Source organism: Kribbella endophytica, assembly GCF_054781295.1.
Genome location: NZ_BAAGUR010000008.1, coordinates 54,382 through 168,238, shown reverse-complemented (window position 1 = coordinate 168,238; position 113,857 = coordinate 54,382). Strand labels below are relative to the sequence as shown.

The 113,857-nt window shown below is 66.6% G+C and carries 107 protein-coding genes, 1 tRNA gene and 2 pseudogenes (1 of these 110 cut by a window edge); 79 read left to right on the top strand and 31 right to left on the bottom strand.

Annotated features, from left to right (window positions below; all coding sequences use genetic code 11):
- On the bottom strand, positions 1-322 hold the 5' portion of the coding sequence (gene bla / locus ACYVIO_RS42090) for a class A beta-lactamase (RefSeq protein ID WP_460656655.1). Its footprint begins 599 nt before the window's first position; 322 of the gene's 921 nt are visible here — the first part of the coding sequence; the start codon lies at positions 320-322; its stop codon lies beyond the left edge, outside the window.
- A gap of 82 nt (positions 323-404) precedes the next feature.
- On the opposite strand from bla, the gene ACYVIO_RS42085 reads away from it, so the two are divergent.
- The 3 genes from ACYVIO_RS42085 (at position 405) to ACYVIO_RS42075 (ending at position 2,566) form a co-directional block, all read left to right on the top strand.
- Positions 405-1,412 carry a LysR family transcriptional regulator gene (locus ACYVIO_RS42085; protein WP_460656630.1) on the top strand — a complete coding sequence of 336 codons (1,008 nt, stop codon included), beginning with the start codon at positions 405-407 and terminating at the stop codon, positions 1,410-1,412.
- Positions 1,409-2,290, top strand: coding sequence for a serine hydrolase (locus tag ACYVIO_RS42080; protein ID WP_460656629.1), 882 nt, complete (start codon positions 1,409-1,411; stop codon positions 2,288-2,290). Before ACYVIO_RS42085 ends, ACYVIO_RS42080 begins: the two co-directional genes overlap by 4 nt.
- Positions 2,291-2,480: 190 nt before the next feature.
- Positions 2,481-2,566: transfer RNA gene (locus ACYVIO_RS42075), tRNA-Leu, on the top strand.
- On the opposite strand, the gene ACYVIO_RS42070 is transcribed toward ACYVIO_RS42075, so the two are convergent.
- A complete protein-coding gene (locus tag ACYVIO_RS42070; RefSeq protein ID WP_460656654.1) occupies positions 2,548-4,311 on the bottom strand; it encodes a recombinase family protein in 1,764 nt (587 codons plus the stop codon). The genes ACYVIO_RS42075 and ACYVIO_RS42070 overlap by 19 nt on opposite strands.
- Before the next feature lie 750 nt (positions 4,312-5,061).
- Between ACYVIO_RS42070 and ACYVIO_RS42065 the strand changes: the two genes are divergently transcribed.
- The 9 genes from ACYVIO_RS42065 (at position 5,062) to ACYVIO_RS42025 (ending at position 20,721) form a co-directional block, all read left to right on the top strand.
- On the top strand, positions 5,062-6,411 hold the full coding sequence (locus ACYVIO_RS42065; RefSeq protein ID WP_460656628.1) for a hypothetical protein: 1,350 nt from the start codon (positions 5,062-5,064) through the stop codon (positions 6,409-6,411).
- 360 nt (positions 6,412-6,771) lie between these two features.
- Positions 6,772-7,071 carry a hypothetical protein gene (locus ACYVIO_RS42060; protein ID WP_460656627.1) on the top strand — a complete coding sequence of 100 codons (300 nt, stop codon included), beginning with the start codon at positions 6,772-6,774 and terminating at the stop codon, positions 7,069-7,071.
- A 614-nt stretch (positions 7,072-7,685) separates the two neighbouring features.
- Positions 7,686-9,212: a PD-(D/E)XK nuclease family protein gene (locus tag ACYVIO_RS42055; RefSeq protein WP_460656626.1), complete on the top strand. Its 1,527-nt coding sequence runs from the start codon at positions 7,686-7,688 to the stop codon at positions 9,210-9,212.
- Complete coding sequence (locus tag ACYVIO_RS42050; RefSeq protein ID WP_460656625.1) at positions 9,184-10,332, top strand: pPIWI_RE_Y domain-containing protein; 1,149 nt, start codon at positions 9,184-9,186, stop codon at positions 10,330-10,332. Before ACYVIO_RS42055 ends, ACYVIO_RS42050 begins: the two co-directional genes overlap by 29 nt.
- Positions 10,325-13,708 carry a pPIWI_RE_Z domain-containing protein gene (locus ACYVIO_RS42045; RefSeq protein ID WP_460656624.1) on the top strand — a complete coding sequence of 1,128 codons (3,384 nt, stop codon included), beginning with the start codon at positions 10,325-10,327 and terminating at the stop codon, positions 13,706-13,708. The genes ACYVIO_RS42050 and ACYVIO_RS42045 overlap by 8 nt, the downstream gene beginning before the upstream one ends.
- Before the next feature lie 6 nt (positions 13,709-13,714).
- On the top strand, positions 13,715-16,471 hold the full coding sequence (locus ACYVIO_RS42040; protein WP_460656623.1) for a pPIWI_RE module domain-containing protein: 2,757 nt from the start codon (positions 13,715-13,717) through the stop codon (positions 16,469-16,471).
- A 415-nt stretch (positions 16,472-16,886) separates the two neighbouring features.
- Complete coding sequence (locus ACYVIO_RS42035) at positions 16,887-18,227, top strand: hypothetical protein (RefSeq protein WP_460656622.1); 1,341 nt, start codon at positions 16,887-16,889, stop codon at positions 18,225-18,227.
- Entirely contained in the window at positions 18,224-18,796 is a 573-nt protein-coding gene (locus ACYVIO_RS42030) for a hypothetical protein (protein ID WP_460656621.1), read from the top strand. The genes ACYVIO_RS42035 and ACYVIO_RS42030 overlap by 4 nt, the downstream gene beginning before the upstream one ends.
- Positions 18,793-20,721: an AAA family ATPase gene (locus tag ACYVIO_RS42025; protein ID WP_460656620.1), complete on the top strand. Its 1,929-nt coding sequence runs from the start codon at positions 18,793-18,795 to the stop codon at positions 20,719-20,721. Before ACYVIO_RS42030 ends, ACYVIO_RS42025 begins: the two co-directional genes overlap by 4 nt.
- 265 nt (positions 20,722-20,986) lie before the next feature.
- Here the strand turns inward: ACYVIO_RS42025 and ACYVIO_RS42020 are convergent, their stop codons facing one another.
- Positions 20,987-22,015 carry a hypothetical protein gene (locus ACYVIO_RS42020; RefSeq protein WP_460656619.1) on the bottom strand — a complete coding sequence of 343 codons (1,029 nt, stop codon included), beginning with the start codon at positions 22,013-22,015 and terminating at the stop codon, positions 20,987-20,989.
- 634 nt (positions 22,016-22,649) lie between these two features.
- Between ACYVIO_RS42020 and ACYVIO_RS42015 the strand changes: the two genes are divergently transcribed.
- From ACYVIO_RS42015 to ACYVIO_RS41955, 13 genes are all read left to right on the top strand, one after another.
- Positions 22,650-23,687 (top strand): toprim domain-containing protein, encoded by a 1,038-nt coding sequence (locus tag ACYVIO_RS42015; protein ID WP_460656653.1) that lies wholly within the window; start codon positions 22,650-22,652, stop codon positions 23,685-23,687.
- Positions 23,688-23,794: 107 nt separating this feature from the next.
- Positions 23,795-24,541, top strand: a complete 747-nt coding sequence (locus ACYVIO_RS42010) for a hypothetical protein (RefSeq protein ID WP_460656618.1) — start codon at positions 23,795-23,797, stop codon at positions 24,539-24,541.
- Positions 24,542-24,740: 199 nt separating this feature from the next.
- The gene (locus tag ACYVIO_RS42005; protein WP_460656617.1) at positions 24,741-25,337 is read left to right on the top strand and encodes a hypothetical protein; all 597 of its coding nucleotides are present in this window, start codon (positions 24,741-24,743) and stop codon (positions 25,335-25,337) included.
- A complete protein-coding gene (locus ACYVIO_RS42000; RefSeq protein ID WP_460656616.1) occupies positions 25,334-26,275 on the top strand; it encodes a CHAP domain-containing protein in 942 nt (313 codons plus the stop codon). The genes ACYVIO_RS42005 and ACYVIO_RS42000 overlap by 4 nt, the downstream gene beginning before the upstream one ends.
- Positions 26,276-26,313: 38 nt before the next feature.
- Positions 26,314-26,640, top strand: coding sequence for a DUF6112 family protein (locus tag ACYVIO_RS41995; protein WP_460656615.1), 327 nt, complete (start codon positions 26,314-26,316; stop codon positions 26,638-26,640).
- Positions 26,641-26,645: 5 nt separating this feature from the next.
- The gene (locus tag ACYVIO_RS41990) at positions 26,646-27,929 is read left to right on the top strand and encodes a hypothetical protein (RefSeq protein WP_460656614.1); all 1,284 of its coding nucleotides are present in this window, start codon (positions 26,646-26,648) and stop codon (positions 27,927-27,929) included.
- The gene (locus ACYVIO_RS41985) at positions 27,926-29,359 is read left to right on the top strand and encodes an SCO6880 family protein (RefSeq protein ID WP_460656613.1); all 1,434 of its coding nucleotides are present in this window, start codon (positions 27,926-27,928) and stop codon (positions 29,357-29,359) included. Before ACYVIO_RS41990 ends, ACYVIO_RS41985 begins: the two co-directional genes overlap by 4 nt.
- 98 nt (positions 29,360-29,457) lie before the next feature.
- Positions 29,458-30,801 (top strand): ATP-binding protein, encoded by a 1,344-nt coding sequence (locus ACYVIO_RS41980; protein WP_460656612.1) that lies wholly within the window; start codon positions 29,458-29,460, stop codon positions 30,799-30,801.
- A 4-nt stretch (positions 30,802-30,805) separates the two neighbouring features.
- On the top strand, positions 30,806-32,551 hold the full coding sequence (locus tag ACYVIO_RS41975; RefSeq protein ID WP_460656611.1) for a type IV secretory system conjugative DNA transfer family protein: 1,746 nt from the start codon (positions 30,806-30,808) through the stop codon (positions 32,549-32,551).
- Positions 32,548-32,916 (top strand): hypothetical protein, encoded by a 369-nt coding sequence (locus tag ACYVIO_RS41970; RefSeq protein ID WP_460656610.1) that lies wholly within the window; start codon positions 32,548-32,550, stop codon positions 32,914-32,916. The genes ACYVIO_RS41975 and ACYVIO_RS41970 overlap by 4 nt, the downstream gene beginning before the upstream one ends.
- Positions 32,917-33,077: 161 nt before the next feature.
- The gene (locus tag ACYVIO_RS41965; protein WP_460656609.1) at positions 33,078-33,650 is read left to right on the top strand and encodes a hypothetical protein; all 573 of its coding nucleotides are present in this window, start codon (positions 33,078-33,080) and stop codon (positions 33,648-33,650) included.
- 3 nt (positions 33,651-33,653) lie between these two features.
- Positions 33,654-34,184, top strand: coding sequence for a hypothetical protein (locus tag ACYVIO_RS41960; protein ID WP_460656608.1), 531 nt, complete (start codon positions 33,654-33,656; stop codon positions 34,182-34,184).
- A 259-nt stretch (positions 34,185-34,443) separates the two neighbouring features.
- Positions 34,444-34,965, top strand: coding sequence for an AAA family ATPase (locus ACYVIO_RS41955; RefSeq protein WP_460656607.1), 522 nt, complete (start codon positions 34,444-34,446; stop codon positions 34,963-34,965).
- 356 nt (positions 34,966-35,321) lie between these two features.
- On the opposite strand, the gene ACYVIO_RS41950 is transcribed toward ACYVIO_RS41955, so the two are convergent.
- Entirely contained in the window at positions 35,322-35,678 is a 357-nt protein-coding gene (locus ACYVIO_RS41950) for a hypothetical protein (protein WP_460656606.1), read from the bottom strand.
- Between the two features lie 475 nt (positions 35,679-36,153).
- On the opposite strand from ACYVIO_RS41950, the gene ACYVIO_RS41945 reads away from it, so the two are divergent.
- Positions 36,154-36,546: a hypothetical protein gene (locus ACYVIO_RS41945; RefSeq protein ID WP_460656605.1), complete on the top strand. Its 393-nt coding sequence runs from the start codon at positions 36,154-36,156 to the stop codon at positions 36,544-36,546.
- 114 nt (positions 36,547-36,660) lie between these two features.
- Positions 36,661-37,191 (top strand): hypothetical protein, encoded by a 531-nt coding sequence (locus tag ACYVIO_RS41940; RefSeq protein ID WP_460656604.1) that lies wholly within the window; start codon positions 36,661-36,663, stop codon positions 37,189-37,191.
- Between the two features lie 676 nt (positions 37,192-37,867).
- Here ACYVIO_RS41940 and ACYVIO_RS41935 read toward each other — a convergent pair.
- Positions 37,868-38,641, bottom strand: a complete 774-nt coding sequence (locus tag ACYVIO_RS41935) for an LLM class F420-dependent oxidoreductase (RefSeq protein WP_460656603.1) — start codon at positions 38,639-38,641, stop codon at positions 37,868-37,870.
- Positions 38,642-38,716: 75 nt separating this feature from the next.
- Between ACYVIO_RS41935 and ACYVIO_RS41930 the strand changes: the two genes are divergently transcribed.
- The 5 genes and pseudogenes from ACYVIO_RS41930 to ACYVIO_RS41910 all read left to right on the top strand — a co-directional run bounded on the left by ACYVIO_RS41930 (position 38,717) and on the right by ACYVIO_RS41910 (position 41,611).
- Positions 38,717-39,400 carry a TetR/AcrR family transcriptional regulator gene (locus ACYVIO_RS41930; protein ID WP_460656602.1) on the top strand — a complete coding sequence of 228 codons (684 nt, stop codon included), beginning with the start codon at positions 38,717-38,719 and terminating at the stop codon, positions 39,398-39,400.
- A gap of 134 nt (positions 39,401-39,534) precedes the next feature.
- The gene (locus tag ACYVIO_RS41925) at positions 39,535-40,179 is read left to right on the top strand and encodes a DUF3159 domain-containing protein (protein ID WP_460656601.1); all 645 of its coding nucleotides are present in this window, start codon (positions 39,535-39,537) and stop codon (positions 40,177-40,179) included.
- 2 nt (positions 40,180-40,181) lie between these two features.
- Positions 40,182-40,760 (top strand): YciI family protein, encoded by a 579-nt coding sequence (locus ACYVIO_RS41920; protein ID WP_460656600.1) that lies wholly within the window; start codon positions 40,182-40,184, stop codon positions 40,758-40,760.
- Between the two features lie 41 nt (positions 40,761-40,801).
- Positions 40,802-41,472, top strand: a pseudogene (locus tag ACYVIO_RS41915) (SDR family NAD(P)-dependent oxidoreductase).
- Positions 41,399-41,611 (top strand): SDR family oxidoreductase, encoded by a 213-nt coding sequence (locus ACYVIO_RS41910; RefSeq protein WP_460656599.1) that lies wholly within the window; start codon positions 41,399-41,401, stop codon positions 41,609-41,611. The pseudogene ACYVIO_RS41915 and the gene ACYVIO_RS41910 overlap by 74 nt, the downstream one beginning before the upstream one ends.
- Positions 41,612-41,717: 106 nt before the next feature.
- Here ACYVIO_RS41910 and mobF read toward each other — a convergent pair whose 3' ends face one another.
- Positions 41,718-45,323 (bottom strand): MobF family relaxase, encoded by a 3,606-nt coding sequence (gene mobF, locus ACYVIO_RS41905; protein ID WP_460656598.1) that lies wholly within the window; start codon positions 45,321-45,323, stop codon positions 41,718-41,720.
- Between the two features lie 853 nt (positions 45,324-46,176).
- Here mobF and ACYVIO_RS41900 point away from each other — a divergent pair.
- From ACYVIO_RS41900 to ACYVIO_RS41890, 3 genes are all read left to right on the top strand, one after another.
- Complete coding sequence (locus ACYVIO_RS41900; protein WP_460656597.1) at positions 46,177-46,407, top strand: PH domain-containing protein; 231 nt, start codon at positions 46,177-46,179, stop codon at positions 46,405-46,407.
- 151 nt (positions 46,408-46,558) lie between these two features.
- A complete protein-coding gene (locus tag ACYVIO_RS41895; protein WP_460656596.1) occupies positions 46,559-47,758 on the top strand; it encodes a hypothetical protein in 1,200 nt (399 codons plus the stop codon).
- Positions 47,759-47,817: 59 nt separating this feature from the next.
- A complete protein-coding gene (locus ACYVIO_RS41890) occupies positions 47,818-48,768 on the top strand; it encodes an ArdC-like ssDNA-binding domain-containing protein (RefSeq protein ID WP_460656595.1) in 951 nt (316 codons plus the stop codon).
- A 708-nt stretch (positions 48,769-49,476) separates the two neighbouring features.
- On the opposite strand, the gene ACYVIO_RS41885 is transcribed toward ACYVIO_RS41890, so the two are convergent.
- Positions 49,477-49,923 (bottom strand): hypothetical protein, encoded by a 447-nt coding sequence (locus tag ACYVIO_RS41885; protein WP_460656594.1) that lies wholly within the window; start codon positions 49,921-49,923, stop codon positions 49,477-49,479.
- 545 nt (positions 49,924-50,468) lie between these two features.
- Here ACYVIO_RS41885 and ACYVIO_RS41880 point away from each other — a divergent pair.
- Both ACYVIO_RS41880 and ACYVIO_RS41875 read left to right on the top strand, forming a co-directional pair.
- Positions 50,469-51,053: a phospholipase D-like domain-containing protein gene (locus ACYVIO_RS41880; protein ID WP_460656593.1), complete on the top strand. Its 585-nt coding sequence runs from the start codon at positions 50,469-50,471 to the stop codon at positions 51,051-51,053.
- A gap of 80 nt (positions 51,054-51,133) precedes the next feature.
- Complete coding sequence (locus tag ACYVIO_RS41875; RefSeq protein ID WP_460656592.1) at positions 51,134-51,715, top strand: HD domain-containing protein; 582 nt, start codon at positions 51,134-51,136, stop codon at positions 51,713-51,715.
- On the opposite strand, the gene ACYVIO_RS41870 is transcribed toward ACYVIO_RS41875, so the two are convergent.
- The gene (locus tag ACYVIO_RS41870; RefSeq protein ID WP_460656591.1) at positions 51,692-52,168 is read right to left on the bottom strand and encodes an NUDIX domain-containing protein; all 477 of its coding nucleotides are present in this window, start codon (positions 52,166-52,168) and stop codon (positions 51,692-51,694) included. The two genes, ACYVIO_RS41875 and ACYVIO_RS41870, sit on opposite strands and share 24 nt — an antisense overlap.
- The gene (locus ACYVIO_RS41865) at positions 52,168-52,908 is read right to left on the bottom strand and encodes a helix-turn-helix domain-containing protein (RefSeq protein ID WP_460656590.1); all 741 of its coding nucleotides are present in this window, start codon (positions 52,906-52,908) and stop codon (positions 52,168-52,170) included. Before ACYVIO_RS41865 ends, ACYVIO_RS41870 begins: the two co-directional genes overlap by 1 nt.
- A 19-nt stretch (positions 52,909-52,927) precedes the next feature.
- Here ACYVIO_RS41865 and ACYVIO_RS41860 point away from each other — a divergent pair, with 19 nt between their 5' ends.
- Together ACYVIO_RS41860 and ACYVIO_RS41855 are read left to right on the top strand one after the other, a co-directional pair.
- Positions 52,928-54,526, top strand: a complete 1,599-nt coding sequence (locus ACYVIO_RS41860; RefSeq protein WP_460656589.1) for a hypothetical protein — start codon at positions 52,928-52,930, stop codon at positions 54,524-54,526.
- Position 54,527: 1 nt separating this feature from the next.
- Positions 54,528-54,983, top strand: coding sequence for a PPC domain-containing DNA-binding protein (locus ACYVIO_RS41855; RefSeq protein ID WP_460656588.1), 456 nt, complete (start codon positions 54,528-54,530; stop codon positions 54,981-54,983).
- 739 nt (positions 54,984-55,722) lie between these two features.
- On the opposite strand, the gene ACYVIO_RS41850 is transcribed toward ACYVIO_RS41855, so the two are convergent.
- Together ACYVIO_RS41850 and ACYVIO_RS41845 are read right to left on the bottom strand one after the other, a co-directional pair.
- On the bottom strand, positions 55,723-58,530 hold the full coding sequence (locus ACYVIO_RS41850) for a trypsin-like peptidase domain-containing protein (RefSeq protein ID WP_460656587.1): 2,808 nt from the start codon (positions 58,528-58,530) through the stop codon (positions 55,723-55,725).
- Between the two features lie 40 nt (positions 58,531-58,570).
- A complete protein-coding gene (locus ACYVIO_RS41845) occupies positions 58,571-58,897 on the bottom strand; it encodes a trypco2 family protein (RefSeq protein ID WP_460656586.1) in 327 nt (108 codons plus the stop codon).
- A gap of 433 nt (positions 58,898-59,330) precedes the next feature.
- Between ACYVIO_RS41845 and ACYVIO_RS41840 the strand changes: the two genes are divergently transcribed.
- Positions 59,331-60,230, top strand: a complete 900-nt coding sequence (locus ACYVIO_RS41840; RefSeq protein ID WP_460656585.1) for an alpha/beta fold hydrolase — start codon at positions 59,331-59,333, stop codon at positions 60,228-60,230.
- A 336-nt stretch (positions 60,231-60,566) separates the two neighbouring features.
- Positions 60,567-61,637 carry a phosphotransferase gene (locus tag ACYVIO_RS41835; protein WP_460656584.1) on the top strand — a complete coding sequence of 357 codons (1,071 nt, stop codon included), beginning with the start codon at positions 60,567-60,569 and terminating at the stop codon, positions 61,635-61,637.
- 9 nt (positions 61,638-61,646) lie between these two features.
- Here ACYVIO_RS41835 and ACYVIO_RS41830 read toward each other — a convergent pair whose 3' ends face one another.
- From ACYVIO_RS41830 to ACYVIO_RS41815, 4 genes are all read right to left on the bottom strand, one after another.
- A complete protein-coding gene (locus tag ACYVIO_RS41830; RefSeq protein WP_460656583.1) occupies positions 61,647-62,348 on the bottom strand; it encodes a GAF and ANTAR domain-containing protein in 702 nt (233 codons plus the stop codon).
- On the bottom strand, positions 62,345-63,097 hold the full coding sequence (locus ACYVIO_RS41825) for a GAF and ANTAR domain-containing protein (protein WP_460656582.1): 753 nt from the start codon (positions 63,095-63,097) through the stop codon (positions 62,345-62,347). Before ACYVIO_RS41825 ends, ACYVIO_RS41830 begins: the two co-directional genes overlap by 4 nt.
- 77 nt (positions 63,098-63,174) lie before the next feature.
- Positions 63,175-63,864 carry a GAF and ANTAR domain-containing protein gene (locus ACYVIO_RS41820; RefSeq protein WP_460656581.1) on the bottom strand — a complete coding sequence of 230 codons (690 nt, stop codon included), beginning with the start codon at positions 63,862-63,864 and terminating at the stop codon, positions 63,175-63,177.
- Positions 63,865-64,049: 185 nt separating this feature from the next.
- The gene (locus ACYVIO_RS41815) at positions 64,050-64,412 is read right to left on the bottom strand and encodes a hypothetical protein (protein ID WP_460656580.1); all 363 of its coding nucleotides are present in this window, start codon (positions 64,410-64,412) and stop codon (positions 64,050-64,052) included.
- Between the two features lie 119 nt (positions 64,413-64,531).
- Between ACYVIO_RS41815 and ACYVIO_RS41810 the strand changes: the two genes are divergently transcribed.
- The 4 genes from ACYVIO_RS41810 to ACYVIO_RS41795 all read left to right on the top strand — a co-directional run bounded on the left by ACYVIO_RS41810 (position 64,532) and on the right by ACYVIO_RS41795 (position 67,583).
- The gene (locus tag ACYVIO_RS41810) at positions 64,532-64,945 is read left to right on the top strand and encodes a CBS domain-containing protein (protein WP_460656579.1); all 414 of its coding nucleotides are present in this window, start codon (positions 64,532-64,534) and stop codon (positions 64,943-64,945) included.
- A gap of 186 nt (positions 64,946-65,131) precedes the next feature.
- Positions 65,132-66,109 carry an L-dopachrome tautomerase-related protein gene (locus ACYVIO_RS41805; protein ID WP_460656578.1) on the top strand — a complete coding sequence of 326 codons (978 nt, stop codon included), beginning with the start codon at positions 65,132-65,134 and terminating at the stop codon, positions 66,107-66,109.
- A gap of 35 nt (positions 66,110-66,144) precedes the next feature.
- Positions 66,145-66,753 (top strand): flavodoxin family protein, encoded by a 609-nt coding sequence (locus tag ACYVIO_RS41800; protein WP_460656577.1) that lies wholly within the window; start codon positions 66,145-66,147, stop codon positions 66,751-66,753.
- A gap of 44 nt (positions 66,754-66,797) precedes the next feature.
- Complete coding sequence (locus tag ACYVIO_RS41795) at positions 66,798-67,583, top strand: SDR family oxidoreductase (RefSeq protein WP_460656576.1); 786 nt, start codon at positions 66,798-66,800, stop codon at positions 67,581-67,583.
- A gap of 358 nt (positions 67,584-67,941) precedes the next feature.
- Here the strand turns inward: ACYVIO_RS41795 and ACYVIO_RS41790 are convergent, their stop codons facing one another.
- Positions 67,942-68,769: a SigB/SigF/SigG family RNA polymerase sigma factor gene (locus ACYVIO_RS41790; RefSeq protein ID WP_460656575.1), complete on the bottom strand. Its 828-nt coding sequence runs from the start codon at positions 68,767-68,769 to the stop codon at positions 67,942-67,944.
- 494 nt (positions 68,770-69,263) lie between these two features.
- On the opposite strand from ACYVIO_RS41790, the gene ACYVIO_RS41785 reads away from it, so the two are divergent.
- Positions 69,264-69,398, top strand: coding sequence for a hypothetical protein (locus tag ACYVIO_RS41785; protein ID WP_460656574.1), 135 nt, complete (start codon positions 69,264-69,266; stop codon positions 69,396-69,398).
- A gap of 5 nt (positions 69,399-69,403) precedes the next feature.
- Here ACYVIO_RS41785 and ACYVIO_RS41780 read toward each other — a convergent pair whose 3' ends face one another.
- Entirely contained in the window at positions 69,404-69,670 is a 267-nt protein-coding gene (locus ACYVIO_RS41780; protein ID WP_460656573.1) for a tyrosine-type recombinase/integrase, read from the bottom strand.
- Here ACYVIO_RS41780 and ACYVIO_RS41775 point away from each other — a divergent pair.
- The gene (locus ACYVIO_RS41775; RefSeq protein ID WP_460656572.1) at positions 69,584-69,766 is read left to right on the top strand and encodes a hypothetical protein; all 183 of its coding nucleotides are present in this window, start codon (positions 69,584-69,586) and stop codon (positions 69,764-69,766) included. The two genes, ACYVIO_RS41780 and ACYVIO_RS41775, sit on opposite strands and share 87 nt — an antisense overlap.
- Here ACYVIO_RS41775 and ACYVIO_RS41770 read toward each other — a convergent pair.
- Positions 69,752-70,663 carry a LysR family transcriptional regulator gene (locus tag ACYVIO_RS41770; protein WP_460656571.1) on the bottom strand — a complete coding sequence of 304 codons (912 nt, stop codon included), beginning with the start codon at positions 70,661-70,663 and terminating at the stop codon, positions 69,752-69,754. The genes ACYVIO_RS41775 and ACYVIO_RS41770 overlap by 15 nt on opposite strands.
- Positions 70,664-70,883: 220 nt before the next feature.
- Here ACYVIO_RS41770 and ACYVIO_RS41765 point away from each other — a divergent pair, with 220 nt between their 5' ends.
- The 11 genes from ACYVIO_RS41765 (at position 70,884) to ACYVIO_RS41715 (ending at position 81,149) form a co-directional block, all read left to right on the top strand.
- Positions 70,884-71,618: an SDR family NAD(P)-dependent oxidoreductase gene (locus ACYVIO_RS41765; protein WP_460656570.1), complete on the top strand. Its 735-nt coding sequence runs from the start codon at positions 70,884-70,886 to the stop codon at positions 71,616-71,618.
- 83 nt (positions 71,619-71,701) lie between these two features.
- A complete protein-coding gene (locus tag ACYVIO_RS41760) occupies positions 71,702-72,325 on the top strand; it encodes an NADPH-dependent F420 reductase (protein ID WP_460656569.1) in 624 nt (207 codons plus the stop codon).
- Positions 72,326-72,427: 102 nt separating this feature from the next.
- Positions 72,428-73,330, top strand: a complete 903-nt coding sequence (locus ACYVIO_RS41755) for a TIGR03619 family F420-dependent LLM class oxidoreductase (RefSeq protein ID WP_460656568.1) — start codon at positions 72,428-72,430, stop codon at positions 73,328-73,330.
- Positions 73,331-73,385: 55 nt separating this feature from the next.
- On the top strand, positions 73,386-74,009 hold the full coding sequence (locus ACYVIO_RS41750) for an NADPH-dependent F420 reductase (RefSeq protein ID WP_460656567.1): 624 nt from the start codon (positions 73,386-73,388) through the stop codon (positions 74,007-74,009).
- Positions 74,010-74,062: 53 nt separating this feature from the next.
- A complete protein-coding gene (locus ACYVIO_RS41745) occupies positions 74,063-75,022 on the top strand; it encodes an SDR family oxidoreductase (RefSeq protein ID WP_460656566.1) in 960 nt (319 codons plus the stop codon).
- Between the two features lie 292 nt (positions 75,023-75,314).
- Positions 75,315-76,061, top strand: coding sequence for a lysostaphin resistance A-like protein (locus ACYVIO_RS41740; RefSeq protein WP_460656565.1), 747 nt, complete (start codon positions 75,315-75,317; stop codon positions 76,059-76,061).
- Positions 76,062-76,182: 121 nt separating this feature from the next.
- Entirely contained in the window at positions 76,183-76,851 is a 669-nt protein-coding gene (locus ACYVIO_RS41735) for an NADPH-dependent F420 reductase (RefSeq protein ID WP_460656564.1), read from the top strand.
- 44 nt (positions 76,852-76,895) lie between these two features.
- On the top strand, positions 76,896-78,029 hold the full coding sequence (locus ACYVIO_RS41730; protein WP_460656563.1) for an epoxide hydrolase family protein: 1,134 nt from the start codon (positions 76,896-76,898) through the stop codon (positions 78,027-78,029).
- A 47-nt stretch (positions 78,030-78,076) separates the two neighbouring features.
- The gene (locus tag ACYVIO_RS41725) at positions 78,077-79,261 is read left to right on the top strand and encodes an epoxide hydrolase family protein (protein ID WP_460656562.1); all 1,185 of its coding nucleotides are present in this window, start codon (positions 78,077-78,079) and stop codon (positions 79,259-79,261) included.
- Positions 79,258-79,752: an aminoacyl-tRNA deacylase gene (locus tag ACYVIO_RS41720; RefSeq protein WP_460656561.1), complete on the top strand. Its 495-nt coding sequence runs from the start codon at positions 79,258-79,260 to the stop codon at positions 79,750-79,752. The genes ACYVIO_RS41725 and ACYVIO_RS41720 overlap by 4 nt, the downstream gene beginning before the upstream one ends.
- A gap of 518 nt (positions 79,753-80,270) precedes the next feature.
- A complete protein-coding gene (locus ACYVIO_RS41715; protein ID WP_460656560.1) occupies positions 80,271-81,149 on the top strand; it encodes an ATP-dependent DNA ligase in 879 nt (292 codons plus the stop codon).
- A 45-nt stretch (positions 81,150-81,194) separates the two neighbouring features.
- On the opposite strand, the pseudogene ACYVIO_RS41710 reads toward ACYVIO_RS41715, so the two are convergent.
- The 5 genes and pseudogenes from ACYVIO_RS41710 to ACYVIO_RS41690 all read right to left on the bottom strand — a co-directional run.
- Positions 81,195-81,323, bottom strand: a pseudogene (locus ACYVIO_RS41710) (ANTAR domain-containing protein); the annotation flags it as partial.
- A 15-nt stretch (positions 81,324-81,338) separates the two neighbouring features.
- The gene (locus tag ACYVIO_RS41705) at positions 81,339-82,022 is read right to left on the bottom strand and encodes a DUF6766 family protein (RefSeq protein WP_460656559.1); all 684 of its coding nucleotides are present in this window, start codon (positions 82,020-82,022) and stop codon (positions 81,339-81,341) included.
- 87 nt (positions 82,023-82,109) lie between these two features.
- Positions 82,110-82,499, bottom strand: a complete 390-nt coding sequence (locus tag ACYVIO_RS41700; protein WP_460656558.1) for a hypothetical protein — start codon at positions 82,497-82,499, stop codon at positions 82,110-82,112.
- A gap of 4 nt (positions 82,500-82,503) precedes the next feature.
- Positions 82,504-83,061: a hemerythrin domain-containing protein gene (locus ACYVIO_RS41695; protein ID WP_460656557.1), complete on the bottom strand. Its 558-nt coding sequence runs from the start codon at positions 83,059-83,061 to the stop codon at positions 82,504-82,506.
- A 122-nt stretch (positions 83,062-83,183) separates the two neighbouring features.
- Positions 83,184-84,497 carry an APC family permease gene (locus ACYVIO_RS41690; RefSeq protein WP_460656556.1) on the bottom strand — a complete coding sequence of 438 codons (1,314 nt, stop codon included), beginning with the start codon at positions 84,495-84,497 and terminating at the stop codon, positions 83,184-83,186.
- Positions 84,498-84,591: 94 nt separating this feature from the next.
- On the opposite strand from ACYVIO_RS41690, the gene ACYVIO_RS41685 reads away from it, so the two are divergent.
- From ACYVIO_RS41685 to ACYVIO_RS41665, 5 genes are all read left to right on the top strand, one after another.
- Positions 84,592-85,038, top strand: coding sequence for a hypothetical protein (locus ACYVIO_RS41685; RefSeq protein ID WP_460656555.1), 447 nt, complete (start codon positions 84,592-84,594; stop codon positions 85,036-85,038).
- Complete coding sequence (locus ACYVIO_RS41680; protein ID WP_460656554.1) at positions 85,035-86,210, top strand: zinc-dependent alcohol dehydrogenase; 1,176 nt, start codon at positions 85,035-85,037, stop codon at positions 86,208-86,210. Before ACYVIO_RS41685 ends, ACYVIO_RS41680 begins: the two co-directional genes overlap by 4 nt.
- 127 nt (positions 86,211-86,337) lie before the next feature.
- Positions 86,338-87,486, top strand: a complete 1,149-nt coding sequence (locus ACYVIO_RS41675; RefSeq protein ID WP_460656553.1) for a carboxylate-amine ligase — start codon at positions 86,338-86,340, stop codon at positions 87,484-87,486.
- The gene (locus ACYVIO_RS41670) at positions 87,483-88,133 is read left to right on the top strand and encodes a HemK2/MTQ2 family protein methyltransferase (RefSeq protein ID WP_460656552.1); all 651 of its coding nucleotides are present in this window, start codon (positions 87,483-87,485) and stop codon (positions 88,131-88,133) included. The genes ACYVIO_RS41675 and ACYVIO_RS41670 overlap by 4 nt, the downstream gene beginning before the upstream one ends.
- A 43-nt stretch (positions 88,134-88,176) precedes the next feature.
- Positions 88,177-88,470, top strand: coding sequence for a hypothetical protein (locus tag ACYVIO_RS41665; RefSeq protein ID WP_460656551.1), 294 nt, complete (start codon positions 88,177-88,179; stop codon positions 88,468-88,470).
- On the opposite strand, the gene ACYVIO_RS41660 is transcribed toward ACYVIO_RS41665, so the two are convergent.
- Complete coding sequence (locus ACYVIO_RS41660; RefSeq protein ID WP_460656550.1) at positions 88,462-89,025, bottom strand: hypothetical protein; 564 nt, start codon at positions 89,023-89,025, stop codon at positions 88,462-88,464. The two genes, ACYVIO_RS41665 and ACYVIO_RS41660, sit on opposite strands and share 9 nt — an antisense overlap.
- Before the next feature lie 175 nt (positions 89,026-89,200).
- On the opposite strand from ACYVIO_RS41660, the gene ACYVIO_RS41655 reads away from it, so the two are divergent.
- Both ACYVIO_RS41655 and ACYVIO_RS41650 read left to right on the top strand, forming a co-directional pair.
- A complete protein-coding gene (locus tag ACYVIO_RS41655) occupies positions 89,201-90,211 on the top strand; it encodes an SGNH/GDSL hydrolase family protein (protein WP_460656549.1) in 1,011 nt (336 codons plus the stop codon).
- A gap of 135 nt (positions 90,212-90,346) precedes the next feature.
- Positions 90,347-91,180 (top strand): SigB/SigF/SigG family RNA polymerase sigma factor, encoded by an 834-nt coding sequence (locus ACYVIO_RS41650; RefSeq protein ID WP_460656548.1) that lies wholly within the window; start codon positions 90,347-90,349, stop codon positions 91,178-91,180.
- A 49-nt stretch (positions 91,181-91,229) separates the two neighbouring features.
- Here ACYVIO_RS41650 and ACYVIO_RS41645 read toward each other — a convergent pair whose 3' ends face one another.
- Entirely contained in the window at positions 91,230-91,670 is a 441-nt protein-coding gene (locus ACYVIO_RS41645; protein WP_460656547.1) for a DUF4383 domain-containing protein, read from the bottom strand.
- A 205-nt stretch (positions 91,671-91,875) separates the two neighbouring features.
- On the opposite strand from ACYVIO_RS41645, the gene ACYVIO_RS41640 reads away from it, so the two are divergent.
- The 5 genes from ACYVIO_RS41640 to ACYVIO_RS41620 all read left to right on the top strand — a co-directional run bounded on the left by ACYVIO_RS41640 (position 91,876) and on the right by ACYVIO_RS41620 (position 95,855).
- Positions 91,876-92,745 carry a manganese catalase gene (locus tag ACYVIO_RS41640; protein ID WP_460656546.1) on the top strand — a complete coding sequence of 290 codons (870 nt, stop codon included), beginning with the start codon at positions 91,876-91,878 and terminating at the stop codon, positions 92,743-92,745.
- 67 nt (positions 92,746-92,812) lie between these two features.
- Entirely contained in the window at positions 92,813-93,877 is a 1,065-nt protein-coding gene (locus tag ACYVIO_RS41635) for an NAD-dependent epimerase/dehydratase family protein (RefSeq protein ID WP_460656545.1), read from the top strand.
- Positions 93,874-94,530, top strand: a complete 657-nt coding sequence (locus tag ACYVIO_RS41630; RefSeq protein ID WP_460656544.1) for a hypothetical protein — start codon at positions 93,874-93,876, stop codon at positions 94,528-94,530. The genes ACYVIO_RS41635 and ACYVIO_RS41630 overlap by 4 nt, the downstream gene beginning before the upstream one ends.
- 76 nt (positions 94,531-94,606) lie before the next feature.
- A complete protein-coding gene (locus tag ACYVIO_RS41625) occupies positions 94,607-95,500 on the top strand; it encodes an SDR family oxidoreductase (RefSeq protein WP_460656543.1) in 894 nt (297 codons plus the stop codon).
- A 25-nt stretch (positions 95,501-95,525) separates the two neighbouring features.
- Positions 95,526-95,855, top strand: a complete 330-nt coding sequence (locus ACYVIO_RS41620) for a DUF427 domain-containing protein (RefSeq protein ID WP_460656542.1) — start codon at positions 95,526-95,528, stop codon at positions 95,853-95,855.
- Positions 95,856-95,911: 56 nt separating this feature from the next.
- Here the strand turns inward: ACYVIO_RS41620 and ACYVIO_RS41615 are convergent, their stop codons facing one another.
- The 4 genes from ACYVIO_RS41615 to ACYVIO_RS41600 form a co-directional block, all read right to left on the bottom strand.
- On the bottom strand, positions 95,912-96,247 hold the full coding sequence (locus tag ACYVIO_RS41615) for a DUF3140 domain-containing protein (protein ID WP_460656541.1): 336 nt from the start codon (positions 96,245-96,247) through the stop codon (positions 95,912-95,914).
- Between the two features lie 261 nt (positions 96,248-96,508).
- Complete coding sequence (locus tag ACYVIO_RS41610) at positions 96,509-97,711, bottom strand: MFS transporter (RefSeq protein ID WP_460656540.1); 1,203 nt, start codon at positions 97,709-97,711, stop codon at positions 96,509-96,511.
- A complete protein-coding gene (locus ACYVIO_RS41605) occupies positions 97,708-98,193 on the bottom strand; it encodes a MarR family winged helix-turn-helix transcriptional regulator (protein WP_460656539.1) in 486 nt (161 codons plus the stop codon). The genes ACYVIO_RS41610 and ACYVIO_RS41605 overlap by 4 nt, the downstream gene beginning before the upstream one ends.
- Before the next feature lie 198 nt (positions 98,194-98,391).
- Complete coding sequence (locus ACYVIO_RS41600) at positions 98,392-99,033, bottom strand: HhH-GDP family DNA glycosylase (protein WP_460656538.1); 642 nt, start codon at positions 99,031-99,033, stop codon at positions 98,392-98,394.
- Between the two features lie 119 nt (positions 99,034-99,152).
- On the opposite strand from ACYVIO_RS41600, the gene ACYVIO_RS41595 reads away from it, so the two are divergent.
- From ACYVIO_RS41595 to ACYVIO_RS41555, 9 genes are all read left to right on the top strand, one after another.
- Entirely contained in the window at positions 99,153-100,904 is a 1,752-nt protein-coding gene (locus tag ACYVIO_RS41595; RefSeq protein ID WP_460656537.1) for an MBL fold metallo-hydrolase, read from the top strand.
- Between the two features lie 11 nt (positions 100,905-100,915).
- Positions 100,916-102,604, top strand: a complete 1,689-nt coding sequence (locus ACYVIO_RS41590) for an alpha-amylase family protein (RefSeq protein WP_460656536.1) — start codon at positions 100,916-100,918, stop codon at positions 102,602-102,604.
- Between the two features lie 39 nt (positions 102,605-102,643).
- Positions 102,644-103,699, top strand: a complete 1,056-nt coding sequence (locus tag ACYVIO_RS41585) for a LacI family DNA-binding transcriptional regulator (RefSeq protein ID WP_460656535.1) — start codon at positions 102,644-102,646, stop codon at positions 103,697-103,699.
- A 207-nt stretch (positions 103,700-103,906) separates the two neighbouring features.
- Positions 103,907-105,274: an ABC transporter substrate-binding protein gene (locus ACYVIO_RS41580; RefSeq protein WP_460656534.1), complete on the top strand. Its 1,368-nt coding sequence runs from the start codon at positions 103,907-103,909 to the stop codon at positions 105,272-105,274.
- A gap of 4 nt (positions 105,275-105,278) precedes the next feature.
- Entirely contained in the window at positions 105,279-106,250 is a 972-nt protein-coding gene (locus tag ACYVIO_RS41575; RefSeq protein ID WP_460656533.1) for a carbohydrate ABC transporter permease, read from the top strand.
- Complete coding sequence (locus ACYVIO_RS41570) at positions 106,250-107,080, top strand: carbohydrate ABC transporter permease (protein WP_460656532.1); 831 nt, start codon at positions 106,250-106,252, stop codon at positions 107,078-107,080. The genes ACYVIO_RS41575 and ACYVIO_RS41570 overlap by 1 nt, the downstream gene beginning before the upstream one ends.
- 10 nt (positions 107,081-107,090) lie before the next feature.
- Positions 107,091-108,059, top strand: a complete 969-nt coding sequence (locus ACYVIO_RS41565) for an ROK family protein (protein ID WP_460656531.1) — start codon at positions 107,091-107,093, stop codon at positions 108,057-108,059.
- Positions 108,056-108,667 carry a D-sedoheptulose-7-phosphate isomerase gene (locus ACYVIO_RS41560; RefSeq protein ID WP_460656530.1) on the top strand — a complete coding sequence of 204 codons (612 nt, stop codon included), beginning with the start codon at positions 108,056-108,058 and terminating at the stop codon, positions 108,665-108,667. The genes ACYVIO_RS41565 and ACYVIO_RS41560 overlap by 4 nt, the downstream gene beginning before the upstream one ends.
- Positions 108,664-111,141, top strand: coding sequence for an alpha-mannosidase (locus ACYVIO_RS41555; RefSeq protein ID WP_460656529.1), 2,478 nt, complete (start codon positions 108,664-108,666; stop codon positions 111,139-111,141). Before ACYVIO_RS41560 ends, ACYVIO_RS41555 begins: the two co-directional genes overlap by 4 nt.
- Positions 111,142-111,154: 13 nt before the next feature.
- Here the strand turns inward: ACYVIO_RS41555 and ACYVIO_RS41550 are convergent, their stop codons facing one another.
- A complete protein-coding gene (locus ACYVIO_RS41550; RefSeq protein WP_460656528.1) occupies positions 111,155-112,015 on the bottom strand; it encodes a hypothetical protein in 861 nt (286 codons plus the stop codon).
- 124 nt (positions 112,016-112,139) lie between these two features.
- A complete protein-coding gene (locus ACYVIO_RS41545) occupies positions 112,140-113,603 on the bottom strand; it encodes an aminotransferase class I/II-fold pyridoxal phosphate-dependent enzyme (RefSeq protein ID WP_460656527.1) in 1,464 nt (487 codons plus the stop codon).
- Positions 113,604-113,857: the final 254 nt, after the last annotated feature.

Here is a 113,857-nt window from a genome sequence, read left to right as displayed (position 1 = left end):
CCAGCTTCTTCTGCCGGAGAAGGGCGCCGCAGGCAAGGGCTTTGAAGGTCGAGGCGTAGGCGAACCGGGCGTCGGCGTTGAACGCGAGCTCCCGACCGTTGCCGGTGTCAACGGCGTACACGCCGAGCCTGGCAGTGAACTGCTTCTCCAGTTGCTCGAACTGACCGACGTACGGCGTGAGTGTTGCTGTTGGTGCTGGTGTCGCCGTTGTGCTGACAGGTGCTGTGTTGGTGCTGTCGGCACCACACCCTGCGACAGACGCCACGATCAGCGCGCTCACCGCCGCGAGAATCCTCTGCTGCTGAATGGTCAACCTCCCGATCCGGCTCGTCCCCAGCGGCGAGCTGTCGTCCTACTCCACCCGCCCGCACCCATGCGGGTCCAATGCGCAAACGCTCGTCCTGATGCCGATTCGGCATAGCATGGCGCAGGTGGATCTGGTCGGAGCATGTCGCGCCTTCGTCAGCGTGAGCGAACGGGGAAGCTTCACCGTCGGCGCCGCCGCGCTGCGGATGTCCCAGTCGGTGGCATCCCGCCGCGTCGCCGCCCTCGAGGAACGGTACGGCGAACGACTCTTCGAGCGCACCGCCCGCCGAGCCGTCCTCACCCCGTTCGGCCGCGACCTGCTGCCCGCCGCCCGCCAACTCGTCCGCGCCGCCGACGTACTCGACCACGAAGCCGAAGTCGCCAAACGCCGCCCGTGGCGCCTCGCCGTACCGAGCTTCTGCGCGACCGCACCCCTGGCCCACCTGATCGCCGAGGCCCGCCGGCACGACGTCGTACTGGAGGTCCAAGTCGCGTCCGCCGCCGAGCGAGCCGACCTGCTCCAGTCCCAGCAAGTCCGAGCCGCGCTCGTCGCCGTACCGCCGGACGAAGCCCGCTGGTCAGTCCCGCTTGGCCTGGCCGGCGACCTGAACGTCACCCGCGTCTACATATCCACCCTCCGCCCACCCCGTACGACGCCGGCCCGCGGGCGTGCGACCGCCGCCGGGCGTGCGACGGTCGCCGGGCGTGCGACGGTCGCCGACCGGTCGCGGAGCAGCGCTGCGTCCATGCCGACCGCCCCGCCCCGAGGTGAGGGCGCGGCTCGCCGGATCTGGATCCAGCCCGAGGACGACGTACCGCACATCCGTGACCCGCTCACCCGCCTCCGCGACGCCGCCGGCCTCCGCCCCACGCAGGTCGCGATCGCCCCCGACCTGACCACCGCCGCAGCCGAGACCCTCTGCTCCGGCGACCTCCTGCTCTGTTCACCAGATCAGGCCGAAGACCTCGGCCTGACCTGGCGCCCCATCGGCGACCTCACCCTCACCCGCGGATTCGCCCTCACTGCCGCCCCCGCGGTCGACGTCGACTTCCTCCACACCGACCTGTCCGATGCCGTCGCCCGATGCCTCGGAGTACCCCGATGACGACCGAAAGCCTGCTCCGCGACCTCCGCCAGGACCTCGCCGACGGCGGCCTGGAAGCCAGCCTCCTGGTCCGCGACCTGCACACCGGCGACGAACTCGGCCTCGACCCCGACGTACAGATCCCGTCGGCCTCGCTCGTGAAGATCCCGCTGGCCCTAGCGACCCTCGAACGCATCCACCGCGGCGACCTCGACGGCACCCAAACCATCGAAGTCCCACCAGGTCAGCTCACCACCACCGGCCCGACCGGCCTGAGCCGGTTCCGCCACCCGTCCTGGATCGCGATCGACGACCTGGTCTACCTCAGCACATGCCTCAGCGACGGTACGGCGGCCGACGCGCTCTTCGCCCTCACCCCACCGTCGTACGTCGCCGACCTCCTCCACACCTGGGGCCTCGACGGCATCTCGATCCGCCACCCGATGAGCGACCTCACCAACACCCCCGCCGACCGCCTCGACGAGACCCACCTGGCCCACACCCTCGCAATAGATGCCGCCAGCAACATTCCCCAACTCGACCCCACCCGCGCCAGCTCCGGCACCGCCCGCGCCTACACCGACCTCCTACAAGCCCTCTGGACCCCGTCCGCCATCCCCGCCGAGATCGCAGCGACCGTCCGCACCCTGATGGCCCACAACCTCCACCGCCAACGCCTGACCCCCGACTTCTCCTCGGACGCCACCACCTGGTCCTCCAAAACCGGCACCCTCCTCAACCTCCGCCACGAAATCGGCGTAGCCGAACACACCGACGGCACCACGTACGCCGTAGCCGTCCTCACCCGCTCCACCATCCCCGCCGCCACCCAACCCGCCGCCGAGTCCCTGATGTCCACCGCCGCCCGAACCCTCCACGACCACCTCCGCCAACTCTGAAACCACCCCCAGCCATCGCCGGCGCCTCCCCATCCCACCCACCCCGCACCCTGCGAATCGTCCTCACCCCACCCGTCCCACCAGCCCCACCTCCCTCCCCACGACACCCCCAACCCCCCGATGTGAATTTCCCCCAGAACCTTTGCTACTGTTCTCCGGTCGGCGCCACTGAAAAGTGCGCGGACCACCCGTCCGGGTGGCGGAATAGGCAGACGCGCTAGCTTGAGGTGCTAGTGCCCTTTACGGGGCGTGGGGGTTCAAGTCCCCCCTCGGACACGCATGCTAACCACACGCGGGGTTGGGCTGATGGAGACTTCAGCCACCCGCGTGTTTTCGTTGTAGGAGACAGTCAGGCCCAGAGCGCCGTAGAGGTCGCTCAGATCGCCTCGATCCGCCTGGTCCAGGACCTCCCGCATCACCCCAAGCTGATCGATCATGGCCCGGATGTCGGCGCTGCTCAGTCTCTGCTCGGGTTGAAGCGCCTCGAGGCCGGCCAGAGCAGCTTTCTTCTCGGCGACCGCGGCGTTGTACTGACTCGTGAGGGCCTCGGGATCCCAGCCCGCCTCCAGGGCCCGCTGAAAGCGTTTCATCGACGCTTCCGCGGTCTCGATGCGCTGCCGGAACCGCCGCTCTGCCGCCGCAGCCGGATCTGACTCCTGGGTCCCGACCAGGTTCGCAACAGTCTCATCAAGATTCTCCGGATCGAACAGCTGGCCGATCCACTCGTTCACCTCGGGGACGAGCTGGTCCTCGCGGAGATACACGGTGGGCGGATGGTCCAGCGCTGCCTGCACGCCCGGTACCAGCGTTCGCGCTGCACACCGATAGAACATGGCGTGCTTACGCGGCGCGCTCTCCATCTTCCGGCCGCAGGACTCGTGGCTGAGCCGCCCTCGAAACAGTGACGACTCCTTCGGCGCTACCCGGGTCCTCGGCTGCGCCGCCCGAGACGCCATGTCGGAACCACGCCGCGCCCGCATCTCCAGCTGCACCCGCGTGAAGTCCTCCACCGACACGATGGGCGGGTGCGCAGGCTCGCGCGATCGCACGATGTTCGACTGCGCCGACCGCCGGAACCTCACAATGTGCCCCGCAGCGACATCCTCGGGATCAAGCAACTCCTCGACCTTCTGCCACCGCCCGTAAATCGCGAACCCGGTGTAACGAGGGTTCTCGAGGATCACCCTGACGGCCGAGTGCTGCCAGCCATCGGCTCGTCGGTGCCGGTTCTGCCGCGGCGTATGCGCTGACGGACAAAGCACACCGTCGCGGTTGAGGATCTCCGCGATGGCCTTGAACCCCAGACCCTCGAGGTAGAGATCGAAGATCCGCTCGACCACCGGCGCCGCGACCTCGTCGATCGCCAGCACCCGAAGCCGATACCCCTCCTGCGCCTTCCGCGGATTCGGATGCGGCCCCGCATCAACGACCACGTACCCGTACGGCGCCCGCCCGCCTTGATGCTTCCCGTCAATCAACACCTGGGCGGCCATAGCCGCCCGGGTCCGCCGCTGCACATGCTGTCGCTCGCTCTTCGACAACCCACCCGTGATCGTCATGGCCATGTCGTGCACCGTGTTCTCGGAGTCGAACCGACCCCCAAGACTCGGGATCCACAGCGACACCCCGTACCGATCGAACTTCGGCCAAGTCAGGCTGAACTGGTTCCCAAACCAGCACCGGGTCGCCTCACCCACCACCAGCCCGTCCCACCCACGCCGCGGGTTCTTCAATTCCGCCAGAATCCGGCTCGCCTGCGTCCGCCGCTCCCAGGGCAACGACCGAGACTCCCCGATATCGAAGAACTCCGCCTCGGCCAGGATCTCTCCACCCAGCGGCTCCACGAATCGCTGAGCCTCGCCGAGCTGCCATGCCTTGGACGTCCGCGGATCCTGATTGTCCTCAGTCGAGCATCGTCCGTAGAACGCCAGCCGCCCAATCCCCGCGCCGGCCGCCGGAGCCGCTGCAAGGGCCTCCAGCCCCAGCAACTCATCCAGCGTCGCCCACTGCTCGACGTCCACGTCGCTCAAGATCCACTTCCCTTTCGCCCGCTCCGCCGTCCGGACCGCTCATAACTTCCTACAACAATCCGGCACAACACACGAGCGGCCTGTGGATAAAGTACGGGCGGCCTGGCCGGCACACGCACTGACACAGGCGACTCTTCGCCGACAAGACCCAGCCGCTCCTCCGATCCCACGTCGAGTTCCATGACAACTCAACGTCCGGGCATCTGCTCCGTAGACGTTCGGAGGCGAGCAGACCGCTGAGAACCGGCTAGACAAGCCTCGACCCCAAAGCTGCGGCCAGAGATCGGCTCAGCGCAGCCAGAGGGGCGTTCGAGCGTCGCGCCGTACCAGCAAGCAGCAGGTCCAACGGGGAGTTGCCGAGACTCGAACCCCAAAAACCGCTGAATTTGCGTTCCGCGATTGTTGTCGCTGGCTGATGCTTGGTGAAATTGGCTGTGGCCTGCGCGTTTGCGAGGCGAGAAATGGCGGCGTTGATTGACAGTGCTCACCGTTAATCGTTGAGAGTGGTGCGCTGCGTTGGACATAGGTGAACTCTGTCCTGGAATAGATGTCTTGCTCAAGTCGGCTGTGGCTGAGAGTGACAGCTCACTTGCGACTACGGTGGGTAGTCAAACGTTGGTGGGTAGTGGCGAGTTGCGAAGTCGGATGGGGCCGGGAGTCACGCTCAGCCGGAGAGGCGGTGACCCTCCGCGGAGTTTGAGGTCCGCGCGGACTGTCCGTAGGGTGCGGGAGAGTTTGGGGATGCGAAGCGATGATCCGGCGCCGGCGCCGGTAGTGATCAATGGTCGGCCCCGGCCGCGCGTGCTCGTCCAAGGGTTCGGTGGGGATGTCGTCGACCGGCTGCGGGAGTTCCTGCCGACTGTTCGTGCCATCGACTACCTCGGGGACGTTCGGCAGGAGGAATGGGACGCCCTCGTCACGCGCTCGGGGATCGAGGCTGCGTCGCCGCACCTCTTCGTCCTGGTCCAGGCACCCGACAGTTCTACGCGATCGTCTTCGGGCAACTGGAACGTTGACCTCACCCAAGACGACTCCGCCACCAAGGGATGGTTTGTCCATGTCTCTTACCAGGACCGGCACATGGCCGAGGAACTGATGAGGCACAGAGACCTTCCGCAGCGGATTGAACGACTTTCACGCGACGTTCTCGAGCCGATCGCTCGGGACCGCGACTCGCACGGTCACTTCGTCGTCAACGAAAGTGGCATTGACTCACGGCGGCAGCCCTTCTTGTCGACCTCGGCCGGCGCAATGCTCGCCGGGCGGTACAGCCGGCACTCTGGGGCCGAGGTATGGCTACTGCCCAAGGAGCTCGAGGACATTGTGCCGTGGGTCCGTGCAGCGATCGCCGAGTGGAACGCGCTTGAGCCCAGCCGCTTCCCCGGACTCCCCGATTGGTCTCAGCAAAATGCATGGCTGACAAACAGCGAGCGGCGAATCAAGGCTGCTCTCGAGACACTCTCGGCAGAGCGGCTGCACATGGCCGCGTACTTCGAGGAGCGTGCCCGAGCGATCACGGCCGAGGCCGACAGTGTTCAAGCGGCGGCGGATCTGTACGATCGTGCTCTCCTCACCGCTGATTCCGACCACCTTGTCGAGGCAGTGATGGCGGCGCTTCGCGAGCTTGGCTTCTCGGTAGTCAACGCTGACGATCATGCTGCGCCGGGAGACAACCTCGAAGACCTCCACATCACCGATCCAGAGCGGCCCGGATGGCTAGCGATCGCGGAAGTCAAGGGATATACGAAGGGAGCTTCGACAGGCGCGTTCCAGCAGTTGGCACGATTCAGTAAGCGGTACCTCCAACGCACCGGTGCGAGTCCTGATGCGGAGTGGTACATCGCCAACCAGTTCCGTAGGCATGATCCATCGGTTCGACAACCGATCCTGCATGGGAAGGACGAGGACGTCCGAACGTTTGCCGATGACAACGGGTTGATCATCGACACGGTCGTTCTGTTCCAGATACTTGACCTGGTGCGAACCGGCGTGGTCACGGAGGTCAGCGCGAGGGATCACCTGCGAATGTCGCGAGGCGTGGTGGGCACACCGGGCAAGGCGCCGACTCAACAACCACGGGGAAGCAACTGAGTCGGACCATCGGCGAATTCAAGTGGCTCAGATCGCCTCGAAGTGTCGAGGTCGCGCGCTGGTCGTCGGCGAGGTCTTCGACGCCAAAGACCTGGACATCGCCATCATCGAGTTCGCGGTCGAGGCCGGAGCGGCAGTCACTCTGGTCGGTAATCCCTGGCAGACGTTGTATGTGTTCCGCGATGGCCGGCCTGAGGTCGTTCCGTTGTTGCTCGACCGGCAGGAGTTCCGGCGGCTCTCATTGACCGAGTCGTTTCGCTGGCGTGACCCGGGGCAGAGTCAGTTGGCGGATACCCTACGTGCCGGGCAGTCCGCGACGCTGCCGGTGCTGAACCACGCCGCCGGACCCTGGGAGCCGACGTGGTCCTGCCCTCCTATTGGCAGCCGCTGTGGGAACTCGGTGCGGAGGAGCTCCCGCTGGCGTTCCAGAGTTTCGAGGGGCACGAAGAAGCGGCCGCGACGCTGCTGCTGAACCAGGTCGCCAGGAACATCTTCAGTCTGGACGCGACCCACCTGAACGATGCACTGACCGCATTCGCCATCAGCGACCGTGATTTCCTGCGGCAGATCGAAACCCGACTTGCAGGCGATCACGGATCTGCTTCACGAAGGTGGAAAGAGTGGAGTTGGCGCCGGGCTAGATACGACTGTGTGAACTGATTGAAGCGATGTCACCTCGGCGCCTTACGAAAGCCGCACCACAGCCACACCGGGCGCCTGGCTCAGATCCGAGAGCACCTGTCCTTTGCCGGTCGCCCCGTGCCTGGTCTCACAACTCACGAGGCTAAAGGTGCGAAACGGGACGCGGTGGGAATCAAGCTCTCGGACGACGATCGCGATCGGTTGATCCATGGCCTGAGTGTGCTCAGGGCCTTGGGTGAGTACTCCTGAGCGCCTCAGCATTCGGCAGCGGTGAAGGTCTGGCCTGTTCGGGTCGGGCGGTGCAGCGGGGCGTATGGCGCCGACGAGCGACCACGGACCTCCCGACCAGCGGCCGGGTGGTGTTGGTCCAGCAGACGACGTACACCACCCCAGCACGGTTACCGGTTCGTTTGGTATCCGCCTCGACCGTCGCCGCTGACCGCGCCGGGATCCACACCTGTTCAGACCACAATCCAGTTCCAGTTCGGTTACAGTGAGTCATGCCTGCAGGCGAGGAACCGGTCAGCGCTCAATGGGTGCGACCTCCGGAGTTGGTTGGTAGCGACGGTTTGATTCGCATCGGGGCAAGCTATGCCCGAGGTGAGACCGTGGGTTGTCCTGCCGGGGACAGCGTGAAGATCCGGCCGAAGCTGCGACTGCGGCACTGGGTCGAGTCGTCGAAGACGTCGCTGACGACATTCACGCTCGATCCGGTGATGAAGGCCTTGGATCGGATCGAGTTCGACGGTGTCAGTGACGCGGTCGCGCTCGCCGAGATCGCCGCCGACCGAGTCCACCCGGGCCTTGTGACCTTCGCTCGGCACGCGACTAGCTCGTATCGCGCATCCTGCGACGCTCGGCAACGGGGACTCGTTCCTGCCCGCGACCTCTGGGTGGTCCAGCGGCAGGCGAAGGCTGTCTGGGAGTTGTATGCCTGGGGACGCCGATATTGGTCGATTGACGGGGACCGCCGCGAGTTTCGTTTTCTCCGCACAGGTACGTCGGCTGTCGCAAGGGCCGAGTCGCAAGTGGCGATCGCCGCGTTCGCGACCGCATTCGGCGACCCGGCCCCGTGGCCCAGACCATGGTCGAGTTCGTTCGAGACCACCTCAGCGCCCGCACCGACCAAGGTCAGAGTGACTCAGATCGACCTGGCGACCGGCAGGCTCGAGGTGCTCTTCGACGGCACGCCGGCGGAGGCGTCGGAGCTGTTCGAACTACGCGGTCGTAGCGAGGTGACGCGTCTGTCCCGCGGTGTAGAGACCCATGCGGGAAGTTGGTGCAGCGGCTGCAAGCGGCAGAGCTTCTGCGACGCCTTGCCGGCGGTTCCAGCGCTGCTCGGGATGACAGCGCACGGAAATCCCGAGCGGAGTGTTTCGGCCAGCAACCTGCGATACCACCGAGCATGTCCCGCCCAAAGTCACCTTCGAGACCTGGGGTTGCCCAAGACCTGGGAGTACGACCCGAGTTCGACGCTTGGGCAGGCGGTGCACGCGTGGCTCGACGAGCGGCATCGGCGCGGTCTTCCGTGTGATGCGGCCGATACACCGCCGGAGGCGGACTGGTCAGCCGGCGGCTGGTCGGTCGAGGGCGACCAAGCAGCGTCTGGTCGGCGTATGATCGAACACCACCGCGCGCTCTGTGCGTTTCAGTCCTCTGAGATGGCCGAGCAAGCGCGAGTGGAGCCGACGCTTGTCGTCCACGATCCGCAGGCGCGCGCCGTGGTTGTGGCCAAGCCCGATCTGCTCTACCGCGACGGCGAAGCGTGGGTGTGGCGCGAGGTGAAGACCACTATGCGTCCGCAGCACTTCGCGACCGATCCTATCGAGATGCCGCAGCTCGCGCTGGCGGTGGTCATCTTGTCCAGCGGTGCGCTCGGCGGTGAGTTCGAGGGAGCGCGGGTGGAGCTCGAGATCCTGCACCCGGACGGTTCAGACATTCAACTGATCGACGCGGCAGATCCGGATCAGATCACCCGGGCGCGAGATGCTCTGCGGTCCTATGTCGAGCCGTGGTACCACGACGAGGTGTTCCCGGCCCGCCCGGGCAGAAACTGTCGGTGGTGCCCTGTATCCAGGTGGTGTCCGAGTTTCCCGGGCGACAGCGCGTTGCAGATCGGCAGGACAGCACATGACGACGACACAGGAACCGGCAGCTGAGTTCTTCACGGGGGAGCGACTGCTGCGGTTGGTCGCCTCGGCCATCACCAGGTTGGCTTCAGCCCGGCAGCCGGCGACGCCGGTCTACGAACCGACCGTGCTGACGGCGTACAACCACCTCGTGCTGCGCTGTCTCAAGGATGGTGTCGCGCCGCCGAGCAGCGTGCCGGACATGACGGCCTGGGCAGCCAAACTGCCGCTGGTGCGTTGGCCTCTCGAACTGCCTGTTGGCTTCGCGCCGCAGGACGAGTTCCTGGTCGACGCGGCGACCGGTAGTCCCACCCAGCAGTGTCTTGAATGGGCTGTCTCGGCTCCCGATCCGGCGGCTGAGCTGTTCGAGAACGTTTTGATGCACGAAGCGATCAGTGCCTGCCGGATCAGTCAGTCTCCGGAGTCGTACACGGCGTTCCGGGCGTTGTTGGTCGCCCGCCCTGTGCTGACGGGTGCCGATCTCATCGAACTCAATCGGGAGATCGACCTGCAGCCAGTTCTCGAGCTGATCCAGAGAGTCTACGAGCCGGTGACGGCGACCTACCTGCGCGACGGCCAGGCTGCGACCTGCGCGCGCTGTGGCTGCTTGCTGATTTCGATCTCCCGGGACAGGTATCGGTGCGAGCTTGATCGCTGTCATCGGGTTGGCGCGGGCACGGTTGGCAAGGTGTTGAGCGCCGCGTCCGCCGGCGGACTGCGTCAGCTCAGCCGGCCGTTGCGAATGTTCATCACTGGTCCAGGGCTGGCCGAAGGCGACTTGGACGCCGAGCTGCAGAAGCGAAATTTGAAGGCCGAGATGTGGCCGAACTTCGACGCCTACGATCTGCGGATCACCCTGCCGTCCGGGAAGATCTGGGCAGTTGACGTCAAGGACCGCTCGAACCCGGTGCTGCTGGGTCGTGGGGCGAAACAATTGCGGCCTGATCCGCCGTACCACCGGGCCTTTCTGGTGGTGCCGCAGTACCGATTCGACGAACAGGAAAGCTACGGGCGCGTCTTCAAACGAAACCTGGCACCCGACCTGGCCACGAGACTCGAGTTGCTGACGGACACCGAGCTCCTTCGCCGAGTCGACCGCGAACTGTCGTCGATCCCGGCAAGCTCCGGCGCTGGAGCGAGCGATGCGTAGCCGGAGCGATTGGCACCAGGAGATTCTGTCGCAACTGTCGGACGGTTGGCCGGACGACGTTACCGTTCGACCGGGCGATCTGCTCGACGTCGAACTCGGACTTCGACTACTGGAGAGAGTCACTCCGACGTGGACGGCGATCGACGCCTGGACGCTGCTCGGTGGATATCCGTACAGCGACGTCCTCGCGGAAACCGGTGCCGAGCAGCGACTGATGGTCCGCCGGGCGCGGCACTATCTGTGGGACCTGCGCCGGCGCTATGAGTGGCGGCGGTTGCTCTCGATGTACATCGAGGTGCCTCGGCACCTGCGCGCCTATGACTTCGGTGAAGTGGACGAGACGCCTGTGCGGCGAGACCCAAGTCGTGCCGCGGGGCGCTTCGATGTGTACGACCGCCTGCTGACGTCGTCGCCGACGTTTGTGCGGAGTGCGTTGCCGCGAGCGGAGGCGGGGCAGTTCCAGTTCGTTGCCCGGGAGCGCCACTACGCGGTGACGATCCCGGCTGAGCTCGTTCCGGATGCACCGAACCGTGGACACGATCTCGCCGCGATGCCTGCCGCACTGGGCGCTGCGATTGAGGTCAGCTGGGAGGAACTCGAAGCAGCTGCGCGCTCCATGGACGCGTTGGAACAAACCGACGGAGAACGTCCGAACAGGTGGACCGAACGACTGCAGCGGGTCGAACTGCTGATGCGCGACGACGCCGCGGGCCGCTTCAGCCGGTCCGATGTGCTTCGGGTGGACGGTCTGCTGAATCTCGTCGGGATGGTCGGCGCGGGAAAGTCCACGGTGCGTGACATCCTGGCGTTCTGGGCGGCTACGCGAAGTGGCCGGCACATCACGATCGTCGTCGGTGACGTCGCCGAAACGCTGGCGATCGTGCATCAGTTCGAGCGTCTGGGGCTTTCGGCGGCTCCGATCCTCGGGCAGTCGACCCGGGAGCGGCACATCGAGCGGTTGCACCGACGGGTAGCCGGAACCGGTGCGAACTCCATGCTCCAGCACTGGCATCCCGGTTTCACGTTCCTGAGCAGCGCCTGTCCTCTCGACGCTCTCCGAGGGTTCGAGGCGCCGCATCCGCTCGCGATCGGTGAGGCTCCTTGCGGTTCGCTGATCCCAGTGGAGCCAGCAGAGGACTTCGGGCACTCGCTGGCGAGTTCTGGAAGCCCCGACGGTTCGCGCCGTAGGCCAGGCAGAGCACCCCGTCGTCACAGTTGCCCGCTGTGGTCGTCCTGCCCGCGTCATCACGGTGCTCGGTCTCTGGTTGATGCCCAGATCTGGGTCACCACGTCGGCCGGGCTGGTTCACAGCGCAGTACCCCGGCAGTTGCAGGACGAGAACCTTCGCTACCTCGAGCTTGTTTGCCGGCGCAGCGACCTGGTGATAGTCGACGAGGCGGATCGGGTACAGATCCAGCTGGACGCCGCGTTCGCGCCCTCGCTCACGCTGATCGGACGATCGCCAAACTCCTGGCTCGACCAGGTCGCCAGCCACGCGGTGAGCGAACTGGCCAGGCGCGGGAGGATTCAGCTGTCAGCTCGCGAGGTCGACGACTGGACCGGCGCGGTGAACACGGTCACCGCGGCAGCCAATCGTCTGTACGCACTGCTGATCAACGACAGTGGACTTCGCGGTTGGATCACCGAGGAGTACTTCAGCGCGCACACTCTGCACCAGTGGTTGATCAACGCGTGGTTTCCGGAGGACCACTCACGCGACGATCATGATCAGGTCGACCCCGAGCGGCTGGAGGCGATGCGCCGGGTCGGCGAGATCCTGGACCAGTTCCGGAACGAGCCGCTCGAGATGCGGGCTGCCGACTCCGGCGACGAGCTCGCTCCAGAGGTGAACCAGCTCGTGGCGCTTGCGCTCGAGTTGCTGCACGCGCCCCGCGGTTCGTCCATCCGCGACCGCCTCCAGAGCGTTCTTCTCGACCTCGTCGAGTTGGACGAGGACATCGAGGCCCACACCACCAGGTTCGAGTTCACCCTGATACTCGCCGCCCTGCACCACCGACTGAACTTCATGACCACGCTGTGGCCACGAGTCGAAGCCGCGCTCAATCTCGAGTCCGCCTCGAACGTCCTGTCACGGCGACCGCCACGGGACTACGAACCGATGATCCCGGAGTCGCCGATGGGCAACGTGCTCGGCTTCCAGTTCCGGCCGGGGGAACGGGAGCGGGACGGCGATCAGAGTGGCGAGCTGAGCTTCTTTCGATGCGGTGGGGTCGGGCGCGAATTGTTGATGGAGCTGCACAACCTTCCGGCGGTCGACGATCGACCAGGGCCCAACGTGCTCCTCATGTCCGCCACCAGCTGGGCGGGCACCTCGAGTCGTTACCACCTGCACGCACCCGTTGGTGCCGTGCTACGCCCGCATCAACGGGAGGTCGATGCCGTTCTGGGGACCGAATTCCGCAAGGAGTTCCTGCACTGGCCGGACAGCCACGAACCGCTTCGCCTGTCCGGGGCGCCTCCGGAACAGCGAGGAAAGGTGCTCACCGCGATGCTGCGTCAGCTGGCGGAGCCGGATCGCAGTCTCACCGGTGCCACTTCGATGCTCGAGGACGAGCTGGCGGCGATCACGGATCCCGACCGCCGCCGTGTTCTCCTTTTAGTCGGCAGCTACCAGGAGGCCGAGCAAGCAACTACCTACCTGCGCAGTCTTCCGGAGTGGAAGGACCGTGTCGTCCAACTGATCTCAGACGACGCGGACTTGGACACGTTGTGGACGCTGCGCCGGGGCGACGTCGCGGCGTTCGGCCGGACCGGCGGTGAGATTTTGGTCGCGCCGTTGCTGGCTGTCGAGCGCGGGCACAACATCGTGCTGCCCGACGGTCGAGCGGCGATCGGTACGGCGTACTTCCTGGCCCGGCCACATCCGCGTCCGGACGACATCTCCCTCGCGGTCAACGCCATCAACGACTGGGCGGTGCGTCAGATCCGTGACGAGACCGGAGAGTTCCGGCGCGCCGTTCGGTCGGCAGGATCCGCGGATGCCGCGGCGAGATCCTTCCGGGCCAAGGCAGCAAAACTGTGGAACAGATATCTGACCCGACAGTTGATTTGGAGTCATCTGCCGGAGGAGGAGAAGAACGCCTTCACTTGGGACCAGCTCGTGGTGATCTGGCAGGTGATCGGCCGACTGGTCCGTGGGGGAGTGCCGGCGCGAGTTGTCTTCGTCGACGCCGCGTTCTCTCCTCGCGAGGCCGGCTTTCGATCGCTGGACACTCCTGACACGAGTCTTCTCGTCAGCATGCGTGAGTTGCTCGCGCCGTACTTCGACGAGCAGTCGTCCAGGCCCGCGCTCGACAAGTCCTTGGTCGAAGCGTTGTACGAACCCTTGTATCGAGCACTCGTAGAGATGAACTGAGGAAGAATGGCTTACCAGACTGTCCACACTGCGGCATTCGTTCCCAGGAGTGCTGACGAGAGCGTCGAAGCCGAGTACGCCACACTCGCTTTTCCTGCCGCCTGGCATGAACCGATCCTGGATCTCTACAGGTACGCCAAGTCGGCTGCTGTGCAAGAGAAACTGCGGCGTATCCCGATCCGGCGCCTGAACTCTGTGCTGCGGGCAGTGGCTCCTGATCTGCTGACGGTCGACGACAGCGCCTCGTTCAGCGCGGCCGCCCCCTGGCTGTATGTCGGTTCGCCGTTGCCCGCGAGTGCCTTCGCGGGCTTCCTCAATGCCTGGCTGTGGGACATGTCGCCCGGCCCAGAGGCGTTCCCGGTGTTCAAGCAGACCATCGAAGGGCTGAGATCCGCGGATCTCAGCTGGTCGCCCAAGACAGTTGACCTTCTGGAACATTCACTGTCCGCGGGTGGCACGAACCGTCCCGCTGATGCTAGCTATCACCTCCTCCCCGACTTCATCGCTGACCGGATCGCGAAGCTCGCTCCTTATGAACACCTTGGGGAGCGGGTGGAGTTCCGACGCGTCGCCGGCAGTGCCCGGGGTTCCGGCGCCGAACTGATGTCCTGGCCGCCCCTCGAGGAGCATCGCAAGGACAAGACAGGCGGCAGGCGCACATGGCGCTACTCGGCGGTGATCCGGATCTCGCTGAGGACGGTGCCTTTCTCCCAGGTTCCTCGTGTCCACGTCGCGTTCGGCATTCGTCGCTGGGTCAGCCGTACGGCGTGGTTGCCGCGCGGCTCGTCCGCGTCGGTTTACCTGCTGCCGGACAGCCCGTTGCATTCGGGCCTGACCGAGTCCAACCGCTTCGCGGTGGGCGCCGTCGAGTGGAACCGTGGGCTCGGTCGCGTCGCGTGGAGGTACGGCGGCCCCGAAGGAATGTTGAAGCACCTGTCGGTGATCGAGAATCTCCCGCCAGCTGAGCTACTGGTCAAGGACGCTGATCCGTGGCTTGTGGGCAAGGATGGCCTGATCGCAGCGATTGTTCACCACACCCGCATGGGAGCACACGCGATCGGCGCGGGCCTGATGCCGAGCGAGCGGCGGCGTCTTGCGGAATGGGTCGCTCCCGCGTTGGAGCCCGAGTTCGTCATGGCGCCGGAGCTGCGACGAAGCAAGGACGTCCCCGAGTTGCCGCATCGGCAGCTTGAGCCGATCAAGCCGGTCTCGGCGAAGCTGGCCGACGAGCAGCAGGCTGAGATCAAGGCCATCAATGACCAGCGGACGATCAACAACGCGCGCAGAGTCAGGGCCTCGGTGTCCGAGGCAGTCGACGGCCGCCAACTGTCGGTACTGGTGCTCCACCAAGGCGGCGCGTTGGGAGATCAACTGACCGGCGTCGTTGAGGCGACTCTGGACCTGACGGAACACCGGGTGGCCTCCGAGCCGACGCTGTCTCGATGGCAGGCGCCCGACCTGACGCTGGAGCTGCACTTCGCCGAGCTCGGGTCGCTCGGTGCGCCGCTTGGTGCCGATCCGCAACCGCGCACACGTACTGAGCACAGCGAAGCGTTCAGCGCGCGGCGGCGGGAGGTCACGGCCTGGATCAGCGGAGTTGGCGAGCAACGAGGGATCAACCCATCCTTCGCCTTGATCGAGTTGGAGGGCGCTGACAAGTTCGGGCCACTCACCGACCCCAAGTTCGCGCTGCGAGCCGGGTGTGCTGAGGCTGGCGTGGTGACCCAGTTCGTCGAACTGAAGTCTCCGCCGACCAAGGATGCGGAGTTCCGAATCGCAGCTGCCTGGTCTGACGGCCTCCGGCAGACCGGATCCCGTCTGATTCCGGAGCACAGTCTTGGCGACGCGATCCCGGACAATCTCAACCAGGTGGCGCTCTGGTTGGTCAGGCGTCGCCACGACGGTCCTACCTACACCCCGCAGTTCACACCGATCGCAGTTTTGCTCCGGCCCCAGGAACGTCAGGTCCTCGGCCGGACCGCCGACATGGACGAGTGGGTGCCCTACTCTCGCCTCCTGGCTTCACTGGTTGGCACGATGCGTCCGCAGGACCTCAGGTCCAGGGATCAGCAAACAGAAGCGGTTGCGGTCTTTGTGCGTAAGCTCTTGTACGGTCTGAAAGGGCAACCGACGCTCGTTCTCACCCGCGCCCAGAACCTTCGACCGCGGTGGCCCTGGCTTCTCAACGGAGGCATGGTCCCGGACCACCTCCAGCTGGGAAATGGTCCGCTTCAGCGCCTGGCCCTCCACGGACGGAACCTGCGGGTGGTTCGGGTCGCGGACCAGCAGCGTGACGAAACTCCGCAGTGGTGGGCGCCGAAGGAGAACGGCGGAGGCGGAATCTCGAAGGGGTTGTGGGCCCCGGCTGAGGAGAGCGGCCACAGCGGGCGCGTCTTCTACAGCACAACCGACAAGGCGAGCACACACAGCGGCGTCGGCGTGGATCTGAGCAAGCTGACGCATCACCTGGACAGCAAGGGCAAGCCGAGGATCAACCCCGGCACCGCGGGCTGGACTCCACAACTGCTGGAGCTGACGATGGCAGGGCTGCAGCCCGGCGACGACCCGGCCACTTGGGCGATGTTCGTCCACCAGCAGCGAACGGCCGAGGACTACCGCGATCAGCTCGGACTCCCGCTGGCGCTGCACCTAGCCCGGCTGACGGAGCAGTACGCGTTGCCGTACGACGCGGAGGAAACTGAGGCTGTCGAGGCCAGCATCGACGAACTCGATAGCGACCTCCCCAGTCAGGGCGACGAATAGACCTGGACCCCTTCGATTGCCGCAGTACCAGCACACGCCATCAAACGGCCGACCCCGCAGCGGAGGTACCGACCCGGTCACCGTTCCGTCGGCGGGGTTGGCTGGACAGACAGCGTCGATTGGGAGGTTCTACAGAAGACGCTGCGTGATGGCGGAATCGAGCAGGCAAGGCAACGGAGAGTCTGGTCGAACTCTTGCCAGTGCGAGCTCGGTCAATTCAGGGCCCAGGAGATTACTGACCTACTCTTCGTGAAAAATCTGGTTCAAGGACGATCCGCAAGAAATACTCCTATGTCTCGGCAGCTGAGTTTAACGGGCACAGCCTGGCCTCGCAGGAGCTAGCGATCGGCATCGATTTCAGACGACATGCCGTGCGACCCGCCGATCGACGGAATTGAGCCCTAAGGTCGGAGTTGTGCCGTTGACGAAGCATCTGCCTGCGGGCAGCGCCGCGGAGTTGGTGACCGCTGTCCCGCAACCCGATGACGCCGGCGCGAGTACGGCTGACAGGTACGAGTGGCAGGCGGCAATGGCAACGGCCGATGGATTGTCGCTGTATCTAGGTGCGCTGACATCTGGCGGGGCCTCCAGTGAGACCAGGATCCTGTGTGAGTACCACGAGGACTGGGTCATCATTCGAGGTGACGACGCTGAGATCGTGTCGGCGAAGCATCGAGAAGCCTCATACGGGGCTTTCACTACCTACACCAAACTCGCGAAGGATGGTGGGATCGGGCATCTGTTCGAGCGGTGGTACGCGCTCTCAGAGAAGCCGACCTGCAGGCTGGTGACGACCTGTGGTCTTGACCAGGCATCGGTGGCCGTCGCCAAGGCAATCGATTGGCTGAACGAGCGTCTGCTGGCCGGCGAGCCCCTCCTTGGCGGCCCCCATGACGACGTGGTCGCCAAAATGTCGGACGTGCTACCTGCCGACGAGGATCTGATGCCGCCGATCGTCATCCTGGCCCCGCTCACGCACGAATGGGCTCGCCGCGATCGCGTAGCGCGCTTCCTTGCGGGCCTGACACTGCAGGTCGAGCAGATCCGTCGGACTCATCTTCCGTATGCAGCGCCTGGGATGTTTGCTCAGCCGATCATCGACCATTTGCAGGTGACGGTCGATCCTGAGGTCGTCTGGACAGTTGCTCTAGGCGTATTCCGGCAGCGAATGCGAGCCGCCGGGCCGGTTCAACAGGCCGCCCTACCCGTCGTTCTGCCTCAGGTTCTCGATGCCTCGGCAGTGGGCACACCGGCCGAACGCTCGATCGCGGCGCGGTTGGTCACCACCGCGGACCTCGAGTTCGCCATTGAGATTGCTTTGCAACAGCCCAAGGCTTACCTCCCGTTGCCCCGGTTGAAGAGGACGTCTACCGTCGCGCTCAAGATGGAAGCTGGCAAGTGTTCGGACAACAGCATCGAGCGGGCCGAAGAGTTGCGTCTATACGCCGGCAGGTACTGGAGCGACCGAATGAGCGGCGATCCAAGAGCACGTGCCGAACGCGAACGGGTCCGGATGAAGGTCCTTGGGCTGACTGATGCCACAGCTGACGGGATTGCCGAAGACAACAAACCGTGGGGCCAGGTGTTCTGGGGTGAGATCCAGAAGAAGCTGGCGGAGCTCGCGGCCAACGACTCGTCGTTCCCGGACGCCGACGTCATGCTCGGCGGTGTCTGCGAACTCGCGAACGAATGTCGAGTCTGGTTCAGTAGTGCATTCGATGTCGAGAGCTATCGAAGTCAGCTGGAGGAAACATGACCCAGCTCACCGACATCGAGGAACTGCTTTGGTTGCGTGAGGATCTTGCCTATCACCAGGCTCGGGTCCTGTTGCTGACGGTTGCCGTCGCGACTACGCCTGGGCACCAGAAGAAGCTCGACGGGCTCACCAAACTGGCGAAGCTGGACTTCCTCGTGCGGTACCCGGCCCTGGCCCCGGTCATCTTGGACGAGCTGGCATCGGACGACCGACGGCTGCATCTCACGGATCGGGAGCGAGACGATCCGACCGACGTCGAGGCACCGATGGTCCGCTACAAGTACGGGCCTTGGGACGATCGCTACTATCCGGTCATAGGCGCTCTGATCTCGCGCGGCCTTGTGCGGTACGTGACAGGCCGGCAAGGCAGTGTTGCATTGGCGCCAACGCAACTGGGTCGGTCGTTCGCCGAGGAGTTGTCGGCGTCACCGGAGTGGATCGATGTGGCTGAACGCTGCCGAGCGATCGCAGAGGCTAGTCCGGACCTGTCCGGCTCCGGGCTGAAGGATCTGATCTATGACCGGCTCTCGGACCTCATGCAGACCCCGCAGCGGCGGGTGATCCGATGACCACGCGGTTCCGGATCAACGCGATTCACATCGATACTGTCGAAGGCGCTGTCGACTTCGTATTCTCGGACGACATCATTGTGCTCACCGGGCCGACGGGCGTTGGAAAGACCACGCTGTTCGAGTTGGTCAAGTTCGGTTTCGGTGGACGTGGCAAGCTTGCTCCAGTAGTGCGGACGTCGGTCATCGCGATCCAGCTCGACTTGACCGTGGGGAACGAGCGGTACGCGATTAAGCGGAGCGTCGACGCGGATAAGGCGAAAGTTGTCCAGGTGACAGACCTGCGGTCGCACGAGCGACTCGTGGAACACCATGTCGACCGCAAGAAGACCCCGTCCCTCAACTCTCTGCTGATGGGTGCGCTGGGGCTACCAGACGATGTGCGCGCGGCAGCACGTGGAGGCGGCAGTAGCCGCTCGGGTGACATCGTGACGTTCAACGACGTCTTCAGCTTCCTGTACGTCGCGCAGTCCGAAATCAATCGGGACATCGCCGGCAGCCAGATGTCGTACGTCGATCCCAAGCGAAAAACTGTCTTCGAGCTCCTGTTCTTGTTGACGAACGAGGAGATCCAGGGACTGCGGTCCCGCTACAACGAGCTGAGGGGTGAGATCGCGTCAGCCGAAGCAGAGCATCGGACCGTTCGGAAGTTTCTGGCCGACAGCGGGACCGGTGATCGATTCCAGACCGAGATCGCGCTGGCGGAAGCAGCCAGACGGCAGGCCGACGGCGAGGCACGCTTCGCGGAATTGCGTGACGCCGTGGATCCGGTCAGCGACCGCAGAACAAGGATGCTTCGTGACCTGTTGACCGAGGCGGAGGTCGGCGCGGCGGACGCACGGGCAACGCTCGACGAGTTGAATCGCCAGCGCGCCGAGTACACCGCTGAGCGCGACCGATTGGCTTCTGACATTGCCCGCCTGGCGCGTATGCACGATGCGGGAGCCCGTTTGGCGAACTTTGAGTTTGCTGTCTGCCCTCGTTGCCTGCAGTCCTTGTCCGAGCGTTCTGTCCCCATCGATGCTTGCCGAGTCTGTCTCCAACCTGATCCGGTTCAACCCGGTGTGCGGCCGGAGCAGTACGAGACGCGCCAGCTACAGGACCAGCGGTCAGAGGTTGATGACCAGCTTCATGCGATCGCGCTCAAGGAGGCCGCGATCTCGGGTGCGCTCGCCGAGCGGGCCGTTCTCGTCACCACTCTCAACGAGCAGCTCGAGGAACGCACGGCCGAGCGGATCACGCCGCGCCTCCAGGCCTTCGCGGATGTCACCGACCAACTTGCCACTGCCAGGGTTGAGCAGGGACACCTCGAGTCGATTCTGCGGCAATGGGACAGAGCCGACGACCTTGGCCTGGTCACCGACAGGTTGCGGTTGGACCGTACCCGGGTCAAGCGTGAGCTCGACGAGGCTAGCGAAGCGCTGGAATCTCGGCGTACGGAGATCTTCGACGAGATCGATGCCGAGTTCCAGGCAACGGTCGCGGATATCGGGATCCCGGGCGTCGAGACGGCGGTGATCGATCGTTCGACATACCTGCCTTTGCTCAACGGCGAGAGCTTCACCACGACAAGCTCCGCCGGGGGAATCATCACGGCAACACAGATCGCTTACTGGACGTCGTTGCTGAGCGTTGCCACTCGGCGAGGCGACACGTACTACCCGGCATTCCTACTGATCGACAGCCCTCAACTCGCCCTGAACGCCGCAGCGCCTGTGGTCGCGGCGATCTATCGGCGAATGGCGACGCAGAGCACCGCCCGCCCTGGACAGCTCCAGTTGATCGTGGCCGACAACGAGACACCGGAAGTCTTCAAGGGAACGCGGCTGCCGGAGATTCCCTTCGACTACGACAACCCGACCATCAAGGCCATCCGCCATCCCGGGCCGGCCGGGGTGCAGACGCTCGAGGACTTGGCCGACTAGTCGTTGCTCAAGGCCTGCTTTTCCTTGCGGTGTTCGTCGTGTCGGCTGAGCTGTCCTCCATGGGACGCAGACAGCACGACGGCGAGTAGGACCATCAGAGCAGGGGGCAGGGCTCGCCACGGCACGTGTACCGCGATCCCGCTTCTACTCCGAATCGGTGAGGACCTGGACCGCGAAGTGTGTCGACCAGATGTTTGTACAGCGGGGTAGGGATTCAGCCCGCGGAACAGAGCTATCAGGCCGGTCAGGGTGCTGACAACCAGGGTCACGGCGCCGAAGGCTTTCGTAGGATCCATGGGTTCCACGCCGCGTGACTAGCGAGGTTGTGCGGTTTTGCCCAGCTCGTCAACAGCTCGGTCCTACCGAGATAGGCCAGCTGCACGGCCTGCGTCACCGCCCTGCTGCCGTAGATCGGTGCGTCGGACGACGCGAGCTCCGCGAGGTCGTCGGCGACGTACTGGGCGGAGGACAACAGCGCCTTGTGGTCGAGGCCCTTCCACTGGCGCGCGCGTCGACGGAGAACTTCGCGTAGGGGGTAGATGGCGGCGAGCACCTCGCGTCGCTCCGGGGGAAGGCCGTCGAGCCACAGCTGAGCCATCGTGGTGGTTCTGGTCGTCGTGGGTTCGAGCCAGCGCGATGGCGGCTGCTGTTCGGGAGCGCACGCGCGGCTGAGATGGCGCAGGAGACGATCGTGTTGCCGATGGCGGCTCAAAAGATAGAGGCCGATTACCATCATGGGTGTACTGATGAGCGCGAGGATGGCAGCCGAGGCCGCGGCGAACTGCCAGGACCGGGGCTGCCAGATCCCTGAGACAGGGAGAACGAGCGCCATGGACGTTGTCGCGACGAAGACGCCGGCTGTCAGGTTCGTGAGTGCTCGCTCCCGCCCGAGGATCACGACCACATCGGCGGGGATGCCGTGATGGTGGAGCCACGCGAGCTGGTCGGCGATCGATCGCGTGGTCGCGCGGCGAAGATAAATGCCGGCAAGAACGTTGTACGCGAAGAAGTAGCCAAGGATGCCCAGACCGATCGTGAGATCGAGGGCGGTGTACTGCGCAACGGCCACAACCGCCGCGATGCAGAGCATCAATCCGTAGAACAGCAGCGACTCGCGGTCGGTCCGTGAGCCCTGGGTAGGCACAGACGCCTGCGTCCGGATCCTTCGACCGTGGATCACCTCGGCGTACCACGGCCAGATCGTCACGGACACATCGAGCAGAAGGATGGTCTCGATCAGAATCGCGCCGGCACTCAGCATCACCAAGTCGGCTGCGGCCGTCGCGTCGTTCATCCCGTGTAGCCCCCATGAACTCGTAGTCCTGCCGATGCCGGCTGGGCACCACCGCATTACGGTGACAGGCCCCGCCGACACTTCGTGGAGCTACAACTTCGCCAGGCCTGGTGGAGCGCAAGGTCTGGAGCTGCGTCGACGCTAGCCCCGGGAGGATTGTTGCAATGCCGTGAGTGCCAGGCCGCTCAACAAGCGAGTCTCGCCAGCGCCATCTACAACCACTGCGGCGTCGCCGTGTGCGCGGATCACACAGTCACGATCTCTGAGAGCCTGACCCGTACCCGGCCGATCGCCCAGCAGGTCACGGTCAGCCCACCAGCCCGTCGCCTCCTGTTCCAGCTATGCGGGCAGGCATGGCAGACGTTCTCCGCCTGATGTCCCCGGGCTGTACCCGCAAGGCGCTCACAGCCTGGTCTCGGTCGCCGGGCGTCTCTTCACCTGGGCATTCCCCGCATGACGCCGAATCCGGTAGTCCTGGATGTGGTGATCGCGGTTCCGTGAGGACCGTTGTTTCCCAAGGCTGGAGCCGACGAAGGACGTCGGGCTCCGGCTGGAGGGCGTGCCGGACTTACGGAAGGGGCCGGGACTTGTGGAGATTGCTCACGAGCAGTTGGTTGCCGCGCAGGTTGCGGCCATGGAGTTCTTCCGGACGGAGATGCTGTTGCGGCCCAACGGCTGGGCGCGACGTCATCTGCAGTCGCGCCGGCTTGATCATGTGCAGGAGCTGGGGTCGCGGTGGGCGGTGGGGTACGCGCCGGACGCGTGGGCTCATCTGGTCGACCACCTGCGGAGCAGGGGATTCGACGAGCAGACGATGGTGGCGGCTGGGTTGGTCGTTGCCACCCGCAAGGGGTACCTGATCGATCGGTTTCGGGACCGGATCGTGTTCCCGGTGCACGACATCGATCTGCGGCTGGTCGGTTTCGCCAGCCGTGGGCGTGGAGGGATCGCGAAGCATCTGAACTCGCCCAGCACCGCGATCTATCGCAAGGCGGAGGCGTTGTTCGGTGTCGCGCAGCAGCGGCGACTGCTGGAGAACGGTGCTGTTCCGGTCCTGGTGGAGGCCCCGTTCAATGCCCTCGCTGTGAGTTCCGCAAGCGGCGCCAGTTCTCGATGGGCGGGTATCGGACTGTGCGGCCTCGCGCTCAGCGAGGCTCAGATTCGGATCATTCAGTGCTACGCGGGAACCGACTCAGTCATCGTCGCCCTCGATGGAGACAGCAGCGGCCGGCTTGCCGCCGTACGGCATCTGGACCTGCTGAGCCGGAGCTTCAGGAACGTCCTGGTCGCAGATCTGCCTGATGGTGAAGACCCGTCGGAGATCTACAGCTCCGAAGACGGGCAGAGGCGACTTCGGGCTCAGCTTGAGAACACGCGGCCACTCGTGAGTCTGGTGATCGAGCTGGAGCTCGGTCGCTGGGACCGGGTCCTGGACCACGTGAGCGGGCGGGTCGGTGCGCTTCGTGCGGTGGCGGGCCTGGTGCCGCGGCTTCCGACCGGCTTGATCGCGGACGAGGTGCAGCGGCTCTCCCGGGTGCTGAACCTCGATCCGCAGACGGTTTCGAGGGAGGTTCTCGCGGCTCATGGCAAAACTGTGGCGAAGCGTCAGACGCGGCGTCTCGAACCGCTGAGTTCAGAGCCGGACCCGCCGGTGAATGTGATCCAGATGTGAGTACCGCTTCAGGACTCCTGGACCTCTGAATCCGGGTTCTGAGTCGTTGCTTCAAGCACCAGATTTTTTCCCCACAGATCACAAACAGTGAATGTGGGGAGCAAGCAATGACGATCGAACTGCAGGAGCTGCTCGCTGATGCGGCTGCATCGAACTGGGCGCCCGAGATCTCGGAAGAACTGGCCCGCGGCATCGAGGAACGAATCATCGCCTTCCTTCCGAGTCGTGCCAGGGCGGCCCTGGGGGCTGAGGAAGCAGCGCAGCGTGCTCGGGTTATCGCGTGGGAGCGGTGCAAGATCCTGGCCGCCCGGCCAGAGGTGACGGCGTCGTGGGGTTACTTAGCCAACACCGTGCGGTGGCGGCTGGCTGACTCGGTCCGTGCTGAGGCTCTACGGCGCCAGCGTCATCCGCTGATGCAGGTGCTGCCCGATCGGGCGGATGTCCGCGTCATGACGGAGCTCGGCCCGTTGCTCGAAGTGGTCGCTGCCGAACTGACCCGGATGGGTCTGCCCGAGTGGACCGCCCGGCGGATTCTGATCATCGCCACTGAAGGCCCCCGGCTCGAACGCTCAGCCATCCGAAGCCGCCTGGTGAGCACCGGCATCGCAACAAGTCAGGCCGAGGGCATCGCCTGGCTCTTACGCGGAGGTGCGGCCAACCGGTCGGCGGTAGGCCGGCTGGCGACCGGCCAGCGCCGCTCTGAGGTGTTCAGCGACCCGCTGGTCCGCCGATGGCTGGCCGCGGCTGTGGGCATGGACACCACCTTCAGCGGAGGCAGGAGAGGGACCTGTCGCCCCACTGCGGCGTTGCCGCCTACCGAATCGTCGAGCCCTGGCCTGGCCAGGACGGCGTAGGTGCAAACCGCCGGAAGCCCAGCCGTTGAGTCCGGCATGACGACAAACAGTCCCCGACGTAGCCACTGGCTTGTCCGCTACTACCGATGGCAAGCCCGCCTGTACCTGCGCATCCTGCGCGCTGTCTGGATCATCCCGGCGCCGGTCGAGGCCTCGATCCAGAAGCGCCTGGCGCACCGACCACGAGGTGGTAACTGACATGGCAGGAATTCTTCGCTCGAAGGCGACGATCGTTGTGGTGGTTGTGCTGGGCATGGTCGCGCTGGTGAGCGTGACCGTCGCGCGGTGGCATGGATCTGGAGACGAGAAGCCACAGGTCGCCGCCGCCTCGGCGACCGACGACGGCACGCCGTACCTCAAGGCCTGGGATCGACCGAACACGACCGATCCGAAGGTCTACGCGACGGCCTATGCCACGGCGATCTGGACCTACGACAGCACGGTGCACGGGTACTTCGACTGGCAGGACGCGATAAAGATGTTCGCCGATCCGATGGACACCGATGGTCCGCGGGTGGCCGGCAGCATGTTGCCTGACTTCGGGCAGTGGGAGCAGCGGGATCTGCACGACAGCAAGGCCACAGTCAGCGATGTGTCGACCGAGACACCGCCGGCTCTGACTCGGCTGCAGCGGCTGCCGCAGACGCCGCGCGGTTGGCATGGCTTCGTCGTACGGGGTCGGCAGACGAACGTGATCGACGACCAGCCGCGGGTGGCTGAGCGGTCGGTGACGGTGGCGGTGGTGTGTACGCCGCAGTGCCGGTTCTGGTCGGCGTCGGCCGAGGGCCCGTTGTGATTCTCAAGGCCGCCGCGGCAGCTGCTTGCCTCGCTTTCGGTGTGGTGCTGGTGCCGCCGATCGCGGTGGCCAGGGGAGGGGCGAGCAGTTGCGCGGCGACGCCGGTCGTCGGCGAGGTCGCGCTCGATGCTGAGCAGCGTTCGAACTTGGCGGTCGTGGTCGCGACCGGTGATCAGTTGCGGATCGATGTGAAGGGCAAGGTCATCGCGGTGATGACCGCGTTGACGGAGTCGTCGCTGCGAAACGTCGACCACGGTGACGCCGCCGGTCCGGATTCTCGGGGGCTGTTTCAGCAGCGTGATGGCTGGGGGCCGCTCGCGATGCGGATGGATCCGGAGGGTGCGTCGGTCTTGTTCTATACGGCGCTGATCACCGTGTCCGGGTGGATGGAGATGGATCCGTGGCTGGCCGCGCAGGAGGTCCAGCGGTCGGCGTTCAGCGACGGTCGCAACTATCGGGCCAAGTACGCCCAGGCCCAGGAGCTGGTCGGTCTGTCACCGGACTCGCTGTGTCAACCTCCGCCGACTAGTGACACGGGGGAGTTGCCTGGGGCAGAGGCCGCGGTCAGCCGTGCGATGGAGCTGGTTGGGCAGCACGGCTACTACCAGCTGTGTGCTCGGCTCGCCGCCAACATCTGGGGTCGGCCGCGGGCCGGCTACGTCTCGGCCGCCCAACAGTGGTCGCAGATGGTTGCGACCGGCAACGCTCACCTGGACCGCCAGCCACCTCTGGGCGCCCTTGTTTTCTGGGACACCGGCGGCCTGTACGGGCACGTCGCGGTCTACGTCGGCGCGGGCCGCATCGTCTCCAACGACATCCACGACCAGTTCCCCGGTGAGGGCGGCGTCTACCTGGTCGACCTCACCGCCATCGAGGCGGAGTGGGGCGCGACCTACCTCGGCTGGGCGCCGCCGATCTACCAACGATCTGCAGTTTGATCACCGTCCCGGCGTATCGATCGCCGGAGAAGGGCTAGATGATGTCCACAATCTTCGCGTCAGCGCGAGACCACCTCGTCATCAAGATGGCGAATCAAGACCCCGGGGTCACCCCCAACTCCAACGGGCTTCCCGGGCTGCCGGCACTGCGGCAGATGGCTGGCGCGCTGGTCACCTTCGGGCTCGTGATCTGTGTCGCTGCCTTCGTCATCTCGGCGGCGGTGTGGGCGATGGGGAGTTTCGGCAACAACGCTCACCACGCGGGCAAGGGAAAGATCGGATGCCTGGTCGCTGCCGGCACGGCGATCTTGATCAGCTCGGCCAACACCATCATCCGCTGGTTCAGCGGCGTCACGGTCAGCTGAGCTCGATGAGCTGGTCCGATTGTCTGCTCAACCCGGTGAGCTGCGTCGTCTCCGACGTCGGGGGCTCGGCGGCGAACTCGGTCTGGGAGTCGTTCCTGAAGTGGACCGCGAGTGGTCTGGGTGACTTGGCAGCGACGGTCTTCCAGACCTTCAGCAGTAGTACGACGCCCCGCTTCGACCAGGACTGGTGGCAGACGAACCTGAGCCTCATCGTCACCATCTCGCTGCCGATCCTGGTGATCTTGTTCGTACTCCAGTGCATCTCCGCCATGATCCATCGAGAGCCCGGCCGGTTAGGGCGCGCATTGATCGGAGCGTTGATCGGCACGGCGGGAGTGCCGCTCGCGGTCGCAGTAATCAGCTCGTGCGGGTCGGTGGTCGATGAGATCTCGTTGGCGATCCTGGGCAACCGTGCGACCGCGGACGGCATGAAGCGGCTGACCGACATCAGCAGCCTGCTCACCGGAGCGTCGCTGGGCGGGTTCCTTCTGCTGGCTGTGCTCTTGGCGCTTCTGTCTCTGTTCGCGCTGTACTTCGTGCTGCTGTTCATCGAGGTGGCCCTGGTCGCCTCCGTGGTGTTCGCACCGATCGCGATGGTGAGCTGGACCTGGTCGGCGACGCGGCACTGGCTGCGGCGATGGATCGAAGTCATCGGCGCGTTGCTCGTCGCGAAGATCCCGATGGCGGTCGTCTTCGCGCTCGGGCTCTCGGCAACCGGTGCCGCGGACCAGGGCAGCAATCCAGCCAACCTCAGCACCTTCCTGGCCGGTGTCCTGCTGGTGGCGATGGCTGCCTTCGCGCCCGCTGCGACCTTCTCCTTCATCCACTGGGCAGGCGATCAGGGTCACAGTGCCGCGCGGGCCATCCGACAAGGCTCTGCCGGTACCGCCGCGGCGAAGGAAGGTGTCGAGAAGGCGCAGCACTGGGGTGCTGAGCACTTCGGTGCGTCGGGCGACAAGGAGGAATCGCCGATCGTAGGCAACGACGCCGATCAAGTCGACAACGACGAGGCCATCATCGACCGGGCCGAGGCGGACGCCTCGATTCCCGCGGGAACACCTTCGGATCGCGGAGGCGGAGAACCCGACCCCTCGAAGTCGGAGACCGCGCCGGACGTCGCGAAGCAGGCCCCCGCGCCGGCACTGTCGCCGTCTGGTGGGGGAGAGGGAGCAACCGCGATCGCCGTCTCGAGCAGCGAGGTGTCGGTCGACAGTGCGCCGACTGGCGACGCATCCCCGGGCACGCCACGCAATGACTCGACCAGTGACAGCAGAGAGGACCGCGGATGACGACCACGATGGCGACCCGATTCCCGAGGCCTGAACGCAACACCGTCCTGCTTGGTCTTAGGCCGATGCAGGTCGTTCTCCTCGCACTCGCGGCCGTGCTGCTGGTCCTGAACATCATCAGCAACGCGAGTTCCGTGGTCCGCCTGACCGGCCTCGTCGCGTCGATCTGCTGTGCCGTGGTTGCATTGACGCGGATCGAGGACCTGCCGTCGTACCGATGGATCCTGCTCCGCGTCGTGCACGCCCTGCGGGTGGCCCGCAAGCGGCAGTCGTACCGGGCATCCGTCGCCCGGCCCACGATCCACGGCTCACTGCATTTGCCCGGCGCGGAGGGTGCTCTGCGGATCCTCGACACCGAGGCGGTTGTCGCCGCGGTGCACGATCCTCGACGGCGGCGGTTGACGGCCGTCGCGCGGATCGAGGGGCCGGCGCACTTGTTGCAGAACACCGACGAGCAGGACCGCCGCGTCACGGCGTACGGGCAACTGATCGCCGGCCTGTGCCAGAGCAACCGGATCGTCCGCGCCCAGATCCTCGAGCGCACGCTCCCGGATCCCGGCGACAGTCTGACGAACTGGGCCGAGCAGCGTGGTCTCGACCCGCGGCAGCCGGCCGGGGCGATCTATCAGGATCTGCTGCGGCATGCAGCTCCGGCACCGGCCAAGCACGAGACTCTGTTTGCCTTCACGCTCGACCTCGACGCGGTGTCGAAGGAAGTCCGCAAGCATGGCGGCGGCATCTCTGGGGCGATGATCGTCTTGGAAGCCGAAGCCCGCGGGTTCCAGATGGCGCTCGGGGCCGCCGGCGTTGCCGGGTGCTGGCTCAACGCGCCCGAACTCGCAATGAGCCTGCGCGTCGCCTTCGACCCGGCCGCCACCCGCACCGTCCCGAGCCTTGAAGCGCTCGACCCCTCCGGCGCGGGACCGCTGGCGATCGACGCTGAGTGGGATCACCTTCGGACGGACTCGTCGATGCACCGCGTCTACATCGTCACCGAGTGGCCGCGCGTGAAGGCGACTCCTGCCTTCCTCGGACCGTTGCTGCTGAAGCCTGGAGTACGGCGTACGTTCTCGCTCGTTCTCCAGCCCATCCCGGTGGCCAAGGCGCTGCGGGACGCTCGACGGCACCAGGTCGACCGGGTCACCGAGCGCGCGACCCGGAACAAGATCGGCCGGCTGGAAAGCGAAGAGGACCGCCAACTCGACGCGGACGTTGCCCAACGCGAGCGAGACCTGGCCGCCGGCCACGGCGACGTCCGCTGGATCGGACTGCTCGCGGTCTCAGCAGACGACGAGGACAAGCTTGACGAGGCCTGCACCGAGATGGAGATCGCCGCGGCCCGCGCTCTGATCGACCTTCGTCGCCTGGTCGGCCAGCAGCTCGACGGCTTCCTGGCAACAACACTGCCATTCGGAACGGGGCTGCGATGAACCACGACGAACGCGGAGTGGCCGTGTACGAACCGACCGGCCTCGACCGGACCACCCGCAGAGCCAACCGCAAAGCGGCCGCGCTGCGAGGACGGCCCATGGCGAGGCGGAATCGTGAGGTGGAGGACTTCGAGTCTGCGGTCAAGCCTCGGCGGACGCCGTACGACGCCCGGCACGCGCTGCCGCTGCTCGTCGATGCCCACCGCGCCACGACCAGGATCCTGCGGGTCGCCTACCCCTTTCTCGCCGAGGGAGGATTGGGTGCCGACGGCACCTACATCGGATCGGACGTCTTCAGTGGCGGCTCGTTCGTCTACGACCCGTGGGTCCTCTACCAGTCCAAGGTCATCACCAACCCCAACCTGCTCCTGGCCGGCGTCATCGGCAGCGGCAAGTCCTCGACCGCGAAGGCCTTCATCACCCGCTCGATAGCCCTCGGCCACCGCGCCTACGTCCCCTGCGACCCCAAGGGCGAGTGGACTCCCGTCGCGGAAGCCATCGGGGGAGCGGCCATCCAGCTCGGCCCCGGGCTGCCGACCAGGCTCAACCCACTCGACGCCGGCACCCGCCCGGCCGCCGTACAGCCCGACGAATGGAGCAAGATCGTCTGGTCCCGACGCCGCGCACTCCTCGGTACGCTCGCCGAGTCCACACTCGGGCGGCCGATGACAGCAGTCGAACACACCTCACTCGACCTCGCCCTCGAAACAGCGACCACCAACCCGGCCCCGACCATCCCCGACGTCGTCACCGCGCTCTTCGACCCCGACGACGACCGCGCACACCGAGGCGGGCTGCACAGGAACGCGCTGCTCGACGACGGACGCGAGGTCGCTCACGCCATCCGGCGCCTGGTCCACGGCGACCTGGCCGGCATGTTCGACGGCCCGTCGACCACCGCGTTCGACGCCACCCTCCCGATGGTCACCCTCGACTCCTCCCGCATCGGCTCCGGAGGCAACGACCACGCCCTCCGCCTAGCGCTCGCGTGCGCCTCATCCTGGATGGAAGCCGCCGTCGCCGACCCCTCCGGTGGCCAGCGCTTCATCGTGTACGACGAAGGCTGGCGCGTCATGCGCGACCCGGCTCTGCTCCGGCGGATGCAGGAGCAGTGGAAGCTGTCCCGCGCCTGGGGAGTCTCCAACGTCCTCATCATCCACCGCCTGTCCGACCTGGCTGCCGTGGGCGACCTCGGCTCCGAAGCACGCGCGCTCGCCGAAGGTCTGCTCGCCGACTGCTCGACCCGGATCATGCTCCGCCAAGAGCCCGACCAGCTGGCCCGTACGGCGACGCTGCTCGGGCTGACCGACGTCGAGATCGCGACGATAGGGAAGCTGCCGAAGGGCCGGGCGCTGTGGCGGCTGCCCGACCGGTCGTTCGTCGTACAGCTCGTGCGGCACGCCCGCGAAGTCGAACTCTTCGACACCGACGCCCGGATGTAGACCGATGCTCAACAAGACCCCGAGTACAGACCTGGCGATCATCGGGCTCGTGGCCGTCGGCGCCGGCGCGCTGATGCTGCGCACCGTCGGCGGCCTCTGCGCCCTAATTACTACTGGTCAATGGATCGACGCCCCTGTCTCCTCAGGACTCGCCGTCCTCGTCGAACCCGCCCACCCGGCGACGGCCTTCGGTCTCGACTCCTTCGGGCCGGTTCTCTACTGGTCACTTGTCGCGGTCGTTGCCGCCATGCCGGTCGCGATCGGTGCCGCAGTGTCACGGGTTCGGCAGCGTCGACGTGCAAGCACGCGGGGGAGGACCAGCCATCTTGCTTCCCGGCCCGGTCTGGCGACCCGTGCCGACGTCGAGCACGCGGTTGGCCGGAGCCAGATCCTCCGCCGCGGGCGATCAGCCAGACCGTCGCTGAAACACCCCCGGCCCGAGGACGTGGGCACGCTTCGCGGCTACTCCAGAGGCATCGGATGCTGGTCCTCGGTCGAAGACTCCGAGATCGACGTCGGTCCACCGCGCTCGGGCAAAGGCCTTCACAGCGTGATCAACGCGATCCTCGACGCCCCCGGCGCCGTCGTCACAACGTCGACCCGCCCCGACAATCTCGTGGCGACCCTCGGCCTTCGCAAAGCCGTTGGACCAGTTGCGGTCTTCGATCCTCAAGGCCTCGGAAAGGTTGAGGGGATCCGCTGGTCACCCGTCCGTGGGTGCGAGGATCCGACGACGGCCATCGTCAGGGCCTCCGGGCTTGCCGCGGGCGCCGGCTTCGCCAAGGGCGGAGTCAGCGACGGCGCCTTCTGGCACGGCCAGACCGAGATGGCGCTTCGGGGCCTGCTTCATGCCGCCGCCCTTGACGACACCGGCATCGACCGCCTTTACCGCTGGGGTCTCGAGCCTGCGTCCGCCATCGAGGCTGTCACCATCCTGAACCGCGCCGACGAAGCCGCCGAAGGCTGGGGAGACACCCTCGACGGCATCGTCCGCATGGACGGCCGCACCCGTGACGCCATCTGGGCTGGCGTCCGCTCCGCCCTCTCGGCGCTCGCCGATCCCGCCGTACGCCGGGCGTTTGATCCACCGCCAGGCGCTGGGCTCGATCCCAAGCAGTTCCTCGCCGACAAAGGAACGATCTACCTCCTCGGTACAGGCGTGGGCGCCAGTGCCACATCGGCGTTCATCGCCGCGCTGCTCGAGGACATCACCGAAACCGCACGCCAGATCGCCGCCCACCAGGAAGGCGGACGCATGGAACCCCCGCTCGCGCTGATCCTCGACGAGATCGCCAACCTCTGCGCCGTACCGTCCCTCCCATCACTCATGGCTGATGGCGGCGGTAACGGGATCTCCACTCTCGTGGTCATCCAGTCGCTGGCCCAGGCGCGAGAACGATGGGGCGAACAGGCCGCAGCCGCCATGTGGGACGCGGCGACCGTTCGCCTCATCCTCGGCGGATCCGCCCAGCCTCGCGACCTTCAAGATCTCTCGGCAGTCTGCGGCGATCGCGACGAGGAGGTTCGCAACTGGAGCCGTGGGCCCGACGGTGGCCGCACCTGGTCAACCAGCACCAGGCGTCTGCCGATCCTCCCGCCGGACGCCCTTCGTACGTTGCCTTTCGGAACAGGCGTCCTCCTGGCGCGGACAGCTCCGCCGATCCTGCTGGCCATGAGGCCGTGGACCGATCGATCGGATGCCGGCGACATCCGTCGATGCATCGCCCGATACGGATCCGACGGTCGATGAGGCCCGAGGAGAACTTCGACCTGCTCGACGAAGAGCCGTACACCGTCTGCTGGAGAGATCTTGACGCGGCGCACGAACGAACGCAGCTCGATCGTCTCGGTGAGTGGGTTGCCTGGCTGATCGCTCGCTACGGCCTGGACTACAAGGCTGTGCCGGCCTGCTGGCAGCAGCACGGCGCTCTCGTAGAAGAACTGTCAGCCCTGCGCACGCTCTGGGAAGGATGCTTCGACGTCGACGCCTCCTCGACCGACCCGGTCACCTTTCACCGCGAACTCGACGCTGCCCTACGTCGACTCCGGGAATGGAACTCGCGCACCGGGTGCGCCCGAACCACTCACCGACCCGAAGTCGCGGGAAGCGTTTGACCCCTCGAAGAGAAGCCGCATCCGGCAAGTTCTCGGTATGGGCCGTCTGGCCGGTGACTCGCGGCTGCGGAATCGGTCAACGCCCCGGCGATGTTCCGCTTGTCCGGTTGCGGATCTCCGCGGCGGGTACGGGATTGCCTGGTCGAGGGGAGGAGATCAGGGTGCGTGAGGTGGGCAATGAGGGACCGGCGGCTTGGACCGTGGAGTGGGACACGCGTGGTGAGGTGGTGTTTCCTCAGCGTCGGCGGTCGCTTTACTGGCGGCTTGCTCTGTTCGGGTTTCTGACCCTGAGCTCGAGCTTCCAGCTGATGGACAACCTCCGCGACGAGAACGAGTCGACGTTCATCACCGTTGTTTCGGCGGTCGCGCCGCCAATCTGGTGCATCTTCTTCGGCTACACGATCTGGCAGGTGCTCACGCGCCGTCCCGTCATCCATATCGACAGCATCGGTGTCCAGTACGGACGCAGCAAACGAACTCGGCTGCCCTGGGACAGGATCGCGACCATCAGCGACCCCGTAGGACGTTGGCTCTTTGCGTGCGTAAATGTGCGCCCGGTTGACGGCAAGCCTCGTCGGCTGCCGATCTCGCACATGCATGTTGCCGATCTTCGTCCGTTCGCGCTGTGGTTGCGAAGCAGAGTAGAGGAGCAACGTGCCCTCGCCGGCGTAGTACCTGAAGATCAAGGCAATAGCGCACGGCGCACGGAATTGTGGCGCAGAGGAGACGTGTAGGCGATGCGTGCCTATCTGCTCACTGCTCCGCGCTGGGTTCTGTGTCTGGTGTACGGGCTGCCGTTCGGCGCGATCATCACGATCGGCATCCTCTGGGACAACTCGTCCGGGGCGCTGGAGGTCGTCTTGTTCGGCCTGATCGCCGGACTGCTGTACGGCGTCGGAGGGACGATCGTCAACGAAAAGCCGCGGCGCGAGGTACGGGCGCTGATGGGTGAGGTCCGGCGCAAGCAGTTCCCCATAGTCTTCCGCGCTGCACGGCGTGGGGCGGTACCGGCCGATCCCGATGTTCGCGCGGCTGCGTCGAGACTAGCCGCTCACGACTCGTCCAAGGCGATCCTCGGCGTGGCAATCGGTAGCCCCCTCACCGCCCTGATGATCGCGGCCGCAGTCACCCAGAGCGACTCCCCACGATTCCCACTCTTCACTGGCTTGGCTGCGTTGCTTGTCGTCCTCATCGCGTACCAGGGCTATCAATGGCGGCACCTGAAGCGACGCGTCAAGCTGCTCACGCCGACCAATGACTTGATCTGAGGCCGACTAGATAAACCTGCGCTCGGACGGCCGAGACCGCAGCCGATCTGTGAGCCGTCCCCCCGAACACCTGGGGGAGACTGACCGCGGCGCTCAGACTTTGCGCGGGCGGCGGCCTCCTGCTGACCTCGGGTGCCGGATTGCGGCGGCGACCGGCTTCATGGGCCGCCGGGTCCGTAGTTGAAGGGCTGGGTGAGCTGTGCTGTGGCGCTGGCGCCGGCATGCAAGCCTGCGCCCGGGGGCCTGCTTGACTGGGCACGTGAGCGAAGCCCGACTGATTCTCACGTGTGGATTGCCCGGGGCGGGCAAGACCACGCTTGCCAGGCAATTGGCGGCGGACCGGAACGCCGTACGTCTCACGAAGGATGATTGGCTGTGGGCTCTCGGCCCCACTCCGTGGGCCACGACAACCCAGGCCAAGGTGAACAAGGAACTCTGGCAGCTCGCCCAAGAGATTGTCCGCCTGGGCCTTAGCGTTGTCCTTGACTTCGGGTTCGCGGCGCGAAGCGAGCGTGACGAGGTGCGATCCGTAGCTCGTGCCCTTGGCGTCGGTGTCGAACTGCACTTCCTCGATGCGCCAGTGGACGAACTTTGGCGGCGCATCGAGACCAGGAACTCGAAGCCACCTTGGGACAGTGCACCCATCAGCCGCGCCCATCTCGACGAGTGGGCCACCCTCTTTCAAGCACCCGATGCTGCCGAGCTCGCATTGTTCGACCTCCCACCAAACTCGGAATGTGCCATTGCAGGCGGCGATGCCATCAAACCGTCCACGAACTGATGACGTGCAGCGCACCACAGAACGCGCCATGACGGCGGGTTACCTGTCGGAGCTGATGTCGCGGGAATGGCTCGCCGACCTCACCACGGGCCCTTCCTCGCCACAGTGACGCTCTGCATCGTCGTTGCAGACATGGCACTCTAGGCCTCTGTGGAGGTGCTCTCACTATGCCAATGTCGATGTCACTGGTCGGCGTCTGTGCCGCAGTTCACGTCGGCTAGAGATAACCTGTGCGCCTCTTGACGCTGGAAGTTGCAAGTGTTGCCGTCTGAAGTTGGTCGATGATGCGGGTGGCCTGGCGCTGATGATTCCTGGGCCATGGCTTCGAGCATTACCCGCCCACACCATTCAAGCGCTCAGGGGCGACGTTCCTGACTGCCGGGGCGCAGAACACTGCCGGGGATCCAGGTCACGTGACCATCGGCATCGCGGACTCGCCCGAGCCACTGGCCGTCTTCAAGGATCCAGGCGTCGAGCACGCCGGAGAGCCAACCGCTCGGATGCTCCACTGGCTTGGCGGGGTTGACCAGTCGGACTTTTTTGGCGGACCGGGGCCCGTGCGCGTCGAACTGCAGGTCGAGGTCGACCTTCATCTGTTCGGCCGCGTCGGCGTCGGCGAGGCCATTGGCGCGCCAGCCGTTGACTGCGCCGTCCCATACTCCGTAGGTGCCGTCCCCGTCGTTCGACGGTCGCACCGTGAACCGTCCAAGCATGAGGCCACGATAGCTCATCTTCGAACATATGTTCTACTCTTGGCCTCAACGGGAGGAAGCTGGAAGACCCGCGACACCGTCGAGGCAATCGTCGGCGCGGTGACCGGGCCGCTGCAGCGACCTGAGGTGCTCGTCGTCGGGCGGTATCGCGGGAGGAGCTCGAGATAATCGGCCGGACGGTGAAGCTAATCGACGCACAGTCGGTGGCGATCGGGAAGCTGCTCAAGCCGGCCGGGGCCCGTCACCCGTGGCCGGACCAGATCAGCACGCACTGGGGGGAGGGGTAGCAAGAGGCCGATCCTGAAGGTCCGCTCGGCAGCGGTGGTCTAGGTCGCCGCCGGAGGATCTACCGACACCGCAAGCGAATGATTACTGCGTAGCCGTCCGGCTAGGTCGCCCCAGTTGAAGTCCGCCCACGAACAGTCGCGATGCTCGGAACGTTTCCGACGGTCTCCGGAGGGGGTACGGAACTCTCATGGAGCCCACCGCACCCCATTCCCAGGCCGATCCCTACGGCATCTCGACACGAACAGCGCGGAGCATCGGGACGCTCACCGTGGCGGCGTCTGTTGACGAGGTCGTGCGCGCGGTCGAGGAGTTCTCACAGACGATCGAGCAACCACGAATGGTGAGCTTGTCCCTAGCCGGCGCGGAGTTCAAACGGAGTATGAACCTCCGTACCTGGGGCCTGCGGATCACCCTGAAGTTCCGCTCGCTGGGATCAGACCAGACGCGGATCACTGCCAAGAGCAGGCCCAGGTTCCCCACCACCCTTATGGACGGGGGCCAGGGAGAAGTCGACCTTCGATTCCTGTTCGACATGATCGCGGTGGAGTTTCCCTCAGGCGAGACAGATCAGCATTCCTAGTAGTGACCAGCTGCGCGGCATCACTCATGAGGCACGGCCTGGGTTTGTTGTGTAAGTCCTGCAACCGCGCCGTCCGAAAGATGCGGCTGACGACGGCATCAGGGAGCATGCAAGATGCGCAAAACGCCGGACGTTCCGAGCTGGCTGGTCGGGCTGCTTTCGGGGCTGTTCTACGGAGTAGCGTTCGGCCTGGGAGTGCGGTACCTGGCGCCGGTCGGATGGACGACGGCGGTGATCGCAGGCGCGGTCGGAGGCCCTCTTTTCGGACTGATGATGTTCGCTGTCGCCGAGAAGACGAACCATTTTCTCAAGCCCGCGGCGGGACTCACTCGTGAGCAGAATGTTGCGGCGCTCCGCGCAGCTCAATGGGGACCTGTACCTACCGATCCGGTGATTCGCGCAGCTGCGTTGGTGTTCGCGCAGCGGCAGTTGAAGTGGATCGGGGCTACCTGGATTCGTGTCCTGCTGGGCTTCGTCCTGCTGTCCGCTGTGCTGAGCTTGGTACTGGACATTCTCGACGACGACCGCGGGTGGTGGCCACTGATTCCACGTGTCGGCACCGTTCTGGTCCTTGGCTTCTTCGCATTCCAACCCAGTCTTCTCCGTCGCCGCGTCAAAGCCCTGTCAGCCGACGGCGCCGACTGAGCTGGAGACGCGGGTGCCGGGCCGCTGGGGCCGCGCGGCGGGTCGAGATCGAAGGCGCTGGCCGATCGAGAGCGCCTTGCGGGAAGTACGTCGGACGTGGGAGGCGTTCTGCTGGAGCTGATGTCGCGGAGTTCAGCCGGGCTCGGCTTGAGATCTCGTGACGTGGGCTGTTGCGGCTCGTTGAACCGGGTGTCAGTCCAGAAGTGTGCTGCCCGGCTCGAGCGAATGCGAGCGGTTCATGGGGGTCGTGAACAACCTCAGCGCGGCGAGGCGACGACGCGTCGGTGATGATCGGTATCGCTGCACGGCATGTCAGCGGGTGGTCCGGCGATGGAGCCCTGAGCGCTGGTGGCTGGAGATGATCGACGAGTCTCCGGTTCGTCCGGAGTCGTGCCTGAAGTGCCAGTCGTCGAGCTGGTCGCAACCGTCGGTGACGTCGACCGGAGTCGGCTTGTCCGCCTGATGCCGGTAGCCGCGGCGCTCGGTACACGTTGTGGCGTGGACCGGAGAAGTGATCCGCTACCCCGGCGCACAGGGCGCACGCGGATCCGTGTTGGCCGGGCGGAGGGAGAACCGCACCTCCGTCCGGTCGCCGCCCAGGCCGGATGTCCGGCAGCGGACCTCAACGTGCCGGCGTACAGGCGCTGTGTGTGGTCCTGGGTGTAAGTACGGCGGGTCAGTCGTTTTGCTCGTTGCGCCAGGAGATCCAGCGGCGGATGGTGTCGAGGTCGTAGTCGGGGCCGCTGGTGGTGACGGTGAAGAGGCTGACGCCGAGCTCACGCAACGGTGGGCCGGCCTCCCAGGGATCGCCTCCGGTGTGGACGGAGATTTCGATCGTCGAGAAGTCACGGTCGATCTCGGCGCAGTAGCGTTCGAGCAGACCGAGCTTGCGGACCAGGTCCTCGCCCTCGGCGAACGTGTTCCAGATGTTCGCGTGCTGGGCGACGACGCGGAGCATCTTCTGCTCACCGCCGCCGGCGACGAGGATTGGCATCGGGCCCATCGGTGACGGGTTCAGCGCGGCGAGCCGCTTCTCGATCCGCGGCAGGGCGGCAGCGAGATCGGCGATCCGTCGACCGGGCGAAGGGAAGTCGTAGCCGTACTCGCGGAACTCACGCTCCTTGAAACCGGCACCGATCCCCAGGACGACCCGACCACCGCTGATGTGGTCGACGGTCCTGGCCATGTCTGCCAGCAGATCGGGATTGCGGTAGCTGTTGCAGCTAACGAGCACTCCGAGACCGATCCGGGTGGTCTGCTCGGCCCAGGCGCCGAGGATGGTCCAGCCTTCGAAGTGTGGGCCGTCGGCGTTCTTGCCCAGGGGGAAGAAGTGGTCCCAGGTGAAGAGGATGTCCGCGCCGGCGTCCTCGACCGCGGCCGCGGCGCGCCGGATGTCGGCGTACGCCGCTCGCTGTGGCGCGACCTGAGCGCCGATTCGGACGGGTTTCACGGAGGGCTCCACCACTTTCGGCTCGCAGACGCTTTATGGCGTAAAGCTAGCATGCCTCAGGTGTACGGTGATCCGGTGAGCAGGAATTCTCCGGATGCGTCGAAGCCCACGCTGTCGGCGGCGCAGATCCTGAAAGTAGCGGTGTCGCTCGCCGATCGCGAAGGGCTGGAGTCGGTGTCGATGCGCCGGCTGGGGCGTGAACTGTCGGTGAGCCCGATGGGGTTCTACTGGCACTTCAAGGACAAGGACAGCCTGCTCGACGCGATGACCGAATCGGTGATCGCGATGGGTCGGTTCGACGATCTGCCGGGAGCAGCCTGGGACGAGAGGCTGCGCCGGGTCCTGCTCGCGCTGGTGACCCAGCTTCGCGACCATCCGTGGGTGGGCCGGCTGGTGATCGAGCGGCTAGTTCCGTTGCCCAGGTTCATGGCCGCACTGGAGATCATGCTCGACAGCGCCCGGCAGGCCGGTCTTAGCCCGCAGGACGGCGCGACGCTGATCCAGCTCGCGACGCAGTCCGCCGTGGCGCTCGTCGAGCACGCGCCGGATCTCAGGACGAAGCCGCCGAAACAGTCGAGCCAGTACGCCGCGGAGCGCGACGAACTCGCCGAGCTGGCCTCCGAGCAGTACCCGAACATCCGGGCCGCGGCAGAACCGTTGACCGGTCGGCAGAACGTCGAGGACTACTACCGGCTGGGCATCGACATGATCGTCCTCGGCATCGGCGCCGTCGCGGACCGGTCGAACCCGCCCTCGTAGTCCATCGGGACGAACAAGCCGACGATCCCCGCCGAGGTCCCGTGTCTGAATCCACGCTCGACGACGGCTTGAACTTTACGGCGTACGGTGGTGTAGTGGCTTTACGCCGTAAATGACTATCCCGGGGGAATGCGATGCCCGTTCACACAGAGAACGACGCCCGCCTGTCCGACGCGGTGCGGACCGCATGGCGATCTCTGCGCCGCTCGGGCCTGCTCGCGCCGGAGCTGCCGCCGATCCTGTTCATCGCGGTCGCCAACAGCACAGGCTTCTGGTGGGGGATGGGGGCCGGAGTCGTGGTGCTCGTGTGCATCGCGGTGGTGGCGCACCGTCGGCGGTGGTCGAAGGCGACGGTCATCAGCGGCGCCGTCGGGCTCACCATCGCGGCGACCATCGCGCATGTCACCGGGGTGGCCGCGAGCGGCCTCGTCGCCGACATCTGCATCGACCTGGCGCTGGGCAGCATCCTCGTCGGATCTGTCGCCGTACGACGCCCTCTGTTCGCACTGCTGTGGGGCCTCGTACGCCGTCGATCGCTGCTGCGTCAGGTCGATCGTCGCGCCCGGGCTGCCTACAACTTCACGACCATGGCAGCCGGGGCCGCCCTGGTGGTGCGTGCGGTCGCGCTGAGCGTCGTTTACCTCAACGAGGAACCTGTCGCTTGGCTGCTGACCGTCAGGATCGCCCTGGGTTTGCCCGTGACGCTTGTCGTCATCGCCGCCGCGTACGCCGCCGGTGGTATCGAGAACACTCGTGCAGTCAGGGAAGAAGAGGACTGACGATGCCCCACTTCCTCATCCGCAGCTTCGCCGCCGCAGGCGTCGCCGACCTCGACGATCCAGGCCTCGACGAACAGCACTGGTCCTACACCGATCCGTACGCCGCAACCATGATCGCGCGTGGCCCGACTCTGGACAGCGAGCGCCGCGAGTGGACCGGCAGTATCCACATCCTCGAGCTGCCCGACCTCGACGCGGTCAAGAGATACATCGAGAACGAGCCGTACCACCGCGCCGGCGCATACCGACAGCACCGCGTATGGCGCTTCGACGACCTGCTGGGCCGCACGATGGGGGACACCGCACACATCGCCAATCACACCCGGTACTTCGTACTCACCGCCGAGGACCAGCGCACAGCGCCGCACGGGCGCGCCGTGCACACTCGGAGTACGTCTGAAGGCGTGATCCTTCTCGGAAGGCTGCGCTTCCCCAACACCAGCACTCCTCAAGGCGTCGCGTTGGCCGCACAGGTTCCCTCCCGGGGTCACCTGGAGGCGGTGCTGGAAGAGACGATCGGTCCGCCTGCCGTCTCGAGGAGCATCGAGGTGATCGACTGGGAATTCGGCGGACGCCGCTAACGGTCGGCAACTTGAGTCACGGCCGTCGACCGCGACGTTCAGTGCCTTTTCGTTGCGGACGGCGTCGATCGCAACCGAAGCGTGGCGGGCGAGGAGGTTCACGAACTGGATTGCGCGATCGACGGTCCGGTGCCGGCCGCGATCTGGGCGGGGTACATCTCGATCAAGTCGGGATCGGTCTGAGCCCCGGCTCCGGCCGCCGATTCCGGGTGGTCAGTGCTCTCGCCGCCGCCGTACAGCCCACGGTGCATAGTCACGCGACGGCCAGGGAGACCCGGCGGCGGGCCGAGGTGCGGCACCTCGACCTGGAGGAGCTGCCGAGCGCCGTGGGCGCAGTCGATGAACAGATCGAATCCCTCGGCGGCGTCGACGTCCTGGTGGCCAACAGCGGTACGGGAACCAGCAAGCTCGCCATCGACCTCGAGTACGACGAGTGGCGCAAGGTGATCAGCGTGGATCTAGACGGGGCTTGCTGTGCCTGCGACTGGCCGCACGGCGGATGAACGAGCAGGGCCGCGGTGGCCGGCTGATTGCTGTGACCAGCGTGCACGAACACCAGCCGCGCGTCGGGGCGGCGCCGTACGACGCGGCAAAGGGCGGGCTCGGGCTACTGATGAAGACGTTGGCGCTCGAGTTGGGTGAGCATTGGGATCACTGCCAACTCGGTTGCGCCGGGGGAGATCGCCACCCCGATGACCGGCCAGACCGATGAGGATCCGCACGGCAAGAATCGTCCTGGTGTGCCGCTCGGCCGTCCTGGTGATGTTCGGGAGATTGCTGCGGTGATCGCGTTCTTGGCGTCGCCGAGGGCGTCGTACGTGACCGGCGCGAGCGTCGCTGTCGATGGTTGAATGCTGCAGATGGGGCCGATGGCCGGGAGCCACCTGCAGGTTTCGTCCTGGCGGCGTCCGTAGCAGGTCGCGTTGATGTAAATCCGCCTCCGGTGCGAGTACCTCGCTAGAGGTGCCGATTTGTGTCCGTCTCAGGTGATGGGGCATCGGTGCGGATCGGCAGTCGGCCATTGGACCGCTCGACGCCCTGGCTGGCTCCTTGAAGCTGGCTGGCGAGCCGCGATCTGATGAGCGATTGCTCCAGTTCGCGAGCTGGAGGTACGGCGCCGAGTGGCTCTCCGCCGCGTGCGCCGTATCGCTCGCGATAGGCAGCGACCTCTCGGACAAGGTCGCGTAACTCGTCGGGTTCCCGTTCAAACGACTGCGCCTTCACGGTCTTGTACCAAGGAGCGGCTTTCTCCTCTGCCTGCTCGGCCAGCCAGTCGGCGCGTTGGGAGATGAGGGATTCGAGTTCTCGGAGCGGGGCAATGAAGGCTGGATCGGTGATCGTTGTTGTTGGGCGGACGAGGCCGGCGACGAGTTGTTGTGGTTGCCGTCGGCGTCGATCGGTTCGGCTGACGAGGCGCTCGACTCGGGCGTGGAGGACGGCTGCGAGGTCGCGGGCGTCGTCGAGGGTGGCTTGGTTGACGGCTTTGTGGAAGGTCGTTTTGGGGTCGAGGCCGGCGGATTCGGCTCGACGGAGGGCGGCGAGGAGGGGGCCGTAGGCGGGGGAGGCTCGGAGTTCGGCGCGGGCGCTGGGATCGAGGGTTGAGGTGTCGATGGTGGTGCGGTAGCGCTGGCCGGCGGCGATCTGGCAGAGGTGTTCGTGGATGGGGACGAGTTGGCTGAGGTTGGTGGCGTTGTCGAGTTCGGCTTGCATGGTTTCGTGGGCGGACTTTTCGATGCCTTCTTGTTCGAGGACGGTGGCGAGGACCTCGTACATGCTCTCCGGCGTCTGCGGTTCGTGAAGGTCGCCGGCTGGTTCGTGGGTGGCGATGTAGGCGCGGTTGGTGGTGCGGCCGCGGGTCATGCCGACGTAGAGGAGTGGGCGGGTCATGCGTTCGGTGACGACGAGGTGGGCGGTGTCGACGGTGATGCCTTGGGCGCGGTGGACGGTGGTGGCGTAGGCGAGTTCGACGGAGTTCGTGACGTAGGCGGCGGGGAGGGTGATGGTTTGGTGGTTGGTGTCTTCGACGGTGAGGGAGCCGTCGTTCCAGCGGCGTACGACGTTGAAGGTGCTGCCGTTGCGGACGAACTGGTTGTTGCCGTAGGTGAGGTGGCGGTTGTTGAGGCGGGTGACGATGCGGTCGCCGACGCCGGCTTGGTTGCCGTCGGGGAGCGGTACGCCGTTGGGTTCGACTTCGCCGGTGGTGATGCGGTCGAGGCGGGCGCGGGCGTTGAGGCGGATCACGGTGGTGTTGTCGGCGGCGATCAGGAGGCTGGTGAGGTTTCTGCGGGTGTCGGTGAGCCAGGCGGAGTAGGCGTTGATTTCGCAGTCGTCGGGTGTGCCGGCGGTGAGGCGTTTGTGGTCGTCGTAGGTTTCGATGACGCTGAGGTCGCCTGATCGGAGGGCGAGGCTGGCGTCGCGTTCCCAGTCGTGGGTGAAGCGCCAGACTTCCTGGAGGCTTGCAGCTTCGGTCTCTTTGGCGACGAGACGGAAGGCGCCAGCGGTGTCGATGGCGCCGAGTTGGGCGTCGTCTCCGACGAGGAGGAGTTTGGCGCCGGCTTTGGAGGTTTCGCGGGCGAGGGTGGCCAGTTCCATGGTTCCGGCCATGGAGGCTTCGTCGACGATGACGAGTTGGTTGGGGTGGAAGCGCCAGTGGTCGGCTTCGGCGCGGAGCGCTGCGAGGCTGGTGAGGATGCGCTGCTGGCGGCGTTTGCGTCGAAGTTGCTCGGCGATTCTGGCTGCGCGTTCGAGATTGGCGATGCGTTGGTTGCGTTGTTCGGCTCCGAGGCCGACGGCTTCGTGGATCCACTTGGCGAGGTTGTCGGTCGGGATGCTGAGGCTGCCGGACAGGACGTCGGCGGCGGCGCTCGATGGCGCAATGCCGATGACCGAGGACGGGCCGTGCCTTGTCTGCCAGGCTTCTTGGAGACTTGCTAGAAGGCTGGTTTTGCCGGTTCCTGCAGGGCCGACGAGGGCTTCGAGTCGCTGGCCGCTGTTAAGGAGCCGCGTGAGTGCGTCGCGTCGATCAGTGGTCAATCCGCTGACGTCTTCGAGCTTGATTGAGACGGTCGGGCCGGTGCAGTCTTGGGCCAAGTCCAGCAGCAGGCGTTCGGCGCCGAGGACGACGGGTGATGTGAAGATCGCGCCGTTGTGCATTCGGTAGACGCTCTCCCCTTGGAGTCGTTCGCCAGGCAGGTCGACTAGGTCGCCCGGGGTGAGGCTGATGGAGTGGTGCTCTGCCCTGTCGGCGATGGCTTCCAATGCGGCCAGGCGGTCTTTGGTTGTGGCGAGGCGAAGAAGCCGTGTCTGCCGTGCGGCCTCGGCCAGGATGTTCCAGCGGGTCCAGGTGGCGCGCCTGGCTTGGAGGGCGAGGACGACCGTGGCGCCGTAGGCATCCAGGGTCTGAGGACTGAGGTCTGCGTGCGTCAGCAGTCGATCTGGGACGTCTTTTAGGCAATCGGCGAGGGCTGTTCTGGCGTTGGTGCCGAGCGCGAGATCTGCGCGGCGTCGCCAGCCGACCATGAGGTCGGCGAGAGGCTTGGCCAAATGCTTGGGAGGGCGGTTCATCAGTGTTGCCTGCTGCCTGAGCGCGTACATCTCCTGCCGTGAAGGAGTGCTCGGGCGTTGCGAGAGGAGGTGCTCGAGGTTCGACTCGATCTGTTCGGTTCGCGACGAGAACTCGCGCAGCAGTTCGTCGGGGACGCCGGTGATTTCGAACGCCGGATTGCGTTGCTCGCCGCGGTCTCGAAGGTCCCAGTCGACGCCGAGGCGGCGTGTCAGGCCGTCGGCGAGCAGGACGTTGTGGATCTCCGACATGGCGACCGCGGACCTGAACAGGACGCGGCCGTCGAGCGTTTTCCACTGGCCGTCGTTGCTCTGGACGCGGTTGGCGATGACGAGGTGGGTGTGGAGTTGGGGATCGCCGCTGCGGGTGTCCCAGTGGTCGAAGGCGGTCGCGATGGCGCCTCGGGTGTCGATTTGGGCGATGCCGCCGTCGCCGGTGCGGGTGAACACGGCTTGGTCTTGGATCAGGTCGAGGACGTCGTTGACGGCGTCGTAGTGTGCGGCGGTGACCTGTTCCTTTACGCCGACGTCGGCGGTAGCCCACAGCACCGATACTGACTTCACTGGAGAGAAGGTCAGGTCGAAACCGGCCACCGCCTGTCGCGCTCGCACGCGGGCTTCGGTACGTCGTACTTCGGTGATGGCGGCCGAATGGTCTTGCTCGGAGAGGTCTGTCGGAAGATCAGCGATGCGAGCGCGGATCCTGTCCTCCAAGGAGCGATAGACCCGGAACGGCCGGCCGAGTTGTTTGCCGTCGACCGGGTCTTGTGCGCGTCCGAAGAGAGCGGCCATCTGCTCGTCGGTCACCTCGTCACCGGCCTTGATCTCTCCTTTGCCGAGACCCCCAAGGCCGCGTCCGGCCCACCGGCCCGGTGGATAGCCGTCGGCCACGTAATACGCCGTCAGAGGGGTTGCCATCCGGCGGTCGACGTCCGCGGAGGCGATGTGCTTGATGAGGTATTTGTAGCCGTCGCCGGCACTCAACCGGTGGACGCTCAGCACTCTGAGGACCGCGCAGGCCGGTGGCGCAGCTGCTGCTGGAGGAGCGAGTTCTGCAGTGTCAGGTGGTCGACCTGCGTGGCGATCGAGTCGATTGCCATGAGCAAAGAAGCCCGATTCGCGATCACCGATGACGGGCTGTCGAGCTCGATGGAACCGACTGCTTGGCGGAGATCGCTGAGGGCGCGCTGAAGAGAATCAGACCGTTGCCCGCCAAGGCTCTCGATGGATTTCCGTCGACGCCAGAAGCGGAGGCGGCACCGATCCGAGCAGAACCGGTGACCGGATCGACGGTGGGCGAACGTGGCGCCGCAGTCAGCACACGCGGCCGCCCGCCAGGCGACCGGGGCGGTCCGAGCAGGGGAGTGGTGGCACATGTGAGGCTCAACGGCCCGAGCCAAGTGTGCTGGCCTGCCGTTTCGGCAGCTGAAACGCCTTGAATGCAAGAAGTGTGTCGGTGACCCTCCCTTCCCGCCGGGACGCACTCCCGTCATCCGGTCGGCGGACGATCCGTATGGCTGGCTGCCTGGGTCTGTAGGTATCGGTGTTGCAGCCGGCCTCGTCGACAACCGTTGAGCAGGGGAATTCGGTTCTGGGGCAGCGCGGGGTGCGGTCCGCCGCGCGGGCCGCACCCCGCGCTGCGACGGCCACCGGGCTAGTTATCCACAGATTTCTAGATCGTCGCCCGCTGCTGCCACGAACCGGCCAATCCTGTTGGTGACGAAAGGGGAGCACCTTGAACAACACGATGCCGGATAGCAACGATCAGGAACGCGCGGAGGTTGTCGACCTCGTGACTCGAGCTGAGGCAAGTGTCGAGGCACTGGAGACCGGAGCCCCGAACGGCTCTTGGGCGATGACCGCGTTCAGCCGCTACCGCGTCTGCGAGCTCCTGGGGGTTACGCCGTACGAGCCGTACTTCAGCGACCTTACGGACGACCCGGCAGGCCTGTTCGACGAAGCGGCCGGCCTCGTCGATCGGCTCGAGGTGTCGATCGAAGGTCTGAGCTGGCGTCTGGCACTGGCGGACGCGCTGAGGTCGGCTGCCAAAGATGTTCGGATGGTCGCGGATGCGCACGAGGTATGAGGATCTCCTGACGGTCGCGCGTCGCCGGGCCGAAGATTCTGTGGGCCGAGTCAGTACGGATCCGGTCCAGGCCGCCGCAGGGTGGATGGCCGTACTTGCAGCGACACGGCGGCAGATGATCTGGCTCAGGTTCCAGCTGAGGATTCCTGAGATGGGGAAGCCGCCGTCTTACGGAGACCCGGCGTTGATGGCGGTCGCTCAAGCGCTCGGGGCCGCTTCAGATCTCATCGCGGGGCAGGACGCCGGCACGGCGGCCGTGCTGGACGATCGAGAGTCGCTCGTCGCTGCTCGTGCGGTCGTGGCGAACATCGCCTCGATCACAGCCGGGTCTGCGCTGGATGCGATGACGTCGGTCGGCAAACGTCGCCGAACGGCCGAACAGCGCTCCCTGGCGAGGCAGCTGCGATTCGCACGGCGAGAGCTGGAGCCCATCATCGCGCAGCAGAACGGGCGGGTGCTGGGACCGTTGGGCGGGCTGACGGCGGGTATGCCGGACACCGGCAGCAAGATCTGGGAACAGATCGGCTACGCAGCAGCGCAGTGGGAGCGTCTGAGCGAGGAAGTGCCGGCGCGGAGTCTTCTGACGAGGGACCTTCGGTCGATCACTGCGCAGGTTCGCACTGCAGCTGGTCATGGTCGCTACCTCATCAGGGCAGTAGGTGCGTCTGCGGAGCGATTGGGGTTCGGCAGCGAGACGATCAATCACCTGAGGAGTGCCAGCACAGCGCTGCGCCGGAGTGATGCGAGTTCGGTTCGTACGGCGGCCGCTTGGAGCCGCAATCTCTCGGACCTGGGTGGAGCCACCACCCTTCCGGGGGAGGTCGCGTTCGACGAGTTGCACGGCGCGATACGAAGCACGATCGGTAGCCTGGAAGGCGGACTTCGCCCAGTCGCCGAGTTGATTCCCGATCGATGGACTGCGGGCGGGCTGCTCGAGGCAGCCGATGAGCTCGTTCATTCGACGCACCAGGTCGCGCTGATGCAGCAGCGGGCGGTTTTCGACCTTGTCGTCACCGGGCGACTGTTCGTTCCACGGATCCATGCCATCCGGATCGATCCGTCGTTCCAGCACCTTACGACGGCACCGCTGGGCAAGCGGCAGCGGACGTGGGTGAAGGCGGAGCGAATAGACTTCGTACCCGAGCTGACGGAATCCCTTGCAACTGTGACGGATCTGCTCGGTGAAGCAGCGCTGATGTGCAGGCAGCTCGCGGCCACCGATGACGAACGCCGGCCTACGCGGCTCGGACCTCCCACGAGGCCTGGCAGCCCGGATCGAGGCTGGAAGCGTACGGCGCTTTCTCAGCGCTCCGATCAACCCGACCCGAGTCCGGCCGTTGAGCTGCCATGAACGTTGCAGACTCAGGAAGTTCAGGAGGCGCCTCGTCCGCGGTCGATTCGTTGCACGAGATGCTCATCGAGGAGATCCGAAAGCTCCGAACGGCAGACAACTGGAGACGTTGGCTCAAGACCGCGGCGGCCTTCCACGAGTACAGCTTCAGGAACGCAATCCTGATCGCGGCACAGCGACCCGACGCGACTCTGGTTGGTGGCTGGACCACGTGGAAGCACCTCGGCCGGAACGTGTCCAAGGGGGAGAAGGCGATCCGGGTCTTCGCCCCGGTCTTCTCGCGGTCGAAGAAGGTGGTCGATGACAAGGGCGCGATCGCCAGACGTGTCGACCTCGACTTGGCGGACGACTCGGAGACGGCGAAGAAGCGAGCTGGCCGCCGGCTGGTCGGCTTTCGCGTCGCGTACGTCTGGGATGTTTCGCAGACGAACGGCGAGCCGTTGCCAAAGCCGCCCGCTTCTGCGCGACTCGTTGGTCCGGCGCCGACAGGCCTGTGGGAAGGACTGGCGACGTGCGTCGAGGGTGAGGGGTTCCGTCTCTCGGTGGAGTCGACCGGGCGAGCGGGCCGCGATGGCTTCACGGACTTCGAGGCACGGCGGATCGTGGTCTCAGACTCGCTTGGTGAGGCTGCTGCGGTGACGACTTTGGCGCACGAAGTCGCGCACCTGAGGATGCACGATCCCGATGCAGTTGCGTCGTCCGGAAGCGTGATGTGTCGAGGGATGCGAGAGGTCGAGGCCGAGTCCGTTGCCTTCATCCTGCTGGCTCATCACGGTCTGGAGACCGACGGCGAAACCTTCCCGTACGTCGCGGTCTGGGCTGCCACAGTCGACAAGGCAGAGCCGGAGCGGGTGGTGCAGAGGAGCGGCGAGCGAGTTCTGCGGATGGCACGAGAGCTGATCGATCTGACCTCGCAGTACCGGGTCCTCGCCGGCCGAAGGACGCCAGCGAGACATCTGACTCTGGTGCCCGGTGCAGATGCGCCGGCGCCAGATGGTCCGGGGTTCTGAACGTGGGCGGAAATGAGCGAGTGGCCGCGCTGCAGCGAGCGCGGCAACGTCAGGCTCGGATCGAGGCAGCGACTGGGCGGGCGGTGCGGGCGCGTGCTGCGCTCGAGCGTGCGAATCGGTCGCGTGAACTCGCGATCGAGCGGCACAACGAGAAGGTCATTGGCGCCCAAGCAGCGTCCATACGTGAAGCGGCCGATCTGGCGAAAGTGTGCGGCTCGACGGAGGCCGCTGCCGAGATCCTCGGTCTGTCGCTGCGAGAGATGCGGCGACTGCTCAAGTCCGACGTTCCGGAGACTTCCGCGCGTCCGAAACAGGTGTCACCGCGATCCGGACGGCGTGATGCCGACAGTACGGACAGAGGAGGTGGGGATGGACCTCTCGAGTCGTGAGCCACTGTGGAACATCGACGGGGTGGCGGCGTAGACGGACAGGCCGCGCCGTCCTCGGACCCGGCACATCTGACGAGACAGCGCGGCCACTCCCAGGGGTGGCAACACCTGCGCGGGAGGCTTGGAACGGCTGGCCCGGCGCAGCCTCACTGCTACGCCGGGCCAGCCGGTCTTGAGGGTCCCTGCCTGAGCTCGGGGGCCGGCAGGGGATACAGGGGCGCTCAGGCAGGGACCCGTCTGGAGGAGACGGAACCGGTGGAGGGTGCAGCGGTTGCGCTGCACGGAGGGGTGACGACGACGCTCCACCGATCCCGCCCGTTCAAGAGGTGAGCATCAAGACACGGGTGCCGGTGGCCCGCTCGAAGATCTCTCTGAGATTGATAGGGCCGTCGATCGCTAAGAAGTGCAGCGGACTCGGAATGACGACCGCGGCGTCCTCGGTACGGCCGACAAACTCGACCAGCGCTTCCAGCGCGGCGAGCGAAGTAGCGGCCCGCTCGACGTAGGTGTAGCCCATCGAGAATCCTTCGCGCCGGGCGAACACGGCCATCTGAGCCACCAGTTCCTCGACCGCGCCATCGCTGCTCAGCAGATCGCGGCGTACGTACCCGACCAGCAGCGGTCTGGTCACGTCATCGAACAGATCGTCGAGCTCGCTTGACGGAGTCACTCCTCGTCCTGCCAGCGGCGGAACAGATCGTTGAGACGTTTCCAGAGCGCGGCGCTCCACGAGCGCCAACGGAAGCCGATCACGACAGTTCAGCACTCGCGATCACCCCTGCGGCATTCGAGCCGAAGGGGCGTTCCCGGAACGTTACTCATCGACCACGCACCTCCTGCGCGATGTCGCGGAGGATCAACGCGTAGAGCACGGCGGCGATCAGCCAGAGAGTCCACATCTCGGGGATCACCTCACGCCATCCAATTGTTGCGGTTGGCAATTGTCTTGAGCCACACGCGAACGCAAGAGCGCGTATCCGGGTGTTCTGAGGTCGTTCACAGTCCGCTCCCAACTCCTCGCCGACCTGGTCGACGGCGTACCCCAAGGCTGCTGTGCAGGGCGAGGACGTCGCTACTACAGAACGGGACGTATTGGGACGTTTTATGTTAGCCTCATCGGGACGTTTAGGGACCTCTTGAGCGTCACTGAATCGGGGAGTTCGGGTGAACGAGGCTCTGCGGCGCGCGATGTTCGCAGCGAGACTCAGCGATGACGAGATCGCTGCACAGCTCGGCGTCGATGTGAAGACAGTCGGACGGTGGGTGCGGGGCCGTACGCCGAGTGCGCGCCATCGTGGGCCGCTGGCGCGCTTGCTCCGGCTGGAGGAGCCGGACCTGTGGCCCGAGGTTCTGACCCTCCGAGGGGTCCGCGCAACGCCGACCGAGGTTGTAGCGGTCTACCCGCAACGAAATCTGGTCACGCGAGAGGCGTGGATCGATCTCTTCGAATCCGCGGAGGAGCAGATCGACATCCTCGCGTACGCCGCGCTGTTCCTGGCCGAGGACAAGCGCCTTGTTGATCTGTTGGTGTCGAAGGCTGACGGTGGCGTTGTCGTGAATCTCGCCTTGGGCAACCCTCAGGCCGCGGAGGTGCGACACCGGGGTACGGCGGAGAAGATCGGAGAGTCGTTGTCCGCCAAGATCCGGAACGCGCTCGTGCGATACCGGCCGCTGCTCGACCGGCCGGGCGTGACGCTCCGTCTTCACGACACGGTTTTGTACAACTCGATGTACCGGGCAGACGGACAGGTGCTGGTGAATCAGCACGTCTTCGGTCTTCCGGCTGCGCAGGCACCGGTCTTTCATCTCCGCAGGCTCGCAGGCGGCGAGATGTTCGATCTCTACATGGAGAGCATCGCCGAGGTCTGGAGGGCCGCTCGGCCGGATGATGGCTAGTCGACTGAGGACGTTTCGGCGTCACGGGACGTCCTGGAGATGTCCGGTCAGCGCCTGTTCCGTCACTGACCGGAAGTCGTATGGTCGCGGTCATGAGCGGAACGACTTGGGCCAAGGACATCGCCGAAGGCCTTCTGGCTGATTCGCTACCGCGACGGTGGGCGCACGTGCAAGGAGTGGCTGGACGTGCGCGCACTCTGGCCTTGATTCTCGAGGAAGACTCTGAGCTGATCGAGGTGGCGGCCTGGCTGCACGACATCGGCTATGCGCCATCGCTGGTGCGGACGGGATTTCATCCGCTGGACGGTGCCAGGTACCTCCGTGACGACGTGGGGGCCGATGAGGTCGTTTGCCAGTTGGTCGCGCACCACACTGCTGCCGCGATCGAAGCCGAAGAGCGAGGCCTGGGTGAGGAGCTGGCTGAATTCGCGCGTCCGGCGCCGCGACTGCTGAACGCCTTGATCTACTGCGATCTGACGTCTGGGGTTGATGGGTCGATGGTTGACGTCGACGAGCGGCTGGCCGAGATCCTGACGCGATACCCGCCGGAGCACGTCGTACATCGATCGATCACTCGATCGGCGCCACTCCTTCGTGATGCCGCACGAAGTGTCCGTCGGAGCCTGGCCGCGAGCAGCTCAGGTGAGGTGCGGGGTAGGTGATCTCTGGAGGTAGTGCTCGATGCGCATCTTCATCGACCGGTCCATCTTCAGGCTGTCGAGCTTTGCGGTGGCGACCCACTCGACCTTTGTGCTCTCGTCGCTCGGTGTCGGCCTACCGCTGAGAGCGCGGCCCTTGAGTAGGATCGAGAACTCCTGGCGGGCTTCGCCGTTGCTCGTATACAGGATGATGTGTTTCGGGTCGGTGTAGATGCCGATCAGCCCGGTGACTTCGCACTCGATCCCGGTCTCCTCGCGGGTCTCCCTGATCGCGGCTTCGGTCATCGACTCACCGAGGTCGATCGCGCCGCCAGGCACAGCCCAGTTGCCGTTGTCGGACCGTTGGATCACGAGGACCTCGCCGGCCTCGTTCTCGATCACCACGTTCACCGACGGCACCATGCTGTTCGCCGGGGGAGCTTCCGGATCGTCGTAGTAGTCGATTCTGCGGGCCATCAGTCCTCCGGCAGTGGAGTCGCGGTTTCCCAGACTTTCTCGAAGCTGTCGAAGTAGATGGCCGCGATCTCGCCGCCCGCGACCCTGCGGAGGTGCCACACGGGAGCGATCGGTGCCGGAAATCCGTAGACGTGAGTGTTGACGAGGGCGATCTCGTCCGAGCGGTAGATCGAGTTGTAGAGGACGGTGCGATGCATCCGGAACTCCACGCCACCAGTTTTGCGGAGGGTCTCGTACAGAACGATCGCGTTGCGGATCTTCGCCGCCATCGCATCGCCGACACCCTCTTGCTGGCCGCGGTCGTTGATCTGCTCGTCGTCCGGATCCCCGACCAGGAAGCGCACCCGGACGCCGGCCGCCGCCTTCTTGCGGATGATGCTGAGCAGTCCGCGGTCCTCGGCCAGGAAGAGCCCGGCGTACACCAGGACGCCGATCTCTTCCTCGGCGTTCTCGAACAGGCGTCGCCAGACCTCGCGGGGGACCTCGGTACGGTGTGGGTAGACGGCCAGGATTTCGCTGGCAGAGGCCGTGGTGACCTGGTCGCGGGGGATCGCGTCGGGCCACAAGAAGGCTTCGTCGACTCCCAATCGAGTGGCGACCTGGTAGCGACTCGTGCGGTGCGGGATTCGCCCCTTGATCCACCGCTCGACGGTCTTGGTGTCAACCTCGACCTCGGACGCGAGCGCACTCGGAGTCAAACCGTTCTCCAGGAGCGCGGTCCGGAGTCGTTCGTTGGTCATGCACCTAACCTATGACACTTTGGGACGTTTCTGGCCTAAGCAGGACGTCCTGCAAACGTCCGACAACGTCGTAGTGACGTCCTCACGTTCTGTAGCAGTCTATCGTTATGAACCGACGGGCAGCCTTCAGCGAGCACCAGAGACCATGGGCTGCTCGCGCGTCATGACCAGGGAAGAGCGTCAGCCCAACCTCCTGCTGAAGCAGGCGCGCGGCACGCTCTCCCAGGCCCGCCTCGCCGAACTCGTCAACGAAGAGATCCTGCGCGCCACGGGCTCGGTCGGTGCGATCACTGCGAAGTCGATCTCCGACTGGGAGCGTGGCTGGTACAGCTGGCCGGGCAAGCACGCTCGGGACGCGCTGTGCCGCGTGCTCGATTCTCCCGACGCCGCAGCATTGGGGTTCGAAAATCGTCGTACGGCGGTCGAGCCTGCGTCGGCCGTGGTCAATGCGCCCCACACCACGGCATTGCTCGACCTAGCCGGCTTGAACGGGAAGGGTTCGCTCGGCCAAGGCGCGGTCGGTCGACTTGAGGTGCCGAGCGGGCGCCTGTTCTCGGGCCTCGAGCTCGACGCCTTCTACTGGCCGGCTGAACCGACGGGCAGCGATCGGCTCGCGGTGAGATCGCTCGATGACGCGGCGACAGTCCGGCCGGACAAGCGGTCCGCGGTGATCGCGGTGACCGACGCAGCGGGGGAGGAGTGGTACCACGTTGCCGACGGCCGTCAGTTCGCCCGGCAGCCGCTTGAACCTGACCAAACGCGCGATCTCTCCTCGGCGTACATCCTCGACGACCTGACGGTCGCGATTCTCTGGATGATCACGAACACCGATGCGGCCCTGCTCTCGGATGACTACTCGCTCGAGCACTACCGCACCCAGCTGAGCCCGTACGACGAACTCCCGTCATCCAGCCTCACCTTCGGCGCTGTGCCAGACCTGCATGAGCTCTCGGCGCGCTGGCTGGGCTCCAGGTTCTGCGCGGACCACATCCTGCGCAACCTCAACCGGCTGACCTCGACGCCTCTGTTCTGGAGCCGGGAACAACGAGGCGAGGAGGCGTCCTCGTGGTTGATCTGGACGCACAAGATTCAGTACTTGAGTGCGACCTCGAAGGTGCTGAAGCGTCATCGCAGGGCGTTTTGCATCCCTGAACACGAGGTGGCCAAGTCGCCGCGGTACGAGCGCATTCTCATGCTCCTCGCCGTCGCTCTGATGGAGGCGTTCCAGATCACCGTCGACGTCACCACCGATCCCGACCACGGTCAGGTCGAAGGATTCGTCCTCGGCGGCGAAGCCATCGTGGCGAACTGGCTCCGCGCTCCCGGCCTTTGGTACGTCGACGCCAGCGCCCCGCCCTCACGCCGCGCGGTGTACCGAGACATCGCCGCGGCCGCCACCAGTCGCTCGATCATCGACCAACCGACGCCAGCCCGCCGCCTGGAGGCGCTCGCCGGCTACCTGAACATCCCGTGGCGCTGGTTCAGCAAACGCTGCACCGAACTGTCGTCGGTCGGCGCCAGCGGTATTGCCCAGCCTCGCAGCAGACTGCTTTCCACGATGGGCCTCGATCTCGCCCTCAGCTACGTCGCCAGCCTCGACCGCAACCAAGGAGCATGACTTGCACGCCGCCGAACTGACCATGGGCCGTACCTTTGCCGTCCGCTTCGACCACGGGGAGGACTTCTTCACCGCACTCGGGGAGTTCTGCGCCGCGAATGATGTCCGGCAGGCCATCATCCCGGTGTTCATCGCTGGGCTGCGCGAGGTCGAGCTGGTCGGCACCTGCGCGAAGGTGGACGACCCGGAGGCGCCGGTCTGGTCATCAGTTCACTTGGAGAGCGTCGAGGCGTTCGGAGGTGGGACTCTCGCTGTCGATCCAGGTACGGGAGACGTGCTGCCCCATGTTCACATCTCGGTCGGTTTGAAGCAGCACTCCGCCGCCGCGCACACGAGTCACTTGCTGAACGCCACAGTCCAGTTCCTGACCGAGATGTACCTGGTGGAGGTCGCCGCACCGGCGATGAGCCGGGTGCCGCTGGGCGAGCTCTACGGTGTTCCGCAACTGCGCTTCTGAGGCAAATCCGGTCGATTCATTGCAGGCAGCCCTGGATGACCGGATCGACTTCATCGGCGGTCGGACGAAGCCGAAGGTAGTTGTCGGAGGTGGTGACCACGATGTCGGAGCGTGGAGTTCGCTGCGTAGTGTGCGGGCAATGTGGCGGTCGGCTGGCCCGGCCGAGTGACCGCCCGTCGCCGAGCTTGTCCCGTGGGCACGGCGCCAAGTTGTGGGGGAGCGAGCCTGTGGTTGCACTTGATCGATATCGGCGTGCCGACACGCCGAGCGCTTATCGAAACCTACCTTTGATGCGCCGTATCGCGCACAGATCTCCGCGATCTCTTGTCGCGAAAGTTGTTCTGCAAGCAGTTCTGGATCTCCAGCATGCGGAGCATCAGCCGGTACGACGGGCCGCTCGGACACCACCAGTACTACGGCTTTGCGAAGAACTCGGAGTCCTCGGCGACGGTGTTTGGCCCTCCGCCAGGTTGACGCCTCAACGGCGGTGCCGGCCGCTCTGCATCAAAAGCCGATCTTCATGCCGGTTAGCTTCGACGAGCCGCAGGTCGCCGGCTGGGATCCAGAGGATCCGGCCGTCGGGGTAGTGGACTCGGCCGAACCAATGGCAGCCGCCTTCGCGAATCCTGGCATCCAGGTCGCCGGGCTGCCAGAGGGCGACGTGCTCGACGGGGTCGACGGGGTGTACGTCGGGCGGGGCGGCATGGATGATCCCCGCGGCGGAATCGGTCTTGGCGCGCTAGCTCGCACCCGTCGGAGGGCGCGGCCAGATCCGGCGGATCCAGCGAGCGGCCTGCTTGTACCAAGAGTCAGCCGCAATCAGATCGGTTGTATCCGAGGAGTCAGCCGCCCAGGCGTTGACCATGTCATTGAGAACGCGGTACTCGGGGCTGGCGAGATACAACTCGATGGAGCGGTCTCGCCAACTGGTGGCGGCAGTCGGGTCTGGCGGATCGATCCGGTTGTCGAGCAAGTCTGCAAGAGCGGACATCGCTGAGTGGTCACCGGTCTCGGCGGCGCGCTCGTACCAGATGCGGGCCATGACCACGTCGGGCGGATGAAGTTCCACGAGCACGTTCCCGAGATTCTTCATCGCCGTGGGGTAGCCGGCGTCGGCCGCGCGTTCGAACCAGGTGCGGGCTGTGGCCAGATCAGGCGGCTCCTCCTCGGCAAGTGCCTCTCCGAGGAGGTTCATTGCCTCGGGGAGACCGGCGTTGGCGGCGCGCTCGAACCAGATTCGGGCCGTAGCCGGCTCGGGCGGATCTAGCCTGTAGGTGAGCAGGAGCCCGAGGTTGTACATCGCTTCGGGGGGACCGATGTCGGCGGCGCGCTCGTACCAGGTGCGGGCTGTGGTCAGGTCTGGCGGTTCCAGCGCGGCAAGCAGATTCCCCAGGTTGTTCATCGCTTCGGGGAGGCCAGCGTCAGCGGCATGCTCGTACCAGGTGCGGGCTGTGGTCAGGTCTGGCGGATCCAGGTCGGCCAGCAGGTTCCCAAGGCTGTTCATCGCCTGATGGTCGCCTGCCTTTGCGGCACGGTGATACCACATGCTGGCCTTCGCGAGGTCGGGCGGATCCAGCCGTTTGGCGAGCAAGATGCCAAGGCTACGCGCGGCAGCGGTGTCACCGGTCTCGGCGGCTTGTGTATACGCAGTGATTGCGTGAGGGATCAGTTTGCGCTGGACGGCGGTGTAACCGATCGCAGAGGCATGGTCTGCGGGGCATCGTCGCAACGCCGCATCCCAGAAGGAATCTGGTATCAGTCGCCGTGCACCGTCTTGCCCATCGTCAGCGGCGACAAGATAGTCGAAGGGGCGATAGCCGCGGGTCCGGTCAGAGCCTGCGTGTGTGATCAGCATCGCCACCTGACCGGCTCCCTCCGGCGGACGCCGCGCTGTTCTGACCGCCATCAGGGCATCGGACAGGGTGTGATCCAGATCGGGGCGTAGATGCCACAGCGCGTCGAGTGCCAGCGTGCAGAGGTCGGCCTCGTCAATAGGGCCGGGCAGTCCGACCCGCGCCCAGTCGATCGCAACCCTGAGCAGAGCGTGAAGCAGCGGGTCAACGTGTTGGGCGTCGTGATACCGGTCCAGAAGGATCGGGGCGCCTGCGAGTCGTTCGGCGAGCCCAACATCGGTCAGGTCCTCGTTGGGATAGGCGTCTCGTGCTGCGGCTCGTTCAATCGGGTTGTCACGTATGGATTGCAGGTTGATCTGCGCGGCCGCCCGAAGCAGGTGGCGTGCAGCGTTGATCTGCGCGCCCGCCTGTAGCAGTTGACGTGGACCACTGGTCGGCTCGGGGGCGTCGAGGAGTCGGGCGCGTGCCTCTTGGCGGAGCGTCGCAACCAGGATTGTTGAGCCCGGCCTGCGGGTCAGCAGAATCAGGTTCGAGGGGGTTAGGGGGTCGCTCGTCGTGAGGAAGCGATCCAGGTCGTCCAGCCAAACCACGATCGGGTCGCTGGTGAACTTGATTCGCGGATGGGCGATTAAGCGGCTCAGAGCGAGCGGGTTGGGAGCCAACAACCGAGCCGTGGGCCAGCGGCTGTGCACAGCCTCGAAGGCAGTGCGGGTCTTCCCGGCCGCGGATCGACCGGTCACAACCACCAGCCTGCTCGGTTCGAGTGCCGCTCGCAGCCGGATGTCGACGGCACCATGGGTCCGCGGGACGTAGGGGTCGATGTCGTCGTGGCTATTCTGGTTGCCGTAGTTCGACGGGGTCGTTCCCAACTGATAGGCGTTGAGTTCGGCGACGGTAGGCAGATCGCTCTTCGTGATCAGCTCGACCAGGTCACTCAGCGGCTCCGCCGGTACCGTCGAAGCTGCTGGAAAGGCATCAGCCGCCGGTAGTCCGAGCGCTTCAGCCACTCGCCGTGAGTCCTCATTGGTTGTCGCCATCTTGGCGATCGACTCGAACGCCAAGATCTGCAGCGCCGCGTCCCCCTGGCGGGGATGGTGCTCCACCACAATGCCCAACGCGTTGCCGGCGTGGAATACCACAGCGCCGGAGAGGCCACCCCACGGCGATCTCGAGCCGGCATCTGTCGGACCCGGCACCCCGCCAACCTCTACAGATCGGATTAGCGGCTCGCGCAGTAGCAGTCGCCCGGACTCGACTCCATCGGTCTGGTAGATCGTGCCATGCACCTCACTCGTGCCCCGAACCCTCGTGCTCGGATCCCACTGGAACAGCGGGTATCCGATCGCCTGACAGTCCAGCAGCATTCCCGCGCGGCCGCGCTCCACCCGGGCATAGGTCGGAGCCCGTAATTCGCGATCGTGTAACTGCGACCTCAATCTGAGAACTGCTACGTCCAGGGTCGGGTCCTCGACAACCTCGGTCAACTCACCGGCGCTACCCCCGTCGTTTGAGGAGACCACCGTCAGGTTTACGGCATGTTGATTGGTCGCCTTGTCCCGCGTGCAGTGCCGCGCGGTCACCACCGTTTGCGGCCCAATCAGGTAGCCCGATCCGACCTGCTGCCGGCCATCGCGCAAACGCGCCACCACGGCCACCACACGGTCGCGTTGTACGCCACCTCCGTCAACGGACATCCAGTCCCCTGCCTATCCGGGCGCGGTACGGTCGCGTTGGTCAGTGCTGCTGACCGAAGCTCTCCTCTGCCGTGCCGACGCTCGCGACAGTGAAGTCCCTCGTCAATGTGCCATCGGGCAACCGCCACATCGGAGCAAGCTTCAGCGTCAACGTTTGCGTAGTCGACGACTCATAGGAGCCCCCCAGCTCAATCACTTTCCAGCCGATTTTGCCATTCGCGTCCTTCGTCACTCCAACCTGGATTGACAGCTCAACCGGTTCGATCGAAAACCGCATCCGCTCGTCCAGCCCTGTATCGATCGCGCTGATCAACTCCGTGCGAAGCGCGTCGATCGCATCCGCCAAGCCAATAACCGCTTTGTCCACAATGCCCCTCCCCGAACCGGACTCGTCCCAGGTAACCATCGCACGGCCGCAGCGCGAAGGACACAGAAAGTCTCGAGCGTGAATCCAAGCTTTGAGCGCGACACGAGTTCTACCACTGGGGTGTCGCGGTCAGGAGTAGGTCGTGCCTGCTTCCGACCTGACGCGATGTGGCATCAGGCCGCAGAGGTCAGTCAGCTCGCCGCGCTGGTGCGGTGGTACGGCGTCGCGAGGTGAGGATGCGGTCGCGCAAAAGGCATCGATCTGGCGGATGAGTGAGGTCCGGCGAGTTCTACGCGAAACGCAAGCCTGCGAAATGGCTGAACCGACTGGCGCTCTACGCCAACCTGGCCGAGCCGTCTGTGGGACCGATCCGGAGAGCTTGTGGCGTGAGGCCGTGGTTAAGGTCGTACTCGTGACTTTTACCCAGGTCTCCGTGCGCTGCGGCCCGCTGGACGTGGCTGTCGAAACGACAGGGCCCGAGGACGGCTGGCCGGTCGTGCTCCTGCATGGGTTTCCCTACGACCCGCATTGCTTCGAGGGAGCCGGTGCAACGCTCGCGAGCGAGGGGGCGCGCGTGCTGGCGCCGTACCTGCGTGGCTTCGGAGCGACCCGCTTCGTCTCGGACTCGACACCCCGGTCTGGGCAGCAAGCTGCGGTCGGCCGGGACGTGCTGAACCTTGTCGAGACGCTCGAACTCCGGGCGCCGATTCTGGTCGGCTACGACTGGGGCGGGCGCGCGGCATGCGTCGCAGCGGTTCTCCGGCCGGACCTCGTCGGAGGTGTCGTGGCTCTCGGGGGCTACTCCATCCAGGACATCGCCGCCGCGTCGTCCGAGCCGGCGCCGCCGCAAGAGGAAAGCGTGGACTGGTACCAGTACTACTTCCACAGCGAGCGCGGCCGGGCGGGCCTCGCTCGGTACCGCCGCGAGTTGACCGTCCAGTTGTGGCGCGAGTGGTCGCCGGCGCGCCCGATCGCCGACGCGGACTTCGAACGAACGGCGCCGTCGTTCGACAATCCCGATTTCGTGGAAGTGGCGATCCACTCCTACCGGCACCGCTTCGGGCTCCTACCTGGTGCCGAGCAGTACGAGGACGACGAGCGGTTCCTGGCCGCACTGCCGCCCGTGGAGGTGCCCGCGATTGTTCTGGACCCCACGGAGGATCCTGCGCTGAAGCCCCGACCGCGCGAGCAACACGCCGCTCGGTTTCCGCGGCTTGTCGACTACCGGCGGATCGAGAGCGGACACAACCAGCCGTTCGACGCACCCGCGGCCACTGCTCTCGCAGTACTGGATCTGCACGCATTCTTGAAGTCGCCGCCGGCGGAACCGTAGGCGGAGGCAGCAGGCCAGCGAATCCGCCGCCCACGGCGGAGTCCCGGCGACCGTTGTCGACCATGGGCAACGCCTGTGCCGGCAGGTCAACGACTTGCTGGCCGAGACCGCCTGCGCGATCCGGGACCGGATCGGGCTGCTGGCTGACCGGGACTGGCACCCGTCATCAGCCACACCCCCGCAGGCCTGACAGCTCGTTCCTTGGGCAAATTGTCAGTCGCCTGAGCAGGACGTGGACGACCGGGTGGGGTGAGACCGTGGCACGCTCCGATCCTCGTTGCACCGTCCGAATCCCGAGGCTGCCACCCTGCACGGAGGCGCGCTAGGGTCGCGGCCGTGGTGATCGAACTTGCGGTGGTGGCCGAGAGGGCTATTGGCGCGGCGGTCCTGGAGGGTGAGGTCGACGGGCGCAGGGTCGTCGAGTACGACCCGTTCCTGGCCGGGCGGTCCGTCGAGCGGGTAACTGGTACGGCGCGGCTGCGTGGCGGTGGGGAAACGAACTGGTCCGCGATCGTCAAGCGGACGACGGGCGCCGGCCTTCGCGCGGCTCGACGGGAGGCGGCGGCGTACCTGGACGGCTTGACGACGCTGGCGCCGGGCGCGTTGCAGGCTCCCGCCTTGCTCGGCGCCGATCTGGGTGATGATCACGTCGAGATCTGGCTCGACGAACTCATCGACGTCCATCGGGGCGCTTGGCCGGTGGAACGCTTTGGGCTCGCCGCAGCGCACGTCGCGGAATGGGCGGTTCGGTCCTGCGAGACACCGTTGCCTCTCGGGTTCGATTCCGAGGATGCCTGGGCCGAGCGGCACGGCCAGCCGCATCGGGTCGACGATGTGCTGGCGCGGCTCGATGACTTGCGGTCCGCGCCGAAGTCCGCGGAGCTCGCGACCCGGTTCGGCGACCCCGGGTTTCAACGCGTGGAGGCCCTCATCACCTCGACCGTCGAACGGATCGAGCGGCTCGCGACGTTCCGTCAGACGCCGCTGCACCACGATCTGGTCCGATCGAACCTGTTCGCCACGGCGGGTTCGCGAACCGCGGCGATCGACTGGGAGAACGTCGGGCATGGACCGTTCGGTGTCGAGCTGGTGCCGCTCGTCTTCGGCTCGGTACGTCGCGGGGAGGCGTCCGGTGACGACCTGCCTGCGATCGAGGATCTCGTGCTCTCCTCGTACGTCTACACGCTGCAGAGCAACGGGATCGACGTCGGGGCCGATGTCGGGACCGCGTTCCGGCTGGCCGTCGGCCTGCGGTGGCACGTCGTGCTCGGCACGATTGAAGCCTGGCTGGACCCGAACGTCCGACGGATCCGGGGCAGCCGGCCGTCAGAGCCTCGGGAGGAGTCGCTCAGCCATCTGATCTCCCTGTGCCACCGGATACTGTCGACCGATCCGTTGATCGGCTGAGACGCCTGGTCAGGGGCGTTGCTGTGCTTGCTGAATGATCTCGGTTGCTGCGCCGGTCAGGGTGGTGGCGTTGTCGGAGGCGTGCTGGACGAGGTGCTGGTAGGCGGCGGCCATGTCGAGGTTGCTCGTGTGGGCGAGGACTCCCTTGGCCTGCTCGATCACGGTTCGTCCGGCCAACGCGGTGCGGATCCGTTCCTCGAGCTGGTTGTCGGTCAGATCTGTGGTCTGGACGATGGCGACGGTGGCGATGTCGGCGAAGGCCTGGGTCAGTTGGCGGGTTTCGTCGTCGAGGGTGGCGGGGACGGAGTGGAAGGCGTTCATGGCACCGATGAGGTGTCCGTGCCAGCGCAGCGGGACCGCGTGGACGGCGTGGAAGCCGGCGGCGATGATCGCTTCGCCGACCTTGTCCCAGCGGCCGGTGATGTCGGCGTCGGTGTCGACCGACGTCGCCACGCCTTCACGGGCTGCGTCGACGCACGGTCCGGTGTCGTGCTGCAGCTGGTACAGCTCGAGTTCAGCAGCTCGGTGGGAGGTCGCGCTCAAGACCTCGAGACGGCCCTGCTCGTCCCTGACCAGTACGCCGATCGCGTCGGCGGCGGTGAACTTCGCGCAGTCGGCCAGCAGCCGGGACAATGTGTCGGCGACGTCGCGCTGGCTGACCATCGCGGCGGCGGCATCGACGAACGCCTGCGAAGCGGTGGAGGCAGTCATGAGTTCTCGCTTTCAGCGTCGTCGGAAAACTTCAGGCGCCGGCTGGTGACCTCGTGGGCCACCTCGGCCAGCGTCATGGTGTGGGAGAAAGCATGCGCTCGAAGCAGCGCGATCGCATCGTCGGGCTTCACGCGGAGCTGGGCCACCACCATCCCGGTCGCTTGATGGACCTCAGATCTGGCTCCCCACGGCCCGGATTCGAGGTTGGACTCGTCGGGACGCTCTTTGACCAGGGCTGCGCCGATCGCGTTGGCGAGAAACTGTGCCGGTTCGTCGGCGGGCAGGTCGGTGCTTTCCTGATGGATCGTGAGGACGCCGATGACGCCGTCGTCCCACGGGCGGACCGGTACGGCGTACAGCATGGCCACACCGGGAATGTCACGCGCGGCATCGGCGAACAACGGCCATGGTCCGGGATCGTCGCGCAGGTCGGCGACCGTGATCGCCCCGGTCCGGTACGCCGTAGGGCCGGGGCCTTCGCCGAGCACCTCCTGGAGGTCTTCGAGCCGGGCCGCGACATCATCGGTTGTGCAGAGTGTGACTCGGTCGGTGTTGTTGTAGGACAGGGTGATCGCGGCACCGTCGCCGCCCAGGATCGACAGGTACGCATGGCACAGACGAGATTCCAGCGGTAGGTCCGCGCTGTCGTCGGCGATCAGTCTCGCCAGACGTACGAGAAGCGTCGTCCGGTCCAGATCGGTCATCTGTTCGTTGTCCCGTCGTCGGTCGCCACGCAGCGGCTCGAACACCTTCCCACAGTCGGCGCTCGAGCCTTCACAGCCTGTACCCGGTGCCGAACCGGCTACCGCTCACCCACCGATCGGCGCTACTGGGCCTTGTTGACGGTCTCGGCGATCAGCGCGGCGGCGACGTCGTGCAGTTTGACGTTCGCGGTCTGGGACGTGCGCGCCAGGAACGAGAAGGCCCGGTCCGGGTCGAGCTTGTAGCGCTCCATGACGATGCCGACCGCCTGGCCGATCTGTTCGCGGCTGCCGAGGGCTCGGCTGAGGGTCTCGTCGTGGCGCGACCAGCCGAGCGCGATCGCGGCCAGCCGGGCGAACATCGCGCCCACCTGCCGGGTGTCCATGTCGATCGCGTGGGCCTTGTTCGCGTACAGGTTCAGGGCGCCTCGCGCGTGCGGCTGGGCCCGGAACTGGAACGCCAGTTGGGATCCGATCCCGAACTCTCCGGCAGCGCGAGCGCCGTACGCCGGCCAGCGCGCATCGGCGGCCAGGTCGTCGACCTGGACCCACGGATCACGCAGCGCGGCCTCCAGGCACGGGCCCTCTCCGACGGCGTACTGGATCTCGTCGAGCGTGATCGCGACCTGGTCGGTCGGTGCGAGGGTCTCGATCTGGCCGTGGTGAGAGGTCAGCGAGATGCTGACGTGGTCGATTCCGGGGACCGTGGCCGCGGCGCCGCTGGTGATCCGCTCCAGGGCTTCGTCCAGCTTGATCGGGTAGGTCAGGGTTTCCGCGACGGTGTTCATCACCGCGACGAGGTTCGGTTCGGTCACCATCGGCTCCTCGAAGGGGCCGGGCTGGGCGCCGACCTGTGACTACAGTCTGCACGCGACTGCGCCGAGCAGAACTCACACGAACAGGTTGCTGCGGCATCAGGTATGGGAGGTGGCGTCGCGGGCCCGCTTGCAACAGTTGGCGTCGTAGTGCTGAGCACTCGGGAGGATCCGTTCGGCCGGGGTCAAAGCTGAGGGCGGACGCCTGGCTCCTGATCGCCGGCCCGCCGTGAGTCGTCGGAGCGGAACAGGGGCAGCACGGCTCGCTTGGTGATTCCCTCGAGCTCGAACGCCAGTGCGGCGTACAGGCTCACAACGGTCAGTACGACGCCGATCCAGCCGGCGATCGTCAGCCATCGGTCGGACGCCACAAGATGGGCGACGCCCGTGGCCCCGTGGCTGCGACTGGGGTCTCGGGCGAGGAAGCCGATGACACAGGCCAGTTGGACCGCGGAGAACGACTGCGTCGCGATGCACAGTGCGAGGAAGCCGAGGGGGAGCGGAGTCGCGAGAGGCCGAACGACCACGCTGGGGTGAACGGTGGACATGCTGGCGGCACCCGGCGCGGGTCGCCTCAGTCGGGATCGAGCCCGCTGCATAGGGCGGCGAGCGTGGGGCACCGGGGCGCCGTACGCCCGAGAACGCCGACCCGCGAGACGGAGTGATGATGACCAAGGCACGCGATCTGATGACGGCCGGCGCGGAGTGCGTCGGTGTGAAGGAGACGTTGGCCGACGCCGCACGCAAGATGCGGGACCTGGACGTCGGCGCGCTGCCGATCTGCGGAGAGGACAACCTGCTCAAGGGCATGCTGACCGACCGCGACATCGTCGTGTCCTGCGTCGCTGAAGGCAGGGATCCGTCGACGGCCTTGGCCGGCCAGTTCGGTGAGGGCAAGCCGGTGACGATAGGCGCGGACGACAGCATCGAGGAAGCGATGCGGACGATGAGCGAGCACCAGGTACGACGCCTTCCGGTGGTTGACGGTCACGACCTGGTGGGGATGCTGGCCCAGGCCGACGTGGCCCGCGCGATGTCCGAGCAGGCGACCGGGGACACGGTGCAGAACATTTCCCGGTGAGCTGAGCACGCGAGCCAGGAGGCAGCAGTCTGATGGAGGTGCGATGAGCGGCAGTGCGGGGAATCCACGGAACCTGAAGGCGTCGGAGCCGGTGGGAGAGTTGGAGTTGGTGCACACGTTCGACGGAGCCATGCCGACCGGTGTCACGGTGTCGCGCACCGGGCGCGTGTTCGTCAACTTCCCGGAGTGGGGCGATCATCCGCCGGCGACAGTCGTCGAGCTTCGCGGTGGGGAAGAGCGGCCGTATCCGGACAGCGCCTGGAACTCCGCGAAGGATGTGGACGACGTCGGCGCTTTGTCTCGGTGCAGTCGGTGGTGGTCGACCCTGCGGACCGGTTGTGGGTGCTGGACACGGGCAGCCCGATGTTCCAGCCCACGCAGTACGGCGGTCCGAAGCTGGTCTGCGTCGACCTGACCACTGACGAGGTGGTCAACACGATCGTCATGCCGCGGGACGCCGCGCTGGAGACGACGTACCTGAACGACGTCCGGTTTGACCTGACCCGTGGCACGGCGGGCGCGGCGTACATCACCGATTCCTCGGACTCGGGGCCGAACGGGATCATCGTGGTCGACCTCGACTCCGGCGAGACGTGGCGACGGCTGCACGACCATCCCAGTACGAAGGCCGTTGCCTTGGACAAGTGTCGCCCGATGGTCGAGGGCCGGCCCTTCCTCAAGCAGCCGGGGGACGGTCCGGCCGAAGCGGTCGCGATGGGCGCGGACGGGATCGCCATTTCCGCCGACGGGCAGCGGCTCTGGTACTGCCCGTTGGCGAGCAGGCACTGGTACAGCGTGTCGACCGAGGCGTTGTTCGATCGGGCGGTGTCCGATGACGACGTCGCCGAGACGGTCGTGGACGAGGGCGACAAGGGTGGCGTCGGCGACGGTCTGGAGACCGACGACATGGGCCGGTTCTACATCACGGCCGGCGAGCACAACGCCGTACTGCGTCGTCTTCCGGACGGGACCCTCGAGACGTTGCTGTACGACGTGCGGTTGCTGTGGCCCGACACGCTCTCCGTCGCCGACGGGTATCTGTACCTGACCGCGAATCAGCTGCATCGCCAGGCGGACTACCAGGGTGGAAAGGACCTCCGCGAGCCGCCGTACGCGCTGTTCCGCACGCCGATCGACGCCGGTCCAGTGCGCCTGATGGGCTGAGGTGCGTTCCACAAACGTCAACAGGAAAGGGATTCATGACGACGCTACGCGCGGTGGTTCTCGGGTGCTCGCTGAAGAAGTCGCCGGCACCGTCCAGTGCTGAGCTGCTCGGTCGCGAGGTACTGGCGGCGTTCGCCGACCACGACACCGACGGGGAGATGATCCGGGTCGTCGACCACGACGTGCGATTCGGAGTGTCCACCGACGAAGGTGACGGCGACGAGTGGCCGCAGCTGCGGGAGAAGATCCTTGCCGCCGACATCTTGGTGATCGCGACGCCGATCTGGCTCGGGCAGCCGTCCAGCGTGGCGAAACTCGTCCTGGAGCGGCTGGACGCCGAGCTGTCGGAGAGCGACGACCAGGGGCGGTTGCTCACCTTCGGCAAGGTCGCGGCTCTGGCCGTGGTGGGCAACGAGGACGGCGCTCACCACGTGATCGCCGAGCTGATGCAGGCCTTGAACGATGTGGGCTTCAGCGTTGCCGCCAACGCTTCGACGTACTGGGTCGGTGAAGCGGTGGGGAAGGTCGACTACAAGGACGCCGGCCCGAAGCCCGACACCACTGGCAGCTCGACAAAGACCCTTGCGGCGAACACCGCCCACCTCGCACGCCTCCTGAAGCAGAATCAGTATCCAGCCAGCTGACGCCCTACCAGTTTTCGACGGTACGGCGGGGGTACCGCGCAGACATGCCTGTAGCAATCGTGACTGGATCGGACAGTGGGATCGGACGCGCCACCGCGGTGGCGCTCGCGCAGGACGGGTTCGACGTCGGCGTGACCTGGCACAGCGATCACGAGGGCGCTGAGGCGACTGCGGAGGAGGTTCGGGCGACCGGACGGCGGGCCGAAGTACGGCAGCTGGATCTGGAGCAGCTGCCGGGCGCCGTGAGCGCGGTCGACGAGCTCATCGAGTCCCTCGGCGGCGTCGACGTACTGGTGGCCAACAGCGGCACGGGAACCAGCAAGCTCGCCGTCGACCTCGAGTACGACGAGTGGCGCAAGGTGATCAGCGTGGATCTCGACGGTGCCTTCCTGTGCCTGCAGGGGGCCGCGCGGCGGATGATCGAGCAGGGCCGCGGTGGCCGGCTGATCGCTGTGACGAGTGTGCACGAACATCAACCGCGCGTGGGTGCGGCGCCGTACGACGCGGCGAAGGGTGGTCTCGGACTGCTGATGAAAACGTTGGCGATCGAACTGGGCGAGCACGGGATCACCGCCAATTCCGTCGCGCCGGGGGAGATCGCCACGCCGATGACCGGCCAGACCGATGAGGATCCGCACGGAAAGGACCGTCCTGGTGTGCCGCTCGGCCGTCCTGGTGATGCACGGGAGATCGCTGCGGTGATCGCGTTCCTGGCCTCGCCGAAGGCGTCGTACGTCACCGGCGCGAGCATCGCTGCCGATGGTGGAATGCTGCAAATGGGACCGATGGCCGGGAGCCACCTGCAGGATTCGTCCTGGCGACGCCCGTAATCGGTGGTGCTGGCCGAAGCCCCGAGCTGTGCAAGCCCGGCACGAGCCGGCCGATGATCCGCGTCATTCTCGACACGGACCTGGCGATGAGTGCTCCCGCATCGGACGTCGACGACGGTTCGCGCTCGCACTCGCCGTTGCCAAGCCCGGGCTCAAGGTCGAACTGATCACCACGGTCGGCGGAAACAGTGACGTCGAGACGTCGACGCGGCTGACCGAGGAGTTGCTTGGACGCGAGCTTGTCGCCCGGGTGCAACTCGTGGGCGCGACAACAGCGCCTTGCCGTCCTCGGGTCCCAAGCTCTGCCCGACCTGTGCGGACTCGATGCTCGAAGCCTGACAGGGCGGGCCGGGTGGCCTCACGCGGCGGCCTGAACCGGCTCGAGCCGGGCCCGGAGATCGGCGAGGATTCTCGACAGCAGCCGCGAGACCTGCATCTGGCTGACGCCGAGTTCTCGACCGACGTCAGCCTGAGTCATGTTCTCGATGAAGCGCAGTTCGAGGATCCTTCGGTCGCGGGGTGGGAGATCGGCCACGACCGGGCCGAGCATGTCGACGCGTTCGAGTTGGCGCAGGTACGGGTCCTCGTCGTCGGCAACGATGTCGCCGAGCACCAGGTCGTCGTCGTTGACAGGCCTGTCCAGCGACAGGACGTTGAAGCATCCGCGCGCGGCCTCGGCCTGCTGGATGTCCTCCAGGTTCACACGCAGGTGGGTCGCGATCTCCTGCAGCGTCGGTTCGCGACCGAGTTCCTGCGTCAGCTCCGGCAGTGCCCGGGCGATCTTGCCTTGGAGCTCCTGGAGGGTGCGGGGGATCCGGACGGTCCAGGTGCAGTCGCGGAAGTAGCGCTTCACCTCACCGCGAATGGTCGGTACGGCGTACCCGATGAACGGGACGTCGCTGTCGGCGTCGTAACCGTTGGCGGCCTTCATGAGCCCGAGGCAGGCGACCTGTTCCAGATCATCGTCCTCGGCGCCGCGGCTCCGGAAGCGGCGGGCGATACCGCGAGCGATCTCGATGTTGAGTTCGACAGCCTGTTCGAGCAGCCGCTGCCGCTCGGTGTCGTCGTCGCATCTGGCTCTGGCTCTGAGCAGTTCGCGCGTGGCCGCGTCGCGCTGGGCTCGTTGCTCGGCCGACGAGCAGTTGACGGGAACCGATGTGATGTCGAGTCGTTCAGTGGTGAGCATGAGATGACCTCGCGATGGGCTGCATCACGGCGCGGCCTCGTCCCTGGACCGCGGTCATTGCTGTGCATCCGAGCCCGTACCCATCAATCAGCTCTTCATGTACGGCGTAATCCTGAAACGACAGACGTGGCGGCGACATGCTTCCCGGCGGTCGGCCGGTCTATACGCCGGCTCTATCACGGTCTTTCTCGGGACAGGTTTCGGCCCGAGCGCGGTTCGAGCGCGGACCGGGCTCGGCGACCCGGCGATTGTGTTGCGTCGTGACCTGCCGAGCGGGCGAAGGTCACGACGGCGGGGCAACTAGAGGCCAGTGGCATCTAGTGGCAGTTGCCGCCTGCCCAGCTGGTCGGAATTACTGAGTGTGGCGACCTGCGGCGACAGCGGTCGGCGCCGATGGCTGGTCGCTGTCGCGACCGCGCACGGAGGTCTGGCCGAGTGGACATCGTAGCCGCGGGCAACTATGCAGGTGGAGCTGCGCGGGAGAGACTGAGGTCATGGTCGCGTGGGCGGCGGATCTGACGGGCCCGGTCGGGCTCGAGCTGGCCCATGCGGTCGAGCAGCTGCCTGGCGAAGACGGAGTGCCGGGCGGGGCGCGGTTCGAGTTGAAGTGGGACGGGTTCCTTCACTGAACTAGTCAAGCCGCCGGCGCAGCGCACCGGTCACGCTGCCGACGCCGGTGGTCCGCAGCCGGTCCAGCGTCTGAGGAGTTGCGACGCCGACAGTACCGTTTGGTGGTCGCGATCGACTCGTGCCCGCACCACTTCTGCACCGTTGCGGGGTCCACACCTCGAGCCAGCCAGACACACGCGGCGGTGTGCCGCAGGAAGTGCGAGCGTGGGTCCGCACTCGGAGTGCCGAGACCGGGCGCATCACGTCGTCGATCAGCGGGCCATGTCTGCAAGCCAGAATGTTGGATGAGCCCAGGCTCGAACAGGGCATGCGGGTACTGGAGGTCGGGTCCGGCTGTTGTCAGCCGAGCTGCTCAACCGCGCTTTGAAGTGGCGTCGTTCGCAAGCTGCCACATTTCGTAGTTCCCGCATTCTGCCGTGATCTCAGCCGTCGCCTGAGCCGCGGCGAAGAAGTCGTCGGCCAGCGGCGAGGTGCGCGACGCCGCCATCGCGACGAATACCTGGTCGGGTGCCAGGTCCGGGACGGGAACGTAGCTGATGTCCGGCCGTGAGAAGAACACGGTCTCCGAGCGCCCCACGAACGAGATGCCACGGCCGGCCGCGACGTGCTCAAGCTTCTCCTCCACGCCGCGTACCCGGAGTCCGGAGTCGGGGTGTGGGCGCCTGGTGGGCTGCGTGCTCGGGTCGGCGTGCCAGATCAGCGGCTCACCGGCCAGGTCGGCCTCGGTGACCTCATCCTTGCCGGCTAGCCGGTGGCCCGTGGGCATCGCCACCATGAGGGGCTCGGTGTAGAGCGGAGTCAGGCGCAGGCCGGCCTCCTCGATGGGCAGCCGCACAAGAGCGACGTCGACGCGGCCGTCGAGCAGCATCGGGGCCTGGTCGTCCCATTCCATGCGCTGCACGTCCACGACCACATCCGGATGCTGGACCTCGAACACCCGCGTCGCCGGGATGACCGGGATGCCGACCCGAAAGCCGACCACCAGCCGCTGGTCGCCGCGCTCTGCCACGGACACCCGGCGCCGGACCGCGTGCGCGGAGGCGAGCAGCGGACCGGCGTCGTCCAGCAACTGCCGGCCCGAGTCAGTCAGCGTGACGCCGTGGCTGTCCCTGGTGAACAGGGAAGCGCCGAGATCCTGTTCCAGCGCGCGGATCTGCCGGCTGAGCGCCGGCTGCGCGATGTGCAGGTCATCGGCGGCGCGGCCGAAGTGCAGCCTGTCGGCGACGGCGACGAAGTAGCGCAGCTTGCGCAGGTCCAGATCCATTGGGCCTCCCCAGTCCGGCAATGCCTCGAAGGTATCACCACGGCTGAAACAGGTCTTGGACACCCGCTCAGGCCGGTGGCATTGTTTATCAGGCCGGGAGAATTCGTTACAAGAATTTGGGATCGGTATTTGATAGCAGGGCCCAACACCAGGATGAGCACATCAAAATTCGGGCTTTTCCGTTTTCGTTTCGGAGACCCATCAATTCAAAGGAGTGACCGTGGGAAAGCTCGATGGCAAGGTCGCGGTGATCACCGGCGGATCTACCGGGCTGGCGCTGGCCGGGGCCAAGCTGTTCGTCGAGGAGGGCGCGTATGTCTTCATTCAGGCGCGGCGGCAGGAAGCGCTGGACGATGCCGTCAAGTTGATCGGCCGCAACGTCACCGCCGTTCAGGGTGACGCGTCCGATCTCGACGACCTGGACCGTTTGTACGACACCGTGAAGCGGGAAAAGGGCTCGATCGACGTGCTGTGGGCCAGCGCCGGGATGGGCGAACCCGGTGTCCTCGGCGAGATCACCGAGGGACAGTTCGAACGGGCCTTCTCGCTCAACGCGCGCGGCACCCTGTTCACCGTGCAGAAGGCTCTGCCGCTGATCAACGACAACGGCTCGATCATCATGACCGGTTCCAACGCGTCTCTCGGAGCCTTCCCGGGATGGAGCCTTTACGCGGGAAGCAAAGCCGTTCAGCAGGCCTGGGCCCGTGTCTGGCTCAACGAGCTGCGCGACCGCAAGATCCGGGTCAACGTTCTGACCCCCGGCCAAGTCGGCACCGCCAAGCAGGAAGAGCTGTTCGACGAGGCAACGAGGGCCGCATTCGAGTCCCTCATCCCCCGCGGAACGATGGGCCGTCCCGAAGAAATCGCCACCATCGCCCTGTTCCTCGCCTCCAACGACTCCAGCTACGTCAACGGTCTGGAACTGGTCGCCGACGGCGGCACGACCGCCATCTGAACCACGCATCGGATCCACCCACGAACGAGTCAGACAGGCGCCCGGAGAACGGGCGCCTCGAGAACAGGAAAAGAGCACAGCTCATGAGCAGCATCACGTTCATCGGTGCGGGGAACATGGCCCGCACGATCGGCACGATCGCAGTGGCGGGCGGCAACACCGTCGAGATCATGGCACGCGATCAGTCCAAGGCCGATGACCTGGCCAAGATTCTGGGCGGCGGCACCACGGCAGGTCAGTGGGGTGCCGTCCCGGCCGGGGACATCGTCATCACGGCCGTGTTGTACGCCGGTGTCGTTCCGGCCGTCGCCGAGTACGGAGACGCCCTCGCGGGCAAGATCATCGTCGACATCAGCAACCCGTTCAACGCCGCGTTCGACGGTCTGGCCCACAGCGAGCCGATCTCAATCGCGCAGGAGGTCGCCAAGGTGGCCCCGGCCAGCGCCATGGTGTTCAAGGCCTTCAACACCATCTTCCGTAGCGTCCTGGCGGAGGGCCGGCCCGACGTCTTCTTCGCCGGCGACAACCCGCAGGCCACGGCGGACGTGGCGGCGTTCATCAAGAGCCTCGGACTGCGCCCGCTGCACGTCGGCGGGCTGAAGATGGCCCACTGGCTGGAAGGGATGGGCGTGGTCACGGTAGGCCTCGCTGGCAACGGAGTTGGCCACGGGAACTTCGCCCTCGGCGTCAACGAAGTCAACGGCTGAGCAGTCGGCGAACAGAATGCCGTGCGCTCTGACGGGTTCCACCGATTCGCAGATGTCGGAAATCAATAGTGGCGAAAATTTCGCCGGAGGAGGCTCATCGCAATGCGGCTCGGTTTCATGATTCCCGTTGTCGGGCCCTCCGTCAGTGACGCCTCCGCCCTGAGCGCTTTCGTCCGCGGACTCGAGGACCTTGGCTACGACGCCCTGTGGATCGGCGATCGCCTGGTCACGCCGGTTGATGTGGGCAGCAACTATCTGGCCCTAGGGCCGCAGATGGCCCGCTCCTTCGACCCGGTGCTGCTGTTGACCGTCGCCGCGGCGGCGACGAGCCGGATGCGCCTGAACACCAGCACGCTCAGCACGTTTTACTACGAGCCGCCGCACCTGGCCCGGCAGCTGACCACGCTCGACGTGCTCAGCGACGGCCGCCTCGGTGTTGGGGTCGGGCTGGGCTGGATGAAGCAGGAGTACGACGTGGCCCGCAACGCGGACTGGCACCGGCGCGGCAAGCTGCTCGATGACATGCTGGAGTTCCTGCACGCGTGGTGGACAACCAGTCCCGTGTCCTGGGACAGCGAGTTCTTCACCATGCCACCGGTCCACGCCGGCCTTCGTCCGGTCCAAGTGGGCGGGCCACCCATCTGGATCGGCGGTGCCAGCGAGGCCGCGATGCGCAGAGTCGGCCGCAGCGGGGTCGGCTGGCTCGGGGTCGAAGGGCCGGCGCCCACCGCGTCGATCAGCAGTCAGGACGAGGGCGCCGGCCGACTGTGGTCGATCGCGCGTCGAGCGGCGGAGGACGCCGGCCGCGATCCCAACGCACTGAAGACGGCCATGCGGATCAACCTCGAGCCGGGCACGTCCGTCGACTCGGTCGCGGACCAGCTGAAGCGCTACGCCGACTCCGGTGTTGATGAGGCGTACTTCGATGCCTTCGCAATGTTCACCAGCCTTGACCAGCTGCTCGACTTCGCCGGCCAGGTGATCGAACGTACCGGCCGGCTGTGACCACCGAGGCAACGGCCACCGAAGAAACGACCACCCAAGAAAGAGAGCACTCAACATGAGTAGCATCAGTTTCATCGGCCTCGGGGGCATGGCCCACGCCATCGCCGCACGCGCGGTCTCGGGCGGTAACTCCGTCGAGCTCATCGGCCGCGACCCGGCCAAGGCGAAGGGCCTGGCCGCCGAACTCGGCGCCGGGGCAACGGCGGCGACCTTCGGCACCGTCCCTGTGGGCGACATCGTCGTCCTCGCCGTGCCTTACACCAGCGCCGTACCGGTTATTACGCAGTACGGGGAAGCGCTGGCCGGCAAGGTCATCATCGACATCTCCAACACCTTCAACGCCGACGCCACCGGGCTGCTCACTCCTGAGGGCATGTCCGGTGCGCAGGAGGTCGCCAAGGCGGCCCCGGCGAGCGCGCACGTCGTGAAGGCGTTCAACACCGTCTTCGGCCACGTCCTCGTCCAGGAGGGTCAGTTGGACGTGCTCTTCGCCGGAGATGACGCGGCGGCCAAGGCGAGCGTGTCGGCGTTCATCGAGAGCCTCGGACTGCGTCCCCTCGACGTCGGCGGCCTGGAGATGGCTCGCTGGCTGGAAGGGGTCGGGCCGCTGCTGATGGGCCTGGCACGCAACGGCGCGGGCACTTTCGACGTCGCCCTCCGCGTCGACTTCCCCGCCTGAGCGCACCCCACACCACCAATTCTTCTGACGCATCACTCATAAGGAGCAGTAGCGTGCGCGTCTTCGTCACTGGCGGGACCGGCCATTCCGGTTCGTTCATCATTCCCGAGCTCGTCGCCGCCGGGCACGAGGTGACCGGCCTGGCACGGTCGGACACGGCGGCCACGGTGCTGTCCGCGCTCGGCGCGAAGGTCCGCCGCGGCGACCTCCAGGACCTCGACGGGCTCAAGGAGGCGGCCGCGGATTCCGACGGCGTCATTCACGTCGCGCACCGGCAGGACCTGCTGCCGTCCGGCGGGATCGATGCCGTGGCCGCCGCGGAGCTTCCGATCATGCTCGCGTACGGCGAGGCGCTCGCGGGAACAGGGAAGCCGTTGGTCGCGGCGGGGAGCATCGGCTCGCCCGGCAACGGGCGGGACCTGGGCCGGCCGGCCACCGAGGACGACCCGGCCCTTCCCGTCGGCGACGAGCACAAGGGCACTCTGCGGGCTCGTAACGTCGTGGAGACCGCCGTCATCGGCCTCGCCGAGCGGGGAGTGCGGTCCTCGGTCGTGCGCATTGCCAACATCGCGCACGACACGACCGATCGGGCCGGTTTCCTGCCCACGCTGATCGCGCTGGCGAAGGACAAGGGCTTCGCGGGCTACCCCGGAGACGGCACGAACCTGTGGAACGCCGTACACGCCCGCGACCTCGCTTCCTTGTTCCGCCTGGCGCTGGAGAAGGGCCCGGCCGGCAAGTACTGGCACGCGGTTGAGGACGGGGGCATCCCGTTCCGCGAGATCGCCGAGGCCATCGGCAGCCGCCTGAACCTGCCCGCCGTGAGCGTGCCCCTGGACGAACTGATGCTGCCGGGATACTTCGGGTTCCTCGCGAACGTGGTCAATCAGAGCTACCCGACGTCCAACCTCGTCACCCGCCGGACCCTCGGCTGGGCACCCGCTCAGCCCAGCCTGCTCGCCGATCTGGACAACGGCCACTACTTCCCGTCAGCTGACGTACCCGCCATCTGAGGGCAGAGACCTCATTGCGGCGGCACGATCGCGCCGCTCGCCCTCACGGCCTTCCCCGACGTGCCCGCCGCTCCACCGGCGGGAAAGACGGTCGTCGACACATGCAATGACGGCCCCGATCGTGACGGGCACATTGCCGAGCTCGACAGCTTCTCGCTCACCTCGAGCGGACTGCTGCTCCGGCACATCTCACAAAGGAGTCATCGTGCGTCTGGTATGGCAGCTCTTGGCGGTTGCGGCAGTCTGGATCCTTGGCAATCTGGGCACGGCCGCGGTGAAGGACACTCCCTGGTTGGCGCTCGTCGCCGGCCTGCTGACGGCCGTCGTCGCGGTCCTGGTCTATGGCTGGGTGGTACGGCGAACCGAGCACCGGGACCCCGTCGAGGTGTCGCGGAAGGGATCAGGTGCCGCAGTCGGCCGGGGCACGCTGCTCGGCGTCGCGCTGTTCGGGGCGGTCATCGCGAACATCGCCGCCTTCGGTGACTACACGATCAACGGCCTGGGCGCGCCGGCGAGCGCCGTCGCCCTGCTCGGTATCATGGTGGGTGCGGCCGTGACCGAGGAACTGGTCTTCCGCGGTGCCCTGTTCCGGAACGTCGAGCGCTGGACCGGAACCTGGATCGCGCTCGCGCTGACCGGCTCGCTGTTCGGCCTGCTCCACCTGGCCAACGCGAACGCCACCCTGTTGGGTGCCATCGCTATCGCCATCGAGGCAGGCGGGATGCTGACCGCCGCGTACATCGCCACTCGCAAGCTGTGGGTGCCGATCGGTCTGCACTTCGGCTGGAACATCGCCGCGAGCGCCATCTTCAGCACAGAGGTGTCCGGCAGCAACACCGCCCAGGGCCTGCTGGACGCGACGATGTCAGGTCCCACGCTGGTCACGGGCGGCGACTTCGGACCGGAGGCCAGTATCTTCGCGGTGGTGTTCGGCGTCGTGGCCACCGGCGTGTTCATGTGGCTGGCCTACCGGCGTGGTCACGTGGTCCCCGTCCGTCGCCCCGCCCGGGCGGACGTGGCCGACAATCTCTCCCGCTGACCAAACCTCCTCACCGATCTGGACAACGGCCACTACTTCTCCGCCGGCTGACGGCAGAAAGCCCATCGCACGTCAGTCCGGTACGGCCGGGACGACGCTCTTCTGGAGGGACGCTCAGAACATGACAACTGTGGGATTCATCGGAAGCGGATCCATCGGCAGCACCATCGCGCGGCTTGCCGTCGAGGCCGGCCACCAGGTTGTGCTCAGCAACTCGCGCGGCCCCGAGACACTCACGCACACGGTCGCGGAGCTGGGGCCGCGGGCGACCGCGGCGACGAGCGGGGAGGCCGCGGCGGCCGGTGACATCGTCGTGGTCACGGTTCCGGTCACCGCGTTCCCCGACGTGCCCGCGGCGCCGCTGGTGGGGAAGACGGTCATCGACACGTGCAACTACGGCCCCGAGCGTGATGGGCACATCCCCGAGCTCGACGGCACGTCGCTCACCTCGAGCGAGCTGCTACTGCGGTACATCCCTGACGCCGGGCTCGTGAAAGCGTTCAACACCATCTATTTCAAGCACCTGCTGTCCCTCGCCCGCCCGGCGGGGGCGGCCGATCGCTCGTACCTACCGATCGCCGGGGACTCCGCGCAGGCGAAGGCGGCGGTGACCGAGTTCATCGCATCCATCGGGTACAGCGTGGTGGACGCGGGACCGCTGGCCGACAGCTGGCGGCAGGCGACGGGCACACCTGTGTGGGGAACCCCGTACGGGCCGCCCTCGAACGAGAAGGGCCAGCCGGCCGACGCGGACGCCATCCGCGCGGCATTGGCCGCCGCAACCCGATAACCGCAAGCTGGCGCAAGCCGCGTGAGCACGACCAGGAGAGGCCCATGATCGACCACCCGCCGCTGATCGCGGTGACCGACGCAGAACTCGAAGACCTGCGCGCGCGGCTACGGGCCACCCGGTGGCCCACCCGGTGGCCCGTTGATGGCTGGGAAGCGGGGGCCGACAGCACTGAGGTTCGCCGCCTGGCGGAGTACTGGGCCACAGGCTATGACTGGCGCACCCACGAGGCGCGGATCAACGCTCTGCCGCACCACACGGCCGCCATCGGCGGCACGCCCGTCCATTACCTCCGGTTCGACGGCGAGCGGCCCGGCGCCCTGCCGATCATCCTGACCCACGGCTGGCCGAGCACCTTCCTGGAGCTCACCGACCTCGCCCGGCGTCTCGCGGAGCCGTCGAAGCACGGCGGCGACTCGTCCGACGCGTTCACGGTTGTCGTCCCGTCGCTGCCCGGCTACGCGTTCTCGCCGCAACGACCGGCCCTCCCGCCGACGCTCCAGACTCACGAGATCTGGCACCGGCTCATGCGGGACGAGCTCGGCTTCGACCGGTACGCCGCCCACGGCGGCGACCTGGGCGCCGGGATCACCTCACGTCTGGGTGAGGCCTATCCGGAGTCGCTGGCCGGCATCCACCTGCTCGCCGTCGCCGCCCCTCCGCAGTACGACGCTGCCAGCCTCACCCTGGACGAACAGGCCTACCTCGACCAGGTCGCCACCTGGAGTGCCGAGGAGGGCGGCTACCAGCATCAGCAGAACACCCGCCCGCTCACCCTGGCCCACGCTCTGTCCGACTCTCCGACAGGCCTGCTGGCCTGGATCGTCGAGAAATACCGAGCCTGGAGCGACTCGGGCGGCGACCTGTCGTCCCGGTTCACCGACGACTTCGTCCTCACCCAGGCGTCCCTGTACTGGTTCACGGGCACGATCTCGACGTCGTTCCGGCCCTACTACGAGTACGCCCGCGGCCTGACCCGGCGCGTCGAAAAGGTCGAAGTGCCTACCGCCCTCGCCGTCTTCCCCGCCGACCTCACCCAGCCCCCGCGCTCCTGGGCCGAACGCACCTACAACATCACCCGGTACACGTCGATGGCACGCGGCGGACACTTCGCCGCCCACGAAGAGCCCGAACTGCTCGCCGACGACATCACCGAGTTCTTCCGCCAACTGCGCTGATGCAATGAAGAGTTGCGCTGTGCTTCGAAGCTCAGGAGAAGAAGGCAATGACCGCACCGATGCGCTCGACCTCGACCCTCGTCCGCCCGTTCACCGTCTCGATCCCGGATTCGGAGCTCGCCGACCTGTTGCAGCGACTGGCCAGAACTCGATGGCCGGATCCGGAAACGGTGGGCGACTGGTCGCAAGGGGTTCGTGTGGAGAACGCCAAATCTCTGGTCGACTACTGGGAGCGCGGCTACGACTGGCGGCGCTTCGAGTCCGAGCTCAATCGCTTTCCCCAGTTCCTGACCGAGATCGATGGGCTGGACATCCACTTCATCCATGTCAGGTCCAAGAATCCCGACGCGATGCCGCTGATACTCACGCACGGATGGCCGGGCTCGATCGTCGAGTTCCTGAAGCTGATCGGCCCGTTGACCGATCCGGTTTCGTTCGGAGGAGACGCCGCCGATTCATTCGACGTCGTCGTCCCGTCGCTCCCCGGGTTCGGCTTCTCCCAGAAGCCCACAGAGACCGGGTGGACCGTTCCGCGCATCGCAAGCGCCTGGCTGGAGCTGATGAAGCGTCTCGGCTACACGAGATGGGTCGCGCAAGGCGGCGATTGGGGTGCGGTCGTCACCACCGCCCTCGGGGCCATGCAACCTGAGGGGCTTCTCGGAATTCATCTGAACACCCAGTACGCCTTTCCCGCGCAGATACCCGACGCCTTGTCGCCCGAGCAGCGCTACGCCGTGGAGACCCTCGCCCTCTACACCGGCGAACTCGGCGGGTCGAACCACCTTCAGGGCACGAAGCCGGAGACTGTCGGGTTCGCCCTGGCGGACTCTCCCGCTGGTCAGGCAGCCTGGATCTACGAGAAGTTCCAGTCCAAGACCGACAACCACGGGCTCCCCGAGGACGCCCTCAGCATGGACGACATGCTCGACGCGATATCCCTCTACTGGTTCACCAACAGCGCAGCGTCGTCCGGTCGCATCTACTGGGAGAACAGATCGGGCACTCTGGCCGGCCCGAAGCTGGCGCTTCCGGTCGCGGTGACCGTCTTCCCCAAGGACATCCCGCGCCTGCCACGAAGCTGGATCGAAGACACCTACAGCAATCTGATCCACTACGGCGAGGCCAACAAGGGGGGGCACTTCGCGGCCTTGGAACAGCCCGAGATCCTGATCAGCGAAATCCGCAGCGGCCTGCGCACCCTACGTGCTCAGGCCCGAGAGGTGGAGGAATGAGCGACGCAGATCGTTTGATGGACGGCGCGGAGCGGTTCGAGGCGGACGCGGTCGCGCGCAGACTCGACGTTGTGATCGTCGAGCACCTGGAGGCGCAGAGTCTCGCACAGGTAGCCGAACTGCTCAGCATCGAGCCGGGCGACATCGTGAAGTCGCTTGTCGTGAAGCGGCACGATGGAAGCTTCCTGTTTGCGCTGATCCCCGGCGGCCGCCAGATCTCATGGCCGAAGCTCCGCGCGGCGGTGGGCGTCAACAAACTGCGGATATCCGACGATGGAATGACCCTCGACGCGACGGGCTACCGGCACAGCGTCACGCCGATCGGGTCGACCACGGCCTGGCCGGTCGTCGCCGACGAGCGAATAGTCGGCCGCCGTATCGCCGTGGGCACGGGGACGGGCGGGCGCGTCGCCTTCGTCGACGCGGACGCCCTGGTCGCCGCCTACGGCGCGACTGTCACCGACATCAGCGCTGAGGAATCGCCTCACTGACCTCCACGCCCGGTCTCGGATTCCGGTACGTTCCTTCAGAAGGTCTGCAGGTGGCTTCCACCACCACCACCACTGCCCGTCAGCATCAAACGCTCGGGCTTCCAGGGCGCGCACGCCTGAGCGCCTGCGACAAACGGCGAGGCTCCGCAGACATGACGTCCGCGGACCGCTCCGAATGCTGCAGGAATCGGTCGGTCACACTGGCGTGCGAGCAACAGGTCTGGGCGGGGTGTTCGAAGTGGCCGACGGCCACGGATCGGGCAGACGCGGCTCGCAGACCGGGCCGAGGGTAGCTGCGCAGCGTCGCCACCGAGCAATCCGACGCCGCGATATCCCGCAGGGGCTCCGAGGCCACCAGGTGCTCACCGTCGGGAAACAGCACCGCCACGGCAGCCCCTGCTTGAACCTCACCACGCGACCCAGCGCGACATCTGACACCGGCATACCCTCTCCAGCCGCGCACCGACAGCGCCAATCGCCGCCTGCGAAGAGTTCAGTCAACTAGCCGCGTCGGCGCGGTGTGCCGGGCCGGCGAGGTGCGGTTGTGGTCGCGCAACGGCAAGGACTTCACCGCGAAGTTTCCCGACATCCAGGCGGCGCCGGCTGACCAGGTCGGCACCGACTGTGTGCTGGATGGCGAGCTGGTGGTGTGGACCGGGGAGCGGATGGACTTCGACGCGCTGCAGGCGCGGATGGTGAACACTGCCGCGACGGTACGGCGGCGCCTCGTATCGGCCCAGCCTGCGTCGTTGGTGGTGTTCGACCTACTCGCTGTCGGCAGCGTCGATGTGCGGCCGATGCGGTGGACGGCCCGCCGTAACCGGCTCGAAGCTCTCGCGAGGGCGTGGCGGCCTCCGCTGCAGCTGTCGCCGGTGACCGACGACGTCGCTGAGGCACGCGAATGGCTGGAGGCGTTCAAGGCCTCCGGTGTCGAGGGTCTGGTGGTCAAGGGCGCGACCAGTCGGTACCAACCCGGGCGGCGGGAGTGGGTGAAGTGGAAGACGCGCGACACCGTCGAGGCGATCATCGGTGCCGTGACTGGGTCGCTGCGGCGCCCTGAGGTGCTGGTCGTCGGGCGATATCGGGGCAAGGAGCTCGAGGTAGTCGGGCGGACGGTGAAGCTGACCGACGCGCAGTCGGTCGCGATCGGGCAACTGCTGAAGCCGGCCGGGGCGCGGCATCCGTGGCCGGAGCAGATCAGCACGCACTGGGGCCGGGGCAGTAAGACCCCGATCGTGAAGGTCCGCCCGGCGGTGGTGGTCGAGGTGGCCGCCGACGCGGCGTTGCAGGCCGGCCACTACCGGCACCCGCTGCGGTTGATCCGGTATCGCCCTGACCTGGTCCCGGCGGACGTACCCGCACTTCCTGACACCGGCCCTGTGGTCAGGGCGCCGTAGGAGAGGCGACGGCGTTGACGACGTCGGCGGCGATTTCCGACAACGGTCGCTGGCCAGTGCCAAGAGGCGGTCGAACGCAGCATCGACCGTCAGGTCGTCGGTGTAGGCCAAGACGCCTTTGGCCTGTTCGATCACGACGCGATCGGACAGCGCTGTGCGCAGCTGACCGATCAAGATCTAGGTGGACGGTCAGCCGGCGATGCCGGTGGAGTCGTGCGAAGTGCCGACAGGCTTGCTCTCCGGTGAGCCGCGTTGGCGTAGGTAGATGCTGAACACGGCCATGGATCCAACGGCGAGGAACTCGGACTGCCAGTTCTGGAGGCTTCGGCTCCAGAAGTCGGCTGAGCCGAGGTAGGACAGCCAGGAGAGCGGGTCCTGCAGCTGCTTGAGCTGCTGTTCGTTGTACGTCGACCAGCCGGCGACCGATTGCACCAGCCAGCAGCCCAGGAAGATCGTCGCCATCAACAGCCCGAGGGACGAGGAGAAGATCTTGGTGCGCCACCCGCCGGTCTTCGCCCACCGTGGCGAGTCGGCTTGTGCGTACTTGCCGATCTTCTGTTCCTTGTCGGACTCGCGGCCTCGTTCGTCGAGCTGTTTGGATTCGGGGGAGCCGCGCTGTACCCACCAGACGGTCAGCATGATGAAGAGCAGGAACTGCAGGTACTCGCTCTGCCAGTTCTCGGTGACGTCGACGGCGAAGTCGGCCGAGGTCACGTAGCGAGCGAAGTCCACGGTCGCCAGGCCCTCGGCGACCTGTTGGTTGTTGAACTCGGCCAGGCCCGCGAAGGCTTGCCCGATCAGGGCGGCGAGGAACAGGGCTCCGAACCCCAGGCTGAGCGAGTTGCTCCGGAAGAAGCGATGAAGCCGTTTCACCGGTTCATCACCCCCAGAACGAAGAAGAACGCCAGGCCTAGTACGACGACCGCCAGGTAGGCGGCGAACACCACGCGCATCGGCCGGTCACCTCTTGAGCTTGCAGTCGTAGGGCTGTTCGCCGCGCGCCGTACAGGCCGCCGCGACGACCTTCCAGCCGTCGTCGAATTCGGCGAGGAAGGCTGTGTCGCCGCGAAGCCGCACCTGCGCCTGGGTGCCGTACTGGTGCAGGTCGGTCACTTCGCCGCCAGTCGGGATGTCTTCATCCAGGATCGCGCTGTCGCACGCCGCTTCCCCAGACTCTTCGACTTCGCTCCGGGTCTGTGGTGCCAGCAGTGAGCAGGCGGTGGCACCGTCCTCGGCTTCGATCGCCTGGTAGAACCGCTCTGCGGCCGTCGACGAGGCCCCTGACGGACCGGAGCTGCAGGCGGTCGTGGTGAGCAGCACCGTGCTCACCACGATCATTGCCTTGCGCATCGGGTTATTCCTCGGACTCGTCCTGGAGCTTCTTCTTCAGGTCGTCCTTGTCGAGTGAGGAGACGCCGGAGATGTCGGCGTTGCGGGCCTGCTGCAACAGTTCGTCGCGGGTGATGTCTTCGGGCTGGTCGCCGAGGTGCTGCTTGCGGCTGGCGGCGAAGGCTTCGCCGAGCTGGGCGCGGCGTTCGTCGGTGAGGTTCTTGCGCATGCCGGGGAGGACCTTGGTCTCTTCCTCTTCGACGTGGTGGGTGACGGCGTCGACGAGGTTCTGCAGGACCTTGTCGAAGGCGGCCGAGGTCGGGTCGGTTTTGCCGAGCTTCTCGAGCAGTTGGTCGGCTTCGACGTGTTCTTGCTGGCTGTGGGCCACGTCGTCGGCTTCGTCTGCCTCCTTGGCGGCTGCCGGGTAGACCGCGGACTCCTCGGCGCGGCTGTGCGCCGACAGCAGCGTGGTGAGTACCGGCACCAGGTTGGGTCGCTTCTCCGGGTTGTCCTTCAGCTCGTCGAACAGTCGCTCGACCTCGCGGTGGTCCTGCATGATCAGATCGACGACATCGCCCGCCATGGTGGTGATCCCTTCTCGCTCAGGAACTGCCGGTGCGGTAACACCGGAGCTGCCGAACCGGTACCCCCCAGCTCAATCACCACACTCGGCCGCGGTGCCGTGGAATTGATGGGTGTTGGGCATCAAACCCTGGTCTCGGCATCGGCTTGCTGTTGGCGTCGAGTGCTGGACTTGCGGGCTGCGATCAGGCCGAGGATCAGGCCCGCGGCAATCAGGATTCCGCCGCGTAGCCAGACGCCGGCCTCGATCTGCGTGAACAACAAGAGGCAGGAGGCGATGCCGAGGACGGGGATGACGGTGGGTGCGCGAAAGTGGTCGTCGCCGACCGGTTCGCGTCGGAGGACCAGGACGGCAAGGTTGACGGAGGTGAAGACGACCAGCAGGAGCAGCACCAGCGTGGAAGCGAGTTGTGAGACTTCGCCGGTCAGGGCGAGCAGGAGGGAGAGCGCGCTGGTGACGGCGATCGCGACCCACGGTGTACCGCGGCCCGGGAGAAGCCGGGTGAGGGCGTGGGGGAGTAGGCCGTCCCGGGCCATTCCGTAGGCGAGTCGGGAGGACATGATGCCGGTGAGCAGGGCGCCGTTCGCGACCGCGACCAGAGCGACGGCGCTGAAGATCCAGGTCGGTACGCCGCCTGCGGCGCGGACCACCTCCAGGAGGGGACCGCTGGATTCCACGAGTTCGTCGGTCGGTACGGCGGCGCTCGCGACGATGCCGACGAGCAAGTAGACGACACCCGCGGTCGCGAGTGCGCCGAAGAGTGCGCGGGGATATGAGCGCCGCGGATCCTTGGTCTCCTCGGCGATGTTGACCGAGGTCTCGAAACCGACAAAGGAGTAGTACGCGAGAACGGCGCCACTGAGCGTCGCGGCGACGACCCCGCCACTCGACGTACCGACCTGTGTGAGCCGACCGAGATCAGAGTCTCCTCGGGCGATCACCCAGGCTCCGAGGCCGACGACCAGCAGCAGGCCGGACACCTCGATAGCTGTTGCGACCATGTTGGCGCGCAAGGAGTCCTTGATGCCGTAGGCGTTCAGCGCGGCGAGGGCGGCCAGGAAGACGAGGGCGACCAGTGCCGGCGGCGAGGTGACGAACTCGGCCAGGTACTCACCACCGAAGGCGCGGGCCAGCGCGGCGACCGACACGATGCCTCCGGCAAGCATGCAGAACCCGGTGAGGAACCCGACGAACGGCCCGAAGGCCCGGTGCGAGTAGTAGGAGGCGCCGCCGGCGCGGGGGTACTTCGTCACCAGTTCGGCGTACGACGTCGCGGTGAGCAGGGCGAGCACCAGGGCGAGGACCAGTGGGAGCCAGACCGCGCCGCCGGACTTGGCTGCTACTTGTCCGACCAGAACGTAGACGCCGGCGCCGAGGATGTCGCCCAGGATGAACAGGTAGAGCAGCGGGGTGGTCACTTCTCGTCGCAGAGCCATGCCTCCCTGTACCCACTGCTTCACCGGCTGACGACTCGCCGGATTAGCGCTCGCGGCGGCGGGTACAGCGGGCCGAACGTCGAGAGGAGTCGCCATGAACTGGCGTGTCAAGGGTCTGCTGATCGGTGTCACGGCAACCGGCGGTGCCGGGTTGCTGGCGCGGAAAGCGCTGAGCCGTGATCGCTCCGGATCGGGTCACTCCGATCCTCGGCGGTGGCGGGTCGTCACCGTCTACCAAGGGATCGACGAGATCGGCGATCTGCTGCCTCGGCCGCTCGTCGAGCTAGGCGACGCTGTCGAGGTTCGGCTGTCGCCGGCTCCGAGCGACAAGGGCACGGAGATCGCAGTACGTCTGCGGGACGCCGACGCCCCGGGGAATCCGAGCCTGGAGGACCTGCGCCTCGCGCTCCGGGAGTCCAAGCAGTTGCTCGAGGTCGGCTGGGTGCTCGAGTCCGATCGGAACTCGACGACCGAGCCGACACCGTTCAACGCGCCGCTGCGCAAGGCGACGGCGCACGCGCGAGGGGAGGGACGGCTGTGAAGGCTTTGCTGTGGACGGGCGTCGACAAGACCAGCGTCGAGGAAGTACCGGACCCCTCGGTCCAAAACCCTGGCGACGTGATCGTGAAGGTCACCCGGACCGTCACCTGCGGGTCGGACCTGCATCTGATCGGCGGATACATTCCCTTCATGGAGAAGGGCGACGTGCTGGGCCACGAGTTCATCGGCGAAGTGGTCGAGAAGGGCTCCGACGTACGGCGTCACCAGGTCGGTGATCGAGTCGTGGTGTGCTCGTTCATCTCGTGCGGCAAGTGCTGGTACTGCAAGAACGAGCTCTACTCCAGCTGCGACAACGGCAACACGAATCCCGGCATCAGCGACGCGCTGTGGGGCGCCAACCCCGGTGGTTGTTTCGGCTACTCGCACGCGATGGGCGGCTGGGCCGGCAGCCACGCGGACTACATCAGGGTCCCGTACGCCGACATCGGTGCGTTCAAGGTCCCGGACGGGGTGAGCGATGAGCGGGCGCTGTTCGCCTCCGACTCCGCGCCGACCGGCTGGATGGGTGCTGATCTCGGCAACGTCCAGGGCGGGGACGTGGTCGCCGTGTGGGGCGCGGGTGCCGTGGGGCAGATGGCGGCGCGGGCGGCGATGCTGCTCGGCGCCGACCAGGTCATCGTGATCGATCGCTTCGACTACCGCCTGGAATCAGCTCGCCGGTACGTCGGCTGCGAGACGTTGAACTACGAGCAGACCGACGTGAGCGCTGAGCTGAAGGAGCGGACAGGTGGGCGCGGTCCGGACGTCTGCATCGAGGCCGTCGGGATGGAGGCACACAGCGATGGCCCGGCGTATCTCTACGACCAGGTCAAGCTGCAGTTGCGGCTGCAGACCGACCGTCCGACCGCCGTACGGCAGGCGATCTACAACTGTCGCAAGGGTGGGACGGTGTTTGTGCTCGGGGTGTACGGCGGGTTCGTCGACAAGTTTCCGCTCGGCGCGGTGATCAACAAGGGCCTTACCGTCCGTGGGGCGCAGCAGCACGGCCAGCGGTACATCCCCATGCTGCTGGAGCGAATGGAGCGCGGGGAGTTGGTGACCGAGCACCTCGCCACGCACACGATGCCGCTGTCCGAGGGACCACGTGGTTATCGGATGTTCAAGGAGAAGACCGATCAGAACATTCGCTCGGTCTTCCTCCCCGGCAGCTGATGAAAGCTTGCCGGCGACCATCAACAATTAGACGCCGCTGAAGGTTGGTGCGCCTAGCACTGGGTACCGAAGGCCCGGGGTTCGGAGGGGAGCCTCGGTACTGTCGGCACTTTGGTGCCCGGTGTTCATGGGAGGTCGCATGACCGCCGCGAAATTCGATCACTCCACTGTGGGTTGCCGAAGCGATGCCCGGCGGCCGATCGACGTCGAAGTGCTCCGTACTTTGTTCTCGAGCACCGTCGCTGGAACGGTGGGCTTAGAGGAAGAGCTGTTGCTGGTGCACCGCGGGAGTTGGTTGCCTGTGGATGCAGCACCCGTTGTGGCGCGCACCGCGGACCCTCGGGTGAAGCCGGAGTTGGCAGCATGCCAAGTCGAGATCGCGACCTCGGTCCACGAGGACGTGGCCGGAGCCATCGAGGAGTTGCGCGCGTGCCGAGCACTGCTCAGCGCCGCCTGCGACCCGCACCAGGCGATGATCGCCGCCCCTGTGCATCCTCTGCTCGACGGACCCGCCCAGCTCTCGCCGACCGAGCGAGTGGCCGAGCTCGGCGTCCGCTACCGCGAAGTTCTCGGACGGCAACTGGTCTCGTCGTTGCAGGTGCACCTGGCTTTTGGTGATGCCGACAGCACGCTGGGCGTTTACAACGCGATGCGTGATGTTCTGCCGGAGCTGGCCGCGTTGGCCGGGGCGTCTCCGTTCATCGCCGGGCGGGACACCGGGCTGTGCTCGGTGCGCCCGGTGATTGCCTCCGAGCTTCCTCGCCAGGGAGTTCCGCCGATCGTCGCGTCCTGGGAGCACTTCGCCGAGGACCTCGCCTGGCTGGCGTGCAGTGGGACCGGTCCCGACGCATCGCAGTGGTGGTGGGAGCTGCGGCCGCACGTGCGGTACGGCACGCTCGAGCTGCGCGTTCTCGACGTACAGGCGACCGTCGACAGCACCAGCGCGATCACTCGGTTCGTCCATCCGCTGGGCGCCGGGCTCGCCGAGTTGCACCGTCTGGGCAAGCTTCCGCCGCCGGCACCGAGCTGGAGGATCGCCGAGAACCGGTGGGCCGCGCTCCGCGACGGTGTGCGCGGTGAACTGCTCGACCTCCGCACGGGCGAGTCCCGACCCACTCGTCGCGTTCTGCACGACCTCATCGACTTCGCCGAACCCTTCGCGCTGGGCAACTTGGACGAGGTACGGGCGATGGTGGAGGACCCGCCGGTGGACCATCTCCGAGCGCTCGGTCCAGCGGGCGTTGTCCCGTGGCTCGCGGAGGTGTTCACCGGATGAAGCTGCTGACCCTGCCTGGCGTTTTCGCTCCGATCTCCGACTCGTGGATGCTGGCCGATGCCATCTGCCAGGAGACCATCAGCCCGGGCGCGTGGGCTCTCGACGTCTGCACGGGCAGCGGTGTTCTCGCCCTGACCGCTGCCGGGTGCGGCGCTACTACGACCGCAATCGACGTCTCCCGCCGCGCACTGCTGACGGTCAGGTTCAACGCGGCCAGGGCCGGCCTCCGCATCCGGACGCTGCGGGGCTGCGGCTTCACGCCAGTGGCCGGTGAACGGTTCGACCTGATTGTCAGCAACCCGCCGTACGTGCCCTCGTCGAGGCCTGAGGTGCCTCGCCGGGGAGCGAGCCGTGCGTGGGAGGCGGGTCACGACGGCCGGATCATCCTCGACGCGTTGTGCGACGGTGCCCCTGCCCACCTGCGGCCCGGTGGAGTGCTGCTGCTCGTGCACTCGTCCCTCATCGGCACCGATGCCACTGTGGAACGTCTCCGTGCAGCCGGCCTGCTCGATGTCGAGGTCCGCACACGCACCCGAGGGCCGCTGGGCCCGTTAATGCGAGCCCAGCAAGCCGCAGGCACGATCCCATCTGCCATTGACGAAGAAGACGTCGTGGTCATCCGAGCGAGCTCCCCGGTGGCGCGCTGACTGCGCCAAACCGGACCCGCGTTTTCTGTGGGGAAACACCTTCATGAGTACCGCCTTCTCGACCTCCCATCGGCACCAGGACCAGGCGCATCTGGTCTGCCGCTTCGCTCACCAGCTGTCGGTGGTCACCAACACCTCGGTCAGCGCCCGCCGTGGTCCGGGTGCCGGCTGGCAGATCACCTGGTACGACGGCCCGTCGGTCGCCTCGATGCGTCGGTACGTGGCGATCCTCGGGAGCGCGGTCGCCGGCGTCGACGTGTCCCGGCTGATCTGGTTACGGTTGACAGCGCCGAGCGACACCGGGAAGTCGAGTTCCCTGTCGAAGGGGTCACGGTAACCTTCGGAGGCCGGCCCGGATCCAGCCTAGAAGGCGCAGAAGCCGTTCAAAGAGCGGCCGGTTACGGTGTCGATCCGGTCCGAGCACCTCGATGCCCCGATGGGGAGCCTCGCGTTCGTGCCGGCGCAGCCTCGGCCGGCCCGCCGGTCGCTCACGGTGCCGGCGGGTTCCGAGCGGTTGGTACGCCGTTCCCGACGAGTGACGGACCACCACACGGGCAGATTCGGTCTCCACGCCTTTTCGGGTCGTCCGGCGCAGACCGTAGTGCGCCTCGAGGCGGTCCTGGTCGGATGGCGGCAGGGGACCATCGATCGCCACGGTCGGCGCGCGCCGGACGAGGCGGCGCAGTACGGCGAGATGGACGCCGTCCTCCGCGATCCGGGCTCCCACCAGCGGGACCAGGGCCTGTGAGGACTTCGCGACTCCACGAACCACCGTGGCCCACTCGATCGCTCCGCTGACGGCGCAGCTGTGCAACGCCATGATCGCGCCGACCTTCGCGCCGCGCGCGTCGTACGCGGTCTGTCCGAGCACTCGCTCGATGCCGTCACCCATGGCTCGCCCCGTTCACTCGCCCGTCTCGCCGGTGCCCTGAGTGATCGTCGCTAAACAGAGTGTGACTGACTTGGCTGACTGTGGGTACAGGGGCGCCGTGATGGCGATGTAGTGCAGCACGTTCCTACCGACAGTTCCGGCGGGCCGCCTCCTGCCATCCACTTCTGGAGGCTTCATGAGAGTCCGTCGTTCGACCGTCGTCCTGACCGTGGCTGCTCTGCTGCCCGCCGGTGGTCTGGCTGCCGCCACGGAAGCCGCACCGAGCTTCAAGAACTACGTCGCCCTCGGCGACTCGTACACGGCAGCGCCCTTGGTGCCACCGCTCGACCTGGGGAACCTTGGGTGCCTGCGTTCGGGTGGTGGGAACTACCCGGCGCTGGCGGCGCCGAAGCTCAAGGTGCCGAAGGTGACGGACGTCAGCTGCGGCGGCGCCGACACCACGCACGTCAAGACCGCGCAGGCGACTCCGGCGGGGTTCGTCCCGCCGCAGATGGACGCGTTGACCAAGCAGACGGATCTGGTCACGATCGGGCTCGGGGCGAACGACTTCGGCCTGTTCGCCGATCTGCTCGCGGTCTGCCCGGGGCTGCAGAAGTCCGACCCGGACGGGGCTCCGTGCAAGAAGCAGTTCACCGCCGGCGGCAAGGACCAGTTGAAGGAGAACGTCGCCAAGACGAAGACCCGGCTCGTTGAGCTACTCAAGACCGTCAAGGCCAAGATTGCGCCCAAGGCAACGATCGTGCTGGTCGGCTACCCGCGGATCGCGCCGCCGAAGGGCAACTGCCCGGACCTGCCGCTGGCCAAGGGCGACTACGCCTACCTGAACTCGACCGAGACCGAGCTCAACAAGGCAATCCAGGACGCGGCCAAACAGGGCGGCACGAAGTACCTCGACATCTTCAAACCCTCTGAGGGTCATGATGTGTGCGCCAAGGACAAGGCTTGGATCCAGGGCCAGCAGACCGATCCGCTGAAGGCGGCCAGCTACCACCCCCGCGCCGAGGAGCAGACCGCCGTGGCCGACCTGCTGGTGAAACTCTTGTCGGGCCGCATGACCCAAGAGTCGAACTGGGCACCCCTCCTTGACTCCCACCGCCAGACGTCAGCCGATCTGCTCCGCCTTCCGGACACGAAGGAACAGCTGGACCGCCGACTGGCCCAGGCCGCGCTGTTCACGCCTCGCTGACGGAAACTTCGGCGTTTGCCGGGCGTCGGCGCGGGCACCGAGCGGGCAGTGGTCGTTGCACCCGGCGGCACTGCCCAATGACCGTGGTCCGGAGACGAGGCCGCGCCGTGACTCACTCCGCGCGAGGTCACGCCGATGCTCACTGCACCACTTGTTGATCGATCCACTGTTCCCGTCGACTGTTCCTCGTCCGAGCAACGCGCGCTGCGCGAGGCGGCGACCCACGAATTGCTCAGTACCAGAGCTCTGGTTTCCGACAACGCGCAACGTCAGCACCTGCTTGAAGAGGTCGTCGAGCTCAATCTCGAGATCGCCCGCGGAATCGCGCGGCGGTTCAACGGCCGCGGAGTGGAGGCGGAAGACCTGGAGCAGGTCGCCTGCCTCGGACTGATGAAGGCGGCCACCAGCTTCCGACTCGAGACCGGCGTGCCCTTCATCGGGTACGCCGTACCGACGATCCGCGGTGAGGTGAAACGGTTCTTCCGCGACTACAGCTGGACCGTTCGCATTCCCCGCCGGCTGCAGGATCTCCAGGGCAAGATCTCCCAGGTGCTGCCGTTGCTCGCCCAGGAGCTCGGCCGCGAGCCGTCCGTGGACGAGCTCGCTGACCGGCTTGGGGTCGACAGCGATCAGGTCCGCGAGGCCGAGGCCGCCCGGGGCTGCTTCAACGTGCTCTCGCTGGATCGGCCGGTCGGCCATACGGACAACGAGTTGCTGCTCGTCGATGTCATCGCCGACGACGAGGACCCCAGGCTGCGCCGGATCGAGACGATCGATCAACTCAGCCCGTTGATCGGCGAGCTGGACCGGCGCGACCGGCGGATTCTCGAACTGTTCTTCATCGAGAACTGGAAGCAGTCCGACATCGGACTGGAGCTGGGAATCAGCCAGATGCAGGTCTCCCGGCTGCTCGCCAAGATCCTCGCCACCTTGCGAGAACGCCTCGAGACGGCTCACGCCACAGCGTGAGCCCGGGCGCCTGGCGGCGGACTCCGCCAGGCGCCGCATCGAGGAATCCTTAGCGGGCGTTGTGAGTTGCGCTGGTGCGGCGTACGTCGCGGGACAGCGCGACACCGAGGGCGATCATGCCCAGGCCGAGGAAGAAGTGCAGCCAGTTGTCGGCGGTGTTGATCGGGACGAAGTTGGCCGCGCTCGTCTGGTCGATCACCAGACCGTAGATCCACAACACGAGGTAGACGGCGCCGCCGCCGATCAGGTAGGTGCGCGCGCCGGAGAACGTCCTGGCCAGGGCGAGGCCGGCGATGCCGAACAGCAGGTGGACGATGTTGTGCAGGATGGACACCTGGAAGATTCCGAGCAGTTTCGCCTCGGAGTGGTGGCCGCCGAACATCATTGTGTCGTAGTTGGTGGTGATCCCTGGGACGAAGCCCAGGACTCCGACCGCGAGGAAGACGACCGCTACCGCGGTAGCGACCTTCTGGAGCGTTGTTGCGGTCATGCTGTTGGTGCTGGCCTGCGACATGAGCGCGGCCCTCCTGGTGTGAGCGAAGTTCACCGGACGGAGGTGCCCGGCGGGGCGGCTCCGGTACCCCGCGCGGAGGGCGCTAGTCACGGCCGAGGAGCTCGAAAATTCTTTGATTTCATGGTGGTGCCGGGTGGTTGCCGGGGTACAGGGGCGCCTCCCCGAGGAAGTGGAGACCCCGATGTTCCGTCACACCAAGCGGTTGCAGTTCGAGGCGAAACCAGAACGGCCGGACCCGGTCTACGCGCGCAAGTTGCAGGAGTTGATCGGTGGCGCGTTCGGCGAGATGAGCGTGACGATGCAGTACTTGTTCCAGGGCTGGAACTGCCGCGTTGAAGGCAAGTACAAGGACCTGCTGATGGACACGGCGACCGAGGAGATCGGTCATGTGGAGATGCTGGCGACGATGGTCGCACGGCTGCTGGAGGGCGCCCCGGCGACAATGACCGCCGAGGCGGTCAAGGACCCGGTGATGGCCGCCACGCTCGGCGGAATGGATCCGTTGCAGGCGATCATGGCCGGCGGCGGAGCCCTGCCAGCGAACTGCCAAGGTGTGCCCTGGAACGGCGGCTACATCGTTGCTAGTGGCAACTTGCTGGCCGACTTCCGGGCGAACGCGGCGGCTGAGGCACAGGGCCGGTTGCAGACCGCGCGGCTCTACAACATGACCGACGACCCGGGCGTGAAGGCGATGCTGCAGTTCAACCTGGCCCGCGACACGGTGCACCAGAAGCAGTGGCTCAAGGCCATCGAGGAGCTCGAGGCCGACGGGTTGGAGACCTCGATCGTTCCCAACGCCTTCTTCGACGAGGAGAACCAGGAGCACAACCACACGATCTGGCGGCTGTCGGACGGCACCGACGGTAAGAAGGGTGGCTGGACCAAGGGCGACGACCCGCTCGAGTACCTGGCCGATCCTGAACCGCTGGGAGGCCCGGGCACCGCACCGGCGCCTGATCCGCTGCTCTACGGCACCTACTCGGCCGTCCAGGACGTGAAGGGCACCGTGAAGGGCAAGGCCCAGGCCGCGGTGAAGAACGCCAAGAAGTAGTACGTCGCGGCGGCGCCGAACGGGGCGGCGCGGCCGGACCACGTGCTCGATGTGTCGAGGGAGAGAGATGCGAGTTGTCATCACCGGTGCCAGCGGCAGCGTCGGCACCGCGCTGACCAGGCGGCTGCAGAGGTCCGGTGGGTACGACGTTGTCGGGATCGCACGCAGAGTTCCCGAACGCACGGGTGCCGACGAGGTCAGCTGGTGGTCGATCGATTTGTCTCGCGGCGATTGTGGCCCGTCGCTGCGGCGGGCGATGCGGAACGCGGACGCGGTCGTCCACCTGGCTTGGGCGTTCCAGCCGTCACACCAGGTGGAGTATCTCGAGGCGGTCGGAGCGGGTGGCACGCAACGGGTCCTCGACGCGGTCGCGGCGGAACGGGTCAGGCATGTGGTGCACATGTCTTCGGTGGGCGCCTACGCGCCCAAGCGTGATGGTGCTCCGGTCGACGAGAGCTGGCCGGTGGCCGCGGTGCCGACGTCGTCGTACAGCCGGCACAAGGTTGCGGCGGAGCGGTTGCTCGACGACTTCGAGCGCTCGATGGACGCCCCGGTGATCGCGCGGTTACGGCCGGGCATCATCGGACAGGCTTCGGCCGGGAGTGCGCTGCTGCGATATGGCCTGCCGGCGTTCCTCCCCGCTGCCACTGTGAACGTGCTGCCGGTGCTGCCGCTGCCGGACGGGATGACGTTGTCGATGGTGCATGCTGACGACGTCGCCGATGCGATCGCACGCATCCTGGAGATCGGCGCCGCGGGCGCGTTCAATCTCGCGGCCGCCGTACCGGCGTCGGCGGAGATGATCGCCGAGGTGCTCGGCGCCCGCCGTGTGCCGGTGCCGTTCCCGGTAGTTCGTACGGCGATGGCGGCCGCCTGGCACGCGCGGCTGCAGCCGGTTTCGCCCGGCTGGCTGGATCTCGGGTACGCCGTACCGACGCTCGATTGCACCCGGGCCCGCGATGATCTCGGCTGGAAACCGACGAAGGACGCCCGAGCCGTGCTCGAGGAAACCGTCGCGGGCATGCGCCGCGCCGATTCCGGCACGACAGACGTACTGCGTCGCCGCACGGTCCTGGGCTCGCTGTCGGACCTGGTGCGCCGCGGCCCGGTGAGCCACCGGCGCGAACCGTGACAGACCCGGTGGGCCTGCCAGGATCGGGCGTTTCCTCCGTCTTTTCCGCGCTGGCGCGGTTGCGGCATGCCCCGGGCGTTCACCCGCAACGCGTCGGTTTCGCCGGCCAACTTGTCGTCGGCATCGTCAACGCCCTGCTGCCGAAAGGCGATCATTCGGCCGACATCCAACTGTCGAAGGGCGCCGGTACGCCGGGAGGTTGGCCCGATGTCCTGGGCATCGCGCTCAGGATCCGGCCGTCCGGCGACCCGTGGGACTTCTTGTTCTCGACCGCCGGCCACGGGAGGCTGAGCCGCTGGATCCCGGTGCCCTCACCGGACTGGAACGCTGTCCGCTACAGCTCGCTCGCGCCGTACGAAGTCGCCGGAAGGCCCTGGTGGCTGACGCTCACCCCGACCGACGGGTCGGCAGGCCACGCGTCGTTGACAGGTCTGCATACGCAATGGCCGTCGAGATTCACGCTCTCGATCAGCGGTGCGGACGCGAACTGGCTCGAGATCGGCACGGTGAACCTGCTCTCACCGCGTGCCGAGGTGCACACCTTCGACCCAGTTCTCAACCATCCACCCGGCGCGCTGCCCGGACCGCCTTGGCTGCGGCAACTGCGCGAACTCGCGTATCAGGGCAGCCGTCACGGCCGTGGTGACGGCTAGCCCTTCGCCCCGAGAGTCAGGAGTGACGAGGTGGGTACCGCGGAAGCAACACGCCGTACGTCGAAGGAGCCTGATGATGTCTGACCAGCACCAGCCGGAAGACCCGACGACCCAGCATCCCGGCGCCGAGGCGCAGGGGCCTGAGCAGATCCGGCATCCCGGCCGCACCCGGGAGATGGACCAGCGGCCGGACCACGGTGAGGACAGCTACCGGGGCACCGGGAAGCTGGACGGCAAGCGGGCGGTGATCACTGGCGGGGACTCCGGGATCGGCCGGGCCGTGGCGCTGGCGTTCGCGCGGGAGGGGGCCGATGTGCTGATCTCGTACTTGGAGTCGGAGGAGGCTGACGCGCAGGAGACGCGCAAGCTGATCGAGGCCGAGGGGCGCGAGGCAGTGTTGGTCGCGGGTGACATCTGCGAGGAGCCGCACTGTCAGGAGATCATCGACCGCGCCGTCGGCGAGCTGGGTGGGCTCGACATCCTGGTCAACAACGCGGCGTACCAGATGTCGCAGGACGGGATCGGGGAGATCAGTTCGGAACAGTTCGACCGGGTGCTGAAGACCAACCTGTACGCGATGTTCTGGCTGTGCAAGGCCGCCGTGCCGCATCTGAAGCCGGGCGGCAGCATCATCAACACCTCGTCGATCCAGGCCTACCAGCCGTCGCCGAACCTGCTGGACTACGCGACCACCAAGGCGGGGATCGTGAACTTCACCAAGGGCCTGGCGCAGGAGTTGGCGCCCAAGGGGATCCGGGTCAACACCGTTGCCCCCGGCCCGATCTGGACTCCGTTGATTCCGGCAACGATGCCGGCGGAGAAGGTGGACGAGTTCGGCGCGGACACTCCGTTGGGTCGCGCCGGTCAGCCGGCCGAGCTGGCGCCGGCGTACGTGTTCCTGGCCTCGCAGGAGTCCAGCTACATCACCGGCGAACGTATCGGCGTGACCGGAGGCCAGCCGCTGCCCTGATCGCGTACGGCTACGTCCTGGGATCATGACGAGGAAGTTGGTGCCCGCAGTGGTGCGTGCTGTGTGGAAGGGAGTGGTACTCGCGGAAAGCGACGACACTGTAGTGGTTGAAGGAAACCACTACTTTCCGGACTCATCGCTGCGACCGGAGCACTTCACGCCGAGCTCGACCAAGTCGCTGTGCCCGTGGAAGGGCATCGCTTCGTATTACGTCGTTACGGTGAACGGTGCAACGAACGCGGACGCCGCCTGGTTCTATCCTCATCCATTGCCGTTGGCACGGAAGGTCAAGAACCGGGTCGCGTTCGGAAAGGGCGTCGAGATCGTTGTCTCCGACCGCGAGGCTTCCGAATAGCGTTGCACCGCTGCACTTTTCGTAGTCGCGCGGGAGATCGTGTGTGCATTCCGCGGCTACTTGATGGGATCGTGGCCCCAGTTCATCAGGGAGTAGCGCCAGTCGGTCTCGGTGACGTCGCCGGAAGGCCGTTGTTTCAGGTGCCGGTGCACGTAGCCGACGACTTTCTTCATGTGGCCGAAGTCGTCATCGGTCAGCTCACCCTTCTTCCTGCCGAGCAGGTCGATGATGCGGCGGCCGCTGCGGTGACCGACAGACTCCGAACCCGCGGATGACTTCTGACCGACCTGCTTCGACTCGTCGGTGTCCAGCCACTTCTCCAGCTCGGACGGAGCCATGTTCACCGCGTCGCGGAAGTCGCGGTAGACCTTGTCGGTGTCGTCGCTGGTCATCTGTCCTCTATTAGGGGGTCGAGGGCGGACGGTGTGTGCACGGCGGCTGGCTCCTTGCCGGAGGCCCCATCTTTCCGCTGGTCCGGTGCTGGAGAGTCCGGCCGGACCGGTCCTCCGCCTAGCCTGCGGTGCATCCACCGCTGCTCCTTGTAGTCGTAGTACGTGTCGACTCCACCTACCGTCATCGTGAGGTCCTTTCGTGCACCCCGAAGGCCTGCCTCTCTCCAGACAGGCCACTCTTCCGGTACCCAGGGAGATTCCTCAGCGCGATCGGCGGAGGTCGCGGATCGTCAGGGCGGCGAGGCCTGCGAGGGTGCAGCCGGCGGCTGAGAGCGCGAGGATCGCCGGGGGTGAGAGGTGGTCGATGCCCAAGGCCCCTACGGCGGCTCCCAGGGGTGAGGCGATGGCGAGCAGCGCGCGTTGAGTGCCGAAGATCCGTCCGTGGTCGGCGGGGTCGGTCCAGCGGTGCAATGCGGTGGTCTCGATCGCGGCGTACGGGCCCCAGATCGCTCCACTGACCGCGAAGCCGATCGCGACGGCCGGAAGGTCGTGGACGAAGGCCAGCGGGAGCATGAGTGCTCCCCAGGCGATCGCGCCCATGGCGTTGATCAGGCCCGGGCGGTGTCGTGAGAGGCGGTCGGCGAGTCGCAGCGTCAGCAAGGCGGCGGCGCCGAAGGAGGACCAGATCAGCGTGTAGCCGCCGAGTCCGGATCCGAGTTGCTCGCGGACGAAGTACGGCATGATCGTTTCGTACGGTCCGTACGTGAAGTAGTAGGCCACGGACAGAGCGATCAGACCGATCACCCGCGTCGAGCGCCAGCTTCGGCGTCCCGCCGTACGGGCATCGTCAGGTCGATGGTCTGGTGCGTGTTGCGCCGCTCGTCGCAGGCGTAGTGCGATGACGGCGACAGCGATGAGCATCGCGAGGGGGAGTAGGAACGCCGGTCCCGTGCCGAGCAGCCCGAGGGCGGGACCGGTCAGGATCGCGCCGAGGAGCAAGGGCAACTGGTCGCCGATGCTGAGGAGCGCGTTCGCCTTACCGAGAAGATGGGGTTTCACCAGTCGCGGTACGAGGGTCCGGGCGGCGGCGTAGCTGAGTGGTGCTGTTGTTCCGGCGGCGGCGCCGAGCACCAGGACGGTCCAGATCTGCAGTTCGCCGTTCCAGGAGGTGATCGCGAGCCCTGCCATCAGGATCACTCTGGTGACGGCGTCGAGTAGGAGCATCGGCACTGGTCCGAAGCGGTCGACCGCGCGGCCACCGAGAACGCCTCCGGCGACGGAAGGAAGCCTGATCGCCACTATCAGCAGGGCAGTTTCCGGCCCGGACCAGCCTTGCGGGCCCGCACTCCACAGGAGGACGAACATCAAGAAGTTGTCGGCGGTTGACGCCAGGGTCCAGCCCGCTGCCAGCCGGCGCATCGCGGGCGGTAGCGATGTGGTCGTGGTGGGCGCGGCGACACTCATGTGTGTTCCACGGACTCCGACACCGGACACTTCGTGCAGGCCGTCCAGTCGCACAAACGGCAGGTCGTGTCGGCGTCGACGCGCAGTCGTTCCGTACGACGTAAGGCTTGCCCGAGCAGGGCGTTCAGCTCGCTGCGTTGCGTCGGCGAAAGTCCGCGGAGGGCTTCCTCGCCGGCGGCCTCCCGCGCCTCGTTCCACTGCTGCAGCGCGTCACGTCCCGCTGGCAGCAGACTCAACCGAACCCCGCGACCGGCCCGCGCGCGAGCCACATATCCCAGTCCCTCGAGTCGGTCGATCAGGCGCACTGTCCCCGACTGGGTCAGTCCGATGCGCGCAAGCAGCCAGTCCACCGAACAGTCCGGGTGACTCTCGACCAGAGTCAACGCGGCGGCATCCCGCAGCCCCAGTCCGTCTGGAAGGGCGGCTGTCAGTACGTCGTGACTGCGCAGGGTCCAAGCGGCCCACAGGTTGCTTTCATGCATGACTCATTCATATGTCATGTCACGGGCGGTTCGCAACGGCTTGACAGCGATCAATCAGCGCGAGGCTATGTATCCGAGGTTCAGTTCACCCTGGGCGACGGCGGGTCGGGGAGTGGTCGTCACGGCATCGGTCACGGCGCCTGGCTTGTACGGCGAACTGCTGCCGGCGGGCATCAGGCACAGGCCTGGTCGGATTGCCTACCTCGCGGCTTCTTTGCTGTGGAGCACCTGCTCGGCAGCATTTGTGTCGCGGGAGAGGCGGACGAGGGCGGCGCAGAGTGCTGCGGCGTCCTCTGCAGAGCCGGAGATCGATGTCAGTGGGAGGCCGATGCGCTTGGCCCCTTGCTTGACGCGGTCGTCAACGTACGGAGCGATGCCAGGCCAGACCGCCTGCGCTTCGCGAAGGAAGATGTCGGCGCCCGCGGGGCCGATGCCTTTGAACTCCTGCAAGAGCGTTGCGAGTTCGGCCGCCTCGTCTCCGGCCTCGGCGTGGAGCTTGCGGAGGTCGCCTTTCCAGTGGTCGAGGAGGTGCTCAGCTGCCTCGGCGAGCATGGTCGACGTGCGCTCGTCGTACCGGCGGTAGTGGCCGCGGCCGAGGGCGTCGACTCGCTGCTGCCAGGTAGCGTCTCGCATGGCACGGGGTGTGCGGTAGCCGGCGGCGAACAGCTCTTTGGCGGCGGCCACCGTCACGTCGGCCGAAATGCGTGCGCTCAAGAGCAGCGAGAGCACGAGGAGCTGGAACAGCGGCGCCGGCTTGTCGGCCAGCCGGATACCTGCCTCCTGAGCATAGGTCCGGCCATGACGCTCGATCACAAGATCTACCAAGGCTTCGGATCGCATGGATCTTCCAGTGCCCGAAACGTCTGCCCGCATGCATCGCCGGCGCCGGCTTCGTTCCGATGTGGAATCGATGTCACACCCCCTGGTCGCCGGCTACCGGTGGTGTTTAGGGTGGGGAGATGAATTTCGCCCCTCGGACCGTCGGCCAGGACGTGCTTGCCCTTGACGACATCTGCGTGGTGTACCTGCTGATCGATCCGCAACGCCGTACGGCAGTCGCCGTCGACGCGGGTTCGGGCCGCTGGCTGAAGGAGCTGGACCGGTTCGGCGTCGACCGAGTCACCGACGTGATCGTCACCCACCACCACCGGGACCAGGTCGAGGGTCTGCCTGCGCTGGCCGCGGCGGGCGCGCGGATCTGGGTGCCGGAGAACGAGGCGGGCCTGATCGCTGACGTCGACCATCACTGGCAACGCCGGACCGTGGTCAACCACTACGACCTGCGCCCTGACCGCTTCTCGTTGCTGGAGTCGGTGCCAGTCACCGGGGTGATGAAGGACTACAGCACCCGCCAGGTCGGCCACGTCGAAGTGACCACGATCCCGACCCCCGGCCACACCACGGGCAGCGTGACCTACCTGATCGGCGGACAGGCCTTCGTCGGCGACCTGTTGCACAGCCCGGGCAAGGTCTGGTCGGCCGCCGCACTGCAGTGGTCGTACGTGGGGCTGGAAGGCGCAGGCCTCACCATGGCGTCGCTGGCCCAACTGCTCGACCATGGGCCGACCACTCTGCTGCCCAGTCACGGCGAGCCGATGACAGACCCGGCCGACGCCGTTCGGAAGACCAGTGACGCGCTGGCCGATCTGCACCGCGTCAGGATGGGGTTCAGCAGCGGGCTGCTGGACAAGCTGGAGCAGCCGTTCGTGGAACTCAGTCCACACCTGCTGATGAACCGCACGAGTGAGTCCCGGAGCTACGTGCTGCTCAGCGACGCCGGGACCGCCCTGGTGATCGACTACGGCTACGACCTGACCACTGGCATCCCGCAGGGTGGTGAGCGCTTCACCGTTAGACCTTGGCTGCCGAGCCTGCGGGCACTGCGCCGGGACTACGGCATCGACAAGGTCGAGGTCGCCGTACCGACGCACTACCACGACGATCATGTTGCCGCGTTCAACCTGTTGCGTGAGGTCGAGGGCACCCAGGTATGGGCCTCCAGCCCGGTGGCCGCCGTACTGGAGGATCCGACCGGCTACGACCTGCCCTGCCTCTGGTACGAGCCGATCAGGTGCGAACGGCACGTACCGAACGGGTCGGCTGTGCGTTGGCGGGAGTACGAGCTGCAGATGCACGCACTACCCGGGCACACGCTCTACGCCTCAGCCATCGGCTTTACCGCCGACGGCCGCGAAGTGCTGGCGACCGGAGACCAGCAGACTGGTAGCTGGGTGCCCGGTGAGCAAGCGGAGATCCCCAACTTCCAGTACGCCAACCTGTTCCAGCCGGACGACTACGCCGCCTCCGCAGCGCTCTACCAGCGGCTCAAGCCGGAGCTGATGATCTCCGGGCATTGGGATCCGCGAGTAGTGGACCAGGCCTACCTGGACGAGCTCAGCCGAGTCGGAGCCGAGGTGGCCCGGGTCCACCGGGCTCTGCTGCCGCCAACTGACGCGCCGACCAGTATCACGCCGTACCGGGTGGACGCGGTGGACGGGAAGGCGTTCGAGCTGGCCGTGCGGACCGACGGGCTGGCTGAGCTGGTGGTGCCTGCTGGGTGGGAGTGCGAGCAGGTCGAGACCGGGCGGTTCCGCGTCGTACCGCACGTGCAGCGGCCGGTACGGCGAGCGCGGGTCGCCGCCGCAGTGACCCGCGACGGCCGCTACCTCGGGCAGCTGGCCGAAGCCCTGATCGACGTCCGTATCTCGTGAGGAGCAACTCGGTGGAAATCGGCGACTATGTGGTCGAGGTCAATGCTGCCAAGGCCTACGCGGCCGTCCAGGGATCGGACGGCCGACCGTGGTTCAAGCTGCGGTTGTACACGGCTTTGGACACCGTCGGAGGTGTCGACGAGACCTTCGGCGAGATCCAGCTCGACCAGGAGAGCCGTCCGGGCGAGCTGTTGCTGACCACAACCAGCAGGAGCACGGTGTGGGAGACCAGAGTCACCACGACCCGCTTCCTCCCGGACCGGATCGAGTCGTCCACCACCGTCACTGGCAGCGGCCGGATCAGCGACCTGCACCTGCTGGGCGGCCGCCGGACACCACGCGGGTTCCTGCCCAGCGGATCGAACCTCACCCAGGCCTGGTCGCCGAATCCGGACCACCCGACCCGCGTGATCCGTGACGCGCTGGAGGCGGCCACCATCGGTCCGTGCGGAGAAGGCAGCGAGCCGGGCATCGAGCGCTGGCTCTTCTCACCGGCCCCCTGGTGCTTCGCGGTCACTCCGGACTCCGCCCAGTGGTTCGGTCTGAGCTTAGTCGCCCCCATCAGCGAGCAGACCTTCACGAACTACCACTACGCCCCGGTCACCGGCGGCTTCTCGTTGCGCCTCGAATACGAGGGCCACACTGCCGTCGAGGGCTCCTTCCGTACGCCGCTGCTGGTCCTGCACCTCGGCGGCACCGACCCGGAGGACGTCATCACCCGGCACCGGGCTTTGCTCGACGAGTACGGCGTGGTGCCGCGGCGGACGGCGTACAAGCAGGACTGGTGGCAGGGAACGATCTTCTGCGGCTGGGGCGCGCAGTGCGCGATCGCCGCGAGGACAGACCAGGCGCCGCAGCCGCTGGCCACCCAGGCCAACTACGACAAGTTCCTGGAGACCCTGGCCGACCAGGGCATCGTGCCGCAAACCGTCGTGATCGACGACAAATGGCAGCAGGAGTATGCGACCTGCCGCCCCGACCCACTCAAGTGGCCGGACCTGCGGGGCTGGATCGCGAAGCGGCACGCGGCCGGCCAGCGCGTACTGCTGTGGTGGAAGGCCTGGGACGAGGAGGGTGCGCCGGTCGAGGCCTGCATCACCGACCCCGCCGGCCTGCCGGTCGGGCTCGATCCGGAGGCGTCGGCCGGCCGGGACCTCATCACGCGAGCCGTGGAGTTCATGCTGTCACCGGACGGACTGGACGCCGACGGCTTCAAGATCGACTTCACCGCCAGGACGCCGTCGGGTGCGTCCTTGCGGCACAGCGGCTCGTGCTGGGGGACCGCGCTGCTGCACGAGCAGTTGCGGCTGGTGTACGACGCTGCCAAGCGGACCAAGTCGGACGCCCTCGTGGTCACCCATACCCCGAACTCGGCGTTCGTCGACGTGACCGACATGATCCGGCTGAACGACGTACTGCACGCTGCGGAGGAGGCCGAGCTGGGGTACGTCGGACGGCACATGACGTACCGGGCCGGAGTGGTGAAAGCCGCCTGTCCAGAGCTCGGCATCGACACCGACGGCTGGATGATGCCGAGCCACGCCGAGTGGCGTGAGTACCTGAAGATCCAGCACGATCTGGGTGTTCCGGCGCTGTACTACGTCGACGGCACGGACACCGACCGGCACGATTTCGGCCCCGACGACTTCGCTGCCGTCCGGGACAGCTGGCGGTCCTTCGGCGCGGCGGCGCGCGAGTAGTCCCCGGCGGCCGCCGGGGGAGCGCTTAGACTGCGGGCCATGAATACGCGGGGGCAGCAGGCGCGCGGTCCGCGTCCGGTGGAGGCGGTCCGGCGCCCGACCGTCCAGGACGTTGCCCGCGAGGCCGGGGTTTCACCGTCAACGGTTTCCCGCGCGCTGCACACCCGTGGGTACGCGTCTCCGGACGTGCGCGACCGGGTCCGGGCCGCGGCGGCCAAGATCGGCTACGTGCTCGATCACAACGCGCGCAACCTGCGCAGCCGGTCGTCGACGTCGATCGGCGTGCTGATTTCCGACCTGCGAAACCCCTTCTACGCCGACCTTGCGGCCGGGATCGAGGAGGAGCTGCGCGCGGCGGAGTACCAGATGGTGCTGGTGAACGACAACGGCGACCCGGCAGAGGAGATGCAGGCCGCCGAGACGCTGCTGGCGATGCGGGTCCCGGGCGTGATCGTGACGCCGGTGACCGCGGCCTGCCCGCGGATCCTTCAGGACAACGGGGTTCACGTGGTCTGCGCGGACCGTGAGCTGGGCCGGTCCGGCAGCGACGTCGTCCTGAGCGACAACAAGGCGGGTGCCCGCGAGCTGACCGAGCACCTGATCGGTCTCGGCCACACCCGGATCGGCCTGCTGATCGACGAGACCAAGTGGTCCACCGGCGCCGGCCGGCTGGCCGGTTTCCGGGCCGCGCACGCCGACCACGACCTCGATGTCGACGAGAATCTGATCGCCTTCACCAGTTTCGACGCCGGCGCCGCGCAGGAGACCACCCGGCGGCTGCTCAACGAGCAGCACGTCACGGCGATCATCTCGGCGAACAACCTGCTCGCCCAGGGTGCGCTGGCCGAGCTCAAGGAACGCCGTACGAAGGTTCCTCGCGAGATCAGCCTGGCGGCGTACGACGACGTGCCGTGGATGTCGCTGGTCCAGCCGGCGCTGACCACGGTCGACCAGCACACCGTCGATCTCGGCCGGAACTGCGCCCGGCTGCTACTCGCCAGGATCCGCGGCGAGCTGCCCGCTCGCCGCCGGATCGTCCGGGTCGCGCCGCAGCTGATCGTCCGCGGCTCCACCGGGCCTGCCCCGAAGGCCTGACCGGCTCGACCGCGTCGCTGCGCAGCACTTGATCCGCACTCGCGTGGACGCGCTCTCGCGGAGGGCAAGCAGAGCCCTGTTGTCCACCAGCTGGTCCACGACGCCTTGACGACCTCTCGGCCGCCCGCATACGGTGCCTGGCATCGCATGTGGCATCGATGCCACATTCCGCACGGAGTCGTTCCCCTGTGAGGTAAGGAGCCCGCAATGAAGCATCTCCGCCTGCCCGTGGTGCTGGCAGCGAGCGCACTGGTGCTGACGTCCTGCGCGGGCGTCGGGGACAAGGACGACTCCGGCGGCAGTGGCACCGGGTCTGCCGAGACCACGCCGTCCGGAACGCTGAACGTGATGGGTTTCAGCGGTGAGGACGAGGTCGCGCAGTCGCGGATCGCGGCGTTCAAGGCCGCCTACCCGGGCGTCACGGTGAAGAACAACAAGGGTGACTTCGACGCCCAGCAGTTCCTCACCGCGGTCTCCAGCGGGAACGCGCCGGACGTCGTCTACATGGGCCGCAACCTGATCGGCACCTACGCCGCCAAGGGCGCGATCGTGCCTCTGGACGACTGCGTCGCGGACAATGGAATCGATACCACCCAGTACCGCGAGGCCGCGATGAACGAGGTCAAGCTGAAGGACAAGACCTACGGAATCCCGGAGTTCTACACCGTCTCGGCCAACCTGGTCAGCGGAAAGTCGCTGAAGGCCGCCGGCGTACCGGTGACCGACATCCAGACGACCGACTGGGACAAGCTGGAGAGCACCACCAAGAAGCTCTACAAGGCCAAGGGTGGCCGGCCCGCCCGGATCGGCTTCGACCCGAAGCTGCCGGACTTCTTCCCGCTCTGGGCGATGGCCAACGGCGCGGAGCTGGTGAAGCCGGGCGGCGAGCCGAACCTGAACGACCCCAAGGCGGTCGAGGCGCTGACCTTCGCGCTGAAACTGATCCAGGACCAGGGCGGCTGGTCGAACTTCAAGACCTTCCGCGACACCTTCGACCTGTTCGGGGAGAAGAACCAGTTCACGCAAGACCAGCTGGCGGCGTTCCCGATCGAGAACTGGTACGTCAACGTGCTGCTGGACGCGCGCAAGAACGGGCTCGAGCTGGCCTCGACGCCGTTCACCGACCGTCAGGGGCAGCCGATCAGCACGATCGGTGGTTCTGCCTGGGTGGTGCCGAAGGGCGCGAAGAACGCCGACGCGGCCTGCAAGTGGGCCAAGACGATGACCTCGGTCGAGACCTGGAACAAGGCGGCCGAGGCGCGGATGCAGACCGTTGCCCAGGACAAGAGCTTCTTCACCGGACTGTTCACCGGCAACAAGACGGCCGACGAGCAGATCAAGGCCAAGTACCTGAAGCCCACCGGTGACGCCGGCTTCGACCAGGCGATCAACAACTACTACGACGTCCTCGACGCGGCCCGGTCGACGAACCCGTCCGCGGCCGGTGCCGAGATCGACGCGGCGTGGAAGAGCGCCGTCGGCAAGGCCCTGGGCGGTACGGCGACCCCGCAGGCGGCGCTGGACCAGGCGCAGACCGAGGCGAAGGCCGCCTTCGACAAGGCGAGCCAGGGCTGATCCGGTGACGGCGACGATCGAGCAGGTCGTGACGGACGGGCAGGCCGAGCCTGTCCGCCGCGGCCGTCGTCCGCGACGCAGCCCGCTGGCCCGCCAGGAGGACCGGGCGGGCTGGGCCTTCATCTCGCCCTGGGTGATCGGCTTCCTGATCTTCACCGCCGGTCCGATGATCGCCAGCCTGGTGCTGTCGTTCACCGACTTCCAGATGATCCAGGCGCCGAAGGCCGTCGGCCTGGAGAACTACCGGGAGCTGTTCGACGACCCGCGGGTGCTGAAGTCACTGAGCAACACCTTCGTGTACGCCGCGCTGTTCGTCCCGCTCGGCACGGTCTTCGCGCTGGTGCTGGCGATGATGCTGATGCGCGTCGGCCGGGCCGGCGGCTTCTTCCGGACCGCGTTCTACCTGCCGGAGATGACACCCGCGGTCGCCGCCGGCGCGATGTTCCTCCTGCTGCTGAACGGTCAGCAGGGCCTGGTGAACAAGGTGCTCGGCTGGGTCGGCATCAACGGACCGAACTGGACCACCGACCCGAACTGGCTCAAACCGTCGCTGGCGGTCGTCAGCCTCTGGACGCTCGGCGGCACGGTGGTCATCTACCTGGCCGCGCTGAACGGCGTACCGAAGCAGCTGTACGAAGCGGCCGACCTGGACGGCGCCGGACCGCTGACGAAGTTCTTCCGCATCACCGTGCCGATGATCTCCGGCGCGCTGTTCTTCACCGTGATCACCAACACGATCGCGGCGATGCAGATGTTCGACCAGGCCTACACGATGTTCTACGGGCCTCAGCAGAAGGCGTCGGCCTCGGAGGAGTCGCTGGTCTACATGGTCTACCTGTTCCAGAACGCCTTCCAGTTCTTCAAGATGGGCTTCGCCTCGGCGATGGCGTGGCTGTTGTTCGTGATCATCCTGCTGATCACCTTTCTGCAGTTCCGGATCGGCAACCGCTACGTCTACTACCACGGGGAGCGCTGATGACGGTCCCGTGGAAACGACTGCCGTTCCTCGCCTTCCTGGTGCTGGCGACGTTCGCGTTCGTCTACCCGCTGGTCTGGCTGGTGAGCGCGTCGCTGAAGCCACGCGCCCAGGTCTTCGACAACCGCCTGATCCCGCAGGTCTTCCAGCCGGAGAACTACGCGCGGGTGTTCGACACGGCACCGGTGATGCGCTGGCTGGTGAACTCCCTGACGGTCGGCTTCATGGCCGCCGCGGCCGTCACGTTGTCGAGCGCGCTGGTGGCGTTCGGGTTCGCCTACTTCCGGTTCCGTGGCCGCAACCTGCTGTTCGGCGTCCTGCTCTCGACGATGATGCTGCCCGGCGCGGTGACGATGATCCCGGTCTACCTGATCTGGAACAAGCTCGGCATGATCGACACTCAGATCCCGCTGTGGGCCCAGAACCTGTTCGGCTCGGCGTTCTACGTGTTCCTGCTGAGGCAGTTCTTCCTCGGTATCCCGAGGGAGCTGTTCGAGGCGGCCCGCGTGGACGGCTGCGGCTACTTCGGGATGTTCCGCCGGATCGCGTTCCCGCTGTGCAAGCCGGCGCTGGTGATCGTGTTCGTCTTCGAGTTCAAGGCCAGCTGGTCGGACCTGATGAAGCCGCTGATCTACCTGCAGACTCCGGACTACTTCACGATGCCGCGCGGGCTGAAGTCGATCATCGACGCGTTCGCGCTGTCCGGGCACTACGAGTGGGAGATCGCGATCGCGGCGAGCGTGATCGCGGTGGTCCCGATGATCGTGCTGTTCGCGTTCGGCCAGCGCTACATCCTCGACGGCGTGGCGACCACCGCGCAGAAGGGCTGATCGCAGCCTCATGCCTGATCCATGCGTGCTCGCCCTGGACGTGGGCGGGACCAAGCTCGCGGCCGGCGTGGTCCGTGCCGACGGTACGGTCCAGTCGTTCCGCACCATCGAGACCGGCGTGCACGACGGTCCCGACGCGGCCGTCGGTCGGCTGCTCGACCTGGGCGAGAAGGCGCTCGCCGAGGCAGGCCATCCCGAAGTAGTTGCCGTCGGCGTCGGTTGCGGCGGCCCGCTCGATCCGGTGACCGGCGTGATTCTCGGCCCACCCGGCCTGCCGGGCTGGGATGAGGTGCCGCTGGGCCGGCTGGTGACCGAGCGGCTCGGTCGTCCGGCGTACGTCGAGAACGACGCCAGCGCGGCGGCTCTCGGTGAGCACCGGTGGGGTGGATGGGGCGTGCGCAGCCTGGTCTACCTGACGATCTCGACCGGTTTCGGCGGCGGCGTCGTGATCGACGGCGAGCTCTTCCGTGGCGCTGCGGGCCAGGGCGGTGAGCTCGGCCACGTGGTCGTCGACTGGCAAGGCCGCCAGTGCGGCTGCGGCGCCCGAGGCTGCGCGGAAGCTTACGTCTCCGGTACCTCAATAGCCCGCCGAGCTCAAGAAGCGCTTGATCACAGAAGTTCTTCCTTGACCTCCGTGGCGAATCTGACCGCTCGGGACGTTGCGGACCATGCTCGGGCCGGGGACGAGCTGGCTTCTGCTGTTTGGGACGAGACGACCGCGATGCTCGGGCGGATGGTGGCGGTGATCGTCAACGTCTGCGAGCCGGACCTGGTCGTGCTCGGCGGTGGGGTCACCCGGGCCGGCGGCTTCCTGCTGGATCCGGTCCGAGAAGCCGCGCTGCGGCAGGCGATGCCACCCGCGGCGAAGGCGTGCGACGTCGTCCTGAGCCGTCACGGCGACCGGGCCGGAGTACTCGGCGCGGCCGCCATCGCCTTCCACCGAATGTCATCCAACGACCGCCGGGAAGGCGACGCATGACCGAGCTTCAGGTCGAACGGCTGCTGCACACACAGCTGGACCGGCACGCCGAGGTGACCACCGCGATGCGCGGCTGCCTGCCGCAGGTGCAGGCCGTCGCCGACGAGCTGATCCGGCGGCTGGCGGCGGGTGGCGTGCTGTACACGTACGGGAACGGCGGCTCCGCGGCCGACGCCCAGCACCTGGTCGGCGAGCTGATCGGCCGGTACCTGCGCGAACGGCGGCCGCTGCCGGCGGTGGCCCTGGTCGGCGACGCGGCCGTGATCAGCTGCATCGCGAACGACTACTCCTACGACGACGTCTTCGCCCGGCAGATCCGGGCGCTGGCCCGGCCGCTGGACATGGTCGTGGGGTTCAGCACGTCGGGTACGTCGCCGACGGTGGTGAAGGGTCTGGCCGCGGCACGGGCGAACGGCGCCTGCTCAGTGGCGTTCACCTCGACCCGTGGCGGCGACCTGGCGGCGTCGGCCGACCTGGCGGTCGTCGTACCGGCCGAGGAGACGGCCCGGATCCAGGAGATGCACGTGCTCGCCCTGCACTTGATCAGCGAGCTGGTCGACCGCTGGGCGTACGAGTCCGACGACCCCGAGACCATGGAGATTCCGTGACGCGCGGCCCGCTGCACATGATCGGCAACGCCCACATCGACGCGGTGTGGCTCTGGCAGTGGCAGGAGGGGTACCAGGAGGTCCGCGCGACCTTCCGCTCGGCCCTGGACCGGATGGACGAGTACCCCGACTACGTCTTCACCGCCGACTCGGTGGCCTATTTCAGCTGGATCGCCGAGCACGACCCCACCCTGTTCGACCGGATCCGCAAGCGGGTCGCGGAGGGCCGGTTCGAGATCGTCGGCGGTTGGTGGGTCGAGCCGGACTGCAACCTGCCGGGCGGGGAGGCGTTCGTCCGGCACGCGCTCTACTCGCAGCGCTGGCTGGCCGAGCACCTCGGGGTGATCGCGACGGTCGGCTGCAACGTCGACCCGTTCGGGCACAACGCGACGCTGCCCCAGCTGCTGAGCAAGTCCCGGCTCGACTCGTACGCTTTCCTCCGGCCGCAGGCGCACGAGCGCGAGCTGCCGGGCCAGAAGTTCTGGTGGGAGTCGATGGACGGCTCCCGGGTGCTGGCCTACCGGATCCCGCACGAGTACTGCTCGCCGGGTGGTGAGATCTCTGGCCACGTGACCAAGGCGCTGCAGCAGCTCCCGGTCACCACCGAGCCGTTGATGGTGTTCTACGGCGTCGGCAACCACGGTGGTGGGCCGACGATCGAGAACATCGAGTCGATCAAGCAGCTGGCCCGGCGCGACCTGTTCCCGACCATGTTTCCGTCCACGATGCGGCGGTTCTTCGACGAGGCCCGCCAGTTCGACGACATTCCCGTGCATGGCACCGAGCTTCAGCCGCACGCGATCGGGTGCTACGCCGCGCACTCGGAGGTCAAACGGCAGAACCGGCTGGCCGAGCAGCTGCTGCTCGCCGCCGAGAAGTGGACCACGGTGGCCGGCGCGCTCAGCGGTACGCCGGATGCGACCGCCGAGCTGGGCCACGCCTGGAAGCAGGTGCTGTTCAACCAGTTCCACGATATCGCGGCCGGCACGGCGATCGAACCGGCGTACGACGACGCCCGCGACCAGCTCGGTGAGGCCAAGGCGATCGCGGCCCGGCTGGCGAACCGTTCGATCCAGTCGATCGCGCGGCAGATCGACGTACCGGCCGAGACCGCGATGGTGCCGGTCGTGGTGTTCAACCCGCACCCGTGGCCGGTGACCGCGACAGTCGAGCTCGAGCTCGGCTACCCGGCGCCGTTGCGCGGCGCGATCGAGGTGACCGAGGGGCTGGCCGGACGGCCTCTGCCGATGCAGGAGGTCCGGTCGGCGGCCACCGCGAACGGCCGGCGGCGGGTCGCCTTCGTGGCCGAACTGCCGGCGCTGGGGTACCAGCTCTACTCGATGCGGCCGGGCGACTCGTCGTACCACGCGGGTACGCCGGTGCGGGACGACCTCGTCCTGGACAACGGCGTCGTCCGCGCGGAGATCGACCCGAAGACCGGGTGGCTGAAGTCGCTGTCGGTCGACGACGGCGCGAACTTGGTGCCTGGCCGGAAGAAGCAGGTTCCGCACGCGCAGGTGATCGACGACGACACCGACACCTGGAGCCACGGCGTCCGTTCATTGTGGGAGACGGCGGGTGCGTTCGAGGTGACCCGGATCCGTCGGCTGGCGGATGGTCCGGTCCGGCAGATCGTTCGCGTCGAGTCGGCGTACCAGCGGTCGACGCTGGTCGAGGAGTACGTGCTGGACGCGGGCGCCGACGCCGTCGAGGTGCGGGTCACGATCGACTGGCGCGAGCGGTTGAAGACGCTCAAGCTGTGCTTCCCGTTCGCGGTGGAGGGCTCGGTTGCGACGCACGAGATTCCGTACGGCTCGCTGGTCCGGGAGCAGAACCGCGAAGAGGTGCCGTCTCACGCGTGGGTCGATGTGTCCGGTGATGCGGGTGGAGTCGCGCTGCTGAACGACGGGAAGTACTCGTTCGCGGTGGACGGCACGGTGCCGGGGCGGCCGGTGCTGGCGATGACCTGTGTGCGGTCGCCTGTGTACGCGTGGCACGATCCGCGGCAGCTGGACGACGACGGGATCTACGAGTACCTCGACCAGGGGATCCAGAAGTTCCGGTACCGGCTGCAGCCGCACGCGGGGGACTGGCGGGCAGCCGGCGTCGTACGTCAGGCTGCGGTGCTCAACCAGCCGGTCACACCGCTGATCGAGTGCTTCCATCGTGGGCCGCTGCCGGAGCAGCAGTCCTTCGTCAGCGTGGACGGCCCGGGAGCGGACCAGGTCGTGCTGTCGGTTCTGAAGAAGGACGAGGACGACAACGGCGCGGTCGTCGTGCGCGGCTACGAGACCAGCGGCCGCGAAGCTGAGGCCACCGTCGAACTGCCTTTCCTCGGCCGCAGTGTGAAGACGGTCTTCCGCCCTGGTGAGGTGAAGACCCTCGTCCTCGGCGCCGCCGCGGACACTCCCGCCGCCGAGGTCGATCTGCTCGAGTGGGACCCGGCCAAGCCCCCGCCGGGTGTGATCCGCTGAATGTTCAGGTGCCTCAGGAGTTCACTGCGGTCCAGGGGCGGGCCGTGCGGTGGACGATGTCGGCGATCTCTGCCAGCCGGGCGCGGCAGCGACCGGCGAGGACGGGGGAGGGGTCGTCGACCTCCAGGGCCGGTGTCCACAGGGCTCGGCCGGCGAGTGTCCCGGACGCACCGCCGGTGCACGCCAGCTCGACCGCTCGGGGGAAGTCGTCGCGTGCCACGCCGTTCGACAGCACGACCCACGGGACAGGCAGAGCGTCGGTGATCCGCTCGCACGTCTTCACGATGGTCGTGGCTTCCCCGATTCCCCGGCTCGGCACCTGCGCCTTGTAGAGGTCGGGCTGTACGGCGCCGAGCACCTCGGCCGCGGCGACGATCGCCTCGTTCAGGTCGAAGTCCTCCTCGCCCGGCGCAGGCTGCACCACCGGCTCCAGCACCGACAGCAGACCCGCCGTACGGCTCACTTCGATGAACTCGCGTGCCAGCTCGAGCCGCCGCGCCTCGTCACCGTCCCGCTTCCAGATCACCAACAGCTTCAGCGCGACCGTCCCGCGCGCCTTCTCCGCTGCGAGATTCGCCAGGACGTTGTGATCCAGGAAGGTGTCCGTGACCGGCCCGCCTCGCTCCTGGACCAACGCGTCGACCGCCAGGATCAAGCCAGGCTCGGCCGGTGCGTCGTACCCGGCGTCGATCAGGAACGCGGACGCCAATGGCGCCAGCTGGTCGACCACTGCCGCCTTGAACGCCGTGATGGCTGCTGCGTTGTCGGGCCGCCCTTGCTCCGCGAGCATCGTGCGCAGACTCTCGCGCTGGTCCATGGCAACCATTGCGAAAGTCCCGTCCTGGTAGGACAAAGCCTTCAGCGTCACGTCCATTGTTCTCCCTCGACCGCTGTCGCCGGACCGCTGCGACCACCATATGCAATCGATCCCACAAGAAGCCATCCGGATGCATCTACTGGCCGGCTCGCTCTGCAGGCCAGGGCGAACACCGCGGTCGTCAGGTCGCGACCACTCGTACGGTGGTGAATTCCGGGTCGGCGGCATCCGGGAGAGCCATGGTGGCCGCGACACCCGACCGTAGGTAGTCGATCACGCCGGCGGTGATCTTCTCGCCGGGCAGGACGGCTGGAATGCCCGGGGGATAGGGGGTGACCTGCTCGGCGGCGATCCGGCCGACGGCCTCCTGAACGGGGACGATGTCGTGCCCGGCGAAGAACGCGTCGCGAGGGAGCATCGCCTGCTCGAGTTCCAGGTCTGTCGGATCAGGCAGTACGACGGACGTCGGCTTCGGCAGCGAGGTCCTGGTCAATTCCGCGAGAGCGGTGATCAGCCGTTCGGTGTCGGACTTGTCGTCGGCGAAGGTGAGCTGGGCGAGGATCCGCCGGTGGTCGGACAGGCCGACGTTGATCGCCTGGTGCTCGCGGAGCCAGTCAGCGGCCTGGTACCCGGAGATGCCGGCGTCGAGCACGTCGATCATGATCTGCAAGCGGTCGAGGTCGTGCGAGGCCTCGACGGAGATCAGTTCGTCCTCGACCACTCGGATTCCGGGGAGGCTGTCGATCTCCGCTCTGGTTGACCGGGCCAGCGACAGAGCATTCCCGAGAAGCTCGTGCCCGTGCAGCGCCATCTGGCGGCGCCAGCCGTCCATCGCGGCGTACAGCAGGACGTTCGGGCTGGTGGTCGAGAGCAGGTCCTCGCTCTCCTGTAGCCGCACGGGATCGACGAGATCGCCTTGCAGATGGAAGACCGAGCCCTGCTCGAAGCCGGCGCCGGCCTTGTGGACCGAGACGACGCAGATGTCGGCGCCTGCATCCATCGCCCAGGTCGGCAGCTCCTCGTGGAACGGAAGGTGTGCTCCCCACGCCTCGTCGACGATCAACGGTTTACCGTGCCGGTGACAGACGTCGGCGATTGCTCGGAGATCACTGCACGTGCCGTACGGCGAGGGGCTGGTCACCAACGCGCCGACGGCGTCGGGGTGATCCCGGAAGGCCTGGTCGTAGGCCTCAGGCGCCGGCGGATGAGCGAGGTGCAGGTCGGTGTCCCATTTCGGCCGGATCCAGACCGGGGCGATGCCGGTCAGCACCAGACCGGCGATCACCGACTTGTGCGCGTCGCGGCCGACCAGGAGCTTCTCGCCGGGCGCGGCCACGGCCATCATCGCGCTCTTGACCGACAGCGAGCTGCCGCAGGTGGAGAAGAAGGCATGCTCCGCGCCGACCGCGTCCGCCATGAGCTCCTGCGCGCGGGGGAGTACCTGTCCGCGCGACTTGCGGTCGTCGAGGCCTCCTGTGGCCAGTACGTCGGAACGGAAGGCGTCGACGCCGACCACCCGCCGTACCAGCTCGTCGATGCCTTTGCCCTGCTTGTGCCCGGGCGGCGAGAACGTGAGGTAGTCACGGCGGTGGTACTCCCGCAGAGCCTCCAGCACCGGGGCAGCTGTCTGGTCCAGTTCGCTCATAGCGAGCCGGTACCCACGGTGCCGCCACTCACGCTTCGTGACGGCCGCTGGACGTCGCCCAAGGGCCGCCGCCGGCGGGGGGATGCCGACGGCGGCTGTTCGGGGGCAAGGGCGGCCGTTCGGCCTCCGGTTCGGCTCTGTCATCGGGGCCAGCTGCGATGCCTCGCACTGAGCGCCGTGCTCGGATTCCAGGCTCGAACCGGCCTTCGAGCGTGACCGCGCACGGCCTGGCCGACGCTTGCCAAGCGCGAAGC

Bases quoted from the DNA above. Each gene is read 5' to 3' on its own strand.
- ACYVIO_RS41570 (WP_460656532.1), top strand. From the start codon at position 106,250: ATGACGGTCCCGTGGAAACGACTGCCGTTCCTCGCCTTCCTGGTGCTG.
- ACYVIO_RS41985 (WP_460656613.1), top strand. From the start codon at position 27,926: ATGACGACCACGATGGCGACCCGATTCCCGAGGCCTGAACGCAACACC.
- ACYVIO_RS41940 (WP_460656604.1), top strand. From the start codon at position 36,661: ATGCGCAAAACGCCGGACGTTCCGAGCTGGCTGGTCGGGCTGCTTTCG.
- ACYVIO_RS42015 (WP_460656653.1), top strand. From the start codon at position 22,650: ATGGAGTTCTTCCGGACGGAGATGCTGTTGCGGCCCAACGGCTGGGCG.
- ACYVIO_RS41980 (WP_460656612.1), top strand. From the start codon at position 29,458: ATGGCGAGGCGGAATCGTGAGGTGGAGGACTTCGAGTCTGCGGTCAAG.
- ACYVIO_RS41795 (WP_460656576.1), top strand. From the start codon at position 66,798: ATGCCTGTAGCAATCGTGACTGGATCGGACAGTGGGATCGGACGCGCC.
- ACYVIO_RS41620 (WP_460656542.1), top strand. From the start codon at position 95,526: ATGACGAGGAAGTTGGTGCCCGCAGTGGTGCGTGCTGTGTGGAAGGGA.
- ACYVIO_RS41730 (WP_460656563.1), top strand. From the start codon at position 76,896: ATGATCGACCACCCGCCGCTGATCGCGGTGACCGACGCAGAACTCGAA.
- ACYVIO_RS41815 (WP_460656580.1), bottom strand. From the start codon at position 64,412: ATGTCCACCGTTCACCCCAGCGTGGTCGTTCGGCCTCTCGCGACTCCG.
- ACYVIO_RS41585 (WP_460656535.1), top strand. From the start codon at position 102,644: ATGAATACGCGGGGGCAGCAGGCGCGCGGTCCGCGTCCGGTGGAGGCG.
- ACYVIO_RS41685 (WP_460656555.1), top strand. From the start codon at position 84,592: ATGAACTGGCGTGTCAAGGGTCTGCTGATCGGTGTCACGGCAACCGGC.
- ACYVIO_RS41875 (WP_460656592.1), top strand. From the start codon at position 51,134: ATGGTCGCGGTCATGAGCGGAACGACTTGGGCCAAGGACATCGCCGAA.
- ACYVIO_RS41850 (WP_460656587.1), bottom strand. From the start codon at position 58,530: ATGTCCGTTGACGGAGGTGGCGTACAACGCGACCGTGTGGTGGCCGTG.
- ACYVIO_RS41920 (WP_460656600.1), top strand. From the start codon at position 40,182: ATGCCCCACTTCCTCATCCGCAGCTTCGCCGCCGCAGGCGTCGCCGAC.
- ACYVIO_RS42085 (WP_460656630.1), top strand. From the start codon at position 405: ATGCCGATTCGGCATAGCATGGCGCAGGTGGATCTGGTCGGAGCATGT.
- ACYVIO_RS41830 (WP_460656583.1), bottom strand. From the start codon at position 62,348: ATGACTGCCTCCACCGCTTCGCAGGCGTTCGTCGATGCCGCCGCCGCG.
- ACYVIO_RS41945 (WP_460656605.1), top strand. From the start codon at position 36,154: ATGGAGCCCACCGCACCCCATTCCCAGGCCGATCCCTACGGCATCTCG.
- ACYVIO_RS42040 (WP_460656623.1), top strand. From the start codon at position 13,715: ATGGCTTACCAGACTGTCCACACTGCGGCATTCGTTCCCAGGAGTGCT.
- ACYVIO_RS41565 (WP_460656531.1), top strand. From the start codon at position 107,091: ATGCCTGATCCATGCGTGCTCGCCCTGGACGTGGGCGGGACCAAGCTC.
- ACYVIO_RS41870 (WP_460656591.1), bottom strand. From the start codon at position 52,168: ATGGCCCGCAGAATCGACTACTACGACGATCCGGAAGCTCCCCCGGCG.
- ACYVIO_RS41545 (WP_460656527.1), bottom strand. From the start codon at position 113,603: ATGAGCGAACTGGACCAGACAGCTGCCCCGGTGCTGGAGGCTCTGCGG.
- ACYVIO_RS41890 (WP_460656595.1), top strand. From the start codon at position 47,818: ATGCTCATCGAGGAGATCCGAAAGCTCCGAACGGCAGACAACTGGAGA.
- ACYVIO_RS42025 (WP_460656620.1), top strand. From the start codon at position 18,793: ATGACCACGCGGTTCCGGATCAACGCGATTCACATCGATACTGTCGAA.
- ACYVIO_RS41550 (WP_460656528.1), bottom strand. From the start codon at position 112,015: ATGGACGTGACGCTGAAGGCTTTGTCCTACCAGGACGGGACTTTCGCA.
- ACYVIO_RS41760 (WP_460656569.1), top strand. From the start codon at position 71,702: ATGAGCAGCATCACGTTCATCGGTGCGGGGAACATGGCCCGCACGATC.
- ACYVIO_RS42045 (WP_460656624.1), top strand. From the start codon at position 10,325: ATGCGTAGCCGGAGCGATTGGCACCAGGAGATTCTGTCGCAACTGTCG.
- ACYVIO_RS41605 (WP_460656539.1), bottom strand. From the start codon at position 98,193: ATGCATGAAAGCAACCTGTGGGCCGCTTGGACCCTGCGCAGTCACGAC.
- ACYVIO_RS41690 (WP_460656556.1), bottom strand. From the start codon at position 84,497: ATGGCTCTGCGACGAGAAGTGACCACCCCGCTGCTCTACCTGTTCATC.
- ACYVIO_RS41725 (WP_460656562.1), top strand. From the start codon at position 78,077: ATGACCGCACCGATGCGCTCGACCTCGACCCTCGTCCGCCCGTTCACC.
- ACYVIO_RS41675 (WP_460656553.1), top strand. From the start codon at position 86,338: ATGGGAGGTCGCATGACCGCCGCGAAATTCGATCACTCCACTGTGGGT.
- ACYVIO_RS41655 (WP_460656549.1), top strand. From the start codon at position 89,201: ATGAGAGTCCGTCGTTCGACCGTCGTCCTGACCGTGGCTGCTCTGCTG.
- ACYVIO_RS42005 (WP_460656617.1), top strand. From the start codon at position 24,741: ATGGCAGGAATTCTTCGCTCGAAGGCGACGATCGTTGTGGTGGTTGTG.
- ACYVIO_RS41990 (WP_460656614.1), top strand. From the start codon at position 26,646: ATGAGCTGGTCCGATTGTCTGCTCAACCCGGTGAGCTGCGTCGTCTCC.
- ACYVIO_RS41735 (WP_460656564.1), top strand. From the start codon at position 76,183: ATGACAACTGTGGGATTCATCGGAAGCGGATCCATCGGCAGCACCATC.
- ACYVIO_RS41925 (WP_460656601.1), top strand. From the start codon at position 39,535: ATGCCCGTTCACACAGAGAACGACGCCCGCCTGTCCGACGCGGTGCGG.
- ACYVIO_RS41665 (WP_460656551.1), top strand. From the start codon at position 88,177: ATGAGTACCGCCTTCTCGACCTCCCATCGGCACCAGGACCAGGCGCAT.
- ACYVIO_RS41755 (WP_460656568.1), top strand. From the start codon at position 72,428: ATGCGGCTCGGTTTCATGATTCCCGTTGTCGGGCCCTCCGTCAGTGAC.
- ACYVIO_RS41970 (WP_460656610.1), top strand. From the start codon at position 32,548: ATGAGGCCCGAGGAGAACTTCGACCTGCTCGACGAAGAGCCGTACACC.
- ACYVIO_RS41670 (WP_460656552.1), top strand. From the start codon at position 87,483: ATGAAGCTGCTGACCCTGCCTGGCGTTTTCGCTCCGATCTCCGACTCG.
- ACYVIO_RS41610 (WP_460656540.1), bottom strand. From the start codon at position 97,711: ATGAGTGTCGCCGCGCCCACCACGACCACATCGCTACCGCCCGCGATG.
- ACYVIO_RS41650 (WP_460656548.1), top strand. From the start codon at position 90,347: ATGCTCACTGCACCACTTGTTGATCGATCCACTGTTCCCGTCGACTGT.
- ACYVIO_RS41660 (WP_460656550.1), bottom strand. From the start codon at position 89,025: ATGGGTGACGGCATCGAGCGAGTGCTCGGACAGACCGCGTACGACGCG.
- ACYVIO_RS41635 (WP_460656545.1), top strand. From the start codon at position 92,813: ATGCGAGTTGTCATCACCGGTGCCAGCGGCAGCGTCGGCACCGCGCTG.
- ACYVIO_RS41975 (WP_460656611.1), top strand. From the start codon at position 30,806: ATGCTCAACAAGACCCCGAGTACAGACCTGGCGATCATCGGGCTCGTG.
- ACYVIO_RS41600 (WP_460656538.1), bottom strand. From the start codon at position 99,033: ATGCGATCCGAAGCCTTGGTAGATCTTGTGATCGAGCGTCATGGCCGG.
- ACYVIO_RS41700 (WP_460656558.1), bottom strand. From the start codon at position 82,499: ATGCGCAAGGCAATGATCGTGGTGAGCACGGTGCTGCTCACCACGACC.
- ACYVIO_RS42080 (WP_460656629.1), top strand. From the start codon at position 1,409: ATGACGACCGAAAGCCTGCTCCGCGACCTCCGCCAGGACCTCGCCGAC.
- ACYVIO_RS41645 (WP_460656547.1), bottom strand. From the start codon at position 91,670: ATGACCGCAACAACGCTCCAGAAGGTCGCTACCGCGGTAGCGGTCGTC.
- ACYVIO_RS41810 (WP_460656579.1), top strand. From the start codon at position 64,532: ATGACCAAGGCACGCGATCTGATGACGGCCGGCGCGGAGTGCGTCGGT.
- ACYVIO_RS41770 (WP_460656571.1), bottom strand. From the start codon at position 70,663: ATGGATCTGGACCTGCGCAAGCTGCGCTACTTCGTCGCCGTCGCCGAC.
- ACYVIO_RS42030 (WP_460656621.1), top strand. From the start codon at position 18,224: ATGACCCAGCTCACCGACATCGAGGAACTGCTTTGGTTGCGTGAGGAT.
- ACYVIO_RS41580 (WP_460656534.1), top strand. From the start codon at position 103,907: ATGAAGCATCTCCGCCTGCCCGTGGTGCTGGCAGCGAGCGCACTGGTG.
- ACYVIO_RS41640 (WP_460656546.1), top strand. From the start codon at position 91,876: ATGTTCCGTCACACCAAGCGGTTGCAGTTCGAGGCGAAACCAGAACGG.
- ACYVIO_RS41695 (WP_460656557.1), bottom strand. From the start codon at position 83,061: ATGGCGGGCGATGTCGTCGATCTGATCATGCAGGACCACCGCGAGGTC.
- ACYVIO_RS41595 (WP_460656537.1), top strand. From the start codon at position 99,153: ATGAATTTCGCCCCTCGGACCGTCGGCCAGGACGTGCTTGCCCTTGAC.
- ACYVIO_RS41560 (WP_460656530.1), top strand. From the start codon at position 108,056: ATGACCGAGCTTCAGGTCGAACGGCTGCTGCACACACAGCTGGACCGG.
- ACYVIO_RS42010 (WP_460656618.1), top strand. From the start codon at position 23,795: ATGACGATCGAACTGCAGGAGCTGCTCGCTGATGCGGCTGCATCGAAC.
- ACYVIO_RS41900 (WP_460656597.1), top strand. From the start codon at position 46,177: ATGACCGCGTTCAGCCGCTACCGCGTCTGCGAGCTCCTGGGGGTTACG.
- ACYVIO_RS41750 (WP_460656567.1), top strand. From the start codon at position 73,386: ATGAGTAGCATCAGTTTCATCGGCCTCGGGGGCATGGCCCACGCCATC.
- ACYVIO_RS41950 (WP_460656606.1), bottom strand. From the start codon at position 35,678: ATGCTTGGACGGTTCACGGTGCGACCGTCGAACGACGGGGACGGCACC.
- ACYVIO_RS42050 (WP_460656625.1), top strand. From the start codon at position 9,184: ATGACGACGACACAGGAACCGGCAGCTGAGTTCTTCACGGGGGAGCGA.
- ACYVIO_RS42020 (WP_460656619.1), bottom strand. From the start codon at position 22,015: ATGAACGACGCGACGGCCGCAGCCGACTTGGTGATGCTGAGTGCCGGC.
- ACYVIO_RS41785 (WP_460656574.1), top strand. From the start codon at position 69,264: ATGGTCGCGTGGGCGGCGGATCTGACGGGCCCGGTCGGGCTCGAGCTG.
- ACYVIO_RS41615 (WP_460656541.1), bottom strand. From the start codon at position 96,247: ATGACCAGCGACGACACCGACAAGGTCTACCGCGACTTCCGCGACGCG.
- ACYVIO_RS42065 (WP_460656628.1), top strand. From the start codon at position 5,062: ATGCGAAGCGATGATCCGGCGCCGGCGCCGGTAGTGATCAATGGTCGG.
- ACYVIO_RS41865 (WP_460656590.1), bottom strand. From the start codon at position 52,908: ATGACCAACGAACGACTCCGGACCGCGCTCCTGGAGAACGGTTTGACT.
- ACYVIO_RS41625 (WP_460656543.1), top strand. From the start codon at position 94,607: ATGTCTGACCAGCACCAGCCGGAAGACCCGACGACCCAGCATCCCGGC.
- ACYVIO_RS41895 (WP_460656596.1), top strand. From the start codon at position 46,559: ATGGGGAAGCCGCCGTCTTACGGAGACCCGGCGTTGATGGCGGTCGCT.
- ACYVIO_RS41790 (WP_460656575.1), bottom strand. From the start codon at position 68,769: ATGCTCACCACTGAACGACTCGACATCACATCGGTTCCCGTCAACTGC.
- ACYVIO_RS41800 (WP_460656577.1), top strand. From the start codon at position 66,145: ATGACGACGCTACGCGCGGTGGTTCTCGGGTGCTCGCTGAAGAAGTCG.
- ACYVIO_RS41720 (WP_460656561.1), top strand. From the start codon at position 79,258: ATGAGCGACGCAGATCGTTTGATGGACGGCGCGGAGCGGTTCGAGGCG.
- ACYVIO_RS41995 (WP_460656615.1), top strand. From the start codon at position 26,314: ATGATGTCCACAATCTTCGCGTCAGCGCGAGACCACCTCGTCATCAAG.
- ACYVIO_RS41960 (WP_460656608.1), top strand. From the start codon at position 33,654: ATGCGTGCCTATCTGCTCACTGCTCCGCGCTGGGTTCTGTGTCTGGTG.